The following is a 115,308-nucleotide window of genomic DNA, read 5'->3' as shown; positions in this document are numbered from 1 at the left end:
ACCTGCAGGTCGATGCCGGTCTCCTTGCGGATGCGCTTGAGCAGCGCATCGCCATTCTTCGCCTCGCGCAGCGCGCTCGTGGCCATCGGCATGAGCTCGTCGAGCTCGAGCTCGCCGATATGCCCGGCGGCGATGCGCATCTGGCCCATGATGTGCTCGACGCCCCGGTCGGAGATCGAGCCGTCCTCCTGCAGGTACTGCATGAGCCGCATCGTCGACTTCCGCGAGGTCTCGGGCACCGGCCTCGCTCCGGGCCGCGCGTTGACGACCAGCAGGTGGATGGTGTTGGAACCGACGTCGAGAACTCCGAGGCGCATGGGGAATAAGTGTAGGCGGGGCTCGAGCGTTAGGGTTTAGGGATGCAGGACATCACCATCCGCCCCGCGCGGACCACCGACGTCGTCGGCATCCACGCCGTGATCCAGCCGCTCGTCGACAGCAATATCCTGCTGCGCAAGGACCTCGTCGTCCTCTACGAGGCGGTGCAGGAGTTCGTGGTCGCCGAGACGGCGGAGGGCGAGATCGTCGGCTGCGGCGCGCTGCACGTCCTGTGGCGCGATCTCGGCGAGGTGCGCACGATCGCGACGGCCGATTCGGTGCGTGGCCGGGGCGTCGGGCACGGGATGCTCGTGGCGCTCATCGAGCGCGCGCGGGAGCTGGGCCTCGAGCGGCTGTTCTGCCTCACCTTCGAGGAGCGGTTCTTCGGCGCGCACGGCTTCGTGGCGGTGGACGAGCAGATCGTCGACCCGGACACGTACCGGCAGATGCTGCACTCGCCGGATGCGGGCATGGCCGAGTTCCTCGACCTGCCGTGGGTGAAGCCGAACACGCTCGGCAACACCCGCATGATCCTCGCGCTGTAGCGGCGGGCGCCGTCCGCCGTCCCGCATGTCGCGGGCGCATGGGAGGATGAACACGAGGTGACGCGCTCGTAACGAAGCAGCGCGGGACCTCTGTCTATGCGTTTACCGTCCGGTTGCCCTGCCGCCGTACAGTCGCGCGCGCATCACCCCTGCATCTGCACAGCCAAAGGAAACTCTCGTGCGTACACATTTGAAGAAGCTGGGCGTCTTCGCCCTCGCGGCTTCGCTGGGAGCGGGAAGCATCGCCGCGCTCTCCCCGGCGGAACCCGCCGAGGCGGCGACGACTTCGGTCTCCATCAGCGAGGTCTACGGCGGAGGCGGCAACAGCCGCGCGCCGTTCAATCAGGACTTCATCGAGCTCTACAACCTCTCCGAGGCCCCGATCGACCTGGCGGGCATGGAGGTCGAGTACTACTCGGCCGGCGGGAACAGCGGCGGCTCCGTCGAGCTTCCCGCCTTCGAGCTCGAGCCGGGCTCGTACTACCTCATCGGCGCCGGGAAGGGCGCGAACGAGAGCCTGCCAGCCATCTCGCCGGACTTCGAGTTCGGCGCGAACATGAGCGGCAGCCAGGGGTCCGTGGAGCTCCGCGACGCCGATGGCGGCGTCCTCGACCTCGTCGGCTTCGGCGGCGCGAGCAAGTTCGAGGGCGCTCCCACCCCCGCGCTCGACAACTCCACCTCCGCCTCGCGCATCGACCCGGCCGTCGACACCGACGACAACGCGGCGGACTTCGCAGTGGGCGCGCCGAGCCCGCAGAACTCGAGCGGCACCGGCAGCGAGCCCGGCCCGGACCCCGAGCCCACCGACCCGCCGGAGCCCGGCGAGGTGCTGCCGATCTCGACGATCCAGGGCACCGGATCGAGCACCCCGTACGCGGGCCAGACCGTGACGACGCAGGGCGTCGTGACCGGCGTCTACACGGGCGACGGCTCGAAGAACGGCCTCTTCATCCAGGAGCCCGGCGAGGTGGACCTCGCGGCGCACACCGCATCCACCGGCGTCTTCGTCTACGGCGGCGGCAGCTTCAGCACCGACCTCGAGATCGGCGATTCGGTGCAGGTGACGGGCACGGCCGAGGAGTACCAGGGCAACACCCAGATCACCCGCCCCGCGATCGAGGCGCTGCCCGAGTCGCTCGGCGCGGTCGAGCCGACCGCGCTGCCCGAGTGGCCCGCGACGGACGAGGGCCGCGAGGTCTTCGAAGGCATGCTCGTCGACCCGCAGGGCGCCTACACCGTGACCGACCACTACGAGCTCAACGAGTTCGGCACGGTCGGCCTCGCGTTCGGCGAGGGCGTGCTCGTGACGCCCACCGAGGTCGGCGCGCCCGGCTCGGATGCGGCGATCGCCCAGGCGGCCGAGAACGAGGAGCGCAAGGTGCGCCTCGACGACGGCCAGAACTGGAACTACCTGCAGAACAACGCGGCGAAGAACTCGCCGCTGCCGTACCTCACCCCCGAGACCCCGGTGACGCTGGGCGCCCCGGTGGACTTCACGGGCGGTGTGATCGTCGACCAGTTCGCGGCCGACGACGCGTGGAACTTCCAGCCCACCGCGCCCGTCAAGGGCACCGAGCACTCGCCCGTGAGCTTCGGCGACGTGCGCGAGCAGGCTCCGGCGGACGTGGGCGGCGACATCACCATCGGCACCTTCAACGTGCTCAACTACTTCACCGACCTCGGCGAGGACGAGCCCGGCTGCCGCGCGTACCCCGACCGCGAGGGCAACCCCGTGGCGACGAACTACTGCGACGTGCGGGGCGCCTACTCGCAGGCGGCCTTCGAGAAGCAGGAGGACAAGATCGTCGAGGCGATCAACACGCTCGACGCCTCCGTCATCGCGCTCGAGGAGATCGAGGACTCCTCGGACTTCGGCCATGACCGCGACGCGACGCTCGAGCACCTCGTCGACGTGCTCAACGAGGCCGCCGGCGAGGCGAAGTGGGAGTACGTGCCCTCGCCCGCGACCATCCCGGCCGTGGGCGACGATGTCATCCGCACCGCCTTCATCTACCAGCCGGCCGAGGTGACCTACGTGGAGGGCTCCGCGGAGATCCTCGAGAACGGCAGCTTCACCAACGCCCGCGCGCCGTTCGCGGCGAACTTCGCGCCCGCCGACGAGGTGATCGCCGAGAACGAGTTCATCGTCATCGCCAACCACCTCAAGTCGAAGGGCGGCTCGGGCTCGGGCGACAACGCGAGCCCGGACGCGCAGGGCCCGGCCTGGGCCACCGGCGGCTGGAACGGCGACCGCACGCGGCAGGCGGAGGCGCTCGTCGACTTCGCGGCAGAGCTGCAGGAGAAGCACGGCACCGATCTGGTGTTCCTCACCGGCGACATGAACTCCTACTCGATGGAGACCCCGGTGACGACCATCACGGACGCCGGCTACGAGCATCTCACCGCGGGCGGCCCCGAGTACTCGTACCTGTTCGGCGGCACCGTCGGCTCGCTCGACCACGTCTTCGCGTCCCCCGCGGCCGCCGAGTACGTGACGGGCACCGACATCTGGACGATCAACGCGTACGAGTCGATCGCGCTCGAGTACAGCCGCGACAACTACAACGTCGCCCAGCTGTACAGCCCGGACGTGTTCCGCTCCTCGGACCACAACCCGGCCATCATCGGAGTCCAGTTCCGCGAGGACGAGGAGCCCGTCGAGGCCACGGGCGACGTGCACGTCACCTACTTCGACGACGATATCGTCAACAACGCCTACGACGAGGGCGAGGACCTCCGCTCGGGCCTGCTCTACGCGCAGAACGCCGACGGCGACTGGTTCGGAACCGGCGCGGGCGCCGACGGCACCTTCACCCTCGCGGGCCTGCCGGAGGGCGAGTATCAGGTCTTCCTGCCGTTGCCGAACCCCTACGTCTCGAACGCGGTGTTCGACGCGGCCGACGGCTCGCGCCTGCCCTTCGAGACCAGCACCCGCACCGAGGGCGCCACGTGGATCGACCCCGCGACGGGCGAGCACAGCACCTTCACGGTGGTCGAGCGCCTCTCGGCCGTCGGCACGGTCTCGGTGGTCGAGGACGAGACCACCGCGGTCGAGTACGGTCTCTCGGCGATCAGCGCGCAGGCGACGGTCGTCGAATCCGGGTCGGACCAGGGCGCGCAGGACCTCGCCGAGCTCGAGTTCGTGGACGGCGAGGACACCTACTACGCCCACTGGAACGAGTCGATCCAGGGCTTCAACGCGCTCGTGGAGGAGGGCGCGGGCACCGCGTACTTCCTGGACGAGCACGTGGGCGTGACGGTCGCTCCGGCCGAGGGCTACGAGGTCGTCTCCGTGACGGCCGAGGAGAACGGCGCAGAGCTCGAGGTGACGCAGGGCGCGTCGACCGCGGCCGCGGACCCGGCCACCTACACGGTCGAGCGCGGCGAGCTGTCGAACAAGAACGCCCGCGTGACGTTCGAGGTCGAGGTCGCCCCGGTCGAGGTCGAGCCGACGCTCACCCTCACCCCGGAGCGGCTCACCGAGACCGAATCGCTCGAGGGCGTGGCCTACGAGGGCCAGGGCTTCGGCGACGGCCCGGTGCGCATCGAGGTGATCGACGAGGCCGGCGAGGCCACCGTGATCGAGGAGGCCGCGGAGGTCGCCGACGGCGCGTTCCACGGCACCATCGTCTACCGGGATGCCGACGGCACCGTGCTCGCGATGCCGGTGGGCACCTACACCGTGCGCGTGACCGAGGGCTCGGGCGAGGATGCGCGCATCCTCGAGTCCACCTTCGAGGTCGTCGCGGACGAGGGCGAGGAGCCCGGTCCGACCGAGCCCGGCGAGACGGAGCCGGGCGAAACCGAGCCCGGGGAGACCGAACCGGGCGAAACCGACCCCGGCGCGACCGATCCCGGGCAGCAGCCCGGCGATGACGGCGACGGCTCGGGCAAGGGCGACGGCGGCTTCGACGGCGACGGCCACGAGGGCGGCCTGGCGCAGACCGGCGCCGACGGCTCGCTCGTGATCCTGCTGGCGCTGGGCGCGGTCCTGGTGCTCGCGGGCGCCGGCGTCATGATCCAGCGGCGTCGCGCGTAGTCGCACCCCGAATCCGGCCGGCGGGCAGCCGCTCGCCGGCCGGATTCCCCTCGCATGCGGGGGCGGGCTCGGCCCGTCCCCGCATGTCGTTTCCGGGGTTCGACGTCGCGCCGTCTCCATGAAAACGAAAACGAGGCTGGGCTTAACCTGTGCGTTACCCGATACTGGTTAGGTGAGACCAAACCTTTTCCGACAGAAATCCAAGGAGGGCCACGTGGCTCAGGTACCAAAGCTCGTGAAGGGCGGAGTCGCCACCGTGGCCGGCTGCGCGCTCGCCGTAACGGGACTCGTGCTCCCCGCACAGGCGGACGTCGCGTCGCCGGACATCATCGAGCCGACCGATGGATCGACGCAGATCAACCTGCTCGGCTACAACGACTTCCACGGCCGGATCACGCAGGTCGAGCCCTTCGCGGAGACGATCCTCTCGGCCGAGCAGGCGTTCGGCGAGGAGAACACGCTGATCATCAGCCACGGCGATCAGTTCGGGGCCTCGGAGTTCGAGTCCTCGGTGGCGCAGGACGTCCCGAGCGTCGACGCGCTCCTCGCGCTCGGCACCGACCACTTCACCGCCGGCAACCACGAGTTCGACAACGGGTACGACAACCGTGGCGAGGGTGTCAACGGCGTGCTGCAGGGCGCTCAGGGCATCAACGACCTGCTCGAGCAGGCGGGCGGGCTCTACGCGGCCAACGTCGAGCTGCGGGCCGACGGGTCGAAGCCGTTCAAGGGCTACGAGACCTACGAGATCCAGGGCCAGACCGTGGCCGTCATCTCCGCGGTGACCGCGTCGACCCCCTCGGGCGTGAACCCCGACGGCATCGCCGACATCCGCTTCACCGATCCGGTCGAGGCGGTCAACGAGGTCGCCGAGGCGCTGAGCGACGGGGACGACGCGAACGACGAGGCGGACGTCATCATCGCCTCGTACCACGAGGGCGGGCCGTTCAACCAGACGGAGGTCGGCAGCCTCGAGGAGTACACCGAGCGCAGCTCGCTCTTCGACTCGCTCGTGAACGGCACCGACCCGGCGGTCAACGCGATCTTCCACGCGCACTCGCACAAGGCTTACGCGTACGACGCCCCGGTCCCCGGCGGTAACGAGGGCCAGACCCGGCCCGTCATCCAGGCGGGCGAGTACGCCGGTAACGTCAGCCAGGTCGTCCTCGACATCAGCGACGAGGGCACGGTGAGCGCGAGCAGCTCCTCGGTCATCCCCGCGGGGACGACGACGGACGAGCCGCTCGGCGAGTCGGCGCAGGCGCGGCTCGACGAGGTCGTGGACATCCGCGACAAGGCGATCGAGGAGGCCGAGGTCCTCGGCGCCGAGCAGATCGGCGTCGTCGAGGAGGACATCACCTCCGCGCAGGTTTGGGAGAACGGCTCGGCGACGGCCCGCGACGACCGCGGCGAGGAGTCCTCGCTGGGCGGCGTGGTGGCCGACTCGATGCTCGGCTGGGCCAACGCCGAGACCGAGAACGGCGCAGATCTGTCGATCATGAACCCGGGTGGGCTCCGCGCCGACATCGACGGCGACGGTGTGCTCACCTACAAGGATGCGCAGCTCGTGCTGCCGTTCGTGAACAACCTCTCGGTCGTGACGATCAGCGGCGCCGAGCTCAAGAACGTCTTCGAGGAGCAGTGGCAGATCGACGAGAACGGCGAGGTGCCGGGACGCTCGTACCTGCAGCTCGGCGTCTCGAGCAACGTCAACTACAGCTACGCGGGCTCCACCTCGGACGACCCGCTGACCTCGCAGGGCGACCACATCACGTCGCTCTACATCGACGGCGAGCCGATCGCCGATGACGAGCTCTACGACGTGGTCATGCCGTCGTTCCTCGCGGCCGGCGGCGACAACTTCCTCTCGCTGCAGAACGCCGAGTCGGTGTTCGACACCGGCTCCGTGGACCTCGACGCCTTCAAGGCCTACGTGCAGGGCCTGCCGGACCAGACGCTCGAGCCCGACACCACGCGCAACGGCTTCAGCGTCAACGGCTACTTCGACGACGAGAAGAACGCGCCCTCCGTCGAGGCCGGCGGCGAGCTCACCTTCACGGTCGAGAACGTCGACCTCAAGTCGAAGGGCTTCGTCGCCAACGAGAGCGTCGTCGTGACGCTCGACGGCGAGGAGATCGGCTCGGGCGAGCTCGAGGGCGTGACCGAGAACGGCGAGGACAACTCGGCGCAGGTGACGATCACCGTGCCTGAGACGGTCGAGCCGGGCGACTACGAGCTCGAGATCGTGGCGCAGCCCTCCGAATCCACCGTGCAGGTGCCCCTCACGGTCACCGAGGGCGACCAGGCGGCCGAGCCGGTCGTGAAGACCGAGAAGGACAACTACACGCAGGCCGAGACCGTGGACGGCGTGCCGTACGCGGGTGCGAACTGGGCCCCCGACTACTACGTCGAGGTCACGGTGACCACCCCCGAGGGCGAGGCCGAGCTCGACCCGCTCGAGACCGATGAGAACGGCGTCTTCGAAGGCCTGCTGATCTACAGCACGTACGACGAGGCCACCGGCGAGATCATCGAGGAGAACGTCGAGTTCCCGGTCGGCGAGTACACCCTCACGGTGACGCAGGACGTGCCGGCCGACGCCGAGGGCGTATCGACCGCCGACGCCGAGCAGCTCACCGCATCGACGACCTTCACGGTCGGCGACCCGGACGACACCCCGGTGCCGACCCCGACGGATGACGCCGACGCCGACTCGAGCGGCACCGACGGCAACGCCGACTCGAGCGGCGACGACGGCACGGCCGACTCCAGCGGCAGCGCCGACGACGGCGCCGCGGGGAACGCCGACGGCGGGAACGGCGACGACCAGGCCGACCAGGACGGTGATCTGGCCCAGACGGGTGCTGACAGCAACCTGATCTTCGGCCTCCTCGCCGCTGCGGCCGCCGCGATCGCACTCGGTGCGACCGCCCTGGTGATGCGCCGCCAGCGCAAGGCGTAGCCTCCCGGCTCGCCGAGACGGCCCGCATCCGAGTGATCGGATGCGGGCCGTCCGCCGTTTCCCGGCCGTTGTCCTTCCCGGCCGTTGTCCGCGGTCTGTCGGGCCCGCCCGCGGTCTGTCGGGTCTCGCGCTCGGCCCGGGATGCCGCCCGCGGTCCCAGCCCACCTCCGCCACAGATGCGTCGCAGTTTGCGGTTAAGGGGGTTCCAGAACCGCGATCTGTGACGCATCTGAGTGAGGGGACAGCCGACGACGGGCGTGTCCGTCCGGTGCTGCGGGCGCGTGCTCACGAGCTACCGGCGCCCGGCCACGGCACGCCACGATGCCGGGTGTCCGGGCTCCGGATCGCTGCGGTGTCCGGCTTCCGGGGCAGGGCCGCCGCCCCTACACACAGATGCGTCGCAGTTTGCGGTTATGGATGCTTCAGAACCGCGATCTGTGACGCATCTGTACGAGGGATCCGGCGAAAGGGGTGAGTCCTGACGTGTCGATGCGCGCCCCTGGACCGGACCGACGAATGGAGCGAGCGACCCGGCCGGTGAGTGTGCGCTCCGGGGCTGCAGCCCAGATCGTCGGTTTGCCGGTGAGCCGCGATGCTGGGTTCTAGGTTCTAGGTTCTAGGTTCTAGGTTCTAGGTTCTAGGTTCCGGTTCTGGGTGCTGGGGTCAGGGGTTTGGGGCCTCGGACTCCGGACCCCGGACTCCGGACCCCGGACTCCGGGCCCCGCACCGTCATGGCTCCCGCGGTCCCGGGGCTCCGCGGCGCGAGTCGTCGACCGCTTGGGGCGACTTGTCCACAGATGCGTCGCAGTCTGCGGTTATGGGGATCGCAGAACGACGATGTGCGACGCATCCGCGCGCCGCGAGGCATCCGGGGAATGGGTGGCCCGTTCGGTACGCTGAGCGCTATGAGTGAGCGTCCTGGCAAGCCGAGCCCTGCCGTGTACCGGCGGCGCCGTCTCGTCGCGCTGCTCGTGCTCATCCTGCTCGTGCTCGGCATCTGGTGGCTGGTGAGCGCCATCGTCGGACTGTTCTCGGGCGGCGAGGATGCTGCGGAGCCGGCCCCCACGCCCGTGGCCACCGAATCCGCTCCCGCCGAGACACCCGAGTCCACATCGGCGCCGGAGGAGACCGAGGCCTCCGGGGAGGACGGCGCCGAAGAGCCCGAGGCGACGCCGGAGGTATGCACCGAGTCGGACGTCACGGTCACGGCCGTCGTGGACGCGGAGGCGTACGGCCCCGAGGAGTCCCCGCAGTTCTCAGTGGAGCTGATGAACGAGTCCGACCAGCCGTGCATCATCGACATCGGCACCGCCTCGCAGGTGTACACGGTCATGTCGGGGGAGGACACGATCTGGGTGTCCACGCACTGCCAGACGGATGAGCAGACCCAGGTGGTGGAGCTCACGCCGGACAAGAAGGTCACGGCCCCCGCATTCGAGTGGTCGCGCGAGCGCTCGAGCGAGGACACGTGTGAGGACGAGAATCGTCCCGAGGCCGTGGCGGACGGCGCCTACTACTACCTCACGGTCAAGGTCGGGGGCATCACGTCGGCACCCGCCTACTTCGCCCTCGTCTGATCGCAGCGCGGTGCCTGACCGTGTCACGGGATCTTAACCGGATCGTGTCCCGATATTCCTGTCGTTCCGCGGATCCGGCCCGTATGGTGGATGGCGCCGAGGTTCTCCGACGTTGAGGAGGCATCGTGATCATCTGGAATGTGGTGGGGCTGGCCGCGCTGCTGGCGCTGTTCGCGCTGTGGTTCGTGGTGATCAAGCAGATCTGGGATCGCAACCGCAAGGACGAGGCGAAGCTCATCGTGTGGATCGCCTTCGTCGTGCTCGCACCGTTCTTCGGCGCGTTCTGCTGGCTGCTGTGGGACAACTGGCTGCGGGAGAAAGCCCAGCAGGACTTCTGACAGGGTACGGTCCTCGGCGGGCCCGCCCAAGACCCTAAGATCTTCGCCGCCTGTGCGCGGCACGCTGGCTGCGGTTGCGGCTGCGGTTGCGGTTGCGGTTGCGGTTGCGGTTGCGACTTCGGCTTCGGCTTCGGCTTCGGGGCGTGGATACGGAAACGGTCCGACGCTCCGTCATAGGCTCGGGAGAACACGATTCAGATCGCCGGTCGCTCCGGCCGTTCCGGCTGTTCGATTCGCCCGGGAGAAGCCATAGGTCCGGAAGAACACCATCGGGATCGTCGGTCGCTCCCGCGGTTCCCGGCACTCCGCCGCCAGGACGAAAGCGCCTCAACGGCCGATGAGTGCGAGGTCGAGCGCCTCCCGCACGGTGCCGAGCGCCGAGCCGATCGGATGCTGGTATCCCAGCCTGGCGGCCTCGCTCACGCGCAGCCGCTCGGAGGTGATCCCGCGGATCTCGCCGACGAGGCTGACCTCGCCGAACACGACGGCCCGCGAGATGACGGGCTTCTCGGAGACCGCGCTGGCCACCGCGATGGCGATCGCGAGGTCCGCCGAGGGATCGGAGAGCTTGGCGCCGCCGCTCGTCGAGACATAGACATCCCATCCGGCCATCTGGAAGCCGCAGCGCCGTTCGAGCACCGCGAGGAGCATCGCCACGCGGTTGCCGTCCACGCCGCTCACGACGCGGCGCGGGTTCGGTGCCTGGGTCTTCACGACGAGCGCCTGGATCTCCACGGGCAGGGCTCGCTGCCCCTCCATCGCGATCGTCACGCAGGATCCGGAGGTGGGCTGATCGCGATCGTTGATGAACAGCGAGGACGGGTCCGGCACCTCGTCCATGCCGTCGCCGGTCATCTCGAAGCAGCCGACCTCGTCGGTGGGGCCGTAGCGGTTCTTCAGCGTGCGCACGAAGCGCAGCGCGGTCTGCCGGTCGCCGTCGATGTGCGCCACCACGTCCACGAGGTGCTCGAGCAGCCGGGGCCCCGCGACGTTGCCGTCCTTGGTCACATGGCCGACGAGGATGGCGGGCATGTCGCGCTCCTTGGCGACGCGCACCATGGCGGAGGAGACCGTGCGCACCTGGCTCGGCTGGCCGGCCAGCGCATCCACCTCGGAGGAGGAGACGGTCTGCACCGAGTCGAGGATGAGCAGGGCCGGCTCGACCTCCTCGATGTGGCCGAGGATGGTGCCGAGATCGGTCTCGCTCGCGAGGTAGAGGGTGGGCTGCAGCGCGTTGGTGCGTTCGGCGCGGATGCGCACCTGGTTCACCGACTCCTCGGCGCTCACGTAGAGCACGCGGGCTCCGGTGGCGGCGATGCGGGAGGCGACCTCGATGAGCAGGGTGGACTTGCCGACGCCCGGCTCGCCCGAGAGCAGGATGGCCGCGCCGGGCACGATCCCGCCGCCCAGCACCCGGTCGAACTCGCCGATGCCCACGGGGAGGTGCTTCGCATCCACTCCCGAGGCCTCGGTGATGGGGCGGGCCTTCGTGACGGGCTTGGACGAGGTGGCGTGGAAGGCGACGCCCTTGGTGGTGCCGGTCTCCTCGATCGTGCCCCAGGCCTGGCATTCGGGGCAGCGGCCGACCCACTTCACGACTTCGTTCCCGCACTCGGTGCAGGCGTAGGCGGGCTTGCGCGTCTTGGACTTCGGAGGCATGCAGCAAGCGTATGCCGTGCCACCGACATCGACGGTGCCGCGGTGCGCTGATGCGGATGCCGAGTGCCGCGCGGGATGCGAACGGCGCGCGCGCAGGTCGGAGCGGTGCGGGTCCCGGGGCCGGGATTTGCGCGACGGGATGCGCATGCGTATATTTGTCCCCGGTGACGTGTCCGAGCGGCCGAAGGTGCGACACTCGAAATGTCGTGTGGGGGCGACTCCACCGTGGGTTCAAATCCCACCGTCACCGCCAGCGAACACCCCCGGGAAACCGGGGGTGTTCTTCGTTTCCCGGAGTCGGGCTCCACGGAAAGCGGAACGGCGCCTCCCTCGGTTCGAGCTCGCACCAGCACGGCTCGGAGCCGGACCGCTAAGGCAGGCGAAGAGGTCCGTCGATGGGAACTCGGAGGCGCCCGGCGCTACGATCGGCTCCGAAGACCGAGAGAAGGAATGCATGCACCCGAACCGAGCCTTCGCCACCGCCGGAATCGCCCTCACCGCGCTGCTGACGCTCTCCGCGTGCGCGGCGGAATCCGATCCGCCCGCCCCGTCGTCGACGACGGCCACCGAGGCGCCGATCCCAGCGCCGGATCCGATCGAGACCGAGCCGTCGGCTGAGACCGAGGCGCCTGCGGAGACGCCGTCGCCGGCCGAGACCGAATCGCAGGAGTCCGGCTCCGAAGCCGTCAACGGCTCGTGGTGCGATGTCGACGGGAGCACGTGCTTCGAGGTCGAGCTGCCGGACGTGACGTACGAGGACGGCAGCACGTACGACATCACGGCCCACGACTCGCCCTGGGATCACGGGAACGGCGTGTACGAGTACGCGATGATCGACGCCCCGCTGGGCACCTACTATCCGGCGGGCGTGCCGCTCGAGGGCTACGACGACTCCAAGGGGGCCGACCCCATCGACGAGGACCGCATCTGGAACTCGCAGAATGGTCTGCTCGCGGTCCGTCAGTAGGCCGGCCGCACTCGAGGCGGCTGAGCGAGGTGCGGCGGATGCGGTCTCGCTCGGCCTCCGCATTCCGGTTTTCCCCCGCGCGGCGGGCTCGCGCGAGCTGCTTGAATCGGGGGTATGAGGAACGCGCCGGCCCGGATCACCACGCTCGTCGCATGCGCCGCGCTCGCGGCCGGACTCGCCGGTTGCGCGCAGGGAGAGGCCGAGGCGGAGGACGACGCATCGCTCGGTGACGTCGTCGAACGATTCGATTCGATGACCTCGATCCCGGGCGAGCCGCAGGGGGATACCGTCGTCGAGGCGCAACAGGCGGGCACGCTCTGGCTGCTGACGCGCCGGGACGAGGTCGGCGCCGCGTCGCCCGCCGACTGCTCGATCGACGGAGCCGGCCTTGACGATCCTTCCGAGGATCTCAACACCCCCGAACCCGATGACTTGGGAGCGCCCGGCGACCCGCAGACCATGTTCGCCTTCGCGGAGGCGCCGATCGACGAGGCGGGGGAGGTCATCCTCTCCTGCGACCTCGAGGTGGATGCGCTGCTCCTGCTCTTCGAGCCGGAGGGCTAGGAGCGCATCCGTCAGCCGCTGGCGTCGTCCCGGGAGAGGACGCGGATGCGGACCGGGCACTGCCAGGTCCGGGAGCGGCGCGACTGGAAGTGGGTGCGACTGGGGTGTATAGCGGTGCCGAGTCGAATAGTGCGATGGCGCTGCTCTTGCTCCCCGAGCGGCAGGAGCGGGAACACCTCCGGCTAGGGGCAGGCGAGGATGCGGTTGCGCGCACGGATGAGGGTGGGTGCCATCCGTAGTTGAGCCGGGGAAGTGGACGCGGCTGGGACGCATAGCGGCGGCGAGGCGAATAGTGCGCTGGCGTGGCTATGCATCCCATCGAAACACTCTCGACGGGGCGGACCAGCCGAGGGGGGCGAGGCCCCCGCGAGCCCGCCGGGACGCGAACGCGCGGCACCGCGCCCGGCCCGTCGGAGGGATCCGGCGGACCGGGCGCGGCGCCCGCCCGTGCGCTATGCCCCGAGCACCTCCTCGAGCCGCGCGTAGCTCTGCTCCATGCCGTCGGCCATGCCGGTGGCGAGGATCGTCTCGCGGGTGTCCGCATCCGGGTAGGTGATGAGGAGCGCCATGAGCGTGCCGCCGTCGACGGCGGTGAGCGTCATCTCGTTCCGCATCGAGGGCCCGTCCATGCCGATCATCGCCTCGGTGAGTACCTCGCGGTACGGCGGGTCGATCTCGAGCAGCTCGCCGGTGAACCCGAACCGCTCGGAGCCGTCGCCGCCCTCCTGCTCCCATTCGTAGCGGTACGTGTCGCCCACGGCCTCGGCGACCTCGCAGACGGGCATGACCCAGCCGTCGGGGCCGAGCTGCCAGCGGCGCAGCAGGTCGGGATCGTGGTGGGCGCGCCAGACCTGGTCGATGGTCCCGCGGATGACGCGGCTGATGCGCACCCGGTCGTCGTCGATGAGCTGCACCTCGGTGCCGCGGCCCGCGGCGAAGGACGCGAGGTCCTCGAGCACGGCGTCGATCTGCGACATGGCCGCGACGGTGCCCTCCTCCATGCCCATCTCGAGCAGCTGCTCGAGCTGCTCGAGCGAGCCGAACCACGTCGTGGTGGTGAGGCGGGAGCCGTGCTCGGTCTCGCTGAACGCGAAGACCATGCGCATGGTCGGCATCTCGGTGTTGGGCTCGCCGTCGGGTCCGGCGAAGCCGTCGATCACCTCGAACCCGCGACCCTCGTCCACGGCGAGGAACTCCCAGAAGCCCCCGTGCTGAGAGCCGTCCGGCCCGGTCATCCGGTACTTCGAGCGGCCGCCGACGTGCATGTCGTGCCGCAGGAACGTCGCGGGGAACTCCGGCGGGCCCCAGAACCGCTCGATCTGGCGCGGGTCGGCGTAGGCGTCCCAGAGCCGGCGGACGGGGACGGGGAAGTCGGCGACGATGGTCATGGTGAGTGCGTCGAGGTCCTTCTCGACGGAGGTGATGGGCATGATGTGCCTTTCGGTCGGCGGCGCGGGATGCGCCGGGTCAGTCTTCGGCGAGCAGCGCGTCGAGGCGCGCGATGCGGCCCCGCCAGATCTGCTCGTATCGGGTGAGGAGGCGCTGTGCGCGCCGGATGGTGTCGGGTTCCCCGCGCACGCGACGCTCCCTCCCGGCGGTCCGCTTCGTCACGAGTCCCGCCTGCTCGAGTACCGCGACGTGCTTCTGCACGGCCGCGAACGACATGTCGTAGGTCGCCGCGAGCTGCGACACCGTTGCCTCGTCCTCGAGGGTTCGGCTGAGGATGTCGCGGCGCGTGGCGTCGGCGAGGGCCCGGAAGATCCGGTCGACCTCGTCGTCGGTCAGCTCGATCTCAGTATGTACAACCATTTGGTTGTACATTAGACCGCGGGGCGGCCCCGGTCAACCCCCGACCGGGATGCGGCGCGCATCTGCCAGCGGATGCCCAGCCGCACCCGATCCCGGACCCGGCGACGGCCAGGTCGCATCCGTATCCTCGTACGGGACGGCGAGCGCGCCCGCCCGGGCGCAGGCAGGGGGAGTGCGGATGAAGACCTACGACGCGGTCGTGATCGGCGCGGGGATCAACGGCATGGTCGCGGCCGCCGAGCTCGGGATGGCCGGGCTCGACGTCGCGCTCGTGGAGCAGAGCGACCGGCTCGGGGGCTTCATCGACTCCGGCGAGCTCACGCTGCCCGGCTACACCCACGACACCTACTCCTCCTGGCATCCCCTCTTCGTCTCCGGCGGCGCCTACGCCGTCCTCGGCGAGGAGCTCGAGGCGCGCGGCCTCGAATACGCCAACACCGACGGCGCCCTCACCGGCAGCATCGCGGCCGGCGGCGCCGCGGTCGCGTACCGGGATGCGGAGCGCACCGCCGCGGAGTTCGCCGATGCGCGGGACCGCGACGCCTACCTCGCGATGCTCGCCCAGATGGACGAGCGCGCCGGGCTCGTCTTCGGCCTGCTCGGCTCGGAGCTGCGATCGCCGGCGGCCGCGAAGCTCGCGCTCGGCGCGCTCCGCACCGAGAAGGTCAAGGGCATGCTCGCCATCGCCCGGGACTCGCTCATGAGCGGCCGGGCGTTCGGCCGCGACCGCTTCCTCGGCGCCGAGGCCGACCGGCTCTGGGCGCCCTGGCTGCTGCACGCCGGGCTCTCGCCCGACAGCGCCACGGGCGGCATGATGATCCCCGTGCTCGCCGCCTCCATGCACGGCTTCGGGCTCCCCGTGGTGCGGGGCGGCGCGAAGCGGTTCGTGGCGGCCTTCGAGCGGCTCCTCGAGGATCACGGCGTCGAGGTGCTCGTCGGGCATCGCGCCGAGCGCATCACGGTCGAGGGTCGCTACGCGAACGGCGTGCTCACCGACCACGGCTGGATCGAGGCCCGCCGCGCGGTGCTCGCGAGCGTCGCCCCGCAGGCGCTCTACGGCACTCTGCTCAAGGACACGCCCGTGCCCGCGAGGGTGCGGGAGCAGGCGCGCAGGTTCCGCTCCGGCCGCGCCGCGATGCAGCTCCACCTCGCGCTCGACGCGCCCCTCGAGTGGGCGGACGAGCGGTTCCGGGACGTGCCGCTGGTGCACCTCAGCGACGGCTCGGGCAGCACCGGCATCGCGTGCGCGCAGGCGGATGCGGGGCAGCTTCCCGCCCAGCCGACCGTGGTGGTCGGGCGCCAGCATGTGCTCGATCCGTCCCGGGTGCCGGAGGGCAAGGGCTCGCTGTGGCTGCAGCTCCAGGAGGTGCCGTGGCGGCCGATCGCCGACGGGGCCGGGGAGATCCCCGTCGACGGCACTTGGAGCGCGGAGACGACGCGGCGCTACGTGGATCGCGTGCTCGCCAGGGTCGAGGAGCACGCCCCGGGCCTGCGCTCGAGCATCCTGCACACCACGGTCATCACGCCCGAGGACCTCGCGGCGGCGAACCCGAACGCGGTCCACGGCGACCCCTACGGTGGCTCGATGGAGCTCGACCAGAACCTGCTCTGGCGTCCGCTGCCCGACTCAGGCGCGCACACCACGCCGATCGGCTCGCTCTTCCACATCGGGGCGTCCACCCACCCCGGCGGCGGGCTCAGCGGCGGCGCGGGCCACCTCGCCGCCCAGCAGGTGCTCTCGGCGCGGGAGCGGCGGACGCTCGGGGCGTAGACGGGCGCAAGCGCTTCGCCGTAGCATACTCATATGCCCGCCTTCATCAGCCGCCTCGATCGGATCACTGTGGACCCGTTGATCTGTCATGGCGCCCCTACGATCCGCGGGATGCGCATCCGTGTGCAAGATGTCCTGGAGCTCTTGGCATCGGGCATGGGATACGACGAGATTCTCGCCGACTATGAGGAGCTGGAGCACGACGATATCCTCGCCGCGCTGGAGTATGCCGCCCTCGATTCCTCGGCGCGGATGCAGCGTCGTATCGCCTGACTGCGGGATACAGGCGATTGCGTGCTCGATCGGCAGCAAGCGCGCCGCGCACTGTTCTTCGTATGAGCAATACCAGGTTCCTCGTGGACCAGCAGCTGCCTCGGACGCTGGCCGTCCATTTGACGAGATGCGGTCATGAGGCGAAGCATGTCAAGGACTATCCCGGCGGTGCGACGCTTGCGGATACGGAGATCGCCCGAATCGCCGACGGCGAGCAGCGGATCGTCGTGACGAAAGACGAGGATTTCCGCGTTTCGCACTTGCTGGGCAAACCTCCCGAGCGGCTCCTGCACGTTACGTGCGGCAATATCTCGACCCGCGACCTGCTCTTGCTGTTCGATCAGCATCATGCCGAGCTCGTCGCAGCGATCGAGCACTACCGCTATGTCGAGATCGACCGGCCCGGCGTCATCATCCACGATCCGAGTTGAGGCGTGAGCCGAGATCATGTGAGCGGTGCTGACCGCATATATCGAATGCAGGTTCACGAGTCGGCGCCTAAGCACGGCATCGCCCCGGAGGACTCGAGGCAAGCGACCGAACGGCCGTAGGCGGATCGACCGTCCCGGCCATCCATCTGAGCGGAGAGCGGGCGGATTCACCGCCGGCTCACCCGCGGGGCCGCCGCGATCCCGATACGCTCGGGATCGACGGCCGCACCCGGCGGTCCCGACCCGATCGGAGCGAACTCATGGACGAGCGCACCGGGCCCAGGCCCGACTCCTGGAACGAGATCCTCCGGGATCAGATCGACTGGCACTGGACCCATCAGCTGCGCGGGCGGCTCGCCGGGCTCACCGACGAGGAGTACTTCTGGGAGCCGGTGCCCGACTGCTGGAGCCTGCGGCCCCGGGGCACGAGCCGAGCGCCGATCACCGGCGGCTCCGGCGCGCTCGAGATCGAGTTCGCCGCGCCGGAGCCGGTGCCCGCGCCGTTCACCACCATCGCCTGGCGGCTCGGGCACATCGTCGTGGGCATCCTCGCGGTGCGGAACGCGACGCACTTCGGCCGCGAGCAGACCGACTACTTCGCGTTCGAATACGCGGAGACGGCGCAGCGGGCGCTCGAGCAGGTGGAGGAGGAGCTGGCTCGCTGGCAGGAGGGCGTCGCCTCGCTCGGCGAGGAGGGGCTCGCGAAGCCGTGCGGCGAGGGAGACTTCGCGGACTGGCCCATGTCGGCGCTCGTGCTGCACATCAACCGCGAGCTCATCCACCACTTCGCCGAGATCGCCCTGCTGCGGGATCTCTACCTCCAGCGCCCCGCCGACGGTTGAGCGGAGCGGCGTCTGGGAGCCCGGTCAGGCCGCGTGCGTACGATCGGCGGAATTTCGACGAGTAGGGAGGCCTCATGGGTACGACGGACGAGTTGAGCAGGGAGCAGGTCCTCGAGATCATGCGCGGCGAGCAGATCCTCATGCTCTCCACCGCGACGAAGGAGGGCAAGATCGTCTCGCATCCGATGACGGCGCAGGCGGTCGACGACGACGCCGTCGCGTGGTTCTTCATCGGGCTGCAGGGCGATCAGGCGGATGCGATCCGGGAGAATCCGCAGGTGAACCTCGCCTTCGCGGAGACCGGGTCGTGGCTTTCGGTCGCGGGCGCCGCCGACTTCGTGGACGACCGCGCCAAGGTCGAGGAGCTCTGGGACGGCCAGGTCTCCTCGTACTTCGACGGCGGCAAGGACGACCCGAACCTCGGCCTCCTCAAGGTCACGCCCGAGTCGGCCCAGTTCTGGGGCGTCGAGGGCAACAAGGCGATCGCGGCCGTGAAGATCCTGGCCGCCAAGATCCGGGGCACCGACGGCCCCGGCACCACGGCGACCGCCGAGCTGTAACGGCGGAAGGCGACGAGGCGCCCGCCCCGGGGAGACCCGGGGCGGGCGCCTTCGCGCGATCAGTCCGCGGCCAGCGCGGACTCCACCGCCTCGCCGATATCTAGCAGCCGCCGGTCGTGGAACCTGCGGCCCTGCAGCGTGACGCCCACGGGCAGCGCCCCGCCCGGCACCGGCGCGGGCAGCGTGAGCATCGGCGCGCCGAGCACGGTGCCGCTGCCGAGGCGGCTCGTGTAGAGCCCGAACACGGGCTCGCGCCGGCCCAGGTGCTCCACCGTGTCGTCCTCGCCGATCAGCGGCGCGGGCGCGGGCGCGCTCGGGAAGAGCAGGGCGTCCGCGCCGAGCTCGTCGAGGAGGCGGTGATACGTCCGGCGCGCGTCGATCACCGCGCGGATCGAGCGCCCGTAGACCTCGCCCGAGGTCGGCGCCGCGAGCTCCGCCTCGAGGATCGCGCGGACGTCCGGGCTCAGCGTGCCCGCCACGAGCCGCTCGAAGGCCTCGTCGGGAGCCTCTCCCAGGGCAGTCGCGGCCGCCAGCCCGAGGAGGCGGCGCGACTCCCACAGCGTGATCGGCATCTCGGCCGGCGCGGTGAGCCCGAGCACCGGCGCGAGGTCCGCCTCGATCAGCTCGACCGCGCCCTCGAGCCGGTCGAGCGCGTCGCGCAGCGCCGTCTCGACGCGGGGGTCGAGGTCGTCGAGGTACTGCTTCGGGAGCCCGAGCCGGATCGCACCGGCGGGGTGCGCATCGGTCTCGTGCGTGACCAGCGCATCCGCGCGCCGCGCATCCGCCACGCTCCGGGCGAAGACGCCGAGGGTGTCGCGCGTCCACGAGAGCCCGACGCTGTCGGCGGTGGGCCAGCGGCCGGTGCTCGGGCGCAGGCCGACGACGCCGCACAGCGCGGCGGGCAGCGAGACGGAGCCGCCGGTATCGGTGCCGACGGCGAGGTCGACGAGCCCGGCCGCCACGGCCGCGGCGCTGCCGCCCGAGGAGCCGCCGGCCGAGCGATCCGGATGGCCCGGGAGCCGGACCGGGCCGAACGCGGCGTTGTTCGAGGTGATGCCGAAGGCGAGCTCGTGCATGTTCGTCGTGCCGACGATCCGCCCGCCGCCCGCCCGGAGCGCGGCCACGACCGGCGAGTCCGCCGGCGACACGTGCCGCTCCAGCACCCGCGACCCGGCCGAGAGCCGGAACCCGGCGACGGCGACGTTCGCCTTCACCGCGAGGTCGAAGCCGGCCGGCGCATCCGCGCCCCGTTCCCGTGCGACGCGGCCGTCCGGTGCGCTGCCGCCCGCGGATGCGGCGCGTTCGGTGAAGACGCCGAGGTCGTCCGGCGCGTCGTCCTGGTCGGGTCGGGCGGTCATGCGGAGATCTCCTCGAGGGTCTTGTTCTTCGTGGACGGCGCGAGGAAGTTCACGAAGGATGCGGCGAGCAGGAAGGCCACGAGCCCCAGCATCGTCCACAGCAGCGACAGCTGGCTGAGCACCGGGACGAGCAGGAACACGCCGAGCCCGGCGCCCGCGTGGCCGATGCTGTCGGCGAGCGCGTAGGCCGTGGTGCGCGAGCGCGTGGGGAAGCTCTCGGCGGTGAGCGCGTACTGCGCGGGCACCCAGAAGTTCTGCCCGAAGAACAGCACGATCGCGCCGATGAACACGACCACCGGCGAGGAGCCGCCGGCGACCACGAGCAGGATGCCGATGATCGTGATGACGGTGCCGATGAGCATCCAGTACTTGCGCTCGAGGTGGTCCACGACCTGGCGGGCGACGAGCGCGGCGGCGATGAAGCCGATGAGCCCGACGGCCGAGAAGATCCCGGCCTCGCCGATGGTGTAGCCCTGGCGGACGAGCACGGAGGTGAACGCGCCCGAGAAGCCGTAGATGGTGACGTACGCGAGCAGCCAGGCCACGCTCAGCGTGGCGAGGCGCCCGAGGTACTTGCGCGAGCTGAACAGCTCCTTGATCGCGGCGAGCACGCCGGCGTTGCTCGCGGGCTCGACCATCGCCTCGGGGTCGACCGGCAGCAGCGGGAGCCGCCGGGTGGCCCGCTCCTCCATGCGGTCGATCACGCGGTCCGCCTCCTCGAGCCGGCCGCGGTCGGCGAGCCAGCGCGGCGACTCCGGCAGCGCCACGCGCAGCAGCAGGGAGAACACCGCCAGGATCGCGCCGATGCCGTACACCCAGCGCCAGCCGGAGTCGAAGGACTCGGAGGCGGCCGCGAAGGGCAGCCCGTCCGGCCACGGCGTCGCCGGCGTGGTGAGCAGCAGGCCGAGCCAGACGCCGAGCGCCGAGCCGAGCGCGGCCATGATGAACATGGTGCTCGTGTACCGGCCCCGCAGGCGGCGCGGCGAGATCTCGTTGATGAACACGTTGATGATGGCGAGGTCGGCGCCCACGCCGATGCCCGTCACGAAGCGGGAAGCGGCGAAGTGGAACTCGTCGGGGGAGAGCACCGAGTAGAGCGAGCCGACGCCCGTGATCAGCATCGAGATGATGAGCATGCTGTGGCGGCCGAACCGGTCCGAGAGCGGGCCGAGCGTGAGCGCGCCCACAGCGTAGCCGACCAGGCTCACGAAGATCGGCAGCCCGACGAACTGGTCCGGACCCGAGGCGGCGCACGCCTCGATGATCTGCAGGCAGGTCTGCGCGAACGAGACATTGATGTTGAAGATGTCGTACTGCACGAAGAGCATCCCGAGCCCGATCGTGAGGACGGACGTGGCGCTCAACCCCCACTTCGGGAAGCGGTCGATGCGGCTGAGCACGCCCGCCCTGGTGAGCGGGGCATTCGATGGGGTGTCTGTCGACATGGCGACTCCTTTGTTCCATGCGAGTGAGGACGTGGTACTCGAGTCTTGCGAACACGGGCGCCGGCGACGATCGTCAATAATGATGAGGTGCGGCCCGCCCCTTTACGCGCCCGCGCGGGCGCACAATACTTGATCCATGAACGACGCGAAGAGGCTCGACGGCGAGCTGATCGAGCTGCTCCTGGAGGGGCCGCCGAGCGACGAGCATCGCGCCCGGCTCGGCCAGCTCCTGCTCGACCTCTTCCGCGCCGACGTGTTCGTCTCCTACACCGCCGACGAGACGGGCCCGTATGCGCGGCCCATCGCCGTGAACGGGGCCGACGACCTCCTCTCCGCCTACGACGAGCACTTCCGCAGCGTGGACTGGCTGACGCCGCAGCTCTGCAACCGGCGCCGCGCGACGGCCGTCGTCTTCCCCGAGCGCAAGATGGACGAGTTCGTGCACGACTTCCTGCGCCGCCGCGACATGTACTTCGGCATGAACTACTTCCCGCAGTCGCCGGGCGCGGGCTCGATCGACCTGCGGCTCTGGCGCAGCCCCGACCGCGGGCCCTTCGAGGGCGGGGACGTGCTGCACCTGCAGCGGGTCGGCGATCTCATCCAGCGCCTGTGGCCCTCGGCGGCCGAGACCGGCATCGAGCTCACCAAGCGCGAGCACGAGGTGGCTCGGATGCTCACGCTGGGGATGAGCGACAAGGAGATCTGCCACTCGCTCGACATGGCGCTGAGCACGCTCCGCACCCACCTGCGCAGCATCTTCCACAAGACGGCCTCGCCGAGCCGGGCCGCGGCGGCGCACTGGTACCGCAACGCCTACTCGCGGTGAGCGCGGGCCTCAGGGCAGGAACGCGCCGCGCCCCCGCGAGCGCACGATCTCCTTGCCGAGCGGCATGAGCGCCACCGGCACGAGCTTGAAGTTGGCGATGCCGAACGGGATGCCGATGATCGTGATGCAGAGCAGCACGCCGGTGACGATGTGCTCGATCGCGAGCCAGAAGCCGGCGAAGACCACCCAGACGATATTGCCCAGCAGCGAGCCGAGGCCGCTCCTGGGGTGCTGCACGACCTCGCGCCCGAACGGCCACAGCGCGTAGCGGCCGATGCGCGCGGCGGCGATGCCCCAGGGGATCGTGATGATGAGCACGCACATGATCAGGGCCGCCAGCATGTAGCCGAGGAACAGCCAGAAGCCCGCGAGGACGAGCCAGATGATGTTGAGCAGCAGCCGCATGCCCTCATCCTGCCAGAGCATCCGGCGCGATCGTGCCGCGGGCCGGACGGGTGGGATGGAATGTGGGAATGTGTGGGTTTTTGTTGTTTCCCACATCGGTTCGGGGTAGGCTGGCCGCAGGCGACGCGGAAGTCGCCTCGATACGAGCAATGGAGCGCGGAATAATGCACGCCACGGAGCGCCACGACCTCATCGCGGGTCGCCTGCGGGAGCAGGGAAGGGTCCGCGTCGCCGCGCTTGCGCGCGAGTTCCGGGTCACCGAGGAGACCATCCGCCGCGACCTCACCTTCCTCGAGCACTCCGGCAAGGCCACCCGCGTCCACGGCGGAGCGGTCCCGGTCGGCTCGGGATCCACCATCGAGTCCACGCTCAAGGCGCGGATCGAGCAGCACGCCGAGGCCAAGCGCGCGATCGCCGAGCACGCGCTCGCGTTCATCCCGGCCGGCGCATCCGTCTTCCTCGACGCGGGCTCCTCCACGCTCGCCCTCGCGCGGCTGCTCGCGGCCCGCGGCGAGCACGACCTCACCGTCCTCACCAACTCCATCCCCGCCGCCACCGCCCTCAGCGAGGCGGGCCGGGAGCTCGAGGTGGTCGGCGGAACGCTGCGCGGCATCACGCGCGCGCTGGTCGGCCCGGATGCGGTGCAGAAGCTGCAGTCGATGCGCTTCGACCTCGCATTCCTCGGCACGAACGGCGTCTCGGTGTCGCACGGGTTCAGCACCCCGGACCAGCTCGAAGCCGCCACGAAGCGCGCGATCGTCCGCTCCGCGCGCCGAGCCGTCGTCCTCGCCGACGGATCGAAATTCGAGCGGGAACTCGTCCACCGGTTCGCCGCACTCGAGGAGGTCGACATGATCATCACCGACGAACAGCCCGCACACGAACTGCGCGAAGCGCTCGACGACGCCGGGGTGGAGGTGAGCCTGCCGTGATCGTCACCGTCACCGCCAATCCGAGCATCGACCGCACGATCGCCGTGGACGGCGCCGTCGTCCGCGGCGAGGTGCACCGCACCGGCGCCCCCGGGGACATCTCGGCGGGCAAGGGCATCAACGTCGCGCGAGCGCTGCGGGCGGCGGAGGTGGAGACCGTGGCGGTCTACCCGGCGCCCGAGGCGCATCCCTTCGCCGCGGGCGTGGCCGCCCTCGGCCTCGACTCGAGGCGGACCCCCGCCGAGGACGTGCGGGTGAACCTCACCGTGGTCGAGCCCGACGGCACCACCACGAAGTTCAACGCCCCCGGCGCCCCGCTCGAGGGCCAGCGCGCGGAGGCGCTCGAGGCCGCCGTGCTCGACCTCGCCGCGCAGGCGGACTGGGTGGTGCTCGCGGGATCCCTGCCGCCCGGGCTGCCGGAGGACTGGTACGTGCGCCTCGTGCCGAGGCTGCGCGAGCTCGGCGCCAGGATCGCCGTGGACACCTCCGGCGCGCCGCTCGCCGCCTTCACAGGGGCCGAGCATCTGCCCGATCTCATGAAGCCCAACGCGCACGAGCTCGCCTCCCTCGTCGGCGGCGACGGCGACCGGCTCGAGGCCGCCGCCGAGCGCGGCGACTTCGCGGAGGCGCTCGAGGCCACCGGCCGGCTCGTCGAGCGGGGCGCCGGCGCGGTGCTGCTCACCCTCGGCGCGGCGGGCGCGGTGCTCGCGACGGCCGAGGGCGCCTGGTTCGCCTCCCCGCCGCCGATCGTGCCCCGCTCCACCGTCGGGGCGGGCGACAGCAGCCTCGCCGGCTACCTCATCGCCCGCGCCCGCGGCGAGGCCGAGCCGCAGGCGCTCCGCCGCGCGGTCGCCTACGGCTCCGCGGCCGCATCCCTCGAGGGCACGGGCATCCCCGTTCCCGCAGACCTCGACCTCGAACGCACGCCGGTGCGCGCGCTCGCCGACTCGAACCCCAGTGACCCGCCCGAACCGGGCGTCGTGAAAGGAACCCCATCATGACCGCAACATCGTCAGGGATCATCACCCCGGCGCTCGTCCAGCTCGATATCGACCTCGGGGCCACGAAGCAGGATGTGATCCGCGAGATGGCCGCGCTCGTGGCCGCGAGCGGCCGCGCCGACGCCGAGGGCCTCGCCGCCGACGCGCTCGCCCGCGAGGAGCAGGGCGCCACCGGCATGGGCAACGGCATCGCGATCCCGCACTGCCGCTCGGCCGCGGTGAAGCAGGCCACGCTCGCCTTCGTGCGGCTCAAGCCCGCGGTCGACTTCGACTCCGCGGACGGGCCCGCCGACCTCGCCTTCATGATCGCCGCGCCCGACGGCGCCCACGACGACCACCTCGTGCTGCTCGCCCGCCTCGCCGGCAAGCTCGTGCACGCCGACTTCCTCGCCGCGCTCCGCGAGGCCACCGAGCCAGAGCAGGTCGTCGCGCTCGTCGAGGACGCGGTCAAGGACTCCGACGCCGAGCCCGCCGCGGGCGCGTCGGCGGATGCGGCGCCCGAGCACGCCGCGGCGCATGCCGCGGAGGGCGGGCCGATCCGCACCATCATCGCCGTGACCGCGTGCCCCACCGGCATCGCGCACACCTTCATGGCCGCCGATGCGATCGCGCAGGCGGGCAAGGAGCGCGGCGGCGTCGAGGTCATCGTCGAACCGCAGGGCTCGAGCGGGTACAAGCCTCTGCCCGCGGCGCAGATCGAGGCCGCGGATGCGGTCATCCTCGCCACCGACGTCGGCGTGCGCGGCCGCGACCGCTTCGCCGGCAAACCCGGCGTGGAGAGCGGTGTGAAGCGCGGCGTGAACGACCCGGCCGGCCTGATCGAGGACGCGCTCGCGGCCATCGACGACCCGAAGGGCCACCGCATCGGCGGTGGCGGCAGCGGCGAGGACGGCGACGGCTCGGGCGGCGAGGGCAACCTCAGCATCGGCAAGCGCGTCCAGCAGGCGCTGATGACCGGTGTCTCGTACATGATCCCGTTCGTGGCCGCGGGCGGTCTGCTCACGGCGCTCGCGTTCCTCCTGGGCGGCTACGAGATCACCAACGAGTTCGAGGACATCCTCGCGAACTCCTCGCTGGCCTCCCTGCCCGACGGCGGGCTGCTCGTCTACCTCGGCGCCGTGTTCGCGGCGGTCGGCGGGCTCGCGCTGAGCTTCCTCGTCCCCGCGCTCTCGGCCTACATCGCCTACTCGCTCGCCGGCCGTCCGGGCATCGCGCCCGGCTTCATCGGCGGCGCGGTCGCCGTGGCGGTGGATGCGGGCTTCCTCGGCGGTCTCGTCACGGGCCTGCTCGCCGGCGCGATCGCGGGCTGGATCGCGAGCTGGAAGACCCCGCGCTGGCTCGCGGGCCTCATGCCCGTCGTGATCATCCCGCTGCTCACCACTGCCGTGGTGGGGCTGCTCATGTACCTGCTGCTCGGCGCGCCGCTGGCGTGGCTCATGCAGGTGCTCACCGACTTCCTCAACGGCCTCACGGGCGGCTCCGCGGTGCTGCTGGGCGTCATCCTCGGGCTCATGATGTGCGTGGACCTCGGCGGCCCGGTGAACAAGGCGGCCTACCTCTTCGCGACCGCCGGGCTCTCGGCAGGCACCGAGTCCTCGATGATGATCATGGCGGCCGTGATGGGCGGCGGCATGGTGCCGCCGCTGGCGCTCGCGCTCGCCACCGCCGTGCGGGGAAGGCTCTTCACCCCGCAGGAGCGGGAGAACGGCCGCGCGGCCTGGCTGCTCGGCGCGGCGTTCATCTCCGAGGGCGCGATCCCGTTCGCGGCCACCGACCCGCTGCGCGTCATCCCCTCGATGATGCTCGGCGGTGCGGTCACCGGCGGCATGATGATGGCCTTCGAGACCACGCTGCGGGCGCCCCATGGCGGCTTCTTCGTGTTCTTCGCGATGGACCCGATCTGGGCGTTCGCGCTCTCGGTCGTGGTCGGCATGATCGTGGCGGCCATCGCGGTGATCCTGCTCAAGCAGTTCACGCGCAAGGCGGACGCGGTGCAGCCCGTCGCCGCGTAGCGGCCCTGTCGGCCGTCGAGAGCGCCGCGCGCCGGGATCCGTTCCCGGGCGCGGCGCTTCCTCGTGCCCGGGGTCCTGGTCTCGGAGTGCTCGCCGTCTGGGCCGTGCCTGTCTTGAGTCTGTTCCTGCTTGGTCTGTGTCTGTCTCGGGTCCGTCCTTGCCCGGGCCCTTCCCTGTCCCGGGTTCGCCCCTGCTTCGGTTCGTTCCGTCCGTGCTTCAGGCCCGTCCCCGCCTCAGGTCCGTCCCTGTCCCGGGCCGTGCCTGCCACGGGTCCGTCCCTGTCCTGGGTTCGTGCTTGTCCTGGGCTGTGCCTGTCCCGGGTTCGTGCTTGTCCTGGGCTGTGCCTGCCTCGGGTCCGTCCCTGCTTCGGGCCGGTCCGTCCGTGCTTCTGGCCCGTCCCCGCCTCGGACCGGCGCCGGGCCGCTTGCAGCGTGGGGGCGCTGTCGGGCCTTCCCGGCGCCGGTGGTTTCTCGGAGCCGGCGACGGTTCCGCGAGGGTCCGCACCCTCCGAACCATCCTCGATCCCTTTCCGCTGTCTTCGCCTCCCTCGGATGCGTCACAGATTGCGGTTATCCGGCACCCATAACAGCAAAGTGCGACGCATCTGTGCAGGCCGGACCGCGTCAGCGTTGACGTGGCGTTCTTCGGTTCCCCTCCATCCCCGGTCGTGGCCGTTCTCCATAGATGCGTCGCACTTTGCGGGTATGCGGCATCCATAACGACAGACTGTGACGCATCTGTGCGGGCTCGATCGTGCCGGAGCCGTTGCGGCGCTCTTCGGCTGGTGGCGGTCCTCGAGCGCGGTCACCTCCACAGATGCGTCGCAGATTGCGGGTATGCGGCGCCCATAGCGACAGATCGTGACGCATCTGTGCGGGCTCGACGGCGTCGGCGCTGACATGGCGCTCTTGGTCCGCGTCCGTCCTTCAGCCGTGGCCACTCTGCACAGATGCGTCGCAGATTGCGGTTATCGGTCACCTATAACGACAGATTGCGACGCATCTGTGCGCGCCCGATCGTGCCGGCCCTGAAGGGTGCCGCTCAGTTCGTGGGCGCCCCCTCGGTCGTGGTCACTCTCCACAGATGCGTCGCAGATTGCGGTTATCGGCCGCCTATAACGACAGAGTTCGACGCATCTGTGCGGGGGCGGCACGTCGCGAGCGCTCGCGGCCGCGGAGGGCCGCTCAGCCCGAGACGCTGAGCTCGGTCACGCGGATCTCGCCGTCGACCTCGGCGAAGTAGACCTCGTCGAGCGACTGCGCCGCCTCGAAGAACTCCTCGCGGGTTACCGTGCAGGTCTGGCCCGTGGGGCAGTGGAACGTGGCGATCTCGGCGCCGAGCGCATCCGCCCTCGCGGTGCCCGTCTGCGGATCCTCGATCGTCCACCGGTACGGATTCGGTTCCGTGAGCGTCGTATCGGTGAAGGTCAGACCGAACACGGCCACCGATCCCGTGAACTCGAGGCTCCCCTCCGTGAACGCGGCCGGGGTCGGGGCGATGGCCTCCGTGGCGAGAGGTCCGCCGTCGACGCGGACCGCGCTCGCCGGAAGGAGGCAGACCCCCTCCTCTCCGCAATCGGCGACGAACTGCTCGAAGACGGGGCCGACTCGTTCCGTGGTCGCGGGGACCGGATCTTCCCACTCCGTATCCAGATCGAACATGCCGACTTCGAGCGTCAGCTCCGGGACGGGCTCGAGCAGGAAATGATCCTCGAAGGCCACGGCGTGCTCGCCGGGCGGCAGGATCCACGTCAGGTTGCTCGGATCTGCCGGGTCGTGGAACCTCGCCCCGGTTTCCACCTGCGCCGGCGCCGCGGGATGGCTGATGCCGTCGATCACGAATCGTGCCCCGACATTCCATGTCGGGATGCGATCCGCCGCAGACCACAGGCCATCCCCCGCATCGCTGACCGTGACTTCGGTCGTGAACGTCTCGCCGAAGCAGGACCCGGTCACCGTGACGATCGCGAGATCCTCTTCGTCGTCCGCGAAGAGGAATTCCGCGACCTTGAGCTGCGGAGTCGTGTCGATGCCCTCCTCGGTCAGCTCGTCGAGCCGTTCCTCGCCCAGATCATCCGCGAGTGCGAGCTGGGCTGCCTGATCCGGGTAGTCCTGCTCGAAGCGATGGAAGTGCGAGGAGAGCGCGTTCGCCTCCGTGTAGTCGCCGTTGCAGAGGTGCCGCACCCATTCGAGCGCGGCTGCCACCGGCGGGGAATCCGGGTCGGGGGCCGCGCATCCGGTCATCCCGATCGCGCCGAGCACCACGCCCAGCAGCGCCCCGGCGCGCTTGCGATTCTGCAGCATCTGGCCCCTCCCGTCCCTGTGAGTCCACCACACGGGCGCCAGCCGAACCATGCCGGAGCGGGCGAATCCTGCCGGAGGCGGAGGAACATCGCCCTGCAGGGGGAGATGCCCTGCGGCGGGCGCCGTCCCGCCGCCAACCTCGCTGGTGCTGGTGCTGAGTGCCGAAAGTCGGATGTTGGATGCCGATGCCGATGCCGATGCCGATGCCAGGTGCCGGGCGCTCGAAGCCCGCCTCAGGCATTCACCGCAGCGCCGGTCGGGGCCGCTCGTTGCGGAACGGGAACCGCTCCGGAGCGCTCCCGGCGCGTCGATGACCGCGCCGACGCATCCGGCCGGGATTAGGAATCGGCGGATGCCCGCCGTCGAGGCCGTCGGGGCAGGAATGAGAGCGCGATCGAGGCGAAGAACGCGATGAGGCCGAGCCACAGCAGGGTCGTGCTGATCGCGCTGGTCGTCGAGTAGCCGATCTCGAACCACCGGCCCACCGCCGATCGCGTGCCGGGGTTCTCGCTATCGCCGAAGTCCTCGACGAATGCCGCGGCGATGGGGAAAACGACGAGGGCGATGAGGCCGAGCACCGCCGAGGGCAGCGGCAGCGACTTCGTCGCCCGGTTCGCCTCGGGGCCCAGCGTGAGCAGGCAGCACATCGTGGCCACCGCGGCGATCGGGATGCCGAAGACGGAGAAGACCAGTCCGCCCCAGGCGACGGTCTGCCCGTAGAAGATCGCCCGTCCGATGACGAGGAAGAAGAGCCCGATCGCCGGGGTGAACCACTGGAACCAGAACATCGCCTGCTGCAGGAGATTCGGCGCGGGATGGCGAGGGCCGGTATGCGTGTTGTCCGAGGTCGCCATCGTCCGGAGTCTACCAAGGGCGCCGGCCGCTACCGCCCCGAGTAGACGACGCCGGGCACCGCGCCGTCGAACATGCCGCTCACGGTCACGAGCTCGAATCCGCGATCGTGCAGCCCGTCCACGATGCCCGGAGTCGCCTCGATCGAGCCGTCGTGGATGGAGTGCATGAGCACGATCGACCCGGCCTCGGGCGTGCCCACCGCGTCCGCCGTGAGCTCCTCCACCGGCGGATCCTCCCAGTCGAGCGTGTCCACGTCCCACAGCACGAGCGGCTGGTCGCAGGCGCCGACCACGGCGTCGTCGAAGGCGCCGTAGGGCGGTCGCACGAGCGTCGGCGCGACGCCGGTGATCGCGGCGATCGCATCCTGCGTTCGGTCGATCTGCTCGCGGATCTCCTTCGGCTTCAGCGTCGTGAGATCGGGATGGCTCCAGCTGTGGTTCGCGACCTCGTGCCCCTCGTCCTGCGTGCGCTGCACGATGTCGGCGTTGCCGGAGACCGAGCTGCCGATGAAGAAGAACGTCGCCACCGCCCCGTGCTCGGCGAGGGAGTCGAGGAGCCCGGCCATCTCGGGATTCGGGCCGTCGTCGTAGGTCAGGGCGAGGCACGCGACCAGGTCGCAGTCGGCGTGCGCGCCGAGCACGTCGGACTGCGGCGGCTGCCACGGGCTGTCCTCGCCGAGCAGCTCGAGCGCCGACCGCCCGGAATCGTTCAGGAACGGCGCGATCGCATCGGGCGCGAAGCGGATGCGGTCGTGGTGCGCCGCATCCTCGCGCCCCGGCAGCGCCTCGAGCTCCGGCGAGTCGAAGCCGCCGGGCACGTCGAGCACGAGCGAGCCGTCGGGTTCGAGCACCCCGGCGGCGAGCGCCGCCCCGAACTGCTCGCGCGCCGCGTCGTCGAGAACCGCGGGCTCGCCGGTCGGCCAGAGCGTGAGGGCGCCGGCATCGACGCGCATCGCCTGCACCGCCTCGTGCCAGAGCGTGTCCATCGCCGCGTCGTCGAGGTCGAGCAGATCTGCCACGCTGTACTCCGCGCCCGTGAGCGCGTCGTAGTAGCTCGTCTCGAGCCGCTCGTCCTCGCCCTCGAGCGTGCGCCAGCGGATGCCGAGCATCCCGCCGCCCGCCGCGACGATCTCGCAGGTCGACACGAGGTCCGCCTCGGTCGCCGTCTCGCGCAGCTCCTCGACGGATGCCGTGGTCGCCCCGGGCGCGCAGCCGCGCGCATCCGGTCCGAGCCCCGCCCCGGCCTCCTGCGCCTGGGGCGCGTACGCGACGCCGCTCGCCGACTCCCGCTGCTCGATGAGGGCCCACTGATGCTGCTCCACGGCCTCGTTGAGCCCGTCCGCGCCGGCCACCTCGGGCCAGCGCAGGTCGACGCCGAGGTCGGTGCTGACCGTGCGGTGCTGCGTCACGCCGTCGAGCTCGGCCGGGTCGATCGATGCGAACCCGATGTCCTCGCCGGCCGCGGCGAGCTCGGAGACGCTCTCGGGGGTCCGCGGGTGCCACTCGGCGTCGGTGGGGATCGGCGCGGCGCACGCGGTGAGCGTCAGGGGCGCCGCGAGGAGCGCGGCGATCCCGAGGCGTCGGGAGCGGCGGATCATGATGCGCGCATCCCCTCGACCAGGTCGGCGAGCTCGCCCAGGTAGGGCGCGAGCTCGCCGTCCGCGCCGACGCGCACCTCGATGAACGGCGCGTCCCCGTCTCCGGCCGGGGCGACGGCGATGAGCATCTCGACGGGGTGGCCGTCGCACGACTCCGCCTGGGCGTCGCCCTCGCGGAGCAGGTGCACCACCTCCGCGCCCGAGGGCGCATGCTCCGTGGAGGCGTGCGCCGTACTCCAGCCGTCCCGCGCGGCGAGTCGTTCGAGGAGGGCGGCCGCATCGGCCGCGGGCTCGGCGGGGGCGACGCAGAGCGCAAGGGCGCCGTCGGGCGTGTGGATCGTGGCGGCATCCGCGAAGGGGCGCCGCTCGAGCGGCCAGTCGGCGGGCACGGGGATGTGCGCGACGCCCGAGTCGGCGGCGAGCTCGATCTCGCGGTCGTGATCGGCGACCGAGACGCTGACCGCGCCGATCGCGACCGGGGTGAGGGTGGTGCCGAGGAGCATCGCGGCACCGAGCAGGAGCAGCGGCAAGGGGCTGCGGCGTCGTCTGCCGTGATGGGCGGGGACGCCGCCGGTGCCGGGCGGGTTTCCGCCGCCGGGGGCGGCTGCCGCGCTCCTGGTCTCCGATGCGGGGGCGGACGCGGAGGCGCTGCGCGAGGGGATCTCGTGGCGGCCGCTCGGCAGCTCCGCCTCGGACGCGTTCTTCGAGCCGCTCATGCGATCCCACCCCCTGCGCAGTCGTGCGGGCATCGCCGGCCTTCTTCGAGGGACGAACCGATGCCGTGCTCGGATGCTATCCGCCTCGGCAGGGCGGCCGCATTGACCGCAGGGTGGAGTTTGCGGGGCGGCTCGAGGATGACGGATGGCCGCCGGCCGCGTGCCGCGTGCCGCGCTGCGGGGTTTCTCGCCCGCAGATGCGTCGCAGATCGTCGTTTTGCTCGCGCCAGAACGACGATCTGCGACGCATCTGTGCGGCACCATCACCGGGGCCGCCGAGGGAAGCGAACGCGGGGAATCCGAGCGCAGCCGAGGCCACCTGAGTACGGGCAGCACGGCCAGAATGCGGGCAGGCGGTCGCAACGCGAGGGCCCGGGCCGGGCACGAGCAAGCGGTCCTGAGCGAACGTGGAGGCGGCTGACCGGGTTCTCGCGGAGAACCGCAGCATGCTGTGACACGGGGCGACGCCGCCCCGACCGATCGACGAAGTCCCAAGCACGACGACTCCAACGAGTGAGGAACCTCGCCATGACCACGAATCCCACGCCCACGGACGAGACCGACGACCGAGTACTCCAGCGCACCGCCGCGCATCTAGCCGAACGATACGACGGCATCTTCAGCCCCGACCTCGTAGAGCGGATCGTCTACGAGTCCTATACGACCCTGCACCGGACCGCCAGGATCAAGACCTACGTCGCATCCCTCGCCGGGAACTTCGCCGAGAGCCGGCTGCGATCGCTCGCCTATTCCAAGGGGCTGCTGCAGCGGCCGCTGCCGCAGGTGCTCTTCGTCTGCGCAGAGAACGCGGGCCGCTCGCAGCTCGCGGCCGCGGCGCTCGCCGGCATCGCCGGGGACCGCGTCGAGGTGCGCTCGGCGGGAGCCCGCCCGGGCGAGGACGTGTATCCCGAGGTGGTCGAGCTGCTGCGCGAGCGCGGCCTGGACGCCGAGCACGCCTATCCGAAGCCGCTCACCGACGACGTGCTCCGCGGCGCCGACTACATCGTCTCCATGCGCAGCGGCGACGAGATCATCCGCTATCCGGGCAAGACCTACCTGGAGTGGGACATCCCGGTGCGCGCCGAGGTGAGCGCCGCGAACGTCGGCAGCGTGTTCGAGGAGGTGGAGCGCCACGTGGCCGAGCTGTGGAGCACGATCGAGGCGAAGGTGGCGGAGGACGAGCCCGACCTGCCGCAGCCGCTCGAGCCCGCCTGATCGCTGGAGCCCGCCTGGTCCCGGCCGCGCCGGTATCCGGCTGCGCGTGCTCCTGACCGCGCGGGCTCTCGCGCTCGGAGCATGGCCCGGCGCAGCCGTGCATTCCACAGATGGGTCGCAGTTCGCGGTTTTGGAGGACCCATAACCGCGAACTGCGACCCATCTGCGTGCCGAACCGCCCGGGCGCGGGCCGCCCGCGGTCAGCCCTCGTCCTCGGCGCGGACGCGCTGACGCTCGCGCTGGCCGTGGGTGAGTCGACGCACATCCGTATCGGAGTCGAACTGGGAGCCGAGCGCACCGGCCACGGTGCCCATCGCGGCGCTGAGCCACGCCACGTCCACGTAGTTCGTGAGCCGCGCCTCCGACTCGAGGACGGTCGACATGAAGCCGGGATCGATGACGACCAGGCCGGCGAGGAAGATGACCGTCGCGAGCACGAGGTACATCGCGAGCACGCACAGCGTGAGCGTGGCGATCGTGGTGGCGTTGTAGAGCATCATCACCGCCCTGCCGCGCCCGAGCGGACCCCGTTCCCAGAGCCCGTTCTTGAGCATGAGCCACGCGACCATCGTCGCGACCGCGAGCAGCGCGATGGACAGGAGACGCGCGGTGGAGAGCGCATCCGCCATCTGCCAGATCGAGTTGTAGAAGATGCCGAACGCGCCCACGGCCAGACCGGCGGCGAGCGCGCTCGAGAGCTTCGGCGCGGTGCGCCACGGCTCGTTCGCCAGCACCATGCCGAGCACGAGCCTGGGCACGCCCACGAGCGAGGAGGCGCGCAGCTCGCGGGCGGCCCCGTCCGCGCCCTCCCGCCATCGGCCTTCGACCCGCGGCGCATCAGCATCGGAGGCGACCGGCGCGGGCCGCAGCTCGAGCACGCAGCCGAGGACGGCGCGCAGCAGCCGGTTGCGCCCGCCCGCGCCGAGCGTCGGGAACGAGACGATGCCGATGCCGGGCTCGCGGATGGCCTCGGCGACGAGCGGCCTGCCCGAGCGGTACCTCGGCACCTCGGTGAGCAGCACCGTCGCGCCGACATCTCCGTACTCGGCGGCGAGCCGTCGGGCGGTCTCGGTGTCGAGCTCGAAGTCGGGATGCATTCGGATCAGCTCGATGCGGTGCCGCACCGAGACGCGCGCGTCGAAGCGGCGCCGCAGCTCGGACTCGAGACGCGGAATCGCGGCCTCGAGCCGGCGGGACGGCAGGCCCGGGTCGGAGACCAGCAGGATGCTGATCTCGGACCCGGGGGAGCGGCTCTGCATGGACGCGGGACGGCTACGGGGCCGTGGCCCCCGCGGCGGCGTCGGCCGCGGCCGGCAGCGCGGCCTCGAGGTGCGCGAGCGCCTCCTCGTCGTGGGCGGAGGAGAGGAACCACGCCTCGAACACGCTCGGCGGCGGGTTGACGCCCGCGTCGAGCAGCGAGTGGAAGAACGCCGGGTAGCGCCAGGACTCCTGCCGCTTCACCTCGTCCTCGTTCCGCGGCGCGGGGGCCCCGAACTCGTCGACGCCCGACCAGCCGAGCGCCGCGCCGTCGCCCATCGCGAACGAGAACAGGTTGCGCACGCGCTGCACCGCGAACGGCAGCCCGACGCGGTCGAACTCGCGCTTGACCGCGGCGACCACCCGGTCGGAGGCCGCGTCCACCGCGCCGTACACCGCGTCGTCGGCGAGACGCAGCGTCGCGACGCCCGCCGCGACCGCGACGGGATTGCCGCTCAGCGTGCCGCCCTGGTAGACGGGACCGTTGGGCGCGAGGTGCTCCATGACCTCGCGGCGGCCGCCGAGGCCGGCGACGGGCATGCCGCCGCCGATGACCTTGCCGAAGGTGAAGAGGTCCGGGGTCCAGCCGCCGCGCTCCTCGTCCTCCTGCTCGCGGCCCCACCAGCCCGCGGGGCCGGTGCGGAAGCCGGTGAGCACCTCGTCGCAGATGAGCAGCGCGCCGTCGTCGTGGCAGATCTCGGCGAGTCCGCGGTTGTAGCCGGGCAGCGGGGGCACGACGCCCATGTTCGCGGCCGAGGCCTCGACGATCACGGCGGCGATGCGCCCCTCGTGCTCGGCGAACGCGGCGCGCACGGCGTCGAGGTCGTTGTAGGGCAGCACGATCGTCTGCCCGCTGATCGGCGCGGGCACGCCGGCCGAGCCGGGCAGCGCGAGCGTCGCGAGCCCCGAGCCCGCGGCGGCGAGCAGCCCGTCCGAGTGGCCGTGGTAGCAGCCCGAGAACTTGATGACGAGGTCGCGGCCGGTCACCCCGCGGGCGAGGCGGATGGCGGTCATGGTCGCCTCGGTGCCGGTCGATACGAGGCGCACCTCGTCGACCGCGCCCTCGCGCACGGCATCGAGCCGCCCGACGATCGCCTCGGCGAGCTCGACCTCGCCGATCGTGGAGCCGCCCGGGCACATCATCCGCGCGGCGGTGGACTGCACGGCCTCCACGACCTCGGGGTGCGAGTGGCCGAGCAGCAGCGGGCCCCAGCCGCAGACGAGGTCGACGCGACGGTCGCCGTCGGCGTCGGTGAGCCAGGCGCCCTCGCCGCGCACCGAGAACGGGGGCGTGCCGCCGACGGAGCCGAACGCGCGGACGGGGGAGTTCACGCCGCCGGGGGTGACGGCGCGGGCACGGTCGAACCATTCGGCCGAGGTGGTCATTGGTCTCCTTGAGGGTCGGGGATGGTCGGAGCGGGAGCGCCGGGGATGCGCGGGGCCGCCCCTCCGAGGATCCCGGGGAGCGGCCTGCGGGTCAACCGCGGAGGGCGCGGGCGTATTCGAGCGCGAAGTAGGTGAGCACCGCATCCGCCCCCGCGCGCCGGATCGACACGATCGATTCGGCGACGGCGCGGTCGCGGTCGATCCAGCCGTTCTGCGCGGCGGCGACGATCATCGCGTACTCGCCCGAGACCTGGTAGGCCCACACCGGCACCTCGGAGAACGCGGCGGTGTCGGCGAGCACGTCGAGGTAGCTCATCGCGGGCTTGACCATGACGATGTCGGCGCCCTCCTCGATGTCGAGGCGCGTCTCGCGCAGGCCCTCGCGCCGGTTCGCCGGGTCCATCTGGTAGGTGCGGCGGTCGCCCTGCAGCTGCGAGTCCACGGCCTCGCGGAAGGGTCCGTAGAACGCGGAGGCGTACTTCGCGGAGTAGGCGAGGAGCACCGTGTCGTGGAATCCGGCGCGGTCGAGGGCCGCGCGGGCGGAGGCGATCTGGCCGTCCATCATGCCCGACAGGCCGAGGATCTGCGCACCCGAGGCCGCCTGCGCGAGCGCCATCTCGTCGTAGCGCTCGAGGGTCGCGTCGTTGTCCACCTCGCCGCGCACGTCGAGCACGCCGCAGTGGCCGTGGTCGGTGAACTCGTCGAGGCACAGGTCGGCCTGCACGGTGAGGGCGTCGCCCGCCTCCTCGGCCACGACGCGGAGGCCGCGGTTCAGGATGCCCTCGGGGTCGGTCGCGCCGCTGCCGATCGCATCGCGCTCGGCCGGCACGCCGAAGAGCATGATGCCGCCGACGCCGAGCTCGGCCGCCTCGTTCACGACGGGGCGGATCGACTCGAGCGTGTGCTGGTGGACGCCCGGCAGCGACGAGATCTCCTGCGCCTCGTCGAGCCCCTCGCGCACGAAGACGGGCAGGATGAGCTCGCTTGGGTGCACCGCGAACTCGCGGGTCTGGTTGCGCATCGCGACGGACTGGCGCAGCCGCCGCGGGCGGATCACTGGTTTCTGCATGACTACTCTCCTTCGGGCTCGCGGCCCTGCTCTATAGCGTCCAGCATGCCCCCGACATTGCGGTCGGCGGCCTCGTAACGCACGTGGATGCCGGCGGCGCGGGCCTCGCGCGTGGTGCGCGGGCCGATGGTCACGGCGGGGATGGTTCCGGCGGGGACGGCGGCGGCCAGGGCACGGGCGACGCTGCCGCTGGTGACGAGCGCGTAGTCGACCTCGCCGGCGAGGATGCGCTCGCGGGCCTCCGCGCCGGGTGCGAGCGGCACGGTGCGGTACGCGACGGGGTCGTCGACCCGGTGGCCGAGCGCCTCGAGGCCCTCGCGGATGGTCGGGGCGGCCTCGGAGGAGCGCGGCCAGAGGACACGGCCGGGATGCTCCGCGGGCGCCGCCGAGTCGTCGACGGACGCGCGGCCGCGGCGCAGCACATCGGCACCGCCCGCGCCGCCCTCCGGATGCGCGTCGGCACGGTTCGCCCGCGGCCCCGCATCCGGCCATTCGGCGAGCAGGCCCCGCGCCGACTCCTCCGCGGGCACGAAGGCCGGCTCGAGCCCGAGCTCGCGCAGCGCCGCGGCGGTGGCGCGGCCGACCGCCGCGATGCGGGTCGCGGCGGGCACCGCCGCATCCGTGAGCGCCGCCGCCGCGCGGGGGCTCGTGACGACCACCCACGCGTATCCCCCCGCCGCGAGCCGCGCGAGCGAGGGGGCGATGGGAACGGCCTCGAAGCCGATGAGCGGGCACACGATCGGCTCCGCGCCGCGGGACCGCACCGAGGCGCTCGCCTCCTCGCCCCAGGCGCCGCCGCGGGGCAGCAGCACGCGCGCGCCGGCGAGGGCAGATCGCGCGCGTTCCGAGGAGGGCAGGGCGGTCATGCGCCGATGAAGTCGGCGGCGCCCTGCGCGAAGAGCGACTCGACGAGCTCGAGCGCGAGCCGGGCCGGCGCGTAGTCCTCGCGCGCGATCTCCCCGCGTGCGCGGGCATCCGACTCCCGCGGCACCGTCGCGAGGCCCACGGCGATCTCGCCGCGTGCCTCGGCCACCGCATCCTGCCCGTAGACGCGCGCGAGCACGCTCAGGGCGCCGCCGTCGACTCGGCCGAAGACGCCGACCGGGGCCTGGCATCCCGCATCGAGGCCGTTGAGCACGGCGCGCTCGGCGTCCACGGCCGCGCGGGTGGCGGCGTCGTCGAGCTCGAGGAAGGCGTCATCGGCGTCGTGCCAGTCGTCGCGCACCTCGACGGCGAGCGCGCCCTGTCCCGGCGCGGTGGGGAAGTCCTCGAGGGGGAGCCGTTCGGAGATCGCCTCGGTGCGGCCGACGCGGCTGAGGCCCGCCGTGGCGAGCAGCACCGCATCGAGCTCGCCGTCGCTCACGAAGGCGAGGCGGGTGTCGACGTTGCCGCGGATGTCGTGCAGCTCGAGGTCGGGGCGGAAGCTTCGCAGCTGGGCGCGGCGGCGGGGCGAACCGGTGCCCACCTTGGCGCCGCGGGGCAGCTCCTCGAACTTCAGGTCGTCGCGGGCGCACAGCGCGTCGCGGGGATCCTCGCGCGGCGGATGCGCGGCGAGCCGGAGCCCCGGCGCGGGGGCGGTGGGGAGGTCCTTGAGCGAGTGCACGGCCACGTCCACCTCGCCCTGCTGCAGGGCCTCTCGGAGCTCGGTGGCGAACACGCCCTGACCGCCCAGGGTGGAGAGGGAGGCGCGATTCACGTCGCCGTGCGTGGTCACCTTCACGATCTCGTACGGCCGGCCGGTGAGGCGGGCGAGGTCCTCGGCGACCATCGTCGTCTGCGCGACGGCGAGCTTCGACCCGCGCGTGCCGATCCGGATCGGTCCAGAAGAAGATGCACCCATGCCCTCCATCCTCCCACACGGATTTTGGCCGCGAATGGTCGTTCTGAGCCGGGGAGAACGACCATTCGCGGCCAAGATTCGGAGGGCTATCGCAGGATGCGCTCGGCGGCGCGCTCCGCGCCGGGGATAACGGAGGCGAGGCCGGTGCCGTCGATCCAGGTGCCGCAGGCGTCGAGGCCGGGCAGGGCGTCGAGCTCCGCGCGGATGCGCTCGAGCTGCGCGGCCCTGCCGACCCGGGCCGCGGGGGCGGGCATGCGCCATTCGCGACGCGCGAGCCCGCGCAGCCGGGATGCGTCGAGCGGCACGTCGAGGATGCGCGAGGCGTCGGCCAGCGCGAGCGCCGCGACCTCCGCATCCGGGAGCCCCGCCGTGAGGGCCCGCGGGGGAGGGGCGAAGCCGCCGTCGTGCTCCTCCGCCGGCGGGCGCGGCTCCGTCGTGACAGGCGCCGCGGCGCCCTGCTCGTCCGATCGGGCGGGTCGCGGGCCGTAGCTCAGCCGGAGCACGTGCGCGCCCGCGGGCGTCCGCTCGTCGAGCCACGGCCACTTGGCGGTGACGTGCGTGAGCGCCTTCGCGGCGACCCCGGGGGCGTCGGCGACGAGCACCCCCGTGCCGCGCGGCGCGCCGTCGAGCTCCGGCGCCTCCACGAGCAGTGCTACGACCTCCGAGGGCACGGGATCGGCGGCGTCGCCGATCGCCGAGGCGGTCGTGACGAGCACGCGGTCGAAGTGCTCGCCGCCGGCCCGCCCGTGAGCGCTCCCCGAGGGGCGCTCGGCGAGCCAGCCCCGTCCGAGTCCCGGGACGGAGCCGGAGCCTGGGTCCGAGCCGGGGCCTGCATCGAGGTCGGTCGCCGCGGGCAGGAAGCGGATGACGGGGCCGGAGGCGGTGGGGCACGGACGGACGACAGGGCCGGCGGCGGGGCGAGGACGGACTGCGGAGCCGTCGCGAATCGCGGCGGGCGCGTCGAGCCGGATATCGACGCCGAGCCGGACGCAGTCTGCCGCGAGCGCGTCCACGAGCCGCTGCATCCCGCCGCGGATGCCGCGGACGAGGGCGCCGGGAGAGGCCGCGCGGCGCTGCGAGGCGATGGCGAGCGAGAGCGATCCGTGCTCCGCGAGGCGGTCGATCAGCCCCGGCGCGAGCACCCGGTGGTCGACCAGCGAGGGGTCGAGCGAGTACACCCCGCGGGTCACCGGCGCCACGAGCCGATCGAGCACGAGAGGCCCGAAGCGGGCGCGGACGAGCTCCGCGAGGTTCTCGGCATCCGCGCCCACGGCGGGGTCGAGCGAGGCCTCGGCGCGGACGGCCTCGACGCCCTCGGGGCCGACGGCCTCGAGGAGCCCCGGCGCATCCGGGCCCGCGGGAATGCCGAGCAGGCCGCCCTTGGGCAGGGGATAGGCGCCCGCCGCCCCGAGCCCCCAGGAGCCGAGGGCTCGCGGCTCGACGAGCTCGTTCTCGAGCCCGAGCGCGCGGATGAGGGATTCGACCGCCCCGCCGCGCACGGCGAAGGCCTCCGCGCCGATGTCGATCGCGAGAGGATCCCGGACGGCCTCGAGGGGCGTCGCGGCATCGCCCTGGACGCGGGCATCGTCCGTGTTCGCCTCGCCGGTGAACCGGGCGAGCGGATCCGCCTGCCACGATCCGCCTTCCTCCGAGTCATCCCCGTGCTTCCGCGAGCCATCCGCGGAAGTGACGCCCACGCGCATCCCGCCCCCGAGCATCCCCCGCTCGAGCAGGCCGCCGAGCCGCGACGAGCCCTCGAAGAGCACGACCTCGGCGCCGTCGAGCGCGAGCCGGCGGGCGGCGGTGAGCCCGGCCATCCCGCCGCCGATCACCGCGACGCGGGTCATCAGGCGAGCCCCTCCCCGGGCAGCGTGTGGACGAACTCGACGAGGCGCGTGAGCACGGCCGGGTCGGCCTCGGGCGGCACGCCGTGGCCGAGGTTGACGATGTGCGCGGGCGCGGCGGCGCCGCGGCGGACGACGTCGCGCACGTGCTCCCGCAGCACCTCCTCGGGCGCGAAGAGCGCCGCGACATCGATGTTGCCCTGCAGCGGCACGCCGGGCAGGCGGCGCGCGGCCTCGTCGAGCGGGATGCGGTCGTCGACGCCCTGCACGTCGCCGCCCGCGGCGTGCATGTCGGCGAGCAGCTCGCCGGTGCCGACGCCGAAGTGGATGGAGCGGACGCGCTCGCCCCCGGGCGTCTCGAAGGTCGCGGCGCGGCCGAGCGGGATCGCGCTCGAGGCCGAGACGGAGGAGCGGTAGGTCTCGCGCGAGAGCGAGCCTGCCCAGGAGTCGAAGAGCTGGACCACGGAGGCGCCGGCGAGGATCTGCGTCTCGAGGAACGCCGCCGAGATCTCGCCGATCGCGGTCGTGAGCTCGTGCCAGGCCTCCGGCTCGGCGCGCATGAGCGACCGCGCGCGCAGGTGGTCCTTGGAGGGGCCGCCCTCGACGATGTAGGCAGCGAGGGTGAAGGGCGCGCCCGCGAAGCCGATGAGCGGCGTCGCGCCGAGCTCGGCGACGGTGAGGCGGACGGCCTCGGCGATGGGCGCGAAGAGATCGCCGCCGCTCTCGCCGCGCAGCCGCGCCGCGAACTCGCGCACGCCCCGCGCATCCCGCACCGGATCCGCGAAGACCGGGCCGCGGCCCGGCACGATCTCGACGTCGATGCCCGCGAGCCTGAGCGGCACGACGATGTCGCTGAAGAACACCGCGGCGTCCACGCCGTGGCGGCGCACGGGCTGCAGCGTGATCTCGCTCGCGAGGGCCGGGCGCAGGCAGGCCTCGAGCATCGGCACCCCCTCGCGCACCTCGAGGTACTCGGGCAGCGAGCGGCCCGCCTGGCGCATGAACCAGACCGGGAGCGCCGCGGAGCGCTCGCCGCGGGAGGCGCGCACGAGCGGCGCAGCGGCGGTGCGCCCGTCGACGAGAGGGTGGTCCGAGGGCAGAATGGTGCTCATCCGACCATTCTGGCGCATAACCGAGGCGGGCGGCCCGGCCGCGCTTAATCCTGCGAACTGGCGTAGAATCGAGCAATCATGCTGGTCTGTCTTAGCGCAAATCATCGTTCGGCCGGGTTCTCGCTGCTCGAACGGTTCAGCGCCGTTTCCGTCCCCTCGCTCGAAGCGCTCATCCGCGTTTCCGCCGAGACGGCCGGCGGGGTCGTCCTGTCGACCTGCAACCGCTTCGAGGTCTACCTCGACGTCGAGTCCGAGGCGCACTTCGAGCGCTTCCTGCCCGCGCTCGCGGCCACGCTCGACTCGAGCGTCGACGACCTGCGCGCCTGCACCACCGTCCACCTCGAGCAGGACGTGCCGCGGCACCTCTTCGCCGTCTCGAGCGGGCTCGAGTCGGTCGCGCTCGGCGAGGAGGAGATCGCCGGGCAGGTGAACCGCGCCCTCGAGGGGGCGCGGGACGCGCACCTCACCACGAGCGACCTCGAACGGCTCTTCCAGTCCGCCGCCACGACCTCGAAGGGGGTCAAGGCGCACGCCCACCTCGCCTCGCAGGGCCGCTCGCTCGTGAGCCTCGCGCTCGACCTCGCCGGCTCGCAGGTGCTCGACTGGTCGCGCGCGCAGGTGGTGCTCATCGGCACCGGCACCTACGCGGGCGCCTCGCTCAAGGCGCTGCAGGACCGCGGCGTCGGCCGCGTGGGCGTGCACTCGCCCTCCGGACGCGAGCACACCCTCGGCGAGCGCTACGAGATCGCCGACATCGAGGCCGCGCGCCTGCCCGAGTGGCTCTCGAGCGCCGACCTCGTCATCACCTGCACCAACACCGAGACCTACGTGCTCGGCTACGACTCGGTGCGCAACGCGCGGCTCGCCCCAGGGTCGAGCGAGCGCCTGCTCATCGTCGACATGGGCATGCCCCGCAACGTGGACCCGATCGTCGGCAAGCTCGACTCGGTCGACCTGCTCGACATCGAGACGGTCCGCCAGCACGCCCCGCTCGAGGACCTCGGCGCGACCGAGCTCGCCCGCTGCATCGTGGCCCGCGCCGCCGCCAAGTTCGAGGAGGAGCGCCGCGAGCACGAGTCCGCGCGGGCGCTCGCCCAGTTCCGCGGCGTCGTGCAGAGCCGCGTCTCGCACGAGATCGAGAAGACCGGCGCCGAGGACAAGCTCGCCGCGGCGATGCGCCGGCTCGGCAACGCGCTGCTGCACCCCACCACGATGCGCGTCAAGGAGCTCACCCGCGCCGGCCGCACCGAAGAGGTCATCGCCGCGCTCAACCTGCTCTACGGGGACGGCGAGCCCGTGCCCTCGCGCGTGGACGAGCGGGGCGCCGCGGCCGCATCCGACGCGCTCGCCGCCGCAGCCGGCGAGGCCGAGCGCGCGCCCGCATCCTGCCCCTTCGCGGGGATGCTCGCCGCGACCACCGCGCCCCGGGGCACCACGGCGCTCTACAGCGCCTGCTCGGCCGCGTGCCGCAGCGACCAGGCCTGCCGGGTCCGATAGGGGTGCGCCGGCGCCGAGCGCGTCCCGCCCCGCCCGCCGGCGACGGCCGATGACCGCGCGGCGGCGCCTCGTCGACCTCAGCCCGCTCCGGGTATCGCCGGCCTTCGCGCGCCTGTGGATCGGCTCGGCCGTGACCGGCATCGGCACGCAGCTCACCGTCGTGGCCGTCGGCCTGCAGGTCTACGCGCTCACGCACTCCACGCTCGCGGTCTCCCTCGTGGGCGGGGTGGCGCTGCTGCCGATGATCCTCGCCGGGCTGTGGGGCGGGATGCTCGCGGACGTGTTCGACCGCCGCCGCGTGCTGCTCGTCTCCACCCTGGTCGGCTGGATCGCGACTCTCGCGATCGCCGGGCTCTCCTTCTACTACGCGTCCGCCGGCGGCGGCTCGATCCTCGAGATCGTCCCGCTCTACGTCGCCACCACCGTCAACTCCGTGGCGGGGACGGTGAGCGGCGCGACGCGGACCTCCGTGTACCCGCGCATCCTCCCGCTCGACAAGGTGCCCGCGGCCGCCGCGCTCAGCGGCATCTCCCTCGGCATCCAGCTCACCGCCGGCCCCGCGCTCGCGGGCATCCTCGTCGCCGCCGTGGGCCTGCCCGTCACCTTCCTCGTCGACGTGGTGCTGTTCACCGCCGGCTTCCTCGGCGTCGTGACCCTGCCGCGCCTCCGGCCGCTCAGCGAGCCGTCCCGACCGGGGCTGGCCGCCGTGCTCGACGGACTGCGGTTCCTGCGCCGCGCACCGAACATCCGGGCCGGATTCCTCATCGACCTCGTCGCGATGACCCTCGGGCGGCCGTACGTGCTGCTCCCGGCCGCCGGGGCGCTCGTCGTGGGCGGCGGCGCGGTGACCGTGGGCGTCCTGACCGCCGCGGCCGCCACGGGCACCTTCCTCGCGAGCCTGTTCTCGGGGCCCGTCTCACACACTCGGCGCTACGGCATCGCGATCGGCGGCGCCGTCATCGTCTACGGCGGATTCATCGGGCTCTTCGGCCTCGTGCTGCTGCTCGCGCAGCTCGGAGCGCTCGGCCCCGCGGGGGCGGACTGGTCGCAGGTGAACTGGACTGCGCTCGTGCTCGCGGGGATCGCACTCATGGGCACGGGCGCGGCCGACGAGGTGAGCGCGATCTTCCGCTCCTCGATGCTCCTCACCGCGGCGCCGGACGAGATGCGCGGCAGGCTCCAGGGCATCTTCACGGTCGTGGTCACGGGCGGGCCGCGGCTCGGCGACCTCTACGCCGGGGTGCTGACCTCGCTCGTGGCGCTGTGGTTCCCGCCGCTGCTCGGAGGGCTGCTCATCATGCTGCTCGTCGCGACGCTGCTGCGGCTGCTGCCCGGATTCCGGGCGTACGACGCCGACGACCCGCGCCCCTGAGCAATTGCGGGCCTCCGCCCCGATATGCTCCATACGCCGCGCGGCGCCGTCAGCGCCGCGCCCCGCACGTACGAAAGGCCGCCGTGATCGTCTACGCCCTGAATCCCGCCGCGGGCCGGGGCGCGGAGCATGGCGTCGCCGACTGCGAGGGCGTGCGCCTCGTGCGCGGCGCGGGCTTCGCCGAGCTGCGGGAGCGCACCGCCGCCGCGCTCGCGGAGGGCGCTACGGCTCTGGTCGTGCAGGGCGGCGACGGCATGGTCTCGCTCGGAGCCTCCCTCGTGGCGGGCACCGACGTGCCGCTCGGCGTGGTGCCGACGGGCACCGGCAACGACTTCGCGCGCTCCGCGGGCATCCCCCGCGGCGGGGCGGCGCGGGCGCGGTCCCGGCTGCTCGCGGACCTGCGCGACCGGCGGTGCCGCCATCGGCGCGTGGACGTGCTGCGGTACCGGCTGCGCGTCGGCGATGTCGTGACCGAGGGGGTCGCGGTCAACTCGATCGATATCGGCTTCGACGCCCTCGTGAACGAGCGGGCGAACGAGCTGCGGCATCTCTCCGGCACCGCCCGGTATCTCGTGGCGCTCGCCCGCTCCGTGCGCGAGTTCGAATCCGCCGAGTTCGAGGTGGCGCTCGACGGGGCGGCGCCGGAGCGGCGGCGCACCCAGCTGCTCGCGCTGCTGAACGGCCGCACCGTCGGCGGCGGGGTGCCGCTCATCCCGCAGGCGCGCATCGACGACGGGCTGCTCGACGTGCTCACCGTATCCGGGCTGGGCCGGCCCGGCCTGCTCGCGCTGTTCCCGCTCGCGATGCTCGGGCTGCACCGCGGCCTGCCGCCGGCGCGCTTCGACCGGGGCCGGCGGCTGCGCGTCGAGGTTCCCGCGGGCGTGCCGATCTACGCCGACGGCGAGCGGCTCCGGGCCTCCGGCGCCGAGGGGGCGGCGCTGCTCGAGGCACGGGTCGATCCGGGCGCCCTCCGCCTCGTGCGCCACGCCTGACCCGGCCGCCTGCTGCGGCCCTGCATGTGCGGTGTCCGCCGGGTCCGCCTCCTGCTCGGGTCCCCGCCGATCGTTTGCGCGCTCTCCTGGCCGGATCTGCACTAGGAGGGCTGTTTCGGGCTGTTGAGGTCGGAAAACGGGGGTATGGGGCTCTCAGCGGCGTCCTAGTGCAGATCGGCGACTCTGCCGGGCTCGGCGTTTGCCCAATCAGAAACGTCCGGTCTGGAGACACCCAGAGCGAAAACGCCCGGTTCGGTTCCGCCCGGTTCGGAAGCACTCACCCCGGAAACGGCGAGTCCAGGACACGCCGAAGCCGGAAACGCCCGGTTCGGAAGCACTCACCCCGGAAACGGCGAGTCCAGGACACGCCGAAGCCGGAAACGCCCGGTTCGGAAGCACCCACCCCGGAAACGGCGAGTCCAGGACACGCCGAAGCCGGAAACGCCCGGTTCGGAAGCACTCACCCCGGAAACGGCGAGTCCAGGACACGCCGAAGCCGGAAACGCCCGGTTCGGAAGCACCCACCCCGGAAACGGCGAGTCCCGGAAACGCCGAAGCCGGAAACGCTCGGCTTGGAAGTACCCGCCCCGGAAACGCCGAGGCCGGCCGCTCCGAAACGGAACGGCCGGCCGGGCGTCCACGGGCTCAGTAGCTGGCGCGCTCCTCGCCCTCCGGGGCGGTGCCGAGGCGCTGCTCGATGAACTTGGCCGCGAGAGCCTCGGAGCCGCGCGCGAGCATCGCGACGTCGGCGCCGACGAGGATGAAGTCCACGCCGTCGTCGAAGTACTTCGTCGCGAGCGCGGGGTCGAAGGCGTTGACGCCCACGGGCTTGCCGGCGGCGCGCCCCGCCTCGAGCGCGCGCTGCACGCCGGCCACGACATCGGGGTGCCCCTGCTGACCGAGCAGCCCCATCGAGGCCGCGAGGTCCGAGGGGCCGACGAACAGCGCATCCACGCCGTCCACCGCGGCGATCTCGTCGACGCGCTCGACGGCCTCCGCTGTCTCGATCTGCACGGTGACCGACACGTGCTCGGAGGCGTGCTGCAGGTAGCTCTCCACCCGGTTCCAGCGGGCGGCGCGGGCGAGCGCGGAGCCGACGCCGCGGACCCCTCGGGGCGGGTAGTGCGCTGCGGCCACGGCGGCCTCGGCCTGCTCGGCGGTGTTGATCATCGGCACCAGCAGGTTCTGCGCGCCGAGGTCGAGATACTGCTTGATGAGCACGGTGTCGCTCACGGGCACCCGCACGACGGGCGTGACGGGGTAGGCGGCGACGGCCTGCAGCTGCTGCTGGATCGATTCGAGCGAGAGCGGCGAGTGCTCGCCATCGATGAGCAGCCAGTCGAGGCCCGATCCGGCCGCGATCTCGGCGATCGCGGTGGAGCCCGAGCAGACCCACATGCCGGCGAGACCGCGGTCGGCGGCGGCGAGGCGCTGGGCGAACGTGTCGGGGAGGGTCAGACGAATCGGCACGAGATCGTCCCCATCTGCCCGTAGTCGCACAGGACGCTGTCGCCGCGCTCGACCCACATCGGGCGGGTGAACGAGCCGGCGAGGATGATCTCGCCGGCCTCGAGGCGGGCGCCGTGCTGGTGGAACTTGTTCGCGAGCCAGGCCACGCCGGTGCCGGGGTGGTTGAGCACGCCCGCGGCCACGCCGGTCTCCTCGATGGTCTCGTTGCGGTAGAGCAGCGCCGAGACCCAGCGCAGGTCGATGTCCTCGGGGCGGGTCGGGTTGCCGCCGAGCACCATGCCGCCGTAGGCCGCGTTGTCCGAGATGGTGTCGACGATCGTGCGCCCCTCCATCCGGATGTGCGAGTTGAGGATCTCGAGCGCCGGGGTCACGTACTCGGTGGCGCGCAGCACGTCGAAGAGGTTGCAGTCGGGGCCCTCGAGCGGCTTGTTCAGCACGAACGCGAGCTCGACCTCGATGCGCACGTTCGTGAACTGGTCGAAGTCGATGACGGAGCCGTTCTCGTACACCGTGTCGTCGAACATGACGCCGTAGTCGGGCTCGGTGATGCCGGTGGCGGCCTGCATCGCCTTCGAGGTCAGGCCGATCTTGCGGCCGACCAGGCGGCGGCCGGCTGCGATCTCGCGGTCGCGCCACTTGCCCTGGATGGCGTAGGAGTCCTCGATCGTGGCGTCGGGGTAGCGCTCGGTGATGCGGGGGATGAGTTCGTGCGTGCGTTCGGCCTCCGCGAGCTCCGCGGCGATGGCCTCGATTTGGGACGGTTCGAGCATGCCCTCCATTATTGCCCACCGCCTCTTCGAGCCGGCTCTCCGAGCGTTGAAGAAATTGACAATCATTATCAATATTTGCGACGATGCTCGACGATGACCGCCACCGCTCCGCCACGCCCAGCCGCCGTCGAGGCGCGCCCCGGGGCGGAGCCCGCCCCGGCCCGACGCCGGATCGGCCTGCGCCTCGCGCTGTGGCTCGGGATGCCCGCGATGATCCTCCTCACCATCGTCACCGCGCTGTCGATCGGCCCCGCGAGCACCGATCTGCTGCGCACGATCGCGATTCTCGCGGCGCCGCTGCGGGAGCCGCTCGGCGCGATCGGCATCGCGCTGCCCGAGTACGGATCGGGCGCCGAGCACCTCGTGTGGAGCCTGCGGCTGCCCAGGGTGCTGCTCGCCTTCATCGTCGGCGCCTCGCTCGCCGCGGCGGGCGCCGTCATGCAGTCGGTGTTCCGCAATCCGCTGGCCGAGCCGGGCATCACCGGCGTCTCCTCGGGCGCGGCATGCGCCGCGGTGATCATGATCGTCACGGGCGCGGCGGGGTCCGCGCCGTGGATGCTGCCGCTCGTGGCCTTCCTCGGGGCGCTCGCGGCGGTGCTCTTCGTGCAGGTGCTCGCGGGCATCCGCGGCGGCGGGGGCGCGACGCTGCTGCTCGTCGGCATCGCCCTCAACGCGCTGCTCGGCGCCGTCATCTCCGCCACGATGGCGAACGCGCCGACGAGCGAGGATGCGCAGGCCGCGATCTTCTGGCTCAACGGCGACCTCACCGCGGCGAACTGGCAGGACTTCGGCATCGCGGTGCTCCCGATCGTGCTCGGGTCGATCGCGCTGCTCGCGCTCATCCCCGAGCTCAACCTCTTCCTGCTCGGCGAGGAGCAGGCGGCCTCCACCGGCATCCGCATCGGCCGCACCCGGCACCTGCTGCTGGGCCTCGCGGCCCTCGTCACGGCCGCGGGGGTCTCGGTGTCCGGGGTCATCTCCTTCGTCGGACTCGTCGCCCCGCATCTCGTGCGCCTGGTCCTGGGCCCCGACCACCGGGTGCTGCTGCCCGTGTCGATGGGCGTCGGCGGCGTCTTCCTCGTGCTCGCCGATCTGGTGGCTCGCAACCTCTTCGAACCCGTCGTGCTGCAGACCGGCACCGTCACCGCGTTCCTCGGCGCGCCCGTGCTCCTGCTGCTCATCATGCGCAGGAAGGCGCGCACATGACCAGGCGCACCCCCTCGGAGCTCCATCCGCCGCGGCGCGGACGGAGCGCCGCGCGCCGCGATCCGGCTGCGCACAGCCCGGATGCGAACGCCCGCGGCGCGGTGCTGCGCGCCGAGGGCATCGGCGCGGACTACGGCGGCGCGCCGGTGCTCGAGGACGTCTCGCTCGAGATCCGCCCCGGCGAGGTGCACGGCCTGATCGGGCCGAACGGCGCGGGGAAGTCCACGCTGCTGCGCATCCTCGGCGGCCTCGTGAAGCCGAGCGCGGGCGCGGTGACCATCGAGCCCGAGGGCGGCGGCCCCGTGCCGCTGCGGAGCCTGAGCTCCCGGGAGCGCGCCCGGCGGGTCGCGTTCCTGCCGCAGGACACGGGCGCGGACGCGGGGCTCACGGTCGAGACCGTCGTGGCGCTCGGCCGCTTCGCGCATCAGACGCGCTTCGAGCGGCTCCGCGCCGAGCTCGGGCCGGGGGATGCGCGCCTCGTGACCGCCGCGCTCGAGCGGGTCGGCGTGGCGCACCTGCGCGACCGCCTCGTGACGGCGCTCTCGGGCGGCCAGCGGCAGCTCGTGCTCATCGCCAAGCAGCTCGCGCAGGGCTCGACGACGCTGCTGCTCGACGAGCCGGTCTCGGCCCTGGACCTCGGCTACCAGATCGAGGTGCTCGAGCTGCTCCGCGAGCTCGCGGCCGAGGGGCGGGCGGTGGCCGTCGTGCTCCACGACCTCAACCTCGCGGCGCGCTGCTGCGACCGCCTCGCCGTGCTCGAGCGCGGCCGGATGCGCGCCGCGGGACCGCCCGAGGCGGTGCTGGAGCCCGCGCTGCTCGACGGCCTCTACGGCGTCCGCACGGCGGTGGACGTCGACGAGCGCACCGGCGCCCCGCGCGTCACGGCCCTCGCCCGCGTCCGCTGAACGACCACCACCGCGACGGGGCGCCGCGCGCCCCGTTCAGAAAGGAACCACCATGTCGAAATCCCTGCGCAGCCGGGCCGTCGTGCTCGGCGCCGCGGCCCTGCTCGCCCTCGCCGGCTGCAGCGCCGAGACCGATCCCGCCGGCACGGAGGCCCCCGGCGCCGAGGCCGCCGAGAGCCAGGGCGCCTGGCCCCGCACCGTGGAGGTCGGCGAGTCCGAGGTGACCCTCGACGCCGAGCCGCAGCACATCGTCGCGCTCTCCACCGAGGTCGGCGACCTCGGCCTCGAGCTGGTCGGCCCCGACCGGTTCGCGGCCGTCTCGGAGGGCTCCGTGCTCGAGGGCACGGGCAACCAGATCGAGCTGGCCGAGCAGGTCGAGACCGTGCTGACGGTGCACGCGAGCCCCGAGCCCGAGCAGATCCTCGCGCTCGAGCCCGACCTGGTGCTGCTCAACGCGCACCGCGAGGACCAGAGCAGCACCGCCGACGCGCTCACGGAGGCGGGCATCCCGGTCGCGACCTTCGGCCCCTCCGACTTCGCGAACCCGGATGCGGTGGCGCAGTCGATCGAGACGCTCGGCGAGCTGCTGGGCGCCGAGGAGGCCGCCGCCGAGGCGGCGACCGGGCTGCAGGAGGACGTCGCCGAGGTGACCGCGCTGACGGAGGGCGTGACGGAGCGGCCCAGCGTCGCCGTGCTCTTCGCGCGGGGCGGCAGCCTCATGCTCCAGGGCGTGCACAGCGCCACGAGCGAACTCGTCGTGCTCGGCGGCGGCGATCTCGTCGCCGAGGAGCAGGGCTGGCAGCAGGCGGTGCCGGCCGATCCCGAGACCATCCTCGCGGCCGACCCCGACGTGATCCTCGTGCAGAACCACCGCGGCGCGGGCCTCGAGCCCTTCGCCGACATCCTCGAGAACCCGGCGCTCGCCGAGGCGACCGCGATCGCGGGCGACGAGGTGCACCTGGTCGAGGCGGCCACCACCTCCGGCACGTCGGGCACGAGCCTCGGCACCGGCCTGCGCGAGATCGCGGAGCTGCTGCACCCGGAACTGTTCTGATCCGCCCGGCCGTGGCCGCGCTCGCGGGGTAGGGTCGGAAGAATGTGGATTCGTGAGGCGCTTCTCGAGGCGCCGCGAGGGGCGCGGGCCGGCATCGCGCTCGGCTGGATGCGCACGGCCCTCCTCGCGGGCGCCGCGGTCGGCATCGGCGGGGTCGCGGACGCGATGCTCGCCGGGGCGGGACTGCTCGACGCCGAACTGCTGCGGCCCGCCGCCTGGGCGCTCGGGCTGGCCCTGGTCGGCGCGCTGTGCGGCGGCTGGGCCGAGGCGCTGCCCGGGCGCATCCAGGCCGCGGAGGAGCGGCGCTGGCGGCGCCGCGTGCTCGAGCGCATCCTCCGCCTCGACCCGCCGCGGCCGCCCGCGCCCGCGGGGCACCCGGGCGGACGGAGCGGCGCGCGCGGGCCCGGCGCGGGGCCGTCCACCGGCGCCGGGGCGTCCGCTGCCGCGGGGCCGGGCCGCGCCGCTCCCGGAAGCGCCGCCGACGCGCCGCCCGCCGGCCGCTCCGCCGCGCAGGGACCGGCCGGCTCGCAGACCGCTGCCGCGGACTCGGGCGCGCGCCCGACGGCGCCGGGTGCCGCCGGTCCTGCGGGTGCCGCCGGTCCTGCGGGCGCCGCCGGCCCCGCGGGCGACGGCATGCTCGTCGACGCCGCGACGGTCGGCGTCGAGAAGACCGCCGCCTACCGCGGCGGCTTCCTCGGCCCCACCCTCGCCTCCTTCACGGCCCCGCTCGTGGTGCTCGTCGTCTGGGCGGTCTGCATCGACGTCGTGAGCGCCCTCGTGCTCGCTGCCTTCGTCGCCCTCGTGCCGGTGGTGATCGTCCTCGCCGGGCGGCGCCTGCGCCGCTCCAACGGCGAGTACCGGCGGCGCGAGGCGCAGTCCGCGAACCGCTATCTCGAGATGCTCGAGGGGCTCGGCACCATGAAGGTGCTCGGCGCCGCGGGCCGGGCGCGAGACCGCTTCGCGGCGTCCGCGCGCTCCGCGATGGTCGAGCTCGGGCGGCTGCTCGCCCGCAACCAGCTCATGATCATCGTCAACGACGGCGTCTTCGGGCTGCTCATGAGCGCGGCCGCCGTCGCCCTCGTGCTGCTCCGCCTCGCGGGCGGGGCGATCGAGCCCGGCGCCGCGCTCGCCGGGGTGCTGCTCACCGTGCTGCTGCACGAGCCCATCGACCGCGTCGGCCGCACCTTCTATGTGGGGCTCGCGGGGCGCGCCCGCCGGGATCAGCTCGACGCGCTGCTCGCGGACGGGGATGCCTCGCCTGCGTCGACCGCCGAGGCCGCCGAAGGCCCCGGGGCGGGCGCCGCCCGTTCCAGTTCGGCCCGCACGGACTCCGATTCCGCCCCCGCGGGCTCCGGCGCACCGGACGCGAACCCCGGCGCCGCGCCCTCGGCGGCCGGCGGGGCGGCTCCGGATCGGAACGCGGCGGACTCCGCGGAACCGGATGGAGACGCCGCCGGCGCCGAACCGGAAAGACGGGAGTTCTCGTTCCCCGACCACCGCGCGCATCCGCCCCGCCTCACCCGCCGCGGCGGCGAGCCGCTCGCCCCGCGGGCGGACTCGCCGATCCGGCCCTCCTCGGGCGACCTGCTGCGCGGCGATCTCGACCTGCGCGACGTCTCGCTCGCCATCGACGGCCGGCGCATCCTCGACGGCGTGACCCTGCACATCCCGGCCGGCACGCGGCTCGCGCTGGTAGGCCCGAGCGGGGCGGGCAAGACCACGCTCATGCGGGTGATCGCGGGGCTCGCGGACGCCGAGGGCCGGCTGCTCGTGGACGGCCGCGTCATGGCGCTCGAGGAGCGCCGCAGCCTCGCGACCCGCGTGGGGCAGGACGCGGGCATCCTCGGCACCACGATCGGCGACAACCTGCGGCTCGCGGCCTCGCAGGCCGACGACGCGGCGCTCTGGGAGGCGCTCGACCGCGCGCACCTCAAGGCCGAGGTCGAGGCCATGCCGGGGCGGCTCGAGGAGGCCGTGGGCGATCGCGGCGCGTTCCTCTCGGGCGGGCAGCGGCGACGCCTCGCGATCGCGCGGGCCTTCCTGCGCGACCGGGTCATGCGCCGCCCCGTGCTGCTGCTCGACGAGCCCACGGCCGATCTCGACCGCCGCACCGAGGCGCAGGTGCGCTCGAGCCTCGCGGAGGTCTCGAGGGATCGCACGGTGGTCCAGATCGCGCACCGGCTCGACACGACGCTCGACGCCGACCTGGTGGCGGTGCTCGTCGACGGCCGCGTGGCCCAGCTCGGCACCCCCGAGGCGCTGCGCGCCGAGCCCGGATACTACGCCGACGCGCTCGAGACCGGCGAGCACGCCCGGAAGGGGGCGCGGGCATGACCGCGAAGGCATCCGCATCGCCCGAGCGGGCGCACGAGGCCCCGGCGCGTCCGAGCCCCGAGCCGGCCGCCGGCACGATCGGCTGGCTGCTGCGCTTCGCGCGGCCCGCCACCGCGCGGCTCGCGGTCTCGGCCGTCGCGCGACTGCTCGGCCACGCGCTCGGGGCGCTGCTCATCGCCCTGCCTGCCTGGGCGGTCGGCGCCCTCGCGACCGGCTCGGCGGAGGGCGCCGGATTCGTGCTCGTCGTGCTGCTCGTCTTCGTGCTCGCCGCCGTCCTCAAGGCGGGGCTGCGCTACCTGGAGCAGCTCTTCGGGCACCTCGCCGCCTTCGGACTCATGGGCGAGATGCGCGTCTGGATGATCGACCGGCTCATCCCACAGGCTCCGGCCGTGACCGACGGCTCGGGCGCGGCGCGCATCCAGGCCACCGCGGTGCGCGACGTCGACCGGGTCGAGGTGTTCTTCGCCCACACGATCGCCCCCGCGGTGAGCGCCGTGGTCATCCCGCTCGCGGCGGTGGGCGTCGCGTGGGCCGCGGCGGGCCCGCTGCCCGCCGCCGCGCTCGCGGTCGTGCTCCTGATCGGCGTGCTGCTGCCGCTGGCCGGCGCTCGCGCCGGGCGCGAGGCGGCGCGGGAGACGGCGCGCACGCGCAGCGACCTCGCCCAGTTCGTCGCCGACTCGGTGCGGCTGCGGGAGGAGGTGCTCGCCTCGGAGGCCGAGGGCACGCGGCTCGACGGCGCGGCGCGACTCGACCAGCGCCTCGGGTCGGCGCTCCGTCGCGGCGGCACCCGGGCGGGGCTGCGCAGCGGGGTCAACGCCCTCCGGCTCTGGGCCGGGACGCTCGCGGTGCTGCTCGCCGGGGCGCCGGCCGTGCTCGCGGATGCGACCGCGCTGCCGTGGGCGCTCGCGGCGGCGGCCCTCGTGCCGGGCACGGCCACCTCGCTCGACACGATCGAACGCCTCGCCGGCTCGCTGCCCGCGGGGCTCGAGGCCACCCGGCGCATCCGCGCGCTCGCCGCGGGCAGGCCCAGCGTGACGGAGCCCGCGCGCGCGACGTCGGCCGCGGAGTCCGCGACGCCGACGGCTGCGGAGCCCGCGGACGTGCCGGCGGCCGATGACGGCGCGGCGTCGGGCGAGCCGGGAGCCGCGACGGCCCCGGACGAGCCCGGCGGCGAGCCCGCCGGGGCGGAGCCGGAGGAAACGGCGGCTGCCGACGGGAGCGGCGACGTGTCGGCAGCGGCACCGTCGGACGGGCTCTCGGCGGAGGCACCCGCGGACGGCGACGCGCCGGCGCTCGAGCTGGAGCGCATCCGCTTCGCCTATCCCGGCCGCGAGGAGCTCGTGATCGACGGCGTGGACCTCGCGGTGCCGCGGGGCGGGGTGGTCGGCATCGCCGGGGCGAGCGGCTCGGGCAAGTCGACCATCGCGCGCCTCGTGCAGCGTCACTGGGACGTCGACGGAGGCCGGGTGCGCGTGCACGGCACACCCGTCGAGGAGCTCGGCTCGGACGAGACGGCCCGGCTCATCGCGGTCGCCGATCAGGATCCGTTCGTGCTCGACGCGACGGTGGCCGAGAACCTGCGGCTCGGCGCCCCGGAGGCGACGGACGCGGAGCTCGCGGAGGCGATGCGGCTCGCGGAGCTCGACCTGCCGCTCGACCGTCCCGCGGGCCGGCGCGGCAACCGCCTCAGCGGCGGCCAGCGCCAGCGCCTCGCGCTCGCGCGCACGCTGCTGCGGGCGGCGCAGGCGCCGGGCGGCCCGGCGCGCGCGGTGCTCGTGCTCGACGAGGCGACGAGCCACCAGGATCCGCTGACCCAGGCCCGCATCGTCGAGCGGCTGCGCGAGGTCGACGCGACCGTCATCGTCATCGCCCATCGCCTCGAGGTGCTGCGCGACGCCGACCGCATCCTGGTGCTCGAGCGCGGCCGCGTGGTCGAGGAGGGCGACTGGGAGCGGCTGAGCACGGGCGACGGCCCCTTCGCGCGGCTGCTTGCGACGCAGTAGCGGCGGGATGCCCTTCGCCACGGCGCTCGCGTAGGCTCCAGCCATGAGCGGAACGACGGCGGCAGAGGTCCTGTTCGATCGGCGCGGCCCCGGCGGCCGGCTCGGCGTGATCACGCTGAACCGGCCCCGGCGGCTCAACGCGCTCAGCCACGCGATGGTGCGGGAGATCGCGGCGCGGCTCGAGGAGTGGAACGCCGACGACGCGATCGAGCAGTACCTGCTGCTCGGCGCGGGGGAGCGCGGGCTCTGCGCCGGCGGCGACATCACCGAGATCCGCGACGACGTGCTCGCGACCGGCGGGGCGGGGGCGGGCAGGTTCTTCGCCGACGAGTACCGGCTCGACGCGGCCACCGCCGAGCTGCCCAAGCCCTGCGTCGCGCTCATGGACGGCGTGACCTTCGGCGGCGGGGTGGGCCTCTCCGCCCACGGCCGGGGCGGCCGGGTGGTGACCGAGCGCAGCTCGATCGCGATGCCCGAGGCGGCCATCGGCTTCGTGCCGGACGTCGGGGGCGCCTATCTGCTCTCGCGCATGCCGGGCGGGCTCGGCCTCCACGCCGGGCTCACGGGCGCGCGCCTCGGCGCGGGCGATGCGATCGCCACGGGCTTCGCCGACGTCTTCGTCCCCGCGGACGCGCTGCCGGAGCTCGTCCGGCGCCTCGAGGCCGAGGCCGCGGATGCGGTGCTCGACGACCTGCGGCGCCCCGCCCCGGAGCCGGCGCTGGCGGCGGAGCGCACGTGGATCGACGAGGCCTACGCGGGAGACGATCCGCTCGAGATCCTCGAACGGCTCGACGCGCTCGCCGCGGCGCACCCCGGGGCCGCGACGGCGGCCGAGGCCATCCGCGCGGCATCGCCGACCTCGATCTTCGCGACGCTCGAGCTGCTGCGCCGCAATCGCGAGGCGCCGACCCTCCGCGCCGCGCTCGAGCTCGAGTACCGGGTGGGGATGCGGCTCGCGGTCGCCGAGGACTTCGCCGAGGGCGTGCGGGCGATGGTGGTCGACAAGGACCGGAGCCCGCGGTGGCGGCCCGGATCGCTCGAAGCGGTGCGCCGGGAGGACGTCGAGGCGCTGTTCGACCCGCGGGGCGGGGCGACGCTCGACTGGGGCTGACGGCGCGGCCGGCGGCCCGGCGATCACCGCGGGGATCGCGCCCACAGCTCGGGGTGCTGCGCGCCGAAGGCCTGGAGCTGCCCGCGGCTCGTGACGCCGAGCTTGCGGTAGAGATTGCGGCGGTGCGTCTTCAGCGTGTTCTCGGAGCGCTGCAGCTGCTTGACGATCTCGGTCATGGGCAGATCGCCCATGAGCAGCGTGAACAGCTCGGCCTCGCGCTTCGTGAGCTTCGACTGCGCGGGCAGCGGCGCCTTCCACCGGAGCGGCACCGCGTTGCGCTGCAGCGCGGTCAAGGAAGGGCGGCGCAGGACGAGCTCGTGCACCTCGGCCGGCATGAGGAACCTGTCGGTCCCCAGGGCCGGCTGCAGACTGGTCTCCCACTCCCCGAGATAGGCGAGCACCGGCGCGTCGAACTCCGGCTTGAGCAGCGTCTGCGCGCGGAGCCCGCGAGCGAGGGCGTCGAGCGGCCCGTTCTCGAACTCGGGCACCTCGGTCAGGCGCTGCAGGGCGCGGTCCGGCCGTGATTCGGAGAGCTCGTGGACCGCGTGCGCGATCGCGGCCATCGGGTTCTCGCTCGTCGCCAGGACCCCCAGGTCCTACGGCTGCGGCCGCTCGCCCTGCACGTGGGCCAGCAGCACCCGCACGGCGGGGAGTACCGAGCGGGGCAGGCCGCTGCTCGCCGAAGCGGTCAGCCTGGAGGTGTCGATCGCGTCGATGAGACGGCGCAGCCCCTGGACGTCGCCGAGGCCGAGCAGGGCGGTCGCGATGCTCCACACGGCTACCGGCCAGTGCGGCTGCACCTGCCACCAGGGCAGGGCAAGGATGTCCGTCGAGCGGTCCCACGTGCCCTTCCGGATCTCGATCGCGCGGCGGGCGAAGACGATCGTCGCGTCGACGATCGCCTCGCTCCAGGCGTCGGTCCGCGGCCGGTGCTCCGCGAAGGCGAGCTCGTGCTCGGCGATGCTCAGACTGCCGAACGCCGCGTGCATGAGCGCGCGCACGGAGGCGGCGTCCCGCTGGACGAAGGGCAGCGGCTCGACGCGCGTGCTGGCCCGGACCCGGGCCAGCCACAGGTCCGCGGTCTCGAAGTCCCCGGCGAGCAGTGCGGAGAGCGCGGCCTGGTGCAGCAGGGCGGACGCGTAGCGGCCGGCGAGGTTCTTCGCCTCGCGCTGCTGCGAGGACATGGCCCGGATGATCACCCGGAACCGTCGGTAGGAGCGCACCGGATCGCCGTCCACGCGGTCGCCGATCGCGATGAGGGCGGTCTCGAACGCGGGGGTCGACGTGGGCGCCGCCTCGCGGCCGGCGCCGCTGCTCGCGTTCTCGAAGAGCATGCCGAGCAGGCTCGTGCCGCCGCTGCTCGAGGCGAAGACGCTGTGCGGCAGGTCGGCGAGGAGCGCTTCGATCTCGTGCGCCGGAATGGCGAACCAGATCTCGATCCAGTTCGTCGCGACGAACTCGCGGAGTCTTCGCCAGTCGCGCCGTTCCGCGAGGTCGAGGAAGGTTCCTCGGATGCTCGCGGCCCAGCGGTGGGGAGGTACGGGGGAGAACGGTGTGGTGCCAGGCATGTGCTGACCCTCCAGGAGCGGGATTCGGTAGGGAACCGAGCCCCCGATGGCGCGCGGCTTCGAAAAGAGGGCCGCGGGGGATTTCCGGCCGATTGAGGGAGCCAGTGACGAAAACCCGTTTCGGCCGTGCACCGGGGGTTCTTGTCATTCATCCTACGCTTCACCCCCGGGGTGAAACCGGGGGTGAAGTCCGGGGTGAGAGAGGGGGTGAAGAAGGGGGCAGAGGTGCCGTCCGCTGGATAGTCTCGCCCTTAGTTGTGCGGATGCCGCTGGGCATTCGCGCCGCATGGGCCGGCCCGGACCGCTCCTCGCGAGTTCGGTGAGAACGGTCTCGCCGAGGCGGTATTCGTCGCGCCCGATCCGCTCCTCGTCGCCCCTTTTCGGCGCGGTCAGTCGTTCATCTATCTGGGAGAGAGAAATGCAGAGAACCTACCGGTTATTGCGGAGGGGGATCGCGGCGATAGCCGCGCTCGCACTCGCCGCAGCACTGTTCATCATCGGCGGCGTCGCGCAATCCGCCGCCGCGGCGGAGGGGGACGTCCGGTTCACCCTGCTGGAGAACGGCGTGGAATTCGATGACGGAACGCCCGTGCTCTCGCCGGATACCGACTACACGCTCCGTATGCAGTATCCGAAGATGGACGACGGGCAGAAGGTCTCCTTCTCGGTCTCCGGAATTGCGATCGACGAGTCCTCGCTCACGGTGCCTCCCGGGAACACGGCTATCGAATCGATCGAGGCCAAGGGGAACGGAGAATACGAGATCACCTTCGCGGATCCATTCCCCGGAGATATCAACCAGGGTGTTTTCGATCTGCATTTCCGAGTGAATGCGGTCGAAGAGACGAAGGTCACGCAGATCTCGTGGAAGATCGGCCCGAACGAGGAGACCGTCGAGGTCATCGTGAAGCGGGACGGCGATGAGAAAGAGAATATCTCTACGTGGAGCAACAAGTCCGACCCGTGGGTCGAGGCGCTGCCCGAAGGCGCGGTGACCGTGGCGGACGGCACGGTCGTCGTCGACGAAGCGCTGCTGGACGCCGAATTCCACTACACCCTCACCTACTCGAACGCGGATGAGCCCCGGCAGGGCGTCGAATTCGCGGACGCCCTCGACGACGAGACGCTCGGCGGCTGGGGCGAGTACGTCGCGGACTCGTTCTCGGCCAAGGTCACGACCTGGGACGAGCAGGGATACAACAAGACCGTCACGACGATCGCGGACCCCGCCGTCGCCATCGACGGCTCGAGCTTCACGCACACCGCCGACGTCGGTGCGCCGTCCATCTACCAGCTGCAGTACACGGTGAAGATCAGGGCGGACAAGCTCCCCGAGATCCAGCAGGCGCTCCAGGCGGAGTACGACGCGATGATCGAGGCGGGCGAGACCGGCGACTTCGGCCTCGCGCTGCCCAACCTCGCGGTCATCGCGGGTCAGGAGAACGAGAGCTCCTACTGGATCGGCAGCACCGTCCGCGGCCCCGAGAAGCCCGGCATCGGCCTCTCGAAGGCCGTCGACATCAACCGCGCGGTGGTCTCGACCGACGACGAGGGCAACCTGACCCCGCCGCTGCCGATCGAGTACACGATCGTGGCGAACCTCGAGTCCTTCGACCCTGAGAAGGGCGAGACGCACACGCTCATCGGCAACGCGATCCTCCGCGACACCAAGGCGCCCCAGACCTCCTGGCTGCACGGGGAGGACGGCTTCCTCACCTCGGGCGACGGCGAGACCGTCTACACGGCGGCACCCGATGGCACCACGGTCGAGCAGTTCGGCGGCGACGCGTTCGTCGGCCAGTACCTGATCGCCGACTCCGGCGAGCTGCTCGTCAACCTCGGCAAGGACCCGGCGCGGACCACGCTCAAGGTGCAGGCGCAGATCGACGGCATCGAGGGGCTCGAGGCCGCCGCCGATGACGAGGGCAACCTCCGCTACCACGTCGGCAACACCGTCGAGGTGCAGGCGCAGACCGCCACGGACTCCTACGAGCAGCGGGCGAGCACGAACACGGAGCTCATCGTCTACCAGGACGAGGACGGCGTGACCGACTCGCTCGTCTTCGACAAGCGCTCCGGCGTCGGCGAGGTCGAGCTGGCACCCGGCGACACCGCCGAGATCCCCTACACCTTCGTCGTGAACGAGGAGGGCGCGGTCGAGCCGGTCAGCGTCGAGCACGTCGAGATCGTCGACCACGTCGACGCGAACGTCTTCGACCTCTCGGACGAGGCGCTCGCGGCCGTCGAGGACTCGGTCGTGGCGGCCTACGGCGGCGTCGCGCTCGCGGATGACGAGTGGACTCTGACGCTCGACGGCTCCGATCTGACCTTCGCGGTCACGGACGCGTTCCGCGAGCGGCACGAGGAGGCCGGCTTCGAGCAGCGCCTCGAGGTGACGCTCACGCTCACCACCAAGCCGATCGAGGGCAAGCAGGACCTCGAGATCACCAACGCCGCGACGCTCAAGGGCACGGACGAGGACATCGAGTTCGTGAGCACCGAGGTGGTCGACGCGAGCACCTACGGCGACGAGCTCTCGGTGCGCAAGACCGTCTTCGATGAGCAGACCGACGAGTTCACCAGCAACCTCCGGATCGACTACGAGGAGGTGGACGGCGAGTTCGTCCTCGAGCACGACGAGTACGTCTACCGCGTCGAGATCATCCCGCACGGCGACTTCGGCGGCGTGACCATCATCCCGATCCAGGACGTCCTGGAGGAGAACCTCGAGTTCGTCGGCTTCGTCGACGGCGTCGAGGTCTCGGAGGCCAGCACCGAGCCGTACCAGCTCGCGAAGGGCAACCTGACGGCCAGCTACGATGCGGAGCAGCACACCGTGACGATCGAGAACCCCGAGGGCTCGACGATCACGAACGAGTCCGGCATCGAGGTCTTCTTCAAGGTGAAGATCGGCGACTTCGACCCGAACGTCTCGATCCCGAACGTCATCCCGGGCACCTCCACCATCATCACCCCGACGGGCGACCACCCGCTGATGATCCAGAAGGTCGACGCGAGCGACCCGACGAAGGTCATCGACGACGAGAACGCCGTGTTCGTCCTCAAGGACGAGAGCGGTGAGGTGATCGCGAACAACGTGCGGGTGAAGGACGGCCTGCTCGTGAACGACGACGGCACCGCGCTGCGCGTGCAGGAGCCGGGCGCCTACACGATCATCGAGGCCAGGGCGCCCGAGGGCTATCAGAAGACCGATGAGACCTTCGAGGTCGTCGTCGGCGAGCACGGCCAGACGGGCGACGTGGTCATCCCGAACGTTCCGGGCACCTCCGAGCCGGAGAAGTCCTACGCGATCGGCGACTACACCTGGATCGACGAGAACAGGGACGGCATCCAGGATCCGGACGAGCCAGTGCTCCCCGGCGTGCGCGTGACCATCACCGATCCGGAGGGCAACCCGGTCGTCGACATCGACGGCAACACCGTCGAGCCGACGGAGACGGACGAGCACGGGCTGTACGTGTTCGACCGGCTGCCCGCTGGCGACTACCGGATCACGTTCGAGCTGACCGAGGAGCAGCAGGAGCGCTACGAGTTCACCGTGCAGGACGCGGGCGACTCCGACGCCGCCGACTCGGACGCCGACCCGGCCACCGGCCGCACCATCACGATCACGCTCGACGACTCGAACGCGGCGCTGACGAAGGACTACGACAACGCGTCCGACATCGTCATCGAGGCGTCCGAGGGCATCGACCCGACCTGGGACGCGGGCGTGATCGAGAAGGACACGACTCCGCCGACCACGCCGGAGCCGACCCCGGAGCCGACCGAGGAGCCCACTCCGACGCCGACCCCGACGCCGGAGCCGAGCGAGGAGCCCACCCCGGGCCCGAGCGAGGAGCCGACGCCCGGTCCGAGCGATTCGCCCTCGCCGAGCGGCCCGAGCGCTCCCGGCCAGGACGGCTCGTCCGACACCCCTGACGGGCTCGCCCAGTCCGGCGCCGAGGGGCTCGCGCAGCTCATCGTCGCGGGCCTGGTGCTGGCGGCGGCCGGCGCGACCATCACGATGATCGCCAAGCGGCGCGACGCGCGGCTCTGACTGGCGCCGGTCCTCTCGACCGGATGCGGGCGGCGGCGCCCCGCGGAGACCATCCGCGGGGCGGCACCGCCGGACCGGACGCATCGGCAGCGGAGCAGACGCGCAGCCGCGTGGCGGACCCGATGTCCGATACGAGCATGAATAGTCACCGAACCTAGTAATCCGGCGCGGGCGACCTCGAAGTTTTTCGGGGTCGCCTCGTCGTTTTCCCGAACGGGCCCGGCAGGACGGCCCCGTTCGCCCCGTAGAAATCTCATTACTCTCCGAGGCAATCGTGACCTTTACGAGATTTCCAGGGAGGAAATACCGTGTCGAACAGACCTCGGAGACTCAGAACTTTGATGCAATCCGCCTTCGCCGTAACGGCGGCCGCGGCCATCGCCGTCACGCCGTTCATCGGCTCGGCCTCGGCGGCCCACGCCGACGGCGCGAACGGCGAAGTGCGCGGCTACCTGTGGACGGGCACCGTCGGCAGCAACTGGGAGGGCACCTACCGCATGCCCGACGGCTCGGAGGCCTGGTGCGCCCAGATCTGGGCGCCGGAGCCCATCCACGCGGACGAGTACGGCGCCGAGACCACGCTCACGCTCAACAACGGCGCGCCGCTGACCGCCGAGCGGATGCAGCAGCTCGCGTACATCATCTCGGAGGCCAGCGACCGGGTCATCGACAAGACCGGCAAGGAGGCCGACGACTACGCGGCCGCCACCTCGGTGATCGTGCACGACTGGACGAACAGCGGCTCCCAGCCCTACGACCCCGAGTGGCCGCTGGCGCTCTTCGACGCCGGCGACGACCCGGGAGGCACCGGCCAGCAGCCGAACGACGTACGCGACGTCTACGACCTCCTCATCGCCAACGCCCAGCAGTACTCGGGCGCGTGGACGCTGGACCTGGACGAGGTCACGGCCCCCGACCTCACCGTCGGCGACGAGATCACCGTCTCGGGCACCCTCGAGACGGCATCGGGCAACGCGATCCCGGACCACGAGGTGCACCTCGCCGCGAACGGCGGCGCGCTCGCGGACGAGACCGTCACGACGGATGCGAACGGCGCGTTCTCGACGACCATCACGGTCGAGGCCGCCTCGGTCTCGGTCGACGCGAGCCGCATCGCGCCGGCGAGCGAGGTCAAGATGCGCGAGCCCATCGCGTGGGACGGCGGCTCCCGGCCGCAGAACATGATCCTCGTCAGCGACAACGTCGTCAGCGCGGAGATCGAGTTCGATGCGAAGCCCCAGCCGGTCGAGCCGTGGATCGGCACGTCCGCGACGGATCAGTCGGATGGCGACCGCGTGCTCTCGTTCAAGGGCGGGACGATCGTCGACGTCGTGAGCTACGAGAATCTCGTCCCTGGTGAGGAGTACACGCTCGAGGGCGAGCTCATGGATCAGGAGACCGGCGAGGGCACCGGCATCGTGGGCGAGGCGACCTTCACCCCGGAGGAGGCCTCGGGCACGGTCGAGGTCGAGTTCGAGGTGCCTGCGGGCTTCGCGGGCAGCACGCTCGTCGCCTTCGAGCGCCTCTACGACGTGACGGGCGAGCTCGTGGCCGAGCACACCGACATCGAGGACGAGGCGCAGACCGTGACGGTCGAGGAGGGACCGTCGATCGGCACGTCTGCGACGGATCAGTCGGATGGCGACCGCGTGCTGTCGTTCAAGGGCGGCACGATCGTCGACGTCGTGAGCTACGAGAATCTCGTCCCGGGGCAGGAGTACACGCTCGAGGGCGCACTGATGGATCAGGAGACGGGCGAGGGCACCGGGATCCTCGGGGAGGCGACCTTCACCCCGGAGGAGGCCTCCGGCACCGTCGAGGTGGAGTTCGACGTGCCGAAGGGCTTCGGCGGCTCGACCCTGGTGGTCTTCGAGTACCTCTACGACATCGAGGGCGACCTCGTGGCGGAGCACACCGACATCGAGGACGAGGCGCAGACCGTGACCGTGGGGGAGACGCCGTCGATCGGCACCTCCGCGACCGACCAGGCCGATGGCGACCGCATCCTGCCCCACGACGGCGGTACGATCGTCGACGTCGTGAGCTACGAGCACCTCACCCCGGGCGAGGAGTACACGCTTCAGGGCGAGCTCATGGACAAGGAGACGGGCGAGGGCACCGGCATCCTCGGCGAGACCACCTTCACCCCGGAGGAGCCCTCGGGCACGGTCGAGGTCGAGTTCACCGTCCCCGAAGGCTTCGCGGGCAGCACGCTCGTCGCCTTCGAGCACCTCTACGACGTGACCGGCGACCTCGTGGCCGAGCACACCGACATCGAGGACGAGGCCCAGACCGTCACGGTCGAGCCGAAGCCGGCGCCGAGCACGACCCCCGAGCCGAGCAAGCCCGGCGAGCCCGGCAAGCCCGGCCCCAAGCCCGGGAACGGCGGCGGTCTGGCCACCACCGGCGGCGAGATGCACTTCGGCCTGATCGCGGGAGCGCTGCTCCTGATCGGCGCCGGAGCCGGCCTGGCCTTCTTCGCGAAGCGCCGTTCCGCATAGCGGCGGAGGCCTGACGACGGGATCCGCTCCGGCGGGACCGACGGCACGGGAGCGGGATCATCTCCGGATGATCCCGCTCTTCGTTGCAACGGCGGGCGAGCGGCCCCTCGGCTCGCGGTAGGATTGCCCCATCGGAGCGGTTCGGGGAAGCGCTCGCCGACGACGCTCGACGCGAAACCCCGATCGGCTGAGTTCGGTAGGGAAGGCGAACGCCGTGCGTGAGTGCATCGTGGAATCGGCTCCATTGGAGACGTCGATCGACGTGTGCGAGCGGAAGATCCTCGGCCTGCTCGACTCCGCGACCGCGCGGGGGAGCATGGTGGTCACGGTGCGGGGCATGCCGGGCAGCGGCGTCACGGCGATCCTGCGCCGCGCGACGAGGGAGGCGCGGCGCCGGGGGCTCGGGACCGTCTACGTGAGCCTCGACGAATGGGAGGCGGAGACGCCCTACGCCGCGCTCGAGCACCTGTGCCGACGCGCGGATCGGCTGCGGCCCCTGCTCGACGGGCTCGAGCCGGGAGCCGACCCCGTGCGGCTCGGCAGGCAGCTGGTCGAGCGCCTCGAGGCCGTCGCGGGGGAGGAGCCGCAGCCGCTCGTGCTGGTCGTGGACGAGCTCCAGCACTGCGACGCCGAGAGCGCGGCGGTCCTCCGCTACGTCGTGACCCACCTCGCCGACGGCGGCCTCTGCCTCTTCGGCGACTCGCTGGCCCGCCCCACCGCGCTCAGCTCGGTGCTCACCCGGTTCGGGCAGACGGACCCCTCCGGGCGGCTGCTGGTGCTCCCGGATCTCGACGCGGAGGACATCGCGGTGCTGGTGACCCAGCGCACCGGCACGAGGATCGGCAGAGCCGAGGCGGAGCGCCTCCGGTACACCGCCGGCGCCAGGTACGAGGCCGTGCTCGCGTTCCTCGAGAGCGTCGACCACGAGCAGCGCGCGGATCTCGCCGCGATCCGCGCGCTGCCGCGGGTCACCTCGGCGCGGCTCCTGCCCTACGAGGAGCGCGACTTCGCGGCGCTGCGGCCCGCGAGCCGGCTGGCCGCCGAGCTGCTGGCGCTGCACCCCGAGGGGGTGTCCCTCCAGACGCTGAGCCAGACGGCCGCGCGGCTCGAGATCCCGCTGCGCGGCGAGGATCCGGCGGACGGCCGGGTGGTCGTGAAGAACGCGCTGACGGGGGTGTTCCAGCTCCGCGACCCGCTGTCCGCGCCGGACATCGCGGCCCGCATCCCCGCCTCGCGGGAGCGGCGGATCCACGCGGTGCTCGCGGATCTCACGTACGGCGCGGAGTCGCACATCCACTGGATCGCGTCGTTGGAGGAGGTGGGGCGCGAGGAGGCCGAGGCGGTGCTGGCCGCCGTCGAGGGGCTCCTCGACGCCCGCGAGATCGAGGCGGCCACCGAGGTCGCCTATCACGCGGCGGAGCGGGCGCGAGGCGGCGAGCAGTACCGGCGGCTGCTGCGCGCCTTCGGGTTCGCGTGCATCCAGACCCAGCAGGCGCCCGCGTACCAGCAGTCGCTCAGCGATATCGGCGCCTTCGCGGCCGAGGACCCCGCCTTCGCCTACCTGTACGCGTATCTGCGGACCTTCCGCGCCCACGGCCGCCTCGACGCGGAGGCGCTGCGGCGGCAGTTCATCGAGGCGCCGACGCAGGACGTCGATCACGCGTTCATGCAGGCGGACATCGCGGCGCTCGAGCTGGTGTCGGCGCTGCAGACGGATCCCGCGCGGGGCCCGGAGGCGCTCGAGGCGGTGCTGCGGCGCTTCCTGCCGCTCGTGGGCGAGCGCCCACGCGCGCCGGAGCTGCAGTGGCTGCACCCGGAGAGCCGGATGCTGCTCGCGCAGGCGCTGACCGGGGCGATGGCGGGCGCCGCGCAGCCGGCCGACCCCGAGGCGGCGCTCGTCGAGACCGAGCGCCTGGCGGAGGCGGCGCGCATGCTGCCCGCGGAATCGAGCGAGGCGGTGGACGTCCTGACCATCGCGGCGATGGGGTTCGCCCAGCTCGACCGGCCCGAGCAGGTCGTCGCGGCGGTCAGGTCGGCCCGGGAGCGCTCCCGCACGCTCGTGCGCCCGACGCTCCTGCCCGGGCAGCTCGACATCGTCGAGCTCGAGCTCGGTCTGCGCAGCGGCGACTGGGAACGCACGCGGGAGCTCATCGGCCCGGCGCTCACCCGGGCGTTCGACGGGCTCGACATGCCCACGCGCATCGTGGTGCCCGCGATCCGCTCCTGGCTGCACACGGTGAGCGGCGACTTCGAGCTCGCGCAGCGGTATCTCGATCTCGCGAAGTCCTCCGACCGCTACCGGTATCCCGGGTACGCGATCGATTTCCTCGCGGTCGCCGAGGTCGAGCTGCTCTGGCACCGGGACGGCGCGCGCACGGCGCTCGACGCCCTCGACGCCCTGCGGCGGGAGCCGCGGAACGCGCGGGCCTTCCGGCTGTGGGGGCTGCGCTTCGACCTGCTCGCCGAGCTCGGCGACGCGGAGGGCATGCGCGTCGCGTGGGAGGAGTTCAGGACGGGCACGGACCGGCCCTTCGCGAGCAAGCCCGGGCACATCGTGTGGATGCCGGGGCGGGTGCGGCACGCGCTGGGCGACTACACGGGGGCGATCGAGGCGTTCGAGGCGGCGACCGCGCAGTCGGACTCGGCGTACCACCTGGGCAAGAGCGAGCTCGGGCTCGCCTCGGCCTACTGGCGGCTGCGCGGCCACCACCAGGAGGTGCGGGCCGCGCTGGAGCGGGCGGTGCGGCACTTCGAGTCGATCGGGGCGCACACCTTCATCGGCATCGCGAGGAAGCGCGCGGAGTTCATCTCGGGCGAGGCGGCGGACAGGATCGCGGCGCTCACGGTGCGCGAGCGGCAGGTGGCGATGCTCGCGGCGCAGGGCTGGCGGAACAAGGAGATCGCCTCCGAGCTGCGCATCGGCCCCGCCACCGTCGCCTTCCACCTGTCGAACGCGTTCGACAAGCTCAACGTCAGCAAGCGCTCGGAGCTCGGCGGCGTGCTGCGCTGAGGGCGCGGTCCGACGATCCGCACCCGATTCCCACCTTCGGCGGGCGCGTATGGGCCTACGCTTCATCCCGTCGACTCTCCTCCGATCCGGGATGCGGGAGCGGCACGGCAGATCCCATTCGGAAAGGACGCGGCACATGGTGGATTTCGGCAGCATCGGCGACAAGTTCAACGAGGCGAAGAAGAACATCGACCCCGAGCAGGCCGGGGCGTTCATCGACAAGGCGAGCGGGGCGGCCAAGAACGCGACGGGCAACCGGTTCGACAGCCAGATCGACGGCGTCGCGGCCAAGGCCGCCGAGTTCTTCGGCGACGAGGGCGACAAGCGGCCCGAGCAGCGCTAGCGCCCGGCATCCCGCGCGGGCGCCCCGCGCCTACGCGGGATGCCTCCGCGGCGCCTTCGCGAGCCTGCTCGCGGCGGCGGCGTAGCCGACGACGAGCGTGTGCGCGACCCGCTCCACCGCGCCCTCGTCGGGGAGGAACTCGGCGTCGTGGAGCGAATGGCGCCCGCCGGGGCCGCGGGACTCCACGCCGACGAAGCACATCACCGAGGGGCGGGCGTCGCTGAAGTAGGAGAAGTCGTCGGCGCCCAGCGAGCGCATCGGCTCGGAGGCGCTCAGCCCCGCCTCCGGCAGCAGGCCGTCGATCACGCGGCTCAGCTCGCGATCGTTGGAGAGCGTGGGCTCGCCCTCGACGTACGAGGTGGTGGCGAAGGTGCCGAACGACTCGGCCTGCCCCCGCGCCATGCGCTCGACGGCGTCGACGATCGTGCGGGCGTCCCCGGCCCGGGTGGTGCGGACGGTGGCCAGGATGCGGCCGCGATCGGCGAGGACGTTCGCCGCGCCGTTCCCCGCCTCGAGCGTCCCGACGCTGACGAGGGCGGGGACGAGGGGGTCCACGGTCCGGCGCAGCACCTCGGGGATCGCGAGCGCGATGGAGGCGAGCGTCGAGATGACGTCGGAGGCGTGGTGCGGGTACGCGCCGTGGCCGCCCCGCCCCGCCACGGAGATCTCGATCTCGCCGGCCGCGGCGTTGACGAATCCGCCGCCGGTGGCCACCGACCCCGGCGTCACGTTGGGGTGCACGTGCGCGCCGATGACGTGCGCGACCTCGAACTCGTCGAGGGCGCCCGAGCGGCTGATGTCGAGGGCTCCGGAGGGATAGGCCTCCTCGCGGGGCTGCAGGATCGGCACCAGGCCGTAGGGGAGCTCGATCCGTGCGGCCGCGCGCACGACCGCGGTGAGCGCCGCGAGGTGCACGTCGTGGCCGCACGCGTGCATCGCGCCGTTCGCGGAGGCCCAGTCGATGCCGGTCTTCTCATGCACGGGGAGCGCGTCGAGCTCGGCCCGGATGCCGATGCTCGGCCCGTGGGGAGGGCCCACCCGCCCGATCGCGCCGGTCTCGGCCACGGGGGCCATGTCGATGCCGGCGGCCTCGATGATCGCGTCGCGGGTGTCCCCCTCGCGGCCCGAGACGCGGGGGTCGCGGTGCAGCGCGCGCCGCAGCTCCAGCGCGAAGGGCAGCTCCTCGCGCAGCGCGGATCGCCAGTCGTCGATGAGGTCGGCGGGGGAGTCGTGGTTCATGAGCGGAGTGCTTTCTCGTCGAGGCCGTAGGCGCGCAGCCCGTTGCGGTATCCGAGGTCGAGGGCGATGCGGCGGCACTCCTCGGCCGGCCAGCCGTCGTGCTCGCGGAAACCCCGCAGCACGGCGGCGAGGCCGCGGCGGAACAGGAGCGCGCCGAGCAGGTAGAACTCGGGCAGCGCGTACGCGTCCGTGGAGAACAGGATCTTGCGGAAGGGCGCGAGCTCCAGCGATTCGGCGATGACGGCCGGCGATCGCGCGCCCGAGTAGTGGATCGCGAGCCCCACGTCGAACCAGACGTGGGGGAACACGTGGGCGAGGTACCCCGCCTCGCGGTGGAACGGGTAGCAGTGCAGCAGGGCGAATCTCGCGCCGGTCGCGGCGGTGGCCCGCAGCAGGCTCGTGAGTCGGAGCGGATCGCAGCGGTCGAGGTCGAGATCGTCGTCGCCGTAGCCGACGTGGACCTGGATCATGCAGCCGCGGTCCACCGCCGCCCAGATCAGGGCCCGGATGATCGTCGGCTCGGCGAGCCGGAACTCGTGCCGCCCGGTGCCGGCGAACCAGCGCGCCGCGGTGGCCTCGACCTCCTCGGGCGAGGGGCGCGCGGGCTCGAAGTCGAGGCCGATCCGGTAGGCGGCGATGGTCTTCACGCCGATCGCCGTGCGGAGCCCGGCGTCGAGCGCGGCGCCGAACCGGGCGAGCAGCTCCGCGGCCGGCTCGCCCCGCTCGCGCATGTCCGCGGCGACCGTCTCGGCGAGGCGCTCCAGGCGCAGGATCTCGCGGTGGTCGGCGCCGGCGGCCTCGGCGGTAGCGGCGGCGTCGAGGGCGCCGGGGGCGTGGATGCCGGTCTCGATGCCGAGGAGCCGGATGTCCGCGGCCCGCATGAGCCGGCGGTTCGCGGCCTCGACGCCGAGGCGGGCGCGCTCCTCGAGGTACTCCTCGGGCGAGGCGAACGGCTCGAGGCCGAGCGCCGGCGCGCAGTGGCGGCGGATCGCGAAGCCCACGGGCGAGTCGAAGTTGGTCGCCCCGGCGGGCGGCGGGGCCGTGGACTCGCTGATCAGGGACTCGAACTCGTCCCGCTCGAGCGGCCTGCCGGAGATCGTGTGGCAGTGGTGGTCGAACAGCGGCAGCCCGTTGAGGTCTCGATGATCAGAGGACACGGGAGTACACCTCGATCTGCTCCGCGAGCGAACGGCTCCGGAGCAGTCGGAGCTCGTCCCGCTTGATGGCGGCGAAGGTCTCGACGAGCTCGGGCGAGAACCATCCCGTCACGGTCTCGTCGGCGAGCATGGCGTCGAGCGCGTCCTCGAGGCGCTCCGGCAGCGGCGCGAGGCCCGCGTGGCGGCCCTCCAGGTCGAGGTCGCCCTCGACGACCTCGGCGGGGTCGAGGGACTCGCGCAGCCCGGCCATCCCCGCCCGCAGCAGCGCCCCGAGCAGCAGCCACGGGTTGGCGCCGGCATCGCTGCCGCGGAACTCGAAGTGGAGCTGGCGCGAGGGGTCCCGGCCGTCGAGCTCGTTGGTGGGGCAGATGCGCAGCAGCGCCTCGCGGTTCTGCACGCCGAGGAAGGCGCGCGCCGTGGACCAGTTGTGGGGCCGGAGCCGCTGGTAGCTCGTGAGCAGCGGGGCGAAGAGCGCGGTCAGGCCGGGCGCGTGCCGGATGACGCCGGCCGCGAACCGGCCGCCGAGCTCCGAGAGCCGCCCCGGGCGGTCCGGGTCGAAGAGGAGGGTCCGGCCGGACTCGTCGTAGAGGCCGAAATGCACGTGGACGCCGCTGCCGCCGCCGCCCTCCTCGGTGATCGGCGCGAAGGTCGCCCTTCTGCCGTGCGCCTCGAAGAGGTCGCGGACGAGGTCGCGGAGCAGGATGGCCCGGTCCGCGGAGGTCAGCGGATCGGTCGGCTCGAGGGTGATCTCGTACTGGTGCTTCGCGTACTCCGGTAGCCAGTTCTCGGGCTCGAGCCCCATGCGCTCGAGCAGCGCGAGCAGCGTCGAGCCGAGGGGCTCGGCGCGGCGGAAGGCCTCGAGCGAGAACGGGTGGTGGTCGGGGCCGGCCGAGAGATCGACGAACTCGTGCTCGAAGGTGGAGCGCGCCTCGATGCCGAACTCCTCGCGGAGCTCGCGCACCGTCTCCCGCAGGAACGTCCGCGGGCACGAGTGCCAGGGCTCGCCGTCCACCTCCACGAGGTCGCCGAACACCAGGTCGAACGCCGGCCGCTCGCCGATCCGCGGGATCCGCACGCGCGAGGCGGGATCGGGCCGGAGCCGGAGGTCCCCGGAGGCGCCGAACGGGATGCCGTCCACGATGTGGCCGAGCGGGCCGATGCCGATGTTCGCCGGCACCCAGCCGACCGAGGTCGTCTCGTCGAATCGGCGCGCGGGCAGCGCGCGCCCCTTCGTGCGGGCCGCGAGATCGCTCGTGGCGATGAATACGACGTCCTCCAGCGGCTCGAATGCGGACTCTTGCGGCATCGGCTTCCCTCCGATCGATCGGGCGCAGCGCTGCGCACCGGCTTCGTAGCGTCAGGTCAGCATTGCAGAAATATTTCAAAGTGTCGAGTTTTTGATGACTTGAAATATTTGTATTGAAATGTTCGTGTCGATTCCTTACGCTTGACGCAAGCTGAGAGGTTTCTTCCGAAGCCTCGAGCGTCGCCGTTCACGACGGACCGCGACGCGGCCGATGACGTTCAAGGAGGAACGAGATGGTTGGACCGGTGCCTTTCCAGACGCTCGCCGAAGCGGAGAAGCTCGCGAAGCGCAAACTGCCGCACGACGTCTGGCTCGCGGTGAAGGCGGGCAACGAGAAGCAGTGGACGCTCTCGGAGAACGTCCGCGCATTCGAGCAGCTGGGCTTCTCGCCGACGATCTTCGACCGGCCCGCGAGCATCGACACCGCCACGAGGATCATGGGCGTCGACATCGGCTTCCCCGTCATCGTGTCGCCGGTGGGCGCCCAGGCGATCCACCCCGGGGGAGAGACCGCCGCGGCCGCCGCGGCCCACCAGATGGGCACCGCCATGGGGCTCAGCTCGTGGTCGGCCGACCCGGTCGACCGCGTGGTCGGCGCCAACCCCGACACGTTCTTCCAGCTCTACTGGGTGGGCACGCGCGACCGCATCCGCCGCCGCGTGGAGCGGGCCCGGGAGGCCGGCGCCAAGGCGCTCATCGTCACCCTGGACTGGTCGCACACGCCGCGTCGCGACGGGGGCGTGCCGATCGCGCCGCCCAGCGACCTCGGCCTCGCGACGATGGCGCGGCTCGCGCCGATCGCGCTCTCGCGGCCCGGCTGGCTGGCCCAGTATCTCCGACGCGGCCGCATCCCCGAGCTCAAGGTGCCGAACCTGTTCATGCCGGACGGCCACATCCCCTACTTCGGCGAGGCCTGGAGCGAGTTCGAGCAGACCCCGGCCCCGACCGTCGCGGACATCGAGTGGATCCGCGGCATCTGGGACGGGCCGCTCATGATCAAGGGCATCACCACCGTCAAGGACGCCGAGATCGCCGTCGACATCGGCGCCGACGCGATCTCGGTCTCCAACCACGGCGGCAACAACATCGACGGCACGCCCGCCACGATCCGCTTCCTGCCCTATATCGCGGAGGCGGTCGGCGACCGCATCGAGGTCATGGTCGACGGCGGCGTGCGCCGCGGATCCGACGTCGTGAAGTGCCTCGCGCTCGGCGCCAAGGCGGTGTTCGTGGGCCGCGCGTATCTCTACGGCCTCGCCGTCGCCGGCCAGGCGGGCGTCTACCGGGTGCTCGACATCCTCAAGCGCGGCGTCCGGGAGACCATGCTCGGCATCGGCCGATCCAGCCTCGACGAGATATCCCGAGACGACCTCATGGTCCTGAACAGCGACTTCTTCCAGCGACCGGCCCGCTAGCGCGGCCGCCCCGAACACTCCATCCGACGCAGAGGAGCGCAATGGAACACATCATCGTCGTAGGCGCGGGCACCGCCGGATGCATCGTCGCGGCCCGCCTGACCGAATGCCCCGACATCCGGGTCACGCTGCTGGAGGCCGGGCCCGACACCCCGCTGGCCTCGCTGCCGAACCTCACCTCCGTGAACTGGCTCGACGCGCTCGAGGAGGCCGACGCCTTCTACAGCGACCTCTACGCCGAGAAGCTGGAGAACGATCCGGCCCGCCCCTACCGCAGGGGCACCGGCGTCGGGGGCTCGGCGACGACGAACGCGATGCTCGCGGTGCCGGGCGTGCCCGAGGACTACCGGGCCTGGGTCGAGGACTTCGGGCTCGACGAGTGGAGCTGGGAGCACGTCCGGCCGTGGTTCGAGCTGCTCAAGGAGGATCTCGTCGTCTCGGCCGACGAGGAGCTCACCCCGGTCGACCGGGCGCTCATCGAGGCCGGCAGCGCGCTCGACCTGCCCGAGGACATCGACACCTACGAGCCCGTGGACGGCAGCGGACGGCTGTGGCGCAACGCGCGCGACGGCAAGCGGTACTCGAGCCGCGAGGCCTACCTCGAGCCCGCGCGCCCGCGCCCGAACCTCCGCGTCCTCGACCGCTCGCAGGTGCACAGCCTAGAGCTCCGCGACGGCCGGGCGACGGGCGTGCGCCTCGGCGACGGCCGGATCCTCGAGGCCGATCGCGTCGTGCTCTGCGCCGGCGCCTTCGAGACGCCGTCGATCCTCCTGCGCACCGGGCTCGACCTGCCCGGCATCGGCAAGGGGCTGCAGGACCATCCCGCCGCCTCCGTCTACTTCTCGATGCGGGAGCCCTACCGCGAGGCCGACCGGAGCATCCCCGCGATCGGCGCGGTCCTGCGCTGCTCCTCCTCCGTGCGCGAGCACGACATCAACCTGCTGCCGCTGCACGGCACGCTGCTCCATCCGGGCCCCGCCAACCACGGCCTCATCATGGCCGCGCTCATGCGCGTGACCTCCACCGGATACCTCGAGCTCGACCCCGAGGACCCGATGAAGCCCCCGGTGGTCTACGAGCGGATGCTCAGCACCGAGGAGGACCGCACGGCGATGCGCGACGCGATGCGCGCGCTCGAGCGCGTCCTCGAGGCCCCGAGCTTCCGCCGCATCGTCGACGAGGTGTTCGTCGACGAGATCGGCACCCCGCTCGACCGGCTGCGGGACGAGGAGTTCTTCGAGCAGTGGCTCTCCACCTACGTCGGCGACTACTTCCACGCGGTCGGCACCGCCCGGATGGGCGGGGAGGGCGACGAGGGCGCGGTGGTCGACCAGCGCGGCAGGATCCACGGGCTCGAGAACGCCCACGTCTTCGACGCCTCGATCATGCCGCTCGTGCCGAGCGCCAACTCGAACCTGCCGACGGCGATGATCGCGGAGCGGCTCACCGCCGCCCTGCGCGAGGAGCTCGACCGATGAGCAGGGCCGCCGAACCGGCTCCGCACCGCCGCACGCCGATCCACCAGGAAGGACGATCATGACACAGCACTCATCAGCCCAGCCCGGATGGGAGAAGGCGAAGCGATACGTGCCCCGAGGCGTCTCCTCGGGCCACCGCGTCGGCTGGCAGCAGGTCTTCACGCGGGCGAAGGGGGCCTACCTGTGGGACCAGGAGGGCGCGCAGTACACCGACTTCCTCAACGCGTGGGGCCCGATCGTGCTCGGCCACTGCGACGAGCGGGTGAACCGCGCCGTCTTCGAGGCCGCGAGCACCTGCGACATCACGGGCGTGGGCCCGCAGCTCGGCGAGGCGCAGCTCGCCGAGGAGGTGTGCGACCTCATGCCGTGCGCGGAGAAGGTCGCGTTCTGCACCTCGGGGACCGACGCGGGCATGCACGCGGTGCACCTGGCCCGCGCCGCCACGGGACGGCGCCGCATCCTCAAGTTCCACGGCTCCTATCACGGCTGGAGCGACCACGTCGCCGTCGGCGGCGCCCGCGGGGACCTGACCCCCGAGTCGCCGCTGAACACGCCGAACTCCGCGGGCCTCCACCCCGCCGTCACCGACGACGTGGTCGTGGTGGAGTGGAACGACGAGGCCGGGCTCCGCGCGGCGTTCGCCGAGCACGGAGACGAGCTCGCGGCGGCCTTCGCCGAGGGCTACGTGCACAGCTTCGGCTGCGTGCCGGCCGAGCCCGGGTTCCTCGAGACCCTCCGCGAGCTGTGCGACCGCCACGCCGTCGTCTTCGTCATGGACGAGGTGAAGACCGGATTCCGCTCCGCGCTCGGGGGATACCAGAGCATCTGCGGCGTGACCCCGGACCTCGCGATCTTCGGCAAGGCCATCGCCAACGGCTACTCCCTGGCCGGCATCGCGGGCCGCGACTCCGTCATGGCGCACCTCGGCGCCTACGCCCGCGACACCGCCACCATCGACGGCACCTACAACGGCCAGCCCTACGCGGTGGCCGCGGCGCTGAAGACGCTCGAGATCATGCGGCGGGAGCGGACCGTCGACCGGCTCTACGAGCTCGGCGACCGCCTCCGGAGCGGCCTCGAGCGGGCCATCGCGGAGACGGGAGCCACGGCGAGCGTCGTCGGACTCGGCTCCGAGTGGGCCGTCTACTTCCGGCAGGGCGCGCCGCGCACCTTCCGCGACACCATGGACGTCGACACCGCGAGCTACCGCCTCTACCACGAGACGCTGCTCGAGGGCGGCGTCCTCGAACCCTCGGCCCCCACCGGGGACCGCCGACTCAACGCCTCCACCACCGAGGCAGATATCGACCGGGCGCTCGACGTCGCGCGCACGGCATTCCAACGCGTCGCCGATCAGCAGTGATCGACGGCGCCCGCAGATCAAGGAGAACACCAGCATGAATACCAGCAAGCGAGCGAGCGCTCGGCGATGGGGGCCCGCCGCCATCGGCCTCACGGCGGCCGCGGGGCTCGTCCTGAGCGGCTGCGCGGCCGCCGGCGGGGGCGGCTCCGGCGACGCCGACGAGATCGTGATCGGCTTCGCGCTCTCGCAGAGCGGCAACATGGCCCCGTTCGATGTGGAACCGGGCAACGCCGCGCTCCTGCGGGTGGAGGAGATCAACGAGAACGGGGGCATCGACGGCACCGAGATCCGCACCGTCGTGAAGGACGTGCAGTCCAGCACCGAGACGATGGGCGTCGTGACCTCCGAGCTGATCGCCGAGGGCGCCGACCTCATCGTGACCCCCTGCGACTTCGACCTCAGCGCCCCCGGGGCCATCGCCGCGCAGGGAGCCGGGATCCCGGCGATCTCGATCTGCGCGGGCGACCCGAAGACCGCCGACCGGACCACGCTGGGCGATCACGTGTTCACGGCGAACGCGGGCTCGGACGTGGAAGGCGCGACGGGCGCGTCCTGGGCGTTCGACCAGGACTGGACGTCCGCCTACCTGCTGCAGGACGAGAGCATCGAGTACACCAAGTCGACCGGCGTCTACTTCCAGGCGGCGTTCGAGGAGCTCGGCGGCGAGGTCGTCGGGACGAGCAGCTTCCCGGGCGGCGACTCCGTGGACATCGGCGCGCAGATCAGCGACATCCGGGCGAACGCCGCGGACCTCGACTTCATCTACGTCGCGAGCTGGAACCCGGCCGGGGCCACCGCGGTCAAGCAGATCCGCGACAGCGGCATCGACCTGCCGATCGTGACCCCCGCGGCCGTCGACGGCCAGCTGCTCATCGACATCGCCGGCAACGTGTCCGACGTGTACTACACGGCGTTCACGTGCTACGTGTACTGCAGCGGCGCCGACTCCGAGGGGCCCCAGGAGTTCGTCGACGCCTACCAGGCGAAGTACGACGCGGAGCCCTCCTCGGGATACGCCCTGCACGGGTACAACCTCATGCTCATGCTCGAGCAGGCGCTCGCGGAGACGGCGTCGTTCGAGCCCGAGCCCATCTACGAGACCATCCAGGCGGGGATCGCCGTGGAGACGCCGATCGGCGAGCTGCAGTACTTCAACGAGACCTGCAACAAGATCATCGACTTCCCCTTCAGCATCCTCGAGCTCTCGGGCGGGGAGGTCGAGTTCGTGACCCAGCACACGGCCGCGCTCATCCCCGACACCGGCGACGGCAACGCCTGCGCGACGCAGTAGGCGCGATGGACCGGACGATTCTCGCAGGCGGGGCCTCCCGGGACCTCCCGGGGCGCCCCGCCCGACACGAAGGCGGTCAGCCGTGAACACGGAAAACCCATCCGCGCCGAGCGCCGCGGCGGAACCGGAGGCGCTCGTCGTCGACGCCGCGGGCATCACGTTCGGCGCCGTCAAGGCCGTCGACGACGTCTCCTTCGAGGTGCGGCGGGGCGAGGTCCTCGGGCTCATCGGGCCGAACGGCTCGGGCAAGACGACCACGCTCAACCTCATCAGCGGGCTCCTCCGCCCGAGCGCGGGGAGGATCCGCCTGGGCGATCGGGACGTCACGCGCGATCCCATCCGCCGTCGCGTCCGGCTCGGCATCGCCCGGACCTTCCAGAGCGTCCGCCCCTTCGACCGCCTCACCGTGAGGCAGAACATCGAGGCGGCCGCGGTGGGGAGCGGGCTCTCGAGCCGGGAGGCCGCGCCGCTCATCGACGAGATCGTCGAGGAGCTCTGGCTCGGCGACCACCAGGGGATCCCCGCCAGCAGCGCCTCGGCGGGCCTCGTGCGGCGCATCGGCATCGCCCGGGCGCTCGCGACCAGGCCGAGGTTCATCCTGCTCGACGAGCCCGCCGCGGGCCAGAACGAGAGCGAGGGCGAGGAGCTGATCGAGTCGATCAAGAACCTCGTGCTCAAGCGCAACTGCGGCGTGCTGCTCGTCGAGCACGACATGTCCGTGGTGATGAACACCTGCGACCGGCTCCACGTGCTCGACAGCGGCAGGACCGTCGTGGAGGGCGACCCGGCCGAGGTCTACCGCGACCCCAGGGTCATCGAGATCTACTTCGGAAAGCAGGGCGACCATGCTTGAGATCAACGACCTGCACGTGCAGTACGGCAAATCGATCAAGGCCGTCCAGGGCGCGTCCTTCTCGGTCGGCGAGGGCGAGATCGTCTCGCTCGTCGGCCAGAACGGCGCGGGCAAGTCCTCCGTGCTCAAGGCGGTGGCGGGGCTCGCGCCGATCACCGCCGGGACGATCGCGTTCGAGGACTCCCCGCTGGCCTCGGGGCGCATCGAGCAGCGGGTCAGGCGGGGGATCGCCTACGTGCCCGAGGAGCGCGGAGTGTTCGCCAAGCTCACCGTCGCCGAGAACCTCCGCCTCGGCACCACGCCCCGGCGCGACCGGGCCGAGGCCGAGCGCGACATCGAGGCGCAGCTCGCGCGCTTCCCGATCCTCAGGAAGTACTGGGGCAAGGGCGCCTCCTGGCTGTCGGGCGGCGAGCAGCAGCAGCTCGTGATCGCCCGCGCCCTGGTCTCGAGGCCGCGACTGCTGCTCCTCGACGAGCCGACGCTCGGGCTCGCCCCGATCGTCGTCGACATGCTCTTCGACTTCATCGGCGCCCTCCCCGAGGACGGCGTGACGGTGATGCTCGTCGAGCAGAACGCCGTCCGCGCCATCGAGATCTCGGACCGCGCCTACGTGGTCCAGCCGCCGGGGCGCATCATCGGCCAGGGCGGGGCGGCGGATCTCGCCGCGAGCCCCGCGGTCGTGGACTACCTGGGGTTCGAGCCCGCCACGAGGGGAGAGGAATAGATGTTCGTCCAGTTCATCGTGGATGCGGTGGGGCTCGGCGCGTTCTACGCCCTGCTCTCCATCGGCATCGCACTGCTGTTCGGGGTCCTCGGACTCATGAACTTCGCCTACGGCGAGATCATCCTCGCCGCGGCCTTCACCCTGTACCTGTGCCGGACCCTGCCCTGGCCGGTGGCGCTGCTCGCGGCCATCGCCGCGGGCGTCCTCGTCTCGGTGCTCACGGAGCGGCTCGCCTTCAGACCGCTGCGCGACGCCGATCCGGTGACGCTGATGATCGCCTCCTTCGCGGTGAGCCTCATCCTGCAGAGCGTGGCGCGCATGACGGTGCTGCCGCGCGCGCAGGGCGTCCCGTCGCGGAGCTTCATGTCCACCTCCTTCGAGGTGCTCGGCAGCCGCATATCGGTGCTGCAGCTCGTGACGATCGCGCTGTGCGGCATCACGCTCGCGGGCGTGATGCTCCTGCTGCAGAAGACCTCTCTCGGCGCGCAGCTGCGCGCCTCCTCCGAGAACTTCGAGATGGCGAACGTGCTCGGCATCAGGACGAACGTGGTGATGATCAGCGCGTTCGCGATCGTCGGCGTGGTCGGCGCCGTCTCCGCGGTCGTCCTGGTCGGCCGGCAGGGCGCGATCTCCGCCGAGATGGGGCTCTCGCCCCTGCTGATCGGCGTGGTCGGCGCCGTGCTCGGCGGCATGAGCAACCTCCGGGGCGCCGTGCTCGGCGGCCTGCTCCTCGGCATCATCAGCGCGGGGCTGGAGGCCTTCCTCCCGCAGCAGCTGGTGCCCTTCCGCGATGCATTCCTCTACACGCTCGTGATGGCGATCCTGGTGGTCCGGCCCCAGGGACTGCTGTCGGGCGAGAAGGTCCGGGTGTCCTGATGTTCACCGAAGAGCTCCGCTCGACGAAATCCCTCCCGCTCATCCTGTGCGGGATCGCGGTCCTCGTCGCCGTCATCGGCGTCGTCTCGGGATCGATCATCCTGTACATCGCGACGCTCGCGCTCATCTCCGTGGTCTTCGTCGTGGGCCTGTTCACGTTCTCGGGCAATTCCGGGATCATGTCCTTCGGCCACGTCGCGTTCATGGCGATCGGCGCCTACGCCACCGCGTACCTGACCATCCCCGCCGGGCTCAAGCAGTCGATGTTCTCGAGCATGCCGGAGCCGTTCGCGTGGGTGCTCGACCTCGAGGTCTCCTTCCCCGTGGCGCTGCTGCTCTCGGGCGTCGCCGCGGCCGGGCTCGCGCTCCTCACCGGGCCCGCCATCGCGCGGCTCGGCGGCCTGCAGGCGGGCATCGCGACGCTCTCGCTGCTGCTCATCGTGTTCACCGTCATCAACAACTGGACGGACGTCACCCGCGGCTCCTCGAGCATGATCGGCATCCCCCAGGCCGTCGACGTGTGGTGGGCGCTCGGCGCCGCCGTGCTCGCCATCGTGCTGGCCTGGCTCTACAAGGTGTCCTCCTCGGGCCTGCAGCTGCGGGCCTCGCGCGAGGACGCGGGGGCCGCCGAGGCCTCGGGCATCAGCGTGGGCCGGCATCGGTTCCTCGCCTGGGTGCTCAGCGGCTTCCTCTGCGGCATCTCGGGCTCGCTCTACGCCTCCTTCCTCACGACCTTCCACGTCTCGGCGTTCTTCATCGCGGCGATGTTCGGGTTCGTGGTGATGATCGTGGTGGGCGGCTACCTCTCGCTCAGCGGCGCGGTGATGGGCACGCTGCTGATCAGCGCCCTGCAGGAGTTCCTGCGGCGCGTGCAGGACGGGCAGATCCTCGGCATCGCCTTCCCGCCGGGCACCGCGGAGCTCGTCCTCGCCGTCATCCTGCTGATCGTGCTGATCGTCCGGCCGCTGGGGATCATGGGCCATCGCGAACTCGGATTCCGCAGGCGAGCGCGGGGCCGGGCCGCGCCGGCGGTCGCGGAGAAGGCCTGATCCCGCGGCGCGGTGTGGAGCGCGACGGTTCGCGCCAGCCGGCAACCGGTATCGTGCAAACCCCGTGCAGAAAAGGCGAGGAGACGGGCGGCCGCTCGGCGGCCCCGCGGTCGGAGAAAAGAGGAGATAGCGGTGAACGATCCAGGGCGAGACAGGCAGAGCACCGTTGCCGAACGGATCCAGTTGCATTTCGACTCGTTGACGGGCGCCGAGAAGCGGGCCGCGCGCGCGCTGACCACCGACTATCCCGTGACCGGCATGGACACCGTCCAGCGCTTCGCGGAGCGCGCGTCGGTGAGCCCGGCCACGATCGTCCGCTTCGTGAAATCCCTCGGATTCGACTCGTTCCGCGAGTTCCAGGAGAGCCTCCGCACCGAGCTCAAGGAGCGGCAGGAGTCCGTCCTCACCCAGGCGACGTCGACGAACCCGCACGAGGCGAACACGGGCGCCACGGGCGCGCTGGAGGAGAGCAAGCGCGTATTCCTCGAGGGGATCGAGAAGACCCTGGGCTCGGTGCCGTCGGGGGAGTACATCCGCACGGTCGAGTGGCTCGCCGACACCAAGCGGCGGATCGTCACGGCCGGAGGCACGTTCTCGGGCCTGCTCGCCGAGCACCTCGCGGCCCAGCTCTCGCTCTTCCGCGGCAACGTGCTCGTGAGCCCGCAGAGCGCGCTGCACCGGGCCTCGCTGGTGCTCGACTCCCGGGCGAAGAACGACGTGTGGGTGCTCTTCGACTTCCGCCGCTATCAGAGCAGCACGGAGCTGCTCGCGCAGGAGGTGGATCAGCGCGGGGCGCGGCTCGTGCTCGTGACGGACCGGTGGCTCTCGCCGATCGCGAGCATCGCCGACGTCGTGCTCATCGCGAGCGTCGACGCCCCGGGGCCCTCCGACTCGCTCGTCCCCGGGCTCGCGCTCGTCGAGGCCATCGCGGAGCAGGTGTCGGAGCGCATCGGCGAGCAGGGCATCGCGAAGCTCGAGCAGCTCGACCCGATGCGGGTGCGGCTCGAGTTCGGGTCCGGCGCCGGTTGAGGGCGCCGCCGCGGTACTCGCTCCGGGCGGGACGGGAGAACGCCTCGGGGGCGGATGCATCGCATCCGCCCCCGAGGCGTTCGTCCGCGAGCGTCGCGGAACGGCCTAGACCTGGTTGCCCAGCTTGTAGCCCTTCGCCTCGTCGCCCTCGCGGGTGTACGAGAAGCCGTCGGCGCCGATGGTCTGCGCCATCTCCGACGCGTCGGTGCGGGCCACGACCTCCTGCGGGTTGCCGTCGAGGTCGAGCACGAGCGAGGCGTCGGTGTACCACGAGGGCACGACCGGGTTGCCCCACCAGTCGCGGCGCTGGTTGTCGTGCACGTCCCAGGTGACGACCGGGTTGTCCGGGTCGCCCGTGTAGTAGTCCTGGGTGTAGATCTCGACGCGGTGCCCGTCCGGGTCGCGCAGGTAGAGGTAGAACGCGTTCGAGACGCCGTGGCGGCCGGGGCCGCGCTCGATCGCGTCCGACATGCGCAGCGCGCCGAGCTTGTCGCAGATCGCGAGGATGTTGTGCTTCTCGTGCGTCGCGAACGCGATGTGGTGCATGCGCGGGCCGTCGCCGCCGGTCGCGGCGGTGTCGTGCACGGTGGGCTTGCGGCGCATCCACGCGGCGTAGACGGTGCCCTCCTTGTCCTGGATGTCCTCCGTGACGCGGAAGCCGAGGTCCTGGTAGTGGCGCACGGCGCGGGGCACGTCGGGGGTGACCTGGTTGAAGTGGTCCAGGCGCACGAGCTCGCCCGGGATCTGCAGGTCGTAGCGCCAGGAGAGGCGCTCCACGTGGTCGGCGGCGTAGAAGAACTCGTAGGGGAAGCCCAGCGGGTCCTCCACGCGCACCGAGTCGCCGATGCCCTTGGTGAAGCCCTCGGGGCGGCGCTCGACGCGGCAGCCGAGCTCCTCGTAGAAGGCCACGGCCTTGTCGAGGTCCTCGGCGGAGCGCACGCGGTACGAGAACGCGGCGACGGCGGCGACGGGGCCCTTGCGGAGCACGAGGTTGTGGTGGATGAACTCCTCGGTCGAGCGCAGGTAGATCGCCTCGTCGTCCTCCTCGGTCACGTGCAGGCCGAGCACGTCCACGTAGAAGTGGCGCGAGGCGGCGAGGTCGGTGACGACGAGGTCCATGTAGGCGCAGCGCAGGATGTCCGGGGCCGGGGCCTCGGGGGTCTTGATGGGGTTCGCGGGCTGGATGGGGGCTTCTTCGGTGACGTAGAAGCCCGCCGAGGTGCGGTTCTCCTCGGAGAATGCGGTCATGATTCGCTTCCTTGCTGTGACGTTCGGGGGAGGGTTAGTTGGCGCCGAAGCGGGCGGTGTGCACGTCGCCGAGGGTGACGTGGACGGCCTGCTGGTCGGTGTAGAAGTCGATCGAGCGGTAGCCGCCCTCGTTGCCGAGGCCCGAGGCCTTGACGCCGCCGAAGGGCGAGCGCAGGTCGCGGACGTTGTGCGAGTTGAGCCACACCATGCCGGCGTTGACGTTCTGGGCGAAGTTGTGGCCGCGCTTGAGGTTCGAGGTCCAGATGTAGCCGGCGAGGCCGTAGCGGGTGTTGTTCGCGAGCTCGAGCGCCTCCTCGTCCGTGTCGAACGGGGTGATCGCGACGACGGGGCCGAAGATCTCCTCCTGGAAGATGCGGGCGTCGGGCGCGACGTCGGCGAACACGGTGGGGGCCACCCAGTTGCCCTCCTCGGGGGCGCCCTCGGGGCGGCCGCCGCCGGCGAGCACGCGGCCCTCGTCCTTGCCGAGCTCGACGTAGCTCATGACCTTCTCGTAGTGCTCGGGGTGCACGAGCGCGCCGACCTCGGTGGCCGGGTCGAACACGTCGCCGACCTTGATGTTGCGGGCGCGGGCGGCGTACTTCTCGACGAACTCGTCGTAGATCGAGCGCTCGACGATGATGCGCGAGCCGGCGGTGCAGCGCTCGCCGTTCAGCGAGAACACGCCGAAGAGGGTCGAGTCGATCGCGGCGTCGAGGTCGGCGTCGGCGAAGACCACGGCGGGCGACTTGCCGCCGAGCTCCATCGACATGCCCTTGAGGTTCGCGGCGCAGTTGCCGTAGATGATCTGGCCGGTGCGCGACTCGCCGGTGAAGGAGATGAGCGGCACGTCGGGGTGCTTCACGAGCGAGTCGCCCGCGGTCTCGCCGAAGCCGTTGACGAGGTTGAAGACGCCCTTGGGCAGCCCGGCCTCCTCGAAGATGCCGGCCCACAGCTGCGCCGAGGCGGGTGTGAACTCGGCCGGCTTGAGCACGACGGTGCAGCCCGAGGCGATCGCGGGGGCGAGCTTCCAGGACTCGAGCATGAAGGGGGTGTTCCACGGCGTGATGAGGCCGGCGACGCCGATGGGCTTGCGGTTCACGTAGTTGATCTGCGTGCCGGGCACCTTGAAGGCGTTGTCGTGCTGCGCGACGATGAGGTCCGCGAAGAAGCGGAAGTTCTCGGCGGCGCGGCGGGCCTGGCCCTTGGCCTGCGTGATCGGCAGACCGGTGTCCCAGGTCTCGATCTCGGCGAGCTCCTGGTCGCGCTCCTCGACCGCGTCGGCGATCTTGTTGAGCACGCGGGCGCGCTCGCGGGGCTTCATGGTGGGCCAGGGGCCGTTGTCGAAGGCCTCGGTGGCGGCGGCCACGGCGAGGTCGATGTCGGCCTTGTCGCCGGAGGCGGCGACCGCGTAGTTCTCGTTGGTGGAGGGGTTGAGGACGTCGAAGGTCTCGCCCGAGACCGAGTCGACGAACTCGCCGTTGATGTAGTGCTTGATCTCGGTGGGGAGATTTGCGGGACGGGTAGTCATGCGAATTCCTTACTTCGGTGGTGGGGGTGCGGGTCGGGTTCGTGTGATGGGGTGCGCGCTAGTCGTCGATCGAGGCGAGGACGGCGTGCATCGTGTTCTGCCGGTGGAGCCGGGCCTGGCGCTCGATCACTTCGGGGCCGGCGCCGGATTCGATGAGGCGCAGGAGCTCCTCGTGCTCGGCGACGGATTCGGCGGTGCGCTCGGGCACGAAGCCGAAGGAGGACTCGCGCATCGTCTCGAGCCGGTGCCAGCCTCGGCGCACGAGGTCGGCGATGTGCTCGTTCCGGCAGTGCTGGAAGAGCACGGAGTGGAACTCCCGGTTGAGCCGGGTGAAGCGCGAGGCGTCGAGGGTGGGGGCCGCGGCGAGCTCGCGCATCCGCGCGTTGATCTCGCGGGCCTCGGCGATCTCGGCGGCGGTGAGCCGCGGCGCGGACTGCGCCGTGGCGAATCCCTCGACGAGGCTCAGCGTCTCCATCGTGTCGCGGTAGACGCCCCGGTCGAGGGTGGTCACCTGCGCGCCCACGTTGTGCACGTAGGTGACCACGCCCTCGGCCTCGAGCATCCGGATCGCCTCGCGCACCGGCACCGTCGAGAAGCCGAGCTCGCTCGCGATCTGCCCCAGGACCAGGCGGTAGCCGGGTCCGAAGGCGCCCGAGGCGATCCTGTCGCGCAGGTACGCGTAGGCCTGCTGCGACTTCGACAGCTCGGTGGCGGGCGTCGTGGTGGTCATCGCGACTGCTTCCACTCCTGGTACTTCTGCTTCCACTCGCCGGTGGGCGGGAAGAGGCCGTCGACCTTGTTGCCGGCCTTGACCTGCTCGAACACCCAGGCGTCCTGCTGCTCCTGCTCGTAGGCGTCCTCGACGACCTCGGCGAAGAGCTCGGGCGGCACGACGATCACGCCGTCGTCGTCGCCGACGATGATGTCGCCGGGCTGCACGGTGGCGCCGCCGCACGCGATGGTGCGGTCGAACTCGAGCGGCACGTGGCGGCGGCCGAGGACCGCGGGATGCGAGCCGTTGGAGTAGACGGGGATGCCGAGCTCGTCCACCGCGGCCGAGTCGCGCACGCCGCCGTCGGTGACGATGCCGGATGCGCCGAGCACCTGGGCGCGCAGGGCGAGCACGTCGCCGAGGGTGCCGGTGCCCTTCTCGCCGCGGGCCTCCATGACGACCACGTCGTCGGGCCGCACCGAGTCCATCGCCTGCTTCTGCGCGTTGTAGCCGCCGCCGAACTTCTTGAAGAGGTCCTCGCGGTTGGGCACGTAGCGCAGCGTCTTCGCGTAGCCGAGGATGCGGCTGCCGGCGTGGTTGAGCGTGGGGCCGTCGATCGAGACGTTGTTGAGACCGCGCTTGCGCAGCTGCGCCGAGAGCGTGGCGACGGCAGTCTCCGCGACCTTCGCGCGCAGCTCGTCGGTGATGATGCCGCGCGGGTCGGGCAGGCCCGCGGCCTCGCGGGAGCCCCAGGCCTCCTCGCGCTGCGTGTCGTCGACCTTGGGCTGCGCCCCGAAGGCGGCCATCTCGTACTGCGATTCGACGACCTCGGTGACGAGGCGGCCGGTGCTCGGCGCGCCGGGCGCGGCCGGGGCATCCACCTCGACCTCGACGGTGTCGCCGGGCTGGGCCACGGACGAGCCGGCCGGAGTGCCGGTGAGGATCACGTCGCCGGCCTCGAGCGTCATGAGCTGCGAGAGGTCGGCCACGAGCTGGCCGAAGGGGAACACGAGGCCCGAGGTGTCGTCGTCCTGGACGAGGGCGCCGTTGACCCAGGTGCGCACGCGCAGGGCCTTCGGGTCGAGGCCGTCGGCGGGGATCACGTCGGGGCCGAGCGGGGTGTAGCCGTCGCCCGACTTGTTCTTGACGTTCGAGCCCTTGTCGGCGTGGCGCAGGTCGTAGAGGCCCCAGTCGTTGGCCGCGGTGATGCCCGAGACCTTGGACCAGCCGTCCTCGGGGCTCACGCGCCGGCAGGTCTCGCCGATGATGAGCGCGATCTCGCCCTCGTAGGCGAGGAGCTCGGTGCCCGTGGGGCGCTCGATGGCGTCGCCGCTCTTGGCGATCGATGTGCCGGCCTTGATGAAGTAGCCGGGGAACTTGGGGGAGCGCCCGCGCTGCTCGATGCGCGAGGGATAGTTGAGGTGGAGGGCGATGATCTTGCCCGGGCGGTTCTCACGATCAGTGAAGTCGATCGACATGGCTTCCCTTCGCGTCGTTGCTGTGGTCCTCCGACCCGTCTCCGGGCCTGATATACGAAATCATATACGATCTGCACTCGGTGGCAACCCCTGAACCTGTGAGCTTCGTGAGCGTGCGTTCCCCGGCTTCCTCCCGTCCTCGGCCCCCGCTCCCGGCCTTCTCCCGCCCGGCGCTCTGCTCTCACCCTTGGTGTCCTCCTGCCCGTCGGCCTGCTTCCACTCTGGGCCTCTTCCTGCCCTCGGTTTCTTCCCGTTCCTGGCTTCCTCTCGTCCGTCGGCCTGCTTCCACTCTTGACCTCTTCCTGCCCTCGGTTTCTTCCCGCTCCTGACTTCCTCTCGTCCGTCGGCCTCCTTCTGTCCGCCGGCCTGCTCCCACCCCTGGTCTCCCCTATATCCGTGGGTCCCCTCCCGCTCTTGGTCTCCTCCCGTCCTCGGTTTCCTCCCATTCCTGGCTTCCTCCTGCTTCCCGGCCTGCTCTTGTTCAGGCCCCTTTGCGCCCCGGCTTCCTTCGTTTCTGCTCCGGCGTCCCTCTGTTCCGGCCCTTTCTGTCTCCGGCACCCTCATTGCCATCCGATGGCTCCTTCCTCCGGCGAGCGCCTTCTGCGCGTCCCGCAGCCTCAGATGCGTCGCACATTGCTGTTCTGACGGCGTCGAAACCACAATCTGCGACGCATCTGTTCATCTGCTCCTTGCGGCCGTCCGTTCTCGCCCTTCGCTGTGCGCCTCTCGGGCCTTTGCCGTGTCCTCATCGGTCTCATGTTGCGCGTCCCTCCGGTCCCTTCCCATTCGCGCCTCGGTTCCCCGTGCGGTGGCGGGTGCCTGTTCTGGCGGACGGCATCCCCATCGCGCGGATGCGTCACAGATTGCCGTTCTGGACTCCGCATGCCCGCACTCTGCGACGCATCTGTTCGCCTGTGCCTCGCTGTCCGCTCTTTGGCCCCCTGCTGCGCCTATGGGGCCCTTGTCCGACGGCAAGGCGCCTGTCGGGGTGGCTGGCGCTCCTCGTTGCACAGATGCGTCGAAGATCGCGGTTATGCCGGCGCCGGAACCGCACTCTGCGACGCATCTGTTCATCTGTTCCTTGCCGCTTGCCTCTCGGTCCTTTGCCGGGCGGCGGCTGCTCGCTCTGTGGTTTGGCACCTTCTTGCGCAAATGCGTCGCACATTGTCGTTATGCCGGGGCCGAAACCGCGATCTGCGACGCATCTGTGCGGATGGGCGAGGGCCGGTGGACGAATCCCGCCGTATCGAGTCGAACTCGACACATTGTCCCTACTGGATAGCTGTTATACAGTTAGCCGAAAATGTTGTCTGTTGTAGAGCGTGCGCAACGATTTCGAAGAGGAGCACCATGGCCCGTATCAGCCCCGTAGTGAAGCAGGCGACTCCGGTCGTCGTGGAGAAGGCCGAGGGGAACTGGATTCTCGGCACCGACGGCATCCGCTACCTCGACTTCACCTCCGGCATCGGCGTGACCTCCACCGGCCACTGCCACCCGCGCGTGGTGCGGGCCGCGCAGCGGCAGGTGGGCAGCGTCATCCACGCGCAGGCGACCACCGTCATGCACAAGCCGCTGCTCGAGCTCACCGAGGCGGTCGGCCGGCACCTCCCGGGCGACATCGACTCGCTCTTCTACGCCAACTCGGGCGCGGAGGCGGTCGAGGCGTCGCTGCGGCTCGCGCGCATGGCCACCGGTCGGCCGAACATCATCGCCTTCCAGGGCGGATTCCACGGCCGCACCTTCGGCGCCGCGAGCATCACCACGGCCGGGACGAAGTTCCGCACCGGCTTTTCGCCGCTGGTGGGCGGCGTCGTGGTCGCGCCCTTCCCGTACGCCTACCGGCTCAGGATGACCGAGCAGGAGGCGACCGACTTCGCGCTCCGGGAGCTCGACTACCTGTTCCAGACGGTCACCAGCCCCGACGAGGTGGCGGCGTTCATCATCGAGCCGGTGCAGGGCGACGGGGGCTACATCCCCGTGCCCGAGGCCTTCCTGCGCGGGCTCGAGCGCCGGGCGCGCGAGTACGGCATCCTCTTCGTCCTCGACGAGATCCAGGCGGGCGTGGGCCGCACCGGCCGGTTCTGGGCGCACGAGGCGGCCGGGATCGCTCCGGATGTGATCATCATGGCCAAGGGGATCGCCTCGGGCTTCCCGATCTCGGCGATCGCCGCGAGCGCGGAGCTGATGTCGAAGGCGCTGCCCGGCTCGCAGGGCGGCACTTACGGCGGCAACGCGGTCGCCGCGGCGGCCGGCGTGGAGACGCTCAAGGTGATCGAGGACGAGGGACTCGTCGAGAACGCGGCCGTGCGCGGCGCGCAGCTGCACGCGGGGCTCGAGCGGCTGCAGGAGCGGTTCCGGGTCATCGGCGATGTGCGCGGCGCGGGCCTCATGCAGGCCATCGAGTTCTCGGAATCGGACGGCGAGCCGCATCCGACGGCGGCGGCCGAGGTGCAGCAGGCCGCGGTCGACGAGCGGCTGCTGCTGCTCACGTGCGGCCCCGCGAACAACGTCGTGCGCGTCGTGCCCGCGCTCACCGTCAGCGAGGAGGAGATCGAGATCGGTCTCGCCGCGCTCGAGCGCGCGCTCCGCGCGTTGCTCGGCTGAGCCCGGCGCGTGATCGGCCCGCCGGCGCGCCCGTGCTGCACGGGTGCGCCGGTGTCGCCGTCCGGGTGGTGGACAGCTATACAGTCACACCGCGTTCGGTACCATGCTCCCGATGGCTGCATAGTGAGGAGCGCGCACGTGAGTCAGCAACTGGAGACCGTATCCGTCGTCGACGCGGCGGCGGCCCGCCTGCGGGACAGCCTGTTCGCGGGGGAGTACGCGGCGGGGCAGGAGCTCAAGGACACGCGGGTCGCGGGCGAGTTCGGCATCGCCAGGCCCACCGCGCGGGCCGCGGTGCAGCAGCTCATCTCGGAGGGGCTGCTCGTCCGCCCGCCGGGGCACAGCGCGCGGGTGCGGACCTTCGACGCTGACGAGGTCCGCGACATCTATCGCATCCGCAGGCTGATCGAGCTCGACGCCGTCCGCGAGGTGCGGGAGACGGGTGCGCCGCTCGACGGCGTGCTCGAGGCGCTCCGCGGCTTCGAGGACCTCAAGGACGACGCCAATTGGACGGTGATCGTCGAGGCCGACTTCGCGTTCCACTCGGCGGTGGTGAAGGCGGCCGGCTCGCCGCGGCTCCGAGCGCTGTTCCTCGGCATCTCGAGCGAGTCGCGGCTGCTCATCGGCATTCTCAAGGATCAGTACCGGGGCGGCGCGAGTCTCTATGAGGAGCACGAGGAGCTCTACCGCATGCTCGAGCGCGGCGCGGATCCGGCCGAGCTCGAGCGCGCGTGGGTCGAGCATCTCGACTCGGCGCAGCGCTTCGTGGAGCGCCACATCGCGGACCGCTGATCCCGCTTCTCAAAGTAGATATACTGTTATACAGTTGCTCGGGGCGGAGGGACCGCCCGCACGACTTCTGGAGGGATCATGGTTGATCTGACGTCCTACGCCGCACTGAGCTTCGACGTGTACGGCACGCTCATCGATTGGGAGGCCGGCATCGCGAAGGTGCTCAAGGAGTGGGCCGAGCGCCACGGCTCCGACCTCGACGACGAGCGGCTGCTGCTGGCCTACGCCGACAACGAGGCGGCCGTGGAGCGCGAATACCCGGGCCTCGCCTACGCCGAGGTGCTGCAGGCGGCCTTCCGCCGCACCGCCGCCGATCTCGACCTGCCCGCCGCGGACGAGGAGCTCCAGGAGCTCGGCCGCTCGGTGCCGGACTGGCCGGCCTTCGCGGACACGCACGAGGCGCTCACGCGGCTCAAGCGGCACTACCGGCTCATCATCCTCTCGAACGTCCACGAGCAGGGCGTCGAGGGCAGCATCCGCCGCATGGACGTCGAGTTCGATCAGGTGAACACGGCGCAGGCCATCGGCTCGTACAAGCCCGCGGCCCGCAACTTCGAGGTGCTCCTCGAGCGGCTCGGCGAGCTCGACGTCGAGCGGCCGCAGCTCCTGCACGTCGCCCAGTCGCTGTTCCACGACCATGTGCCCGGCAAGCGGGCCGGACTCGACACGGTCTGGATCAACCGCCGTCATGACCGCCCGGGCTGGGGCGCGACGCCCGATCCGCGCGTGGACGTGACCCCGAACCTCGAGTTCACGTCGCTCGCCGAGTTCGCCGACGCGGTCGACGCCGCATTCGCCGCGAAGGCCTGAACGATGCCGGAACTCGACCTCGGCGGCGTCCCCCGCGCCATCCTCATCGACGGCGTCTGGGAGGACCTCCGCCATCGCCCCGGCCTCGCCGTCGAGAACCCCGCCACCGGCGAGGTCCTCGCAGAGCTGCCCGACGCGGCGCCGGAGGACGGCCTGCGCGCGCTCGATGCGGCCCACCGGGCGCAGCCCGGATTCGCGGCGCTCGCGCCCGCGGAGCGCTCGGCGATCCTGCTCCGGGCCCACGCGCTGCTCCTCGAATCGAAGGAGGAGCTCGCGGCCATCATGACCGCCGAGATGGGCAAGCCCTTCAAGGAGGCCTGCGGCGAGGTGGACTACTCGGCCGGCTACCTGCAGTGGTACGCGCAGGAGGGCGTGCGCGTGCAGGGCTCGCACGGGCAGTCGCCGAGCGGCCGCGGGCAGATCCTGCTCACGCGGGAGCCGGTGGGCGTCTCGCTGCTCATCACGCCGTGGAACTTCCCGCTCGCGATGGGCGCGCGCAAGATCGCCCCCGCCGTGGCCACGGGCTGCGCGGTCGTCGTGAAGCCGGCCGCGAAGACGCCGCTCACGATGCTGTTCCTCGCCCGGATCTTCCAGGAGGCGGGGCTGCCCGCGGGCGCGCTCAACGTGGTCACCACGTCGAGCTCGCGGGCGATCACGGAGCCGCTGCTCGCGGACGGGCGCGTGCGCCACCTCTCCTTCACCGGGTCGACGCCCGTGGGCAAGCTGCTGCACGGGCAGTGCTCGGCGCACATGGTCCGCACCTCGCTCGAGCTCGGCGGCAACGCGCCGTTCATCGTGTTCGAGGACGTCGACCTCGACAGGGCCGTCGCGGAGGCGACCGCCGCGAAGATGCGCAACATGGGCGAGGCGTGCACCGCCGCGAACCGCATCCTCGTGCAGGAGGGCATCGCCGAGGAGTTCGCGGAGCGGCTCGCCGCGCGCTTCGCCGAGATGACCGTCGGCGACGGCCTCGAGGAGGGGACCGACATCGGCCCGATGATCGACCGCGGCGCGGTCGCGAACATCCAGGCGCTCGTCGACGACGCGATCGGGAAGGGCGCCGAGGCGCTCATCGGCGGCAGCGGCGTCGAGGGACCGGGGTCCTTCTACCCGCCGACGGTGCTCCGCAACGTCCCGCGCGACGCCCGCATGCTCGACGAGGAGGTGTTCGGCCCGGTCGCCCCGATCGTGACCTTCGCCGACGAGGAGGACGCGATCGCGCTGGCCAATGACACCGAGTACGGGCTCGCCGGCTATCTCATGACGGACGACCTCGTCCGGGCCATGCGCGTCTCGCGCCGGCTCGAGATCGGCATGGTCGGCATCAACTCGGGCATCATCTCGGACGTCGCCGCACCCCTCGGCGGCGTGAAGTCCTCCGGGATCGGCCGCGAGGGCGGTGTGCTCGGCATCGACGAGTTCCTCGAGTACAAGTACACCTTCATCCCGCACGAGTAGCGGGTTCGTCGCCGCTCGCCGCTCGCCGCCCCGTCACTCGGCCGCCTGGCCGCTCGGCCGCTCGGCTGCTTGGCCGTTCGGCCGCCTGGCCGTTCGGCCGTTCGGCCGCCCGGCCACTCGGCCGCTCGGCTGCCCGGCCACTCGGCCGCTCGGCTGCCCGGCCACTCGGCCGTTCGGTTGCCTGGCCGCCCGGCCGCCCGGCCGCTCGGCCGCCCGGTTGCCCGGCCGCTCGACCGCTCGGTTGCCCGGCCGCTCGGCCGCCCGGCGGCAGAGGATCGGGATGCACCCGCGCGAGCGGGCCGATAGCCTGGCCGCATGATGAAACGTGCCGTGCTCGCAGGTGGCTCCGGCTTCATCGGGAGGGCGCTGCGCGACGCCCTCGAGGAGGACGGCTACGAGGTCCGCGGCATCGGACGATCCGGCCCGGACGCGCGCTGGGGCGACGCCGAGGCCATCCGCCGTCTCGTCGACGGGGCCGAGCTCCTCGTCAACCTCGCAGGCAAGTCCGTGAACTGCCGCTACACGGATACCAATCGGCGGGAGCTCCTGCGCTCGCGCATCGAGACGACTCGCGAGCTGCGCGAGGCCGTCGCCGCGGTAGCGTCCCCTCCCGCGCTCTGGCTCAACGCCAGCACCGCCACGATCTACCGCTACGCGATGGACGTCCCGCAGACCGAGCGCTCAGGCCAGATCGGGGAGGGGCTCTCGGTCGACATCGCGCGCGAATGGGAGCGGGAGTTCTTCGCGGGGGACCTGCCCGGCACCCGCCGCGCCGCCCTGCGGATGACGATCGTGCTGGGCGGCGGGCCGGCCACCGGAATGCTCGTCGCCCTCGCGCGCCTCGGGCTCGGCGGCCCGCAGCTCGACCACGCGTGGCTCCCGCATCGGCGCTACCGCGGCATCGGCCCGACGCCGACCGGGAGCGGGCTCGCGCCATGGCACGACAGCCGCGGCCGCCAGATGTTCAGCTGGGTGCACATCGACGACGTGATCGGCGCGATCCGATTCATCCGCGATCGCGAGGAGATCGAGGGCCCGATCAACGTGGCGGCGCCCAACCCGAGCGACAACCGCACGCTCATGCGCGAGCTGCGCGCCGCCGTCCGCATGCCCATCGGCATCCCCGCGCCCCGGGCCGTGCTCGAGCCGGCCATGTGGGCGCTCCGCACCGAGCCCGAGCTCGTGCTCAAGAGCCGGTGGGTGCTGCCCGAGCGGCTCGAGGAGGCCGGATACGAGTTCGCGCATCCGCACCTGCGCGGCGCCGTCCGGGCGCTCCCGCAGCTGCGCTGAGCGCCACGCGCGTCCTCGGGAGCATGCCTGCGGGCTGGGCGGGCCCGCGCATGGATGCGTCTGTGCCGGTCCCGAGCCGAGCCGCCGGGCCTGCCCGGGCCTGTCCGCGTGCGGATGCGGCTGGGTCGGTCCCGAGTCAAGCGGCCGAGCCTGCCCCGGCCGCGCCGCGTACGGATGCGCTTGAACCAGGCTTGAGCCCAAGCGGCAAAGTCTGCCCGGGCCTGTCCGCGTACGGATGCGGCTGGGTCCGTCCGGAGCCCAGTAGTAGAGCTTGCTGGGTCCTCTCCGCGTACGGATGCGTCGCAATCCGCTGTTCTCGGGCCCGCAGAACAGCAGATTGCGACGCATCTACGCCGGAATCCGCTGCGCGCAGCCGTGCGCCCGGACAGGATGCCCCGTTTGCGAATCGGGCGCCCCGAGCACGCTGCTCGGAGGTGCGAACGCGCGGATTGGAGTCTCGTGCCGCTTCGGCTCCGGGATATGAGACGAACGCGGGCTTTCGGGGCTTTGAACCCGGCATTCGCCTCACATCGCCCAGGTCTCGTTTGTCCGGGTTGGTGCCGGCTGTGGATGCGAGGCGAACGCGGGTTTTGCAGCGCCTGAATCAGGCATTCGCCTCATATCGTCCGGGCCCTGTTCGCCTGGGTTGGTGCCGGCTGTGGACGCGAGGGGAACGCGGGTTTTGCAGCGTCCGAATCCGGCCCTCGCCTCACATTGTCGAAGTCGGCCGTACGGCGGCCCACGGCTGTCGTGCATCCAGCCGGGGCTGCAGCGCATCCGTACCGGGGCTGCAGCGCATCCGCACCGGGACCGCAGCGCATCCGCACCGGGCTGCAGCGCATCCGCACCTACCGGCCGTGGTGGGCCAGGGCGACGCGCAGATTGCCGAGCACGTGCACCACCAGCGCCACCGCGAGGAACGCGACGAACACCATCGAGGTGGTCTGCAGCACGGCGCCCCAGCCGCCGTCGCCGAGCGGATCGAGGAACCCGTAGGGATACCAGCCCGCGATGCCGCCGCGCACCCACGTGTAGACGAGGTAGGCGACCGGGTAGAGCAGCCACGCGAGCGGGCGGCCCCACGCGCCGCGCACGGTCATCGTCACCGCGAGCCACCCGAGCAGCCCGGCGACCGGGGTGAGCCGGTGCAGCACGAGGTTCGACCATTCGACGTCCCAGCGCAGCATCTCGCCGGGCTCGGCGACGAGCAGCGCGTAGATGAGCCCGGTCATGACCATGCAGAAGGCCAGGCCGCCGCGGAGGTGGTCCCACCAGCGCGGCAGGCGCTCGCGGGGGAGGAGCCCGCCGATCACGAGGGAGACGCCGAACGCGAGGTTGGCCTGATTCGTGAACTGCGAGAGCGACTGGACGATGGTGCTCTCGGTCAGGCCGTTCGCCGAGCGGTACACGTTCCAGACCACCGCCGAGAGCGTGAGGAGGCCGAGCAGGACGCGGAGGATGCGGATCCACGCACGGTCGGGATGCAGCCGGCGATTCGTCGTCGGGTTCCGGTTGATGGCGGGGACGCTGCTCGGCATGGGCCCCAGTCTGCCACGGGGCCGACCCGGCTCTCCGGAGCCCGAGGCGCGTCGCTATCCGGCGAGCTCCTCGAGGTACCGCTTGAGCACGACGGCGTGGTTGTGCTCGGCGTCCTTCGCCGCGATGAGGAGGGAGATCGGCCGGTCCCCGGCCTCGTCGAGGAGCGCGCCGGGCGCCTCGCTCGAGTCGAGCTCCTCGCGGTAGCGCTCGGCGAACTCGTCGAAGCGCTCCGCCCGGTGACCGAACCACTTGCGCAGCTCGGACGACGGGGCGACTTCCTTGTCCCACCGGTCGAACTGCAGATCGTCCTTCTTGACGCCGCGGGGCCAGAGCCGGTCGACGAGCACCCGGTAGCGCGATTCGGACTCGGCGTCGTCGTAGACGCGCGCGATGCGGATATCACTCATGCGTCGAGTGTGCCGCCCGCGGCTTGCCGGGCGCTGTGCGGGGCCGGTTGCCGCACCCGCTGCTGTTCCGGATGCGAATAGGGCTCAGAACCCGGATATCGGGCTATGACACGTATTCGCATCCGGAACGGCGCTCCCGGCGGCGACCGCCCCGCTACGGGCAGGTGATGACGAACTCGAACTCCGCGAACGAGTTCTCGATGATCTCGACGCCCTCCCGGTTCGTGGGCGCCTGGCCGGTGATCGTGTAGGTGCTGCCGTCAAGCGAGACCTCGACCGGGTCCATGCTGTCGAGCCACGCGATATTGCTGCCGTCGTCGAAGGTGAAGGCCACGGCCTCGGCGCCCTCCTCGCCCGACTCGGAGTACAGCACGGCCGCGAAGTTCTCCTGGCTCGACTCGTCCGACGGGGCCACGGTGATGGCGAAGCCGTTATCGCCGCCCGCGCATTCGATCAGAGGGTCCTCGATGTCGAAGGATTCGCCGCCGACCGTGAACGAGGCCTCGCCCTGCACCGCGCCCTCCTCCGTCGGCGCCTCCGGGGCGGGAGCCTGCTGGTCCGCGGTGTCCTGGTCGTTCTCGGCAGCGGGCTCCGCGTCGCCCTGATCGTCGCCGCTGCATGCGGTCAGCGCCGCGATGAGCGAGATCGATGCCGCCAGCGCTCCGATGCGTGTGCGTGTCATCTGCAGTCCTGTTCGTCGGGGCCGCTCCATTGCGGCACTCATTCCGAGGGTATCGGCCGCGCGGAAGGCTCCGGTTGGAGAACGCTGGCGGCTGCCCCGCCCGTGCTGCTGTTCCGGATGCGAATAGGGTTCAGAACCCGGATATCGGGCTGTGAACCCTATTCGTATCCGCAACGGCGTTCCGGGCGGCGGCTCCCGGCTCCGGGTCTATGGGCAGGTCGCCTGGAACTCGAACGGCGTGTTGCGCGTGCCCTCCGAGCCGTCGACCGGGAAGAAGATGCCCTCGCCCGAGACCGTGTAGGTCTGGCCGTCCACCGAGACCTCGGGCGCGGCCATGCCGTCCATGCCCTCGCTCCACTGCAGGGAGTTGTCCTCGGGGTCGTAGAACGCGAGCGCCTGGAGGCCGCCCTCGCCGGTCTCGGAGTGCAGGACCACGGCGTATTCCGCGCTCGGCGAGGTCGCGTACACGCCGACCACGAACCCGGAGCTGTGGACGCACTCGACGACGTATTCGCCGAGATCCATGGGCTCGCCGTCGACGGTCACCAGGGCCTCGGAAACCGCGGGGTCGGACGCCGACGGATCCTCCTCGGCGGGAGGCTCCTCCGCGGGCGGCTCCGTCTCGACCGGGGCATCCGCGTCCTGCGAGGGCGTCTCCTGGCCGACCCCTTCCTGGGTCTGCTCGTCCTGGCCGGTCTCGGGAGGGGCCGTCTCCTCGGGATCGGTGCTGCTGCAGGCCGTCAGGAGCGCGGCCGTCGAGACGGCGGCGATCAGGGTCTTCATCGTCGTGTGCTTCATCGCAATCCCCTTTCGCACGACCCCGAGGGGTCGGATGCGGTGTGGTTGCGCAGCACCGTACGGCTTCGCGATCAAGGGCGGGTGCGACTCGCGGAGAATGCCCTGGGAGCGGGAACCCGCGTCGGAAACGCGACGCGGCCCCGGAACGGGTTCCGGGGCCGCGGGTTCGCGCTGCGCAGTTACGGGCAGGTGATGACGAACTCGAACTGCACCGTCGAGCTCGAGGTCGGGTCCTCGAGGTTGGCCGACATCGCTTCGCCGGAGACGGTGTAGGTGTTGCCGTCGACGGTCACGGTCGGCTCGCCGGCGCCGACGCCTTCCGCGTAGGCCACGGCGTTGCCCTCGGCATCGGTGTAGGTCGCGGCGGTGACGCCGTCGCCCTCTGCGGAGGTGAGGACCACCGCGACGGTCTCCTCGCCGACGGCGCCGCCGGAGGTGACGCCGATGGCGAAGCCCATCTCGCTGTCCGCGCAGGAGACGGTCGGGTCGGCGAACTCGACTGCCTCGCCGTCGAGGGTGATCGACACGTCGCTCGAGCCCGATGCCGCGCCGCCGTCCTCAGCGGGCGCCTCCTCGGCGCCGCCCTGCTCCTCCGCGGGGGCCTCCTCGCCGGCGCCCGCGTCCTGCGAGGTGTCGTTCTCGTTGGCCTCGGGGGCTTCGCTGTCGCCGTCGCTGCTGCACGCGGTGAGCGCGGCCACCATCGAGAGCGAGGCGACCAGGGCGGTGATGTGCTTGCGCTTCATTTCAAGTCCTATTCGTCAGGGCCGCCGACTCCGCGGCCTCCGCGAAAAGTGTAGGGGCTCGCGACCGGAGGCCGAATGCCCGACGCCGAAGATCCATCCTCAGACTGAGGCATGATGATCGTCGAGCAGCGGCGAGGAGCACCCGGCGCGGGGAGGCGCGGGCTAGTGGCCGCCGCCCGTGTACGCCCCGCGCTCGCGGAGCACCCGCATGTGGTGCGCGAGCGCGAACTCCTCCGGCACGCCCTCGGTCGAGCCGTCGGCGGCGAGCTGCGCGGCGAGCTCGCCGAGCTTCGGGGCGAACTTGAATCCGTGGCCCGAGAGGCCCGCCACCACCGCGATGCGCGAGGATCCGTTCAGGTCGACCACCGGCATGCGGTTCGGCGTGTAGGCGCAGTGGTGCACGCTCGAGCGCACGGGCTCCGGGTTGAGCCCGGGGAAGAACTCCGCGGCCTGCTGGCCGATCTTCACGAGCTCCTCGCGGGTGTAGGCGGTCGGCACCTCCCGCACATCGCGGGCGACGGGCCACGTCGGGTTCGAGCACGCCTTGATGCTGTAGCCGTCGAAGCTCGGGGCTCCGAAGAAGTGCACGGGCCCGACGTCGCGCAGGAAGGCGGGGAAGCGCTCGGGCAGGAAAGGCTCGATGCCGCGCTCCGGCATGAACCAGGTGAGCCCGAGCACCTGCAGCCGCAGCAGCTCGTCGAGCTCGGGGCGGATGCGGTTCGACCACGAGCCGGAGGCGACGACGACGCGATCCACGCGCAGCGCCTCCTGCGGCGTGCGGACGACCACGCCGCCGGGCTCCTCCTCGATGGCGAGCACGGGGGTGTTGAAGCGCAGCTCGGCACCCGCCTCCTCGGCGAGGCGCAGGGCGCTCATCACCGCGACCTCGGGGCGCAGGCCGCCGCCGAAGGCGTCGAGGATGCCCTTGTCGCCGTCGTGGATGCGGTGCTGCGGGTACCGTTCGCGGAGCTCGTCGGTGTCGAGCAGCTCGTGCGGCAGGTCGTAGTCGTGGACGGTCTCGAGCGTGGTGCGGTACTCGATCCGGTCCTCCTGCGCGATCGAGAGGCAGCCGACCTCGTAGTAGATCTCGCGGCCCGACTCCTGCTCGAGCCGCCGCCACAGCTCGCGCGACTCGAGGAGCATCGGAACGTAGATGCCGCCCTCGTGGTAGGCGCTGCGGAAGACGCGGGACTCGCCGGCGTAGGAGCCGTGCGAGTGCACGCGGCCGTACTGCTCGAGACCGATGACGCGCACGTTCTCGCGCTTCGAGAGCTGCCAGGCGGCCATCGAGCCGACGGCGCCGAGGCCGATGACGGCGACGGTGAGCGGGGCGGAGGTGTTCATTGGGGGGTTCCTTTCGAAGCGGTGCGTTCAGGCGAGGGCCGGGGCGTCCCAGAGGTTGAGGGTCGTGCCGATGCCGCGCTCGAGGGCGTTGCGGTACACCACGGTGCCCCATGCGACGTCCTCGACGGGCATGCCGCCCACCGAGAACAGGAAGATCTCGTCCTCGTCGCGGCGGCCCTCCCGCTCGCCGGACATGATCCGGGGGAGGTCCTCGAGCACGGCGTCCTCGACCTCGCCCTCGCGGATGCGGTCCATCAGGTACATGCCGAGCAGGCCGATGTGCTCGTGGCCGGGGGAGGGGACCTCGGTGTGCCAGGCCTCGTAGAGCCCGCGGTAGTCGGCCACGTGGCGGGCGTCGCGCAGCAGCGCCTCGTCGATCATGATGTCGGCGGGCAGGCTGACGAAGGCGCCGTCCTTGACCCATTCGCGCCGGATGCGCAGGTAGTTCTCGGAGCCGGCCGGGGTGGTCGGCGCGATGGTGACGAGGTCGCTGTCGCGCACCGCCTCCTCGATGGTGTCCACTACGACGGCGCTCAGCCCCGGGTACTGCTGCTCGGCCCACGCTGCGAACTCCTCCGCCCGGGAGCGGGTGCGGCCGTGCACCTTGACGAGCTCGATGCGCGGGCACACGGCCATGAACGCCTCGAGGGTGGTCTTGTTCATCACGCCGGGGGCGACGACGCCCACGGTGCGCGCATCCCGGCGGGCGAGGTGCCGCGCCCCGACGCCGGGGATCGCGCCGGTGCGGTAGGCGCTGAGCAGGTTGGCCGACATGAACGCGAGGGGTGCGCCGGTGTCCTTGTCGCTGAGCGTGAACATGAGGACCGAGCGGGGGAGCCCGCGCTCGCGGTTGGCGGGGTTGGAGCCGTACCACTTGCAGCCCGCGTGCTGGAAGGAGCCGCCGAGGTACGCGGGCATCGCCATGAAGCGGCGGTGCGCGCCGTCGGCGGGCATGCCCTCGTGCTGCGGATGCTCGGGGAAGGTCAGCATCGAGCCGTGCGAGTTCCCGTCCGGGCCGCCCATGCGGTAGTCGCCCGCGCCGACGAGGGCCAGCGTCTCCTCCATCGCGTCCACGCAGGCCGCCATGTCGGTGACCCCGGCCGCGATCGTGTCCTGCTCGCTGAGGTAGAGGAAGTCGATTCGTGTGTCGTGTGCGCTCACGTGTGTCCTTTCGCTGCCGCGTCGTTGCGGGTGGTGCGCGGTCCGCCGCGCCATTCATCTACGAGTGTAGAAGAACGATCGCGGATTTGTCGACGACGAGTTCTCGGCGCCCCGGGCCGTAGCCGCATCCGGATCGGCTGCGCACGCGCCGCGGCCCGCTCCGGGGTCGGGTGCCGCCCCAGCCCGTAGGGGCGGCACCCGGACCTGTGGGGGCGGTGCCCGGGCCACAGGGCCGGCCTGGCATCCGCGGTCTGCCCTGACCGTTCGGCCGAGGTCCGGTTCCGCGCTAAGACGTCGTAGAGCGCGTCATGCCTTCGCAAACGGCCCCGAGCCGTCGGAGGACGACATCTTGCCGCCGATCCCGCTGGCCGAGGGGCCAGCGGCGTGCGCCGCGGATCCCGCTAGCCGAGGGCCCGGCGACGCACGGCGCTCGGCGTCTCGCCGTAGGCGCCCTTGAAGACGCGGCTGAAGTGCGCGGCGTCCTTGAAGCCCCAGCGGGCGCCGATGGTCGCGACCGGCACCTCGGAGCTCGACGGATCGGTGAGGTCGAGGTAGCAGCGCTCGAGCCGCCTGGTGCGCACGTAGGAGGCCACGGTCTGGCCCTGGTCGTGGAAGAGGCTGTGCAGGTGGCGCACCGAGATGAACGCGCTCGCGGCGATGGTCTGCGGCGAGAGCGCCGGATCGTCGAGGCGCTCGTCGATGTCGTCGCGGATGCGCTGCAGCTGCGCCCGCCGCGGATCGGCGGCGTAGCGGGCGAGGTCGAACTCGGTGGCGAACAGCGTCTCGAGCAGGTCCACGGCGTTCTGCGCGAGCTTCGCCCCGGCCGGGCCGTGCAGCTCCGCGAGATTGGTCCCGATCGTCGCGAGGAAGGGGGACACCACGCGGCCGAGCCCCTCGTGCCCGTCCAGGCGCACCGCGGTCATCCGGTTCGCGAACTCGTGGGGGATGTGCAGCCGGTCGTGCGGCAGCTGGATCACCATGGTGCGGAAGCGGCGCTCGAAGGTGAGCGTGTACGGCTGCTCGGTGTCGTAGATCGCGAGGTCCCCCGGCTGCAGCTCGACCTCGCGGCCGCCCTGGCGCAGCAGGCCGCGGCCCTCGAGCTGCAGGCTGATCTTGTAGAAGCTGCCCGGGGTGCGCCCGATGAGCTCGGGGGTGCGCTCGACGACGTGGGCGTCGGCGCGGATGTCGGTGAAGGAGACGCCGTGCACGTTCGCCTGCGTGAGGCGGGCGCGGAAGGCGTCGGGATCCGGCGCCGTGACGAGCAGCGGCACGAAGGAGCGCGAGACCGCGTCCCGGAACTCCGGGAGCCCGAGCGCTCGCGCGTCGCCGTCCGGGCCGTCGGCGGCCTGGTCGGCGGGCGGGTGCGGGGGCTCGTGCTGTTCTGTCATGCGCGTCTCCCCGGTAACTGTAGTCGGCCGGAGGGACTCGGGCACGGGGCGGATTTCGAGCCGGGACTTGTTTTTCTACGTTCGTAGATCGATGATGGATGCGTCGTCGACGGATTTTCCTGCGAGCCCGCGGGAAATCGGATTGACTCGAACTCATACTCGGGCGCCCTGCGCGCCGAACCACGACCAGTCACAACGAGGTGGACTATGGCATCTGCAACCCCCGCCCCCCCATACGGGCCATCTGCGCTCGGAACATCAGCCCGAGCGCCGGCTCGGCGTCCTGTCGATCGCCTTCATGATCGTTGCGGCGTCCGCGCCCCTCACCGTGATCGCGGGCGGCGCCCCCACGAGCTTCGCGGTCACCGAGCTCACGACGGTGCCCGCCGGGTACATCGTGCTCGCCGCGATCCTCGCGCTCTTCGCCTTCGGCTATGCCGCGATGGCTCGCTTCGTGGACCGGCCGGGCGCGTTCTACCCCTACGTCGCCCAGGGCATCGGCCGATCGCTCGGCGTCGGCACGGCCTACGCGGCCATCGTCGCCTACAACATGATGCAGATCGGCATCTTCGCGATGTGGGGCTTCACGATCTCGAGCTGGCTGAACGGCCGGTTCGGCATCGAATCGCCCTGGTGGCTGTGGGTGCTCATCGGCGTCGTGCTCGTGGGCGTGCTCGGCGTCAACCGCATCGACTTCTCCGCGAAGATCATCGGCGTGCTCGTCGCGCTCGAGTTCGTCGTGGTGCTCGTGTTCGACATCATCGCGCTCGGCGTCGCGCCCGAGGGCTACTCGCCGGCGCCGCTCAACCCGCTCGAGCTCTTCGTGCCCGGCGTGGGCGCCGTGCTCGCGTTCGGCGTGGCGGCGTTCATGGGCTTCGAATCCGCGGCCATCTACGCCCGCGAGGCCAAGGACCCGAAGCGCACCGTGGGCCGCGCGACCTTCCTCGCCGTGATCGTCGTGGGCCTCTTCTACGCGTTCAGCGCCTGGGCGATGGTCACGGGCGTCGGCCAGTCGGAGATCGTCGGGCAGAGCCAGGAGTTCGGCCCCGACCTGCTCTTCGTCTTCCTCGACGGCCACGCGGCCACGATCATCGTGGACATCGCGAACCTGCTGTTCATCACGAGCCTCTTCGCCGCGCTGCAGGCCTTCCACAACACCGTGGCCCGCTACTTCGCCGAGCTCGGCAACGAGGGCATGCTGCCGACGTGGTTCGCGCGCCGCTCCAAGGCGGGCGCCCCCGTCTCGGGCTCGCTCGCACAGAGCATCCTCGCGGTGCTCGTCACGCTCGGCTTCATCATGGGCGACTCGGGCGACCCGCTGTTCCCGGTGCTGACGATGTTCACGTGGCTCACCAACACCGGCGCGTTCGGGCTCATCCTGCTCATGGCCATCGTGGCCCTCGCGGTGGTGATGTTCTTCGTCAAGGATGCCCGGGGCGTCGGAATCTTCACCCGGCTGATCGCGCCGGCCATCGCGGGCATCGCGCTGACCACCGTGTTCATCCTGGTCCTGGTGAACTTCCCGGTGCTCATGGACATGCCGCAGGGCGATTTCCTCACCTACCTGCTGCCCCTGCTCGTGATCCTGGGCGGCCTGATCGGCATTATTGTTGGTGAGGTCTTCCGTCGCCGCGATCCGGATCGGTACCGCGGAATCGGGCACGCCGTCGAATCTCCGGCGGAGTGACCCACCGGGCGTTGTGACGGAGCGGGGCGGCGGCATGGAGCCGGGCCCCGCTCCGGCGCCGCCGAGGGCAATCAACTCATCCCAATCCAGTTAGAGGAGCCATGGACACTGCAGCCAAACCGCAGCTCACCGCGTCGCAGCGACGGCGCGTCGCCGGGGCTACGATCGTCGGCACCACCGTCGAGTGGTACGACTTCTTCATCTACGCGAACGCCGCGGCGCTCGTCTTCAACGAACTCTTCTTCTCGCAGGTCGGCGGCACCTTCGGGCAGATCCTCTCGTTCCTCACGGTCGGCATCTCCTTCCTCTTCCGTCCGCTCGGCGCCGCGCTCGTCGGCCACTTCGGCGACCGAGTGGGCCGCAAGGCCATGCTCGTCATCACGCTCGTGCTCATGGGCGTGGCCACGACGCTGATCGGCGTGCTGCCCACCTACGACACGATCGGCGTGGCCGCGCCCATCCTGCTGATCATCCTGCGCATCCTGCAGGGCATCTCGGCCGGCGGCGAGTGGGGCGGCGCGGTCCTCATGGCCGTCGAGTACGCGCCCGTCAACCAGCGCGGCCGCTTCGGCATGTTCCCGCAGCTCGGCGTGCCCCTGGGCATGCTGCTCGCGACGGGCGTGCTCGCGCTCATGTCGGGCGTCATCACCCCCGGCGATGCGTTCATGGAATGGGGCTGGCGCGTGCCCTTCGTCTTCTCGATCGTGCTCGTGGTGGTCGGCTTCATCGTCCGCCAGGCCGTCGACGAGTCGCCCGTGTTCAAGGAGATCGCGGCGAGCGGCAAGCAGACGAAGATGCCGATGGTCGAGCTCTTCAAGAAGCACTGGAAGCTCGTCATCCTCCTCGCCCTCGTGTTCGCCGGCAACAACGCCTCCGGGTACATGATCACCGGCGGGTTCATCCTCAACTACTCGACGCAGAACCCGCTCGGCCCCGGCCTCGACCAGACGGCGGTGCTCAACGGCGTCACGCTCGCGGCGCTCGCGTGGCTCGTGTTCACGTTCATCTCGGGCTACATGGCCGACCGCATCGGGCGCAAGAACACGTACGTCATCGGCTGGCTCATCATGATCCTGCTCGCGTTCCCGCTGTTCTGGCTCGTCGATACCGGCTCGATCGCGATGCTCTACCTCGCGATGTGCTCCTTCGCCGTCGGGCTCGGCCTCACCTACGGCCCGCAGGCCGCGTGGTACGCCGAGACGTTCCCCGCGTCGGTGCGCACCTCGGGCGTCTCGATCTCGTACGCGATCGGCGCGATCCTGGGCGGCGCCTTCGCCCCGACCATCGCCGCCGCGCTCGTCGACGGGTTCAGCACGACCCTCGCGGTCTCGCAGTACCTGCTCATCATGATCGTCGTGGCGCTGGCCGCCACGCTCGTGCTGCGCGACCGCAGGGGCATCCCGCTTGACATCGGCTTCGAGGAGTCCGGCAAGTACGAGCTCTTCGACCCGGATCGCCGGCCTACCGAGACCCGGGCCATCATGATCGAGTACCACGGGGTGGAGGACGCCCCTGGCACCTCGAAGAAGCAGTAGCGCTCGTCGCTGCCGCTCCGCGGTGGGCCGCTCCGTCAGGGGCGGCCCATCGCCGTTTTCCCGCCGCCCGCCGTCCGCCGCCCACTGTCCGCTGTCCGCCGGGCGCGGGAGGTTGGGCGATGCGGAGGCGAGCCGAGCGCGGAGGCGGAGCGTGCGCCGGCTGCTGCCCGAGCGCCGGCTGTCGCGTAAGCGCCGACTGCCGCTCAGGCGTGGATTTCGGGTCGAGCATCGGATGCCGTTTGAGCACCGGTTGTCGTTCAGGCGTGGTCTGCGAGTCTCGTCCGGGATGCGGCTGAGCGCTGGATATGGACGAGCATCGACCGCTGCCCGAGCGCTGGTCGCGGTTTGAACGCGGCTGTCGTTTGAACGCGGCTGCCGCTTGAACCCGGCTGTCGCTTGAACGCGGTTGCCGCTTGAACCCGGTTGCCGCTTGAACCCGGTTGCCGCTTGAACCCGGTTGCCGCTTGAACCCGGCTGTCGCTTGAATCCGGCCGCGGCTTGAACGCGGCTGCGGCTGAACACCGGATGCGCGTGAGTGCCGACTGCTGCCCGGGCGTCGAATGCGTGGCAAAGCGGATATGAGATGAACGCGGATGTGAGGCAAATGCCGGATGTGAGGCGTTTGCGGGGTGTGCGGGCGGTTTTCCCGCCATACGCCTCACATCCGCGGAGGAGCCCGGCGTTTCCCTCATATCGGGGGTCGGGGCCTGCGTGTTCTTCGTGCCGGGCGCCGTGAGGTGCGGTGCATCCGTATGGTGCTGGTCCGCTGTTGAGGTGTGAGGCATGCGGGCGCACTTCGGCGCCGAACGGTGGCGTTCGGTTCCACGGGTATGAGGTGTCTGCGGATGTGAGGCAAATGCCGGATGTGAGGCGGTTGCAGGGTTTGCGGGCGGTTTTCCCGGCATACGCCTCACATCCGCGGTGGTTGTCGGCGTTTCCCTCACATCCGCGGAGAGACCCGACGTTCGTCTCCTATCCGCGGAGAGCTCCCGCGTTCGTGTCCTATCCACGGTGTGCGCTCGTGGGTGGCTCGCGCTGGCTTGGGTCTCCCGCATACCCGCATAATCCTGGTGTCCCGTGTCCCGTGTCCCGTGTCCCGTGTCCCGTGTCCCGTGTCCCGTGTCCCGTGTCTGGTGTCATGCAGTTCGGGCTTCGGGCACCGCACATCGCGGGGGAGGCGGCGCTCAGGCCGGCGCCTGGGCGTGGAGCGCGGCGAGCAGCGGCTCGACGCGGATGCGGGGGCGCGACGCGTTCCAGAAGGCCACGACGTCGGCCGGGGTCGGCGCGGGCGTGATGGGGCGATCGACCACGCGCATGCCGTCCCGCGTCCGCTCCGCGCGGGAGGGGACGACGAACAGGCTCCATCCGAGCCCCGCCCCCACGAAGGAGCGCGCGAGCTCGAAGTCGTCGGTGCTGAAGCGCGTGCGCACCGCGGTGATGCCGACGTCGTCGAGCAGGGACTGCGTGTTCTCCCAGCTGGGGGAGCGGTCGTAGCGGATGAACGGCTCCTCGACCAGGTCGGCGAGCCGCACCGCATCCGCCCCGGCGAGGGGGTGATCGGGGTGCAGGGCGACGTGCGGCGCGAGGCTGTAGAGGTGCTCCTTCGCGAGATCGGGCGCGAGGCGGCGGCCGTAGCCGACCGCGAGATCGAGGTGGCCGTTGCGGATCGCGTCCTGCAGACCTTCGGCGTGGTCGGTGATGACGTCGACGCGGACGCCGGGATGCGTGGCCTCGAGATCGCGGACGAGGCGCGGCATCGTCGCCGGGGCGAGCGTCGGATAGCAGCCGAGCCGCACCGTGCCGGTGAGCGCGCCGGGGGCGAGCTCGGCGACGAAATCGGCCGCGGAGGAGAGCAGCGTGCGGGCGAGGGCGACGGCGCGCTCGCCCTCGACGGTGAGGACCACGCCGTGCGCGCGGCGGCGCAGCAGCAGGGTGGCGTCCACGGCCTTCTCGAGCTGGGTCAGCGCCGTGGCGACCGCCGATTCGGAGAGGTGCAGCGCGTTCGCGGCCGCGGCGATGCTGCCGTGCTCGGCGACGGTGGTGAGGTACTCGAGCTGGCGGAGCGTGAATTGGGGCACGATGTCAAGTTCATCACATCCCTGGCCGAAGGGGCGGCGTCTGCGGCACGCGGGGAAAAGTGATGCGGCCCCGCGCTGTATTCAGCGCGGGGCCGCACGTCGTGAAGCGCGTCGGGAGCCTTAGCGGTTCGCGCCCTCGAGGGTGCCGGTGGTGACGTTGCCCTCCTGCTCCTCGTAGACGAGGCAGCTGATGAGGCGGTCGCCCTGGTCCCAGCTGCCCTGGGTCGGCGCGAGGTAGAGCGCGTCGAGCTCCGAGCTGTCCCAGGCCACGCCGACGAAGTCGGTGAAGGACTGGCCGTAGCAGATGTCCATCACGGCGTCCTGGATTCCGTCTTCACCGGGGAACTCGCCATCGCCGTCGGGCAGCTCCTCCTCGTAGAAGACCTCGAAGGTGTGCGGCTGCGAGCAGGGCACGGTCGGGACCGAGGAAACCTCGGTGCCGTACATGTCGGCATCGGTGATGCAGTCGCCCACCGCGAGCGAGAAGACGTCCGCGTCCTCGGGCTCCTGGAACTCCTCCTCGGGAGTCTCCTCCGTGGTGTCGCTGCCCGAGTCGGTGTTGGTGTCCTGCGTCTCGGCCTGGGGGGTGTCGGAGCGGTCCTGGCGCTCCTCATCGTCTCCGCCGAACGTGCAGCCCGACATGAGCAGTGCCGAAGCGGCGAATGCGGCGAGTGCACCCGTGATGCGCAGTTTCGAAGCCATTGTCTTGTTATTCCTTCACTGTTGACGGTGATTCGGCGGGACTCGGAACCCAGGGGACCGACCGTCGATATCAAGAGAATACTGGGAATCGGGCCCACTCCGCAGCGATCGGCGCGGGTTGCTCGCCGATATCCGTCCATCGGAGCAGGAGATGTACTCCTGGAGAGGAGCGCCGGTCACAGCTTCGCGCCCTCGAGGGAGCCGGTGCTGACGTCGCCGCTGTTCTCCTCGTAGACCATGCAGGTCACGAGGCGGTCGCCCTGGTCCCAGCTGCCCTGGGTGGGCATCAGGTAGGTGACGCCGAGCGCGGAGTTGATCCAGGCCTTGCCGTTGAAGTTCTTGAAGGCGGTGCCGGTGCAGCCCGACTTCGACTTCTCCTCGACCTCCGTCTTGTCGAACTTCTCGAGGTCGTCGATCGTGAACTCGTGGAACACCTCGAAGGTGTGCGGCTGCGAGCACGGGACCGTGTAGAGGGACTGGTGCTCGGTGCCGGCCATGCTGGCCTCGGTGATGCAGCTGCCCACGGTGAGGTCGAAGACGCTCTGCTCCTCGGGGCTCTGGAAGCCGCCCTCGGCGTCGCCGTCCGCATCGGCCTCCGAGCCGCTGCTGTCGCCGCTCGCGTTCCCGAGGCCGCCCAGCGATCCATCGCCCTGGCTCTCGATCTGCGCGCCTCGAGTCTCCCTCGTCTCGGGCGCCCCGTCCGACGTGCTGCAGCCGGAGAGGACGAGCGCCGAGGCCGCGAAGGCGGCCAGCGCCCCGAGCACCCGCCGTGTCGAAGTCATGATGCGAACCCCCTCGTGAATGGCGCCAGCGCCGCGGACCGGTGGTCGGAGGGGCGGTGCTCGCGCGCGTCCCGCCGCTCGATTCCTTCGAGCGTACCCGCGCGTGCGCGCGCGACGCATCATCCGAGGAGCGCTGCCGGGTCGTCCCGCAGGCGGACGGGTTCACGAACAGGGGCGGGATGTGGCAACATACCTGTGTTGCCTCGGGGATGCCGTGTTCCCCCGAGGCAACGTTTTTGCGTGCGCCGCCGGGCGGAGGGGCGGGGACGGAGCAACGTGCGAAACGTACAAGAAACCCTGCGCCGATAGTGCACAGGTATGGACGTTTCGCACTGGGGCGGGGTGTAGCGTTCAACCAACGTGCGTATTCGCGCGGAATCGTTGTGATGCGAGACAATTACCGCAAACGAATCAGTCAATAGGAGCACAGGTATGCCCTTCCCCAACGAGGCCGAACTTCTGGCAAAGGTGCCCACGCAGCTGTACATCGGCGGCGAGTGGGTCGACGGCGAAAACGAGCCCTTCGCGGTGCTCGACCCGGCCACGGGCGAGGAGCTCGCCCGTGTGGCGAATGCGACGCCCGCGCAGGGCAAGGCGGCGCTCGACGCGGCCGTCGAGGTCAAGGACGAGTGGGCTCGCACGACGCCCCGCCACCGCGCAGAGCTGCTCCGCAAGGCGTTCGACCGCGTCATCGAGCTCCGCGACGAGTTCGCGCTGCTCATGACCATCGAGATGGGCAAGCCGCTGCCCGAGGCGCAGGGCGAGGTCACCTACGGCGCGGAGTTCATCCGCTGGTTCGCCGAGCAGGCCCCCCGCATCATCGGCCGCTACGGATCGACCCCCGAGGGCAACGCGCGCATGCTCGTGTCGAAGCAGCCGGTCGGCCCCTGCTTCCTCATCACCCCCTGGAACTTCCCGCTCGCGATGGCCACGCGCAAGATCGCCCCGGCGCTGGCCGCGGGCAACACCTGCGTCGTCAAGCCCGCGTCGCTCACGCCGCTCACCACGCTGTACTTCGTGAAGATCCTCGAAGAGGTCGGCGTGCCCAAGGGCGTCGTCAACCTCGTCACCACCCGCGACACCGCCGGCGTCTCGGACGTCATCATGGAGGACGACCGCCTCCGCAAGGTGTCCTTCACCGGTTCGACCCCGGTGGGCGTGAACCTCATGAAGAAGGCCGCCGAGAAGGTCCTCCGCACCTCGATGGAGCTCGGCGGCAACGCCCCGTTCGTCGTGTTCGAGGACGCGGACCTCGACAAGGCGGTGGACGGCGTCATCCTTGCGAAGTTCCGCAACATCGGCCAGGCATGCACGGCCGCGAACCGCGTGTTCGTGCAGAAGTCGGTGGCCGACGAGTTCGCGAAGCGCGTCGCCGCCCGCGTCGCCGACTTCAAGATGGGCCGCGGCACCGAGGACGGCGTCGTGATCGGCCCGCTCGTCGAGGCGAAGGCCGTCGAGAAGGTCGCCGAGATGGTCGAGGACGCGAAGTCGAAGGGCGCCGACGTCGTCATCGGCGGCAACAAGGGCGCCGGCGAGGGCTACTTCTACGAGGCGACCGTCCTCAACAACGTCGGCCTCGAGTCGCAGGTCGTCAAGGAGGAGATCTTCGGCCCGGTGCTGCCGATCATCCCCTTCGAGACCGAGGAGGAGGCCGTCGAGCTCGCCAACGCGTCGGAGTACGGCCTCATGTCGTACGTCTTCACCGAGAACTTCTCGCGCGGCCAGCGCATGATGGACCGCATCGAGGCCGGCATGATGGGCCTCAACGTGGGCGTGCTCTCCAACGCCGCGGCGCCGTTCGGCGGCGTGAAGATGTCGGGCGTCGGCAAGGAGGGCTCCTTCGAGGGCATCGAGGAGTACATGTACACCAAGTACACCGCCGTGCCGGACCCCTACTCGGACCAGTAGCACCGGCCGCGGTCGGATGACGAGGCGCCCCGGGGCGCGGGATTAGGCTGAACAGCATGTCAGCTCCCGCACCCGGGGCGCCTCGTCGTGCGCCCGGCATCCTGCTCGTCGTGCTCATGGTGGCGATGGCGGCGGGACCGGTCTTCAACTTCGCCCTCAGCGCGCTGAGCGCGACCATCATCGACGAGTTCTCGATCTCGGAGGGGCGCTACGGCATCCTGCTCTCGGTCGTGTTCGTGAGCGCGGGGCTCACCTCGGCGTTCGTCGGCGCGGCCGCCGACCGCATCGGCCCCCGCGCCCAGATCCTCATCATCCTGGGCGGGGCGCTGCTCGCCTTCGTGGTCGGCGCCTCGTTCCACAACTACTGGCTGCTCGTGCTGGCCGCGCTCATCGTGGGCCCCACGCAGGCCTTCTCGAACCCCTTCACGAACCGCATCATCGCCTCGCGGGTGCCGCTGCGGCAGCGTTCGGCCTGGATGGGGTGGAAGCAGTCGGGCGTGCAGATGGGCATGCTCATCGCCGGGCTGTCGTTCCCCGTCATCGCCGCCGCGGCGGGGTGGCGGGGCGCCGCGCTCGCGGGCGCGGGGATGTGCGCCGCGGGGCTGGTGCTCGCGTGGATCGTGATCTCGCGGCTGTCCCGGATCGCGCCCGAGCTGGAGCGGAAGTCCCCGGCCGCCGATACGCGATCCGCGTCCACGGCCGGCGGCAGGATGCCCGCGGCGGTCTGGCTGTTCGCGCTCGTGTCGTTCCTCAACGCCGTGGGGACGCAGGGCGTCAACGCCTTCGCGTCGCTGTTCGCGGTGCATGCGATGGGATACCCCATCACCATCGCGGGACTCATGCTCGGCGTCGTGGGCGTCATCGGCATCCTGAGCCGCATCGGCTGGGGCCGGGCGACGGGCCGCTGGGGCAGGCCCGCCGTGCTCGTGATGGTGATGAGCCTCGGCGGCGTCCTTGGACTCCTGTTCCTCGTGGCCGCGGAGCGCACGCAGCTCGACGCGCTCATGTGGGTGGGCGTGGCGTTCCACGCCGTCCTGCCGCTCGCGGCCAACGTGGTCATCAACTCCGGCATCGTCGCCGCCGCGCCGGAGGGGCGCGTGGGCATCGCCTCGGGGCTGGTCTCGGCGGGCATGTACCTCGGCTTCGCGCTCGGGCCCGCGGTGATGGGCGCCGTGGTCGACGTCACCGGCGAGTACGCGATCGGCTGGGGCCTGGTGGGCGCCACCTACATCGGGTGCTTCGCGGTCGCGCTGGTGCTCGCGCGGCTGCAGCGGCGTTCTTCCTGATGGCCGAAGGGGGGGCACGGCCGCGGGCCGCTGTCCGCGGGCTGTCCTCGTTCGTCTGCCTCGTTTCGGAGGAATCTTCGGCGAGGCCGGGGAGGATATTGCGCTTTGTGACTAACGCGACGGTGTCGCGTATTGACGTTCGCTGGCAATCTGGTTAGAGTTCGAGTTGACGCGAATGAGAATCATTATCAACTAGTGCTCGGGCTTCGAACGGAAGGGGTGACTCGTGGGAACTGCTGCCAGTGCGGTCGCGAGCCGCCACCTGCATCATCGGGGCCATCTCGCGTCCGGCGGAGTGCCGCGCTGCGGCTGCCGCCCCGAGGAACTGGTCGAGGTCCACGGGCATCAGGCCCCTGCAGCCGTCGTCGACGGAGGCTGGGCGCCCGTGCGTCGGCAGTTCCACGGCTACATCCGTACGCACTTCATCTATTCCACCCGAATGGTGTGCACGTTCCGGCAGCCGGGTCGCTGACCCCTTCGTGCACGAGCACCTGCTGGAACGTGGTGACTATCGCCGTCGGCCGCACGATCCTTCGCGATGCCGATGGCGCCTTTGGAGAAATTCATCACCCATTGAATGCAACTGAAAGGTAATCACACCATGACGAACATCACCCTGAACCCCGAGGCCGAGCAGTCCACGCAGAAGAGCCGCTTCAACCGCGGCGGCGTCCTCGCCGTCGGCTCCCTCCTCACGGCGGGCGCGCTCGCCTTCGCGGGAGGCTCGGTCGCGCAGGCCTGGCCCGGCACGCAGGTGCCCAACGGCGAGTACGACATCGTCGCGCTCGACTCGACCGGCGATCTGACGAGCTACGACCACGAGAACGAGCAGTGGTACGACTACTCCACCGACGAGTGGTACAGCGTCAGCAACCAGCTGATCCCCGCGGACCACAGCGCGGCGGGCGACACGACCGGCGGTGGCTTCCGCATCGACTACCCGGATGCGGACAACGTGGAGATCACTATCGATCTCGTCGAGAGCGAGAACGGTGGAGGCCTGACGATCTCCAATGTCAACGACCCCAATGTCGATGCGGAATGGTCTATCTCGGAAAACGACCCTACCGATTCGCAGGTCCTCGCGGATAACTACCACGAGCACTTCGACTGGGAGTTCGGCGCGACTGGTGACTACGAGATCAGTGTGACTGCGACTGATGCTGCCAGCGGCGTTGAGATTGCTCAGCAGGATTACCGCTTCACGGTCAACTAGCCAGCAATAGCTGAGTCGCGCTGGGTGGGCAACGCACGGGTTGCCCCACCCAGCGCGATCGGCATTCCGCCTCTCGCCAGCACCGGTCGGGTTGCGTCCGGTGCACGGTATCACTCAGAGCCGCTTGCGCGGCTCGCGAACTCTAGAAACACGGATATGTCCCTCGTACACAGAGAAGTCCCGCCCCGCTCGCGCGGTTCCCGTTTCCGGAAGCCGGCGATCCTGGCGCTTTCAACGCTGATCGCGGCAACCCTGCTCGCAGATGTGCCTCCAGCCGAGCCCGCGAGCGCCGATGAAGGCTCGACGACGATCCCGCTCGCGGAGGCTTCGATCCCCGCGCTCATCGCTGACGACTCGGGCTTAGCACTCCTTGCGGCGCATAACGGTGAAGCGTTCGACCCCGCCGGAGCAGTCTTCGGCACTCCTGCGGGGGAAGCCACGGCAGTGCCGGTGGTGGTCGACACCGCGGCGGCTCCCGAGGGGTACGCGATCGAGGATCTCGAGCTGACGTATGAGGTGCTTGCGACTCCCGCCGAGGGATCGCTGCAGATCGCGGCCCTCGACGAGCAGGAGGTCCGCACCGCCTGGGCACCGGGACAATCCCTCACGATTGCCTCCGATGGCGCCGGTGCACTCGAGTGGCAGTTCGACACCGAGGGCGAGTACGCGATCAACGTGACCGGCACCGCAAGTATTGCCGCTGACGGAGAATCGGAGGAAGGCGATGTCGGGGGTTCCGGTGCGGGCGGTGAACAGGCCGTTGAGGTTTCGGCGAACTACCGCTTCGAAGTCGAGCCGAGCGATGGTGAAACCACCGAGCCGAACCCTGCAGAGCAGAAGCAGCCCGCTCCCTCGACGCAGGAAACGGTTCCAGAGAGCCAAGACGCGGAACCCACGGTGCTCGATGAAGGCGATATCCGGCTCGCGACGAAGCGTGACGAATCGGGACTCTCGCAGTCGGTCATGGTTGTAGAAGGGGACGGTTCTTTCGAACGATACCCGGTCGAGTCGACGATCATCTCGATCCAGAACAGCGAGCCGTGGCCTGGTGGTGTACCGGGCCAGCCCGCGCGTGTGCAATCTACTTGGGAGGAATGGGTCCCTGATAAGAATGAAGTGTGGCGCACACTTTCGAAGGAGAACCCTGAAACAGGCTTTGAAGCGATCAACCCCTTGACGATCAGTTTTGATACGGGATTTGTTCCTTGGTCCGGGTATCCAGGGGATTTGTTGGGGACTACCACGGTGAGTATTTCGGACGTGAGTACTAGTGGTGGTGGTGAGCTCGTCGTTCATGACGCCAGGACCAGGCTCATACGTCCGGATGGCAAATGGGAATTGGGTTCTGTGGTGGATTCGCGTCCAGGCACGAACTCACCTTTCGGCTTCTCGAATGCGGGTGATTGGACTGGTAATCCAAATATCTACGATGAGCCAGGAGTGAGCGATAAGACGCTCGGGCGAACGAACGTGACAACAGGTTTTGTGTTTACGGAACCGGGTGTCTACTGTGTGACGGCTGCCAGCAGCGATTCCCAAGCCGGGCCAAAGGTCGAGCATTCAGCTACTTATACGTTTGCGGTTGGTGTTGAACCTGCAGGTGTGGAACTCTGTGAACAGCCGCAGGCGGAGAACCCGGATGATCCCGGTCCCGAAGACCCGCCCGGGGAACCCGGCGATGAAGAGTTTACTGAGCCGGTGGCGACCGGCGCGGACATCGCCCTCGCTGCACGCCTGCAGAACGGTACGTTCAGCCTCGGCGGATACGTGGCCTCGGATCAGGCTCAATGGTTCTCGCCCCAGGAGACCGTGATCAGCATTCCGAAACGGGACGAACAGGAATGGTCACAGTCGAATATGATCGGTGCGGCCTCGGGCTTTCAAGGCCCATGGCGTTCGGTGGCCGACCCTGACGAGATACTGTTCAGAACCAAACCCGGCAAGACGGACGATGGCGTTGCCGGTGGGAACACATTCCAAGTCCGCCCCGACGCCTCGTTCGTGCCGAAGAACGGTCTCGATATCGATGCCAATGTTCGGTTCGAGCTCGGAGCGGTAGAAGGGCCCGAGGGCGGTCGCCTCAGCACATATCACTATGAGTCGGGAGCTAGTACCGTTGCGGTGCCCTCGACTGATCGGTACTGGAACTCCGAGGACCGTTCGGTGGCTAACAGTATCCGAGTGCAGGCGGGGAGCGGCTCCTATCCGGGGTCGCTCGATAGCACTGCCGAGGCAGGGTTGGGTCTCGCATTCAACGAGCCGGGAAGATACTGGGCTCTTCTCGAACGAGGGTGTAGTCCGTTGAGCGCGTCGCTGTCCGTGTAGGAG

At 71.2% G+C, this 115,308-nt stretch carries 90 protein-coding genes and 1 tRNA gene; 51 read left to right on the top strand and 40 right to left on the bottom strand.

Annotated elements, in window-relative coordinates:
- The coding region (locus FM112_RS07235; protein ID WP_369678161.1) for a Ppx/GppA phosphatase family protein at window positions 1-317 on the bottom strand (317 nt) is incomplete at its 3' end.
- Window positions 318-359: 42 nt separating this feature from the next.
- Here FM112_RS07235 and FM112_RS07230 point away from each other — a divergent pair.
- The 5 genes from FM112_RS07230 (at window position 360) to FM112_RS07210 (ending at window position 9,779) form a co-directional block, all read left to right on the top strand.
- On the top strand, window positions 360-863 hold the full coding sequence (locus tag FM112_RS07230) for an amino-acid N-acetyltransferase (RefSeq protein WP_087005739.1): 504 nt from the start codon (window positions 360-362) through the stop codon (window positions 861-863).
- Between the two features lie 178 nt (window positions 864-1,041).
- The gene (locus FM112_RS07225) at window positions 1,042-4,902 is read left to right on the top strand and encodes an ExeM/NucH family extracellular endonuclease (RefSeq protein ID WP_087005736.1); all 3,861 of its coding nucleotides are present in this window, start codon (window positions 1,042-1,044) and stop codon (window positions 4,900-4,902) included.
- Window positions 4,903-5,116: 214 nt separating this feature from the next.
- Window positions 5,117-7,864, top strand: coding sequence for a 5'-nucleotidase C-terminal domain-containing protein (locus tag FM112_RS07220; RefSeq protein WP_176386718.1), 2,748 nt, complete (start codon window positions 5,117-5,119; stop codon window positions 7,862-7,864).
- Between the two features lie 905 nt (window positions 7,865-8,769).
- Window positions 8,770-9,441: a hypothetical protein gene (locus FM112_RS07215; protein ID WP_140400608.1), complete on the top strand. Its 672-nt coding sequence runs from the start codon at window positions 8,770-8,772 to the stop codon at window positions 9,439-9,441.
- A gap of 125 nt (window positions 9,442-9,566) precedes the next feature.
- Window positions 9,567-9,779: a PLDc N-terminal domain-containing protein gene (locus FM112_RS07210; RefSeq protein WP_087005726.1), complete on the top strand. Its 213-nt coding sequence runs from the start codon at window positions 9,567-9,569 to the stop codon at window positions 9,777-9,779.
- Window positions 9,780-10,106: 327 nt separating this feature from the next.
- Here FM112_RS07210 and radA read toward each other — a convergent pair whose 3' ends face one another.
- Window positions 10,107-11,438 (bottom strand): DNA repair protein RadA, encoded by a 1,332-nt coding sequence (radA, locus tag FM112_RS07205; protein WP_087005723.1) that lies wholly within the window; start codon window positions 11,436-11,438, stop codon window positions 10,107-10,109.
- Between the two features lie 163 nt (window positions 11,439-11,601).
- On the opposite strand from radA, the gene FM112_RS07200 reads away from it, so the two are divergent.
- The 3 genes from FM112_RS07200 to FM112_RS07190 all read left to right on the top strand — a co-directional run bounded on the left by FM112_RS07200 (window position 11,602) and on the right by FM112_RS07190 (window position 12,969).
- Window positions 11,602-11,691 (top strand) — tRNA-Ser (locus FM112_RS07200).
- Window positions 11,692-11,892: 201 nt separating this feature from the next.
- A complete protein-coding gene (locus FM112_RS07195; protein ID WP_087005720.1) occupies window positions 11,893-12,405 on the top strand; it encodes a hypothetical protein in 513 nt (170 codons plus the stop codon).
- Window positions 12,406-12,519: 114 nt separating this feature from the next.
- Window positions 12,520-12,969 carry a hypothetical protein gene (locus tag FM112_RS07190; protein ID WP_087005717.1) on the top strand — a complete coding sequence of 150 codons (450 nt, stop codon included), beginning with the start codon at window positions 12,520-12,522 and terminating at the stop codon, window positions 12,967-12,969.
- 452 nt (window positions 12,970-13,421) lie between these two features.
- On the opposite strand, the gene FM112_RS07185 is transcribed toward FM112_RS07190, so the two are convergent.
- Window positions 13,422-14,399, bottom strand: coding sequence for an SRPBCC family protein (locus FM112_RS07185; protein WP_087005714.1), 978 nt, complete (start codon window positions 14,397-14,399; stop codon window positions 13,422-13,424).
- 37 nt (window positions 14,400-14,436) lie between these two features.
- Window positions 14,437-14,778 (bottom strand): metalloregulator ArsR/SmtB family transcription factor, encoded by a 342-nt coding sequence (locus FM112_RS07180; protein WP_087005711.1) that lies wholly within the window; start codon window positions 14,776-14,778, stop codon window positions 14,437-14,439.
- 178 nt (window positions 14,779-14,956) lie between these two features.
- On the opposite strand from FM112_RS07180, the gene FM112_RS07175 reads away from it, so the two are divergent.
- The 5 genes from FM112_RS07175 (at window position 14,957) to FM112_RS07155 (ending at window position 18,655) form a co-directional block, all read left to right on the top strand.
- On the top strand, window positions 14,957-16,549 hold the full coding sequence (locus FM112_RS07175) for an NAD(P)/FAD-dependent oxidoreductase (RefSeq protein WP_087005708.1): 1,593 nt from the start codon (window positions 14,957-14,959) through the stop codon (window positions 16,547-16,549).
- A 33-nt stretch (window positions 16,550-16,582) separates the two neighbouring features.
- The gene (locus FM112_RS07170) at window positions 16,583-16,822 is read left to right on the top strand and encodes a DUF433 domain-containing protein (RefSeq protein ID WP_087005705.1); all 240 of its coding nucleotides are present in this window, start codon (window positions 16,583-16,585) and stop codon (window positions 16,820-16,822) included.
- Window positions 16,823-16,884: 62 nt separating this feature from the next.
- Window positions 16,885-17,253 carry a DUF5615 family PIN-like protein gene (locus tag FM112_RS07165; protein ID WP_087005702.1) on the top strand — a complete coding sequence of 123 codons (369 nt, stop codon included), beginning with the start codon at window positions 16,885-16,887 and terminating at the stop codon, window positions 17,251-17,253.
- 260 nt (window positions 17,254-17,513) lie between these two features.
- Entirely contained in the window at window positions 17,514-18,095 is a 582-nt protein-coding gene (locus tag FM112_RS07160) for a DinB family protein (RefSeq protein WP_087005699.1), read from the top strand.
- 74 nt (window positions 18,096-18,169) lie between these two features.
- Window positions 18,170-18,655, top strand: coding sequence for a pyridoxamine 5'-phosphate oxidase family protein (locus FM112_RS07155; RefSeq protein WP_087005696.1), 486 nt, complete (start codon window positions 18,170-18,172; stop codon window positions 18,653-18,655).
- Window positions 18,656-18,714: 59 nt separating this feature from the next.
- Here the strand turns inward: FM112_RS07155 and FM112_RS07150 are convergent, their stop codons facing one another.
- Window positions 18,715-20,013, bottom strand: coding sequence for an amidase family protein (locus tag FM112_RS07150; protein WP_087005693.1), 1,299 nt, complete (start codon window positions 20,011-20,013; stop codon window positions 18,715-18,717).
- Window positions 20,010-21,458 carry an MFS transporter gene (locus tag FM112_RS07145; RefSeq protein ID WP_087005690.1) on the bottom strand — a complete coding sequence of 483 codons (1,449 nt, stop codon included), beginning with the start codon at window positions 21,456-21,458 and terminating at the stop codon, window positions 20,010-20,012. Before FM112_RS07145 ends, FM112_RS07150 begins: the two co-directional genes overlap by 4 nt.
- Window positions 21,459-21,594: 136 nt before the next feature.
- Here FM112_RS07145 and FM112_RS07140 point away from each other — a divergent pair, with 136 nt between their 5' ends.
- Window positions 21,595-22,284: a LuxR C-terminal-related transcriptional regulator gene (locus FM112_RS07140; RefSeq protein WP_087005688.1), complete on the top strand. Its 690-nt coding sequence runs from the start codon at window positions 21,595-21,597 to the stop codon at window positions 22,282-22,284.
- 9 nt (window positions 22,285-22,293) lie between these two features.
- On the opposite strand, the gene FM112_RS07135 is transcribed toward FM112_RS07140, so the two are convergent.
- A complete protein-coding gene (locus FM112_RS07135; protein WP_087005745.1) occupies window positions 22,294-22,689 on the bottom strand; it encodes a YccF domain-containing protein in 396 nt (131 codons plus the stop codon).
- Between the two features lie 164 nt (window positions 22,690-22,853).
- On the opposite strand from FM112_RS07135, the gene FM112_RS07130 reads away from it, so the two are divergent.
- Genes FM112_RS07130 through FM112_RS07120 form a run of 3 tightly spaced genes read left to right on the top strand, consistent with a single transcriptional unit; the run spans window position 22,854 to window position 26,634 of the window.
- The gene (locus tag FM112_RS07130; RefSeq protein ID WP_087005685.1) at window positions 22,854-23,621 is read left to right on the top strand and encodes a DeoR/GlpR family DNA-binding transcription regulator; all 768 of its coding nucleotides are present in this window, start codon (window positions 22,854-22,856) and stop codon (window positions 23,619-23,621) included.
- A complete protein-coding gene (locus tag FM112_RS07125; RefSeq protein ID WP_087005682.1) occupies window positions 23,618-24,622 on the top strand; it encodes a 1-phosphofructokinase family hexose kinase in 1,005 nt (334 codons plus the stop codon). The genes FM112_RS07130 and FM112_RS07125 overlap by 4 nt, the downstream gene beginning before the upstream one ends.
- On the top strand, window positions 24,619-26,634 hold the full coding sequence (locus FM112_RS07120; protein WP_087005679.1) for a fructose-specific PTS transporter subunit EIIC: 2,016 nt from the start codon (window positions 24,619-24,621) through the stop codon (window positions 26,632-26,634). The genes FM112_RS07125 and FM112_RS07120 overlap by 4 nt, the downstream gene beginning before the upstream one ends.
- A 1,184-nt stretch (window positions 26,635-27,818) precedes the next feature.
- On the opposite strand, the gene FM112_RS07115 is transcribed toward FM112_RS07120, so the two are convergent.
- The 4 genes from FM112_RS07115 to FM112_RS07100 form a co-directional block, all read right to left on the bottom strand.
- Complete coding sequence (locus tag FM112_RS07115; RefSeq protein WP_087005675.1) at window positions 27,819-28,937, bottom strand: hypothetical protein; 1,119 nt, start codon at window positions 28,935-28,937, stop codon at window positions 27,819-27,821.
- Window positions 28,938-29,275: 338 nt separating this feature from the next.
- Window positions 29,276-29,791, bottom strand: coding sequence for a hypothetical protein (locus FM112_RS07110; protein ID WP_087005672.1), 516 nt, complete (start codon window positions 29,789-29,791; stop codon window positions 29,276-29,278).
- A gap of 29 nt (window positions 29,792-29,820) precedes the next feature.
- On the bottom strand, window positions 29,821-31,389 hold the full coding sequence (locus tag FM112_RS07105) for a polysaccharide deacetylase family protein (RefSeq protein WP_087005669.1): 1,569 nt from the start codon (window positions 31,387-31,389) through the stop codon (window positions 29,821-29,823).
- On the bottom strand, window positions 31,386-32,138 hold the full coding sequence (locus tag FM112_RS07100; RefSeq protein WP_140400607.1) for a hypothetical protein: 753 nt from the start codon (window positions 32,136-32,138) through the stop codon (window positions 31,386-31,388). Before FM112_RS07100 ends, FM112_RS07105 begins: the two co-directional genes overlap by 4 nt.
- Before the next feature lie 495 nt (window positions 32,139-32,633).
- Here FM112_RS07100 and FM112_RS07095 point away from each other — a divergent pair, with 495 nt between their 5' ends.
- A complete protein-coding gene (locus FM112_RS07095; RefSeq protein ID WP_087005663.1) occupies window positions 32,634-33,320 on the top strand; it encodes a low molecular weight phosphatase family protein in 687 nt (228 codons plus the stop codon).
- A 200-nt stretch (window positions 33,321-33,520) separates the two neighbouring features.
- On the opposite strand, the gene FM112_RS07090 is transcribed toward FM112_RS07095, so the two are convergent.
- From FM112_RS07090 to hemE, 7 genes are all read right to left on the bottom strand, one after another.
- Window positions 33,521-34,579 (bottom strand): hypothetical protein, encoded by a 1,059-nt coding sequence (locus FM112_RS07090; protein ID WP_087005660.1) that lies wholly within the window; start codon window positions 34,577-34,579, stop codon window positions 33,521-33,523.
- Window positions 34,580-34,592: 13 nt separating this feature from the next.
- The gene (locus tag FM112_RS07085; RefSeq protein ID WP_087005657.1) at window positions 34,593-35,963 is read right to left on the bottom strand and encodes a glutamate-1-semialdehyde 2,1-aminomutase; all 1,371 of its coding nucleotides are present in this window, start codon (window positions 35,961-35,963) and stop codon (window positions 34,593-34,595) included.
- A 91-nt stretch (window positions 35,964-36,054) separates the two neighbouring features.
- Window positions 36,055-37,032, bottom strand: coding sequence for a porphobilinogen synthase (gene hemB, locus FM112_RS07080; RefSeq protein WP_087005654.1), 978 nt, complete (start codon window positions 37,030-37,032; stop codon window positions 36,055-36,057).
- 2 nt (window positions 37,033-37,034) lie between these two features.
- Complete coding sequence (locus FM112_RS07075) at window positions 37,035-37,898, bottom strand: uroporphyrinogen-III synthase (RefSeq protein WP_087005650.1); 864 nt, start codon at window positions 37,896-37,898, stop codon at window positions 37,035-37,037.
- Window positions 37,895-38,872: a hydroxymethylbilane synthase gene (hemC, locus tag FM112_RS07070; RefSeq protein ID WP_254910401.1), complete on the bottom strand. Its 978-nt coding sequence runs from the start codon at window positions 38,870-38,872 to the stop codon at window positions 37,895-37,897. Before hemC ends, FM112_RS07075 begins: the two co-directional genes overlap by 4 nt.
- Before the next feature lie 86 nt (window positions 38,873-38,958).
- Window positions 38,959-40,719, bottom strand: a complete 1,761-nt coding sequence (locus tag FM112_RS17410; RefSeq protein ID WP_087005644.1) for an NAD(P)/FAD-dependent oxidoreductase — start codon at window positions 40,717-40,719, stop codon at window positions 38,959-38,961.
- Entirely contained in the window at window positions 40,719-41,828 is a 1,110-nt protein-coding gene (gene hemE / locus FM112_RS07060; protein ID WP_087005641.1) for a uroporphyrinogen decarboxylase, read from the bottom strand. Before hemE ends, FM112_RS17410 begins: the two co-directional genes overlap by 1 nt.
- Before the next feature lie 78 nt (window positions 41,829-41,906).
- Here hemE and FM112_RS07055 point away from each other — a divergent pair, with 78 nt between their 5' ends.
- The 3 genes from FM112_RS07055 (at window position 41,907) to FM112_RS07045 (ending at window position 45,689) form a co-directional block, all read left to right on the top strand.
- Window positions 41,907-43,325, top strand: coding sequence for a glutamyl-tRNA reductase (locus FM112_RS07055; RefSeq protein WP_087005637.1), 1,419 nt, complete (start codon window positions 41,907-41,909; stop codon window positions 43,323-43,325).
- Window positions 43,326-43,374: 49 nt separating this feature from the next.
- Window positions 43,375-44,697, top strand: coding sequence for an MFS transporter (locus FM112_RS07050; RefSeq protein ID WP_087005634.1), 1,323 nt, complete (start codon window positions 43,375-43,377; stop codon window positions 44,695-44,697).
- 83 nt (window positions 44,698-44,780) lie between these two features.
- The gene (locus tag FM112_RS07045; RefSeq protein WP_176386717.1) at window positions 44,781-45,689 is read left to right on the top strand and encodes a diacylglycerol kinase family protein; all 909 of its coding nucleotides are present in this window, start codon (window positions 44,781-44,783) and stop codon (window positions 45,687-45,689) included.
- A gap of 645 nt (window positions 45,690-46,334) precedes the next feature.
- On the opposite strand, the gene FM112_RS07040 is transcribed toward FM112_RS07045, so the two are convergent.
- Together FM112_RS07040 and hpaH are read right to left on the bottom strand one after the other, a co-directional pair.
- Entirely contained in the window at window positions 46,335-47,159 is an 825-nt protein-coding gene (locus tag FM112_RS07040) for an HpcH/HpaI aldolase/citrate lyase family protein (RefSeq protein WP_087005629.1), read from the bottom strand.
- On the bottom strand, window positions 47,144-47,929 hold the full coding sequence (hpaH, locus tag FM112_RS07035; protein WP_087005742.1) for a 2-oxo-hept-4-ene-1,7-dioate hydratase: 786 nt from the start codon (window positions 47,927-47,929) through the stop codon (window positions 47,144-47,146). Before hpaH ends, FM112_RS07040 begins: the two co-directional genes overlap by 16 nt.
- 93 nt (window positions 47,930-48,022) lie before the next feature.
- Between hpaH and FM112_RS07030 the strand changes: the two genes are divergently transcribed.
- From FM112_RS07030 to FM112_RS07005, 6 genes are read left to right on the top strand one after another with little or no spacing between them, the layout of a single operon-like run.
- Window positions 48,023-49,135 (top strand): iron ABC transporter permease, encoded by a 1,113-nt coding sequence (locus tag FM112_RS07030; protein WP_087005626.1) that lies wholly within the window; start codon window positions 48,023-48,025, stop codon window positions 49,133-49,135.
- Entirely contained in the window at window positions 49,132-50,040 is a 909-nt protein-coding gene (locus FM112_RS07025) for an ABC transporter ATP-binding protein (RefSeq protein WP_087005623.1), read from the top strand. The genes FM112_RS07030 and FM112_RS07025 overlap by 4 nt, the downstream gene beginning before the upstream one ends.
- Before the next feature lie 52 nt (window positions 50,041-50,092).
- The gene (locus FM112_RS07020) at window positions 50,093-51,094 is read left to right on the top strand and encodes an ABC transporter substrate-binding protein (protein ID WP_087005620.1); all 1,002 of its coding nucleotides are present in this window, start codon (window positions 50,093-50,095) and stop codon (window positions 51,092-51,094) included.
- 42 nt (window positions 51,095-51,136) lie between these two features.
- A complete protein-coding gene (locus tag FM112_RS07015; RefSeq protein WP_087005617.1) occupies window positions 51,137-53,428 on the top strand; it encodes an ABC transporter ATP-binding protein in 2,292 nt (763 codons plus the stop codon).
- A complete protein-coding gene (locus FM112_RS07010) occupies window positions 53,425-55,431 on the top strand; it encodes an ABC transporter ATP-binding protein (RefSeq protein WP_087005614.1) in 2,007 nt (668 codons plus the stop codon). The genes FM112_RS07015 and FM112_RS07010 overlap by 4 nt, the downstream gene beginning before the upstream one ends.
- Window positions 55,432-55,474: 43 nt before the next feature.
- A complete protein-coding gene (locus FM112_RS07005) occupies window positions 55,475-56,542 on the top strand; it encodes an enoyl-CoA hydratase/isomerase family protein (RefSeq protein WP_087005611.1) in 1,068 nt (355 codons plus the stop codon).
- Between the two features lie 23 nt (window positions 56,543-56,565).
- Here the strand turns inward: FM112_RS07005 and FM112_RS07000 are convergent, their stop codons facing one another.
- Together FM112_RS07000 and FM112_RS06995 are read right to left on the bottom strand one after the other, a co-directional pair.
- Window positions 56,566-57,105 carry a helix-turn-helix transcriptional regulator gene (locus FM112_RS07000; protein ID WP_087005608.1) on the bottom strand — a complete coding sequence of 180 codons (540 nt, stop codon included), beginning with the start codon at window positions 57,103-57,105 and terminating at the stop codon, window positions 56,566-56,568.
- A 33-nt stretch (window positions 57,106-57,138) separates the two neighbouring features.
- A complete protein-coding gene (locus FM112_RS06995; RefSeq protein WP_087005605.1) occupies window positions 57,139-58,110 on the bottom strand; it encodes a hypothetical protein in 972 nt (323 codons plus the stop codon).
- A gap of 418 nt (window positions 58,111-58,528) precedes the next feature.
- Between FM112_RS06995 and FM112_RS06990 the strand changes: the two genes are divergently transcribed.
- The 4 genes from FM112_RS06990 to FM112_RS06975 all read left to right on the top strand — a co-directional run bounded on the left by FM112_RS06990 (window position 58,529) and on the right by FM112_RS06975 (window position 68,024).
- The gene (locus FM112_RS06990; protein WP_140400606.1) at window positions 58,529-62,170 is read left to right on the top strand and encodes an SdrD B-like domain-containing protein; all 3,642 of its coding nucleotides are present in this window, start codon (window positions 58,529-58,531) and stop codon (window positions 62,168-62,170) included.
- Between the two features lie 341 nt (window positions 62,171-62,511).
- Window positions 62,512-64,671: a VaFE repeat-containing surface-anchored protein gene (locus FM112_RS06985; RefSeq protein WP_087005598.1), complete on the top strand. Its 2,160-nt coding sequence runs from the start codon at window positions 62,512-62,514 to the stop codon at window positions 64,669-64,671.
- Window positions 64,672-64,885: 214 nt separating this feature from the next.
- Entirely contained in the window at window positions 64,886-67,681 is a 2,796-nt protein-coding gene (locus FM112_RS06980; protein ID WP_140400604.1) for a LuxR family transcriptional regulator, read from the top strand.
- A gap of 136 nt (window positions 67,682-67,817) precedes the next feature.
- Window positions 67,818-68,024 (top strand): Rv0909 family putative TA system antitoxin, encoded by a 207-nt coding sequence (locus FM112_RS06975; RefSeq protein ID WP_087005593.1) that lies wholly within the window; start codon window positions 67,818-67,820, stop codon window positions 68,022-68,024.
- A gap of 30 nt (window positions 68,025-68,054) precedes the next feature.
- Here FM112_RS06975 and FM112_RS06970 read toward each other — a convergent pair whose 3' ends face one another.
- The 3 genes from FM112_RS06970 to FM112_RS06960 are packed head-to-tail and all read right to left on the bottom strand — an operon-like array spanning window position 68,055 to window position 71,726.
- Entirely contained in the window at window positions 68,055-69,263 is a 1,209-nt protein-coding gene (locus tag FM112_RS06970) for a M20 family metallopeptidase (RefSeq protein WP_087005590.1), read from the bottom strand.
- Window positions 69,260-70,420, bottom strand: a complete 1,161-nt coding sequence (locus FM112_RS06965; protein WP_087005586.1) for an amidohydrolase family protein — start codon at window positions 70,418-70,420, stop codon at window positions 69,260-69,262. Before FM112_RS06965 ends, FM112_RS06970 begins: the two co-directional genes overlap by 4 nt.
- A complete protein-coding gene (locus FM112_RS06960) occupies window positions 70,410-71,726 on the bottom strand; it encodes a glutamine synthetase family protein (RefSeq protein WP_087005583.1) in 1,317 nt (438 codons plus the stop codon). The genes FM112_RS06965 and FM112_RS06960 overlap by 11 nt, the downstream gene beginning before the upstream one ends.
- Before the next feature lie 233 nt (window positions 71,727-71,959).
- Between FM112_RS06960 and mftD the strand changes: the two genes are divergently transcribed.
- From mftD to FM112_RS06915, 9 genes are all read left to right on the top strand, one after another.
- Window positions 71,960-73,141 carry a pre-mycofactocin synthase MftD gene (mftD, locus tag FM112_RS06955; RefSeq protein ID WP_087005580.1) on the top strand — a complete coding sequence of 394 codons (1,182 nt, stop codon included), beginning with the start codon at window positions 71,960-71,962 and terminating at the stop codon, window positions 73,139-73,141.
- 41 nt (window positions 73,142-73,182) lie between these two features.
- Window positions 73,183-74,619 carry a GMC family oxidoreductase gene (locus FM112_RS06950; protein WP_087005577.1) on the top strand — a complete coding sequence of 479 codons (1,437 nt, stop codon included), beginning with the start codon at window positions 73,183-73,185 and terminating at the stop codon, window positions 74,617-74,619.
- 58 nt (window positions 74,620-74,677) lie between these two features.
- Complete coding sequence (locus tag FM112_RS06945; RefSeq protein WP_087005574.1) at window positions 74,678-75,982, top strand: aspartate aminotransferase family protein; 1,305 nt, start codon at window positions 74,678-74,680, stop codon at window positions 75,980-75,982.
- Window positions 75,983-76,016: 34 nt separating this feature from the next.
- Window positions 76,017-77,273 carry an ABC transporter substrate-binding protein gene (locus tag FM112_RS06940; protein WP_087005571.1) on the top strand — a complete coding sequence of 419 codons (1,257 nt, stop codon included), beginning with the start codon at window positions 76,017-76,019 and terminating at the stop codon, window positions 77,271-77,273.
- Between the two features lie 82 nt (window positions 77,274-77,355).
- Window positions 77,356-78,126 (top strand): ABC transporter ATP-binding protein, encoded by a 771-nt coding sequence (locus FM112_RS06935; RefSeq protein WP_087005567.1) that lies wholly within the window; start codon window positions 77,356-77,358, stop codon window positions 78,124-78,126.
- Window positions 78,119-78,850: an ABC transporter ATP-binding protein gene (locus tag FM112_RS06930; protein ID WP_087005564.1), complete on the top strand. Its 732-nt coding sequence runs from the start codon at window positions 78,119-78,121 to the stop codon at window positions 78,848-78,850. Before FM112_RS06935 ends, FM112_RS06930 begins: the two co-directional genes overlap by 8 nt.
- Complete coding sequence (locus tag FM112_RS06925; protein ID WP_087005561.1) at window positions 78,851-79,726, top strand: branched-chain amino acid ABC transporter permease; 876 nt, start codon at window positions 78,851-78,853, stop codon at window positions 79,724-79,726. It begins immediately after the preceding gene.
- Window positions 79,726-80,775 (top strand): branched-chain amino acid ABC transporter permease, encoded by a 1,050-nt coding sequence (locus FM112_RS06920; protein ID WP_087005558.1) that lies wholly within the window; start codon window positions 79,726-79,728, stop codon window positions 80,773-80,775. The genes FM112_RS06925 and FM112_RS06920 overlap by 1 nt, the downstream gene beginning before the upstream one ends.
- Before the next feature lie 132 nt (window positions 80,776-80,907).
- Entirely contained in the window at window positions 80,908-81,804 is an 897-nt protein-coding gene (locus FM112_RS06915; RefSeq protein WP_176386716.1) for a MurR/RpiR family transcriptional regulator, read from the top strand.
- Window positions 81,805-81,909: 105 nt separating this feature from the next.
- Here FM112_RS06915 and hpaD read toward each other — a convergent pair whose 3' ends face one another.
- From hpaD to FM112_RS06895, 4 genes are read right to left on the bottom strand one after another with little or no spacing between them, the layout of a single operon-like run.
- The gene (hpaD, locus tag FM112_RS06910; protein WP_087005551.1) at window positions 81,910-83,052 is read right to left on the bottom strand and encodes a 3,4-dihydroxyphenylacetate 2,3-dioxygenase; all 1,143 of its coding nucleotides are present in this window, start codon (window positions 83,050-83,052) and stop codon (window positions 81,910-81,912) included.
- Between the two features lie 34 nt (window positions 83,053-83,086).
- Window positions 83,087-84,580 (bottom strand): 5-carboxymethyl-2-hydroxymuconate semialdehyde dehydrogenase, encoded by a 1,494-nt coding sequence (gene hpaE, locus FM112_RS06905; protein WP_087005548.1) that lies wholly within the window; start codon window positions 84,578-84,580, stop codon window positions 83,087-83,089.
- 58 nt (window positions 84,581-84,638) lie between these two features.
- A complete protein-coding gene (locus FM112_RS06900) occupies window positions 84,639-85,310 on the bottom strand; it encodes a GntR family transcriptional regulator (RefSeq protein ID WP_087005545.1) in 672 nt (223 codons plus the stop codon).
- Window positions 85,307-86,770 (bottom strand): fumarylacetoacetate hydrolase family protein, encoded by a 1,464-nt coding sequence (locus tag FM112_RS06895; protein WP_087005542.1) that lies wholly within the window; start codon window positions 86,768-86,770, stop codon window positions 85,307-85,309. The genes FM112_RS06900 and FM112_RS06895 overlap by 4 nt, the downstream gene beginning before the upstream one ends.
- Window positions 86,771-88,120: 1,350 nt before the next feature.
- Between FM112_RS06895 and FM112_RS06890 the strand changes: the two genes are divergently transcribed.
- The 5 genes from FM112_RS06890 to FM112_RS06870 all read left to right on the top strand — a co-directional run bounded on the left by FM112_RS06890 (window position 88,121) and on the right by FM112_RS06870 (window position 93,724).
- Complete coding sequence (locus FM112_RS06890; protein WP_087005539.1) at window positions 88,121-89,374, top strand: aspartate aminotransferase family protein; 1,254 nt, start codon at window positions 88,121-88,123, stop codon at window positions 89,372-89,374.
- A gap of 138 nt (window positions 89,375-89,512) precedes the next feature.
- Window positions 89,513-90,166, top strand: coding sequence for a GntR family transcriptional regulator (locus tag FM112_RS06885; RefSeq protein WP_176386715.1), 654 nt, complete (start codon window positions 89,513-89,515; stop codon window positions 90,164-90,166).
- Between the two features lie 78 nt (window positions 90,167-90,244).
- Entirely contained in the window at window positions 90,245-90,976 is a 732-nt protein-coding gene (locus FM112_RS06880; protein WP_087005532.1) for an HAD family hydrolase, read from the top strand.
- Window positions 90,977-90,979: 3 nt separating this feature from the next.
- Window positions 90,980-92,434 (top strand): NAD-dependent succinate-semialdehyde dehydrogenase, encoded by a 1,455-nt coding sequence (locus FM112_RS06875; protein WP_087005529.1) that lies wholly within the window; start codon window positions 90,980-90,982, stop codon window positions 92,432-92,434.
- Between the two features lie 315 nt (window positions 92,435-92,749).
- A complete protein-coding gene (locus FM112_RS06870) occupies window positions 92,750-93,724 on the top strand; it encodes an epimerase (protein WP_087005526.1) in 975 nt (324 codons plus the stop codon).
- 848 nt (window positions 93,725-94,572) lie between these two features.
- Here FM112_RS06870 and FM112_RS06865 read toward each other — a convergent pair.
- The 8 genes from FM112_RS06865 to FM112_RS06830 form a co-directional block, all read right to left on the bottom strand.
- The gene (locus FM112_RS06865) at window positions 94,573-95,262 is read right to left on the bottom strand and encodes a Pr6Pr family membrane protein (RefSeq protein ID WP_087005523.1); all 690 of its coding nucleotides are present in this window, start codon (window positions 95,260-95,262) and stop codon (window positions 94,573-94,575) included.
- A 54-nt stretch (window positions 95,263-95,316) separates the two neighbouring features.
- Entirely contained in the window at window positions 95,317-95,670 is a 354-nt protein-coding gene (locus FM112_RS06860; RefSeq protein ID WP_087005520.1) for a DUF488 domain-containing protein, read from the bottom strand.
- 154 nt (window positions 95,671-95,824) lie between these two features.
- Window positions 95,825-96,352, bottom strand: coding sequence for a lipoprotein LpqH (locus FM112_RS06855; RefSeq protein ID WP_176386714.1), 528 nt, complete (start codon window positions 96,350-96,352; stop codon window positions 95,825-95,827).
- Window positions 96,353-96,559: 207 nt separating this feature from the next.
- Window positions 96,560-97,150 carry a lipoprotein LpqH gene (locus FM112_RS06850; RefSeq protein WP_087005515.1) on the bottom strand — a complete coding sequence of 197 codons (591 nt, stop codon included), beginning with the start codon at window positions 97,148-97,150 and terminating at the stop codon, window positions 96,560-96,562.
- A gap of 179 nt (window positions 97,151-97,329) precedes the next feature.
- Window positions 97,330-97,893: a lipoprotein LpqH gene (locus tag FM112_RS06845; RefSeq protein WP_087005512.1), complete on the bottom strand. Its 564-nt coding sequence runs from the start codon at window positions 97,891-97,893 to the stop codon at window positions 97,330-97,332.
- Between the two features lie 162 nt (window positions 97,894-98,055).
- Entirely contained in the window at window positions 98,056-99,237 is a 1,182-nt protein-coding gene (solA, locus tag FM112_RS06840; protein ID WP_087005509.1) for an N-methyl-L-tryptophan oxidase, read from the bottom strand.
- Window positions 99,238-99,264: 27 nt separating this feature from the next.
- A complete protein-coding gene (locus FM112_RS06835) occupies window positions 99,265-100,398 on the bottom strand; it encodes a tyramine oxidase subunit B (RefSeq protein WP_254910400.1) in 1,134 nt (377 codons plus the stop codon).
- A gap of 401 nt (window positions 100,399-100,799) precedes the next feature.
- Window positions 100,800-101,786, bottom strand: a complete 987-nt coding sequence (locus FM112_RS06830; RefSeq protein ID WP_087005501.1) for a helix-turn-helix domain-containing protein — start codon at window positions 101,784-101,786, stop codon at window positions 100,800-100,802.
- A 214-nt stretch (window positions 101,787-102,000) separates the two neighbouring features.
- On the opposite strand from FM112_RS06830, the gene FM112_RS06825 reads away from it, so the two are divergent.
- Both FM112_RS06825 and FM112_RS06820 read left to right on the top strand, forming a co-directional pair.
- Complete coding sequence (locus FM112_RS06825) at window positions 102,001-103,473, top strand: APC family permease (RefSeq protein ID WP_369678162.1); 1,473 nt, start codon at window positions 102,001-102,003, stop codon at window positions 103,471-103,473.
- Window positions 103,474-103,574: 101 nt separating this feature from the next.
- Window positions 103,575-105,008, top strand: coding sequence for an MFS transporter (locus FM112_RS06820; RefSeq protein WP_087005496.1), 1,434 nt, complete (start codon window positions 103,575-103,577; stop codon window positions 105,006-105,008).
- 1,184 nt (window positions 105,009-106,192) lie between these two features.
- Here FM112_RS06820 and FM112_RS06815 read toward each other — a convergent pair.
- The 3 genes from FM112_RS06815 to FM112_RS06805 form a co-directional block, all read right to left on the bottom strand.
- Window positions 106,193-107,086 carry a LysR family transcriptional regulator gene (locus tag FM112_RS06815; protein ID WP_087005494.1) on the bottom strand — a complete coding sequence of 298 codons (894 nt, stop codon included), beginning with the start codon at window positions 107,084-107,086 and terminating at the stop codon, window positions 106,193-106,195.
- A gap of 120 nt (window positions 107,087-107,206) precedes the next feature.
- A complete protein-coding gene (locus tag FM112_RS06810) occupies window positions 107,207-107,788 on the bottom strand; it encodes a septum formation family protein (RefSeq protein ID WP_087005491.1) in 582 nt (193 codons plus the stop codon).
- A gap of 176 nt (window positions 107,789-107,964) precedes the next feature.
- A complete protein-coding gene (locus FM112_RS06805) occupies window positions 107,965-108,570 on the bottom strand; it encodes a septum formation family protein (RefSeq protein WP_140400603.1) in 606 nt (201 codons plus the stop codon).
- A 432-nt stretch (window positions 108,571-109,002) separates the two neighbouring features.
- Between FM112_RS06805 and FM112_RS06800 the strand changes: the two genes are divergently transcribed.
- The 4 genes from FM112_RS06800 to FM112_RS16830 all read left to right on the top strand — a co-directional run bounded on the left by FM112_RS06800 (window position 109,003) and on the right by FM112_RS16830 (window position 115,305).
- Window positions 109,003-110,478: an NAD-dependent succinate-semialdehyde dehydrogenase gene (locus FM112_RS06800; RefSeq protein ID WP_087005485.1), complete on the top strand. Its 1,476-nt coding sequence runs from the start codon at window positions 109,003-109,005 to the stop codon at window positions 110,476-110,478.
- Window positions 110,479-110,534: 56 nt separating this feature from the next.
- A complete protein-coding gene (locus FM112_RS06795; RefSeq protein ID WP_087005482.1) occupies window positions 110,535-111,764 on the top strand; it encodes an MFS transporter in 1,230 nt (409 codons plus the stop codon).
- A gap of 601 nt (window positions 111,765-112,365) precedes the next feature.
- Window positions 112,366-112,980, top strand: a complete 615-nt coding sequence (locus tag FM112_RS06790) for a hypothetical protein (protein WP_087005479.1) — start codon at window positions 112,366-112,368, stop codon at window positions 112,978-112,980.
- Window positions 112,981-113,136: 156 nt separating this feature from the next.
- On the top strand, window positions 113,137-115,305 hold the full coding sequence (locus FM112_RS16830) for a hypothetical protein (protein WP_140400602.1): 2,169 nt from the start codon (window positions 113,137-113,139) through the stop codon (window positions 115,303-115,305).
- Window positions 115,306-115,308: the final 3 nt, after the last annotated feature.

The sequence above is a fragment of the Gulosibacter sp. 10 genome (genome assembly GCF_900163695.1).
Lineage (GTDB): Bacteria > Actinomycetota > Actinomycetes > Actinomycetales > Microbacteriaceae > Gulosibacter.
Note: the sequence above shows the minus strand (reverse complement) of the source record. Positions and strands in the feature narration are given on the sequence as shown.

Excerpts from the sequence above, each read along its gene's own strand:
- hpaE (WP_087005548.1), bottom strand. The coding sequence starts at position 84,580 with ATGACTACCCGTCCCGCAAATCTCCCCACCGAGATCAAGCACTACATC.
- FM112_RS06900 (WP_087005545.1), bottom strand. The coding sequence starts at position 85,310 with ATGACCACCACGACGCCCGCCACCGAGCTGTCGAAGTCGCAGCAGGCC.
- FM112_RS06830 (WP_087005501.1), bottom strand. The coding sequence starts at position 101,786 with ATGACAGAACAGCACGAGCCCCCGCACCCGCCCGCCGACCAGGCCGCC.
- FM112_RS07055 (WP_087005637.1), top strand. The coding sequence starts at position 41,907 with ATGCTGGTCTGTCTTAGCGCAAATCATCGTTCGGCCGGGTTCTCGCTG.
- FM112_RS06890 (WP_087005539.1), top strand. The coding sequence starts at position 88,121 with ATGGCCCGTATCAGCCCCGTAGTGAAGCAGGCGACTCCGGTCGTCGTG.
- hemB (WP_087005654.1), bottom strand. The coding sequence starts at position 37,032 with ATGCAGAAACCAGTGATCCGCCCGCGGCGGCTGCGCCAGTCCGTCGCG.
- FM112_RS07150 (WP_087005693.1), bottom strand. The coding sequence starts at position 20,013 with ATGACCGCCCGACCCGACCAGGACGACGCGCCGGACGACCTCGGCGTC.
- FM112_RS07165 (WP_087005702.1), top strand. The coding sequence starts at position 16,885 with ATGAGCAATACCAGGTTCCTCGTGGACCAGCAGCTGCCTCGGACGCTG.
- FM112_RS06975 (WP_087005593.1), top strand. The coding sequence starts at position 67,818 with ATGGTGGATTTCGGCAGCATCGGCGACAAGTTCAACGAGGCGAAGAAG.
- FM112_RS06985 (WP_087005598.1), top strand. The coding sequence starts at position 62,512 with ATGCAATCCGCCTTCGCCGTAACGGCGGCCGCGGCCATCGCCGTCACG.
- FM112_RS06990 (WP_140400606.1), top strand. The coding sequence starts at position 58,529 with ATGCAGAGAACCTACCGGTTATTGCGGAGGGGGATCGCGGCGATAGCC.
- FM112_RS07000 (WP_087005608.1), bottom strand. The coding sequence starts at position 57,105 with ATGGCCGCGATCGCGCACGCGGTCCACGAGCTCTCCGAATCACGGCCG.
- hemC (WP_254910401.1), bottom strand. The coding sequence starts at position 38,872 with ATGGGTGCATCTTCTTCTGGACCGATCCGGATCGGCACGCGCGGGTCG.
- FM112_RS06920 (WP_087005558.1), top strand. The coding sequence starts at position 79,726 with ATGTTCACCGAAGAGCTCCGCTCGACGAAATCCCTCCCGCTCATCCTG.
- FM112_RS06795 (WP_087005482.1), top strand. The coding sequence starts at position 110,535 with ATGTCAGCTCCCGCACCCGGGGCGCCTCGTCGTGCGCCCGGCATCCTG.
- FM112_RS06860 (WP_087005520.1), bottom strand. The coding sequence starts at position 95,670 with ATGAGTGATATCCGCATCGCGCGCGTCTACGACGACGCCGAGTCCGAA.
- FM112_RS06850 (WP_087005515.1), bottom strand. The coding sequence starts at position 97,150 with ATGAAGCACACGACGATGAAGACCCTGATCGCCGCCGTCTCGACGGCC.
- FM112_RS07085 (WP_087005657.1), bottom strand. The coding sequence starts at position 35,963 with ATGACCACCTCGGCCGAATGGTTCGACCGTGCCCGCGCCGTCACCCCC.
- solA (WP_087005509.1), bottom strand. The coding sequence starts at position 99,237 with ATGAACACCTCCGCCCCGCTCACCGTCGCCGTCATCGGCCTCGGCGCC.
- FM112_RS06810 (WP_087005491.1), bottom strand. The coding sequence starts at position 107,788 with ATGGCTTCGAAACTGCGCATCACGGGTGCACTCGCCGCATTCGCCGCT.
- FM112_RS06855 (WP_176386714.1), bottom strand. The coding sequence starts at position 96,352 with ATGACACGCACACGCATCGGAGCGCTGGCGGCATCGATCTCGCTCATC.
- FM112_RS06895 (WP_087005542.1), bottom strand. The coding sequence starts at position 86,770 with ATGTCGATCGACTTCACTGATCGTGAGAACCGCCCGGGCAAGATCATC.
- FM112_RS07025 (WP_087005623.1), top strand. The coding sequence starts at position 49,132 with ATGACCAGGCGCACCCCCTCGGAGCTCCATCCGCCGCGGCGCGGACGG.
- FM112_RS07140 (WP_087005688.1), top strand. The coding sequence starts at position 21,595 with ATGAACGACGCGAAGAGGCTCGACGGCGAGCTGATCGAGCTGCTCCTG.
- FM112_RS06940 (WP_087005571.1), top strand. The coding sequence starts at position 76,017 with ATGAATACCAGCAAGCGAGCGAGCGCTCGGCGATGGGGGCCCGCCGCC.
- FM112_RS07005 (WP_087005611.1), top strand. The coding sequence starts at position 55,475 with ATGAGCGGAACGACGGCGGCAGAGGTCCTGTTCGATCGGCGCGGCCCC.
- FM112_RS06970 (WP_087005590.1), bottom strand. The coding sequence starts at position 69,263 with ATGAACCACGACTCCCCCGCCGACCTCATCGACGACTGGCGATCCGCG.
- FM112_RS06805 (WP_140400603.1), bottom strand. The coding sequence starts at position 108,570 with ATGACTTCGACACGGCGGGTGCTCGGGGCGCTGGCCGCCTTCGCGGCC.
- FM112_RS06870 (WP_087005526.1), top strand. The coding sequence starts at position 92,750 with ATGATGAAACGTGCCGTGCTCGCAGGTGGCTCCGGCTTCATCGGGAGG.
- FM112_RS06995 (WP_087005605.1), bottom strand. The coding sequence starts at position 58,110 with ATGCCTGGCACCACACCGTTCTCCCCCGTACCTCCCCACCGCTGGGCC.
- FM112_RS07130 (WP_087005685.1), top strand. The coding sequence starts at position 22,854 with ATGCACGCCACGGAGCGCCACGACCTCATCGCGGGTCGCCTGCGGGAG.
- FM112_RS07145 (WP_087005690.1), bottom strand. The coding sequence starts at position 21,458 with ATGTCGACAGACACCCCATCGAATGCCCCGCTCACCAGGGCGGGCGTG.
- FM112_RS07155 (WP_087005696.1), top strand. The coding sequence starts at position 18,170 with ATGGGTACGACGGACGAGTTGAGCAGGGAGCAGGTCCTCGAGATCATG.
- FM112_RS07120 (WP_087005679.1), top strand. The coding sequence starts at position 24,619 with ATGACCGCAACATCGTCAGGGATCATCACCCCGGCGCTCGTCCAGCTC.
- FM112_RS17410 (WP_087005644.1), bottom strand. The coding sequence starts at position 40,719 with ATGACCCGCGTCGCGGTGATCGGCGGCGGGATGGCCGGGCTCACCGCC.
- FM112_RS07115 (WP_087005675.1), bottom strand. The coding sequence starts at position 28,937 with ATGCTGCAGAATCGCAAGCGCGCCGGGGCGCTGCTGGGCGTGGTGCTC.
- FM112_RS07230 (WP_087005739.1), top strand. The coding sequence starts at position 360 with ATGCAGGACATCACCATCCGCCCCGCGCGGACCACCGACGTCGTCGGC.
- hpaD (WP_087005551.1), bottom strand. The coding sequence starts at position 83,052 with ATGACCGCATTCTCCGAGGAGAACCGCACCTCGGCGGGCTTCTACGTC.
- FM112_RS07195 (WP_087005720.1), top strand. The coding sequence starts at position 11,893 with ATGCACCCGAACCGAGCCTTCGCCACCGCCGGAATCGCCCTCACCGCG.
- FM112_RS06925 (WP_087005561.1), top strand. The coding sequence starts at position 78,851 with ATGTTCGTCCAGTTCATCGTGGATGCGGTGGGGCTCGGCGCGTTCTAC.
- FM112_RS07185 (WP_087005714.1), bottom strand. The coding sequence starts at position 14,399 with ATGCCCATCACCTCCGTCGAGAAGGACCTCGACGCACTCACCATGACC.
- FM112_RS07100 (WP_140400607.1), bottom strand. The coding sequence starts at position 32,138 with ATGCCCGCACGACTGCGCAGGGGGTGGGATCGCATGAGCGGCTCGAAG.
- mftD (WP_087005580.1), top strand. The coding sequence starts at position 71,960 with ATGGTTGGACCGGTGCCTTTCCAGACGCTCGCCGAAGCGGAGAAGCTC.
- FM112_RS07015 (WP_087005617.1), top strand. The coding sequence starts at position 51,137 with ATGTGGATTCGTGAGGCGCTTCTCGAGGCGCCGCGAGGGGCGCGGGCC.
- FM112_RS07135 (WP_087005745.1), bottom strand. The coding sequence starts at position 22,689 with ATGCGGCTGCTGCTCAACATCATCTGGCTCGTCCTCGCGGGCTTCTGG.
- FM112_RS07075 (WP_087005650.1), bottom strand. The coding sequence starts at position 37,898 with ATGACCGCCCTGCCCTCCTCGGAACGCGCGCGATCTGCCCTCGCCGGC.
- FM112_RS06800 (WP_087005485.1), top strand. The coding sequence starts at position 109,003 with ATGCCCTTCCCCAACGAGGCCGAACTTCTGGCAAAGGTGCCCACGCAG.
- FM112_RS07105 (WP_087005669.1), bottom strand. The coding sequence starts at position 31,389 with ATGATCCGCCGCTCCCGACGCCTCGGGATCGCCGCGCTCCTCGCGGCG.
- FM112_RS06865 (WP_087005523.1), bottom strand. The coding sequence starts at position 95,262 with ATGCCGAGCAGCGTCCCCGCCATCAACCGGAACCCGACGACGAATCGC.
- FM112_RS06930 (WP_087005564.1), top strand. The coding sequence starts at position 78,119 with ATGCTTGAGATCAACGACCTGCACGTGCAGTACGGCAAATCGATCAAG.
- hemE (WP_087005641.1), bottom strand. The coding sequence starts at position 41,828 with ATGAGCACCATTCTGCCCTCGGACCACCCTCTCGTCGACGGGCGCACC.
- FM112_RS07090 (WP_087005660.1), bottom strand. The coding sequence starts at position 34,579 with ATGCAGAGCCGCTCCCCCGGGTCCGAGATCAGCATCCTGCTGGTCTCC.
- FM112_RS07160 (WP_087005699.1), top strand. The coding sequence starts at position 17,514 with ATGGACGAGCGCACCGGGCCCAGGCCCGACTCCTGGAACGAGATCCTC.
- FM112_RS07095 (WP_087005663.1), top strand. The coding sequence starts at position 32,634 with ATGACCACGAATCCCACGCCCACGGACGAGACCGACGACCGAGTACTC.
- radA (WP_087005723.1), bottom strand. The coding sequence starts at position 11,438 with ATGCCTCCGAAGTCCAAGACGCGCAAGCCCGCCTACGCCTGCACCGAG.
- FM112_RS06790 (WP_087005479.1), top strand. The coding sequence starts at position 112,366 with ATGACGAACATCACCCTGAACCCCGAGGCCGAGCAGTCCACGCAGAAG.
- FM112_RS07030 (WP_087005626.1), top strand. The coding sequence starts at position 48,023 with ATGACCGCCACCGCTCCGCCACGCCCAGCCGCCGTCGAGGCGCGCCCC.
- FM112_RS06945 (WP_087005574.1), top strand. The coding sequence starts at position 74,678 with ATGACACAGCACTCATCAGCCCAGCCCGGATGGGAGAAGGCGAAGCGA.
- FM112_RS07010 (WP_087005614.1), top strand. The coding sequence starts at position 53,425 with ATGACCGCGAAGGCATCCGCATCGCCCGAGCGGGCGCACGAGGCCCCG.
- FM112_RS06875 (WP_087005529.1), top strand. The coding sequence starts at position 90,980 with ATGCCGGAACTCGACCTCGGCGGCGTCCCCCGCGCCATCCTCATCGAC.
- FM112_RS07050 (WP_087005634.1), top strand. The coding sequence starts at position 43,375 with ATGACCGCGCGGCGGCGCCTCGTCGACCTCAGCCCGCTCCGGGTATCG.
- FM112_RS07020 (WP_087005620.1), top strand. The coding sequence starts at position 50,093 with ATGTCGAAATCCCTGCGCAGCCGGGCCGTCGTGCTCGGCGCCGCGGCC.
- FM112_RS07110 (WP_087005672.1), bottom strand. The coding sequence starts at position 29,791 with ATGGCGACCTCGGACAACACGCATACCGGCCCTCGCCATCCCGCGCCG.
- FM112_RS06820 (WP_087005496.1), top strand. The coding sequence starts at position 103,575 with ATGGACACTGCAGCCAAACCGCAGCTCACCGCGTCGCAGCGACGGCGC.
- FM112_RS07180 (WP_087005711.1), bottom strand. The coding sequence starts at position 14,778 with ATGGTTGTACATACTGAGATCGAGCTGACCGACGACGAGGTCGACCGG.
- FM112_RS06845 (WP_087005512.1), bottom strand. The coding sequence starts at position 97,893 with ATGAAGCGCAAGCACATCACCGCCCTGGTCGCCTCGCTCTCGATGGTG.
- FM112_RS06950 (WP_087005577.1), top strand. The coding sequence starts at position 73,183 with ATGGAACACATCATCGTCGTAGGCGCGGGCACCGCCGGATGCATCGTC.
- FM112_RS07215 (WP_140400608.1), top strand. The coding sequence starts at position 8,770 with ATGAGTGAGCGTCCTGGCAAGCCGAGCCCTGCCGTGTACCGGCGGCGC.
- hpaH (WP_087005742.1), bottom strand. The coding sequence starts at position 47,929 with ATGCTCGAACCGTCCCAAATCGAGGCCATCGCCGCGGAGCTCGCGGAG.
- FM112_RS06880 (WP_087005532.1), top strand. The coding sequence starts at position 90,245 with ATGGTTGATCTGACGTCCTACGCCGCACTGAGCTTCGACGTGTACGGC.
- FM112_RS06960 (WP_087005583.1), bottom strand. The coding sequence starts at position 71,726 with ATGCCGCAAGAGTCCGCATTCGAGCCGCTGGAGGACGTCGTATTCATC.
- FM112_RS07190 (WP_087005717.1), top strand. The coding sequence starts at position 12,520 with ATGAGGAACGCGCCGGCCCGGATCACCACGCTCGTCGCATGCGCCGCG.
- FM112_RS07170 (WP_087005705.1), top strand. The coding sequence starts at position 16,583 with ATGCCCGCCTTCATCAGCCGCCTCGATCGGATCACTGTGGACCCGTTG.
- FM112_RS16830 (WP_140400602.1), top strand. The coding sequence starts at position 113,137 with ATGTCCCTCGTACACAGAGAAGTCCCGCCCCGCTCGCGCGGTTCCCGT.
- FM112_RS07175 (WP_087005708.1), top strand. The coding sequence starts at position 14,957 with ATGAAGACCTACGACGCGGTCGTGATCGGCGCGGGGATCAACGGCATG.